General features: G+C 70.5%; 110 protein-coding genes, 4 tRNA genes and 2 pseudogenes (2 of these 116 only partly in view). 68 read left to right on the forward strand and 48 right to left on the reverse strand.

Annotation, left to right across the window (positions count from 1 at the left end; translation table 11 throughout):
* Window positions 1-158, reverse strand: partial view of a ribokinase gene (locus BCF44_RS12490; protein WP_116174417.1) — the beginning only. It extends 736 nt beyond the left edge of the window; 158 of the gene's 894 nt are visible here — the first part of the coding sequence; it begins with the start codon at window positions 156-158; its stop codon lies off the left edge, out of view.
* Window positions 159-225: 67 nt separating this feature from the next.
* On the opposite strand from BCF44_RS12490, the gene BCF44_RS12495 reads away from it, so the two are divergent.
* A complete protein-coding gene (locus tag BCF44_RS12495; RefSeq protein WP_116174418.1) occupies window positions 226-2028 on the forward strand; it encodes a DUF2339 domain-containing protein in 1803 nt (600 codons plus the stop codon).
* Window positions 2029-2195: 167 nt separating this feature from the next.
* Window positions 2196-3236, forward strand: coding sequence for an SMP-30/gluconolactonase/LRE family protein (locus tag BCF44_RS12500; RefSeq protein ID WP_116174419.1), 1041 nt, complete (start codon window positions 2196-2198; stop codon window positions 3234-3236).
* Between the two features lie 3 nt (window positions 3237-3239).
* Here BCF44_RS12500 and BCF44_RS12505 read toward each other — a convergent pair whose 3' ends face one another.
* Window positions 3240-3506, reverse strand: coding sequence for a glutaredoxin domain-containing protein (locus tag BCF44_RS12505; protein ID WP_281283104.1), 267 nt, complete (start codon window positions 3504-3506; stop codon window positions 3240-3242).
* 148 nt (window positions 3507-3654) lie between these two features.
* The gene (locus BCF44_RS12510; protein WP_116174421.1) at window positions 3655-5814 is read right to left on the reverse strand and encodes an MMPL family transporter; all 2160 of its coding nucleotides are present in this window, start codon (window positions 5812-5814) and stop codon (window positions 3655-3657) included.
* Between the two features lie 111 nt (window positions 5815-5925).
* Here BCF44_RS12510 and BCF44_RS12515 point away from each other — a divergent pair, with 111 nt between their 5' ends.
* The gene (locus tag BCF44_RS12515; protein ID WP_116174422.1) at window positions 5926-6681 is read left to right on the forward strand and encodes a TetR/AcrR family transcriptional regulator; all 756 of its coding nucleotides are present in this window, start codon (window positions 5926-5928) and stop codon (window positions 6679-6681) included.
* Between the two features lie 30 nt (window positions 6682-6711).
* Here BCF44_RS12515 and leuS read toward each other — a convergent pair whose 3' ends face one another.
* Window positions 6712-9516 (reverse strand): leucine--tRNA ligase, encoded by a 2805-nt coding sequence (leuS, locus tag BCF44_RS12520; RefSeq protein ID WP_116174423.1) that lies wholly within the window; start codon window positions 9514-9516, stop codon window positions 6712-6714.
* A 165-nt stretch (window positions 9517-9681) separates the two neighbouring features.
* Here leuS and BCF44_RS12525 point away from each other — a divergent pair, with 165 nt between their 5' ends.
* Window positions 9682-11022 carry an outer membrane protein assembly factor BamB family protein gene (locus BCF44_RS12525; protein ID WP_116174424.1) on the forward strand — a complete coding sequence of 447 codons (1341 nt, stop codon included), beginning with the start codon at window positions 9682-9684 and terminating at the stop codon, window positions 11020-11022.
* On the opposite strand, the gene BCF44_RS12530 is transcribed toward BCF44_RS12525, so the two are convergent.
* Window positions 11019-12179 carry an esterase-like activity of phytase family protein gene (locus BCF44_RS12530; RefSeq protein ID WP_116174886.1) on the reverse strand — a complete coding sequence of 387 codons (1161 nt, stop codon included), beginning with the start codon at window positions 12177-12179 and terminating at the stop codon, window positions 11019-11021. The two genes, BCF44_RS12525 and BCF44_RS12530, sit on opposite strands and share 4 nt — an antisense overlap.
* Window positions 12180-12245: 66 nt before the next feature.
* On the opposite strand from BCF44_RS12530, the gene BCF44_RS12535 reads away from it, so the two are divergent.
* Window positions 12246-12653 carry an SdpI family protein gene (locus tag BCF44_RS12535; RefSeq protein WP_246014985.1) on the forward strand — a complete coding sequence of 136 codons (408 nt, stop codon included), beginning with the start codon at window positions 12246-12248 and terminating at the stop codon, window positions 12651-12653.
* A 19-nt stretch (window positions 12654-12672) separates the two neighbouring features.
* On the opposite strand, the gene BCF44_RS12540 is transcribed toward BCF44_RS12535, so the two are convergent.
* Window positions 12673-13245 carry a YqgE/AlgH family protein gene (locus BCF44_RS12540; RefSeq protein WP_116174425.1) on the reverse strand — a complete coding sequence of 191 codons (573 nt, stop codon included), beginning with the start codon at window positions 13243-13245 and terminating at the stop codon, window positions 12673-12675.
* 72 nt (window positions 13246-13317) lie between these two features.
* Here BCF44_RS12540 and BCF44_RS12545 point away from each other — a divergent pair, with 72 nt between their 5' ends.
* Window positions 13318-14601 (forward strand): MFS transporter, encoded by a 1284-nt coding sequence (locus BCF44_RS12545; protein ID WP_342775592.1) that lies wholly within the window; start codon window positions 13318-13320, stop codon window positions 14599-14601.
* A gap of 16 nt (window positions 14602-14617) precedes the next feature.
* Here the strand turns inward: BCF44_RS12545 and BCF44_RS12550 are convergent, their stop codons facing one another.
* Complete coding sequence (locus BCF44_RS12550; RefSeq protein ID WP_246014986.1) at window positions 14618-16069, reverse strand: CCA tRNA nucleotidyltransferase; 1452 nt, start codon at window positions 16067-16069, stop codon at window positions 14618-14620.
* A gap of 91 nt (window positions 16070-16160) precedes the next feature.
* Here BCF44_RS12550 and BCF44_RS12555 point away from each other — a divergent pair, with 91 nt between their 5' ends.
* The 9 genes from BCF44_RS12555 to BCF44_RS12595 all read left to right on the forward strand — a co-directional run bounded on the left by BCF44_RS12555 (window position 16161) and on the right by BCF44_RS12595 (window position 26539).
* Window positions 16161-16691, forward strand: a complete 531-nt coding sequence (locus tag BCF44_RS12555; protein WP_116174426.1) for an NUDIX hydrolase — start codon at window positions 16161-16163, stop codon at window positions 16689-16691.
* Window positions 16688-18916: a DUF6049 family protein gene (locus BCF44_RS12560; protein ID WP_147328475.1), complete on the forward strand. Its 2229-nt coding sequence runs from the start codon at window positions 16688-16690 to the stop codon at window positions 18914-18916. The genes BCF44_RS12555 and BCF44_RS12560 overlap by 4 nt, the downstream gene beginning before the upstream one ends.
* On the forward strand, window positions 18913-20571 hold the full coding sequence (gene murJ, locus BCF44_RS12565) for a murein biosynthesis integral membrane protein MurJ (protein WP_246014987.1): 1659 nt from the start codon (window positions 18913-18915) through the stop codon (window positions 20569-20571). Before BCF44_RS12560 ends, murJ begins: the two co-directional genes overlap by 4 nt.
* A gap of 150 nt (window positions 20572-20721) precedes the next feature.
* The gene (locus BCF44_RS12570) at window positions 20722-22212 is read left to right on the forward strand and encodes a protein kinase family protein (RefSeq protein ID WP_246014988.1); all 1491 of its coding nucleotides are present in this window, start codon (window positions 20722-20724) and stop codon (window positions 22210-22212) included.
* A gap of 54 nt (window positions 22213-22266) precedes the next feature.
* Window positions 22267-22884, forward strand: coding sequence for an RNA polymerase sigma factor SigM (sigM, locus tag BCF44_RS12575; protein WP_116174428.1), 618 nt, complete (start codon window positions 22267-22269; stop codon window positions 22882-22884).
* On the forward strand, window positions 22881-23738 hold the full coding sequence (locus BCF44_RS12580) for a hypothetical protein (RefSeq protein ID WP_116174429.1): 858 nt from the start codon (window positions 22881-22883) through the stop codon (window positions 23736-23738). Before sigM ends, BCF44_RS12580 begins: the two co-directional genes overlap by 4 nt.
* A gap of 115 nt (window positions 23739-23853) precedes the next feature.
* Complete coding sequence (trxB, locus tag BCF44_RS12585; RefSeq protein ID WP_116174430.1) at window positions 23854-24831, forward strand: thioredoxin-disulfide reductase; 978 nt, start codon at window positions 23854-23856, stop codon at window positions 24829-24831.
* Window positions 24832-24862: 31 nt separating this feature from the next.
* Entirely contained in the window at window positions 24863-25189 is a 327-nt protein-coding gene (gene trxA, locus BCF44_RS12590) for a thioredoxin (RefSeq protein ID WP_116174431.1), read from the forward strand.
* 204 nt (window positions 25190-25393) lie between these two features.
* Window positions 25394-26539 (forward strand): N-acetylmuramoyl-L-alanine amidase, encoded by a 1146-nt coding sequence (locus tag BCF44_RS12595; RefSeq protein WP_116174432.1) that lies wholly within the window; start codon window positions 25394-25396, stop codon window positions 26537-26539.
* A 58-nt stretch (window positions 26540-26597) separates the two neighbouring features.
* Here the strand turns inward: BCF44_RS12595 and BCF44_RS12600 are convergent, their stop codons facing one another.
* Window positions 26598-27236: a GNAT family N-acetyltransferase gene (locus tag BCF44_RS12600; RefSeq protein ID WP_116174433.1), complete on the reverse strand. Its 639-nt coding sequence runs from the start codon at window positions 27234-27236 to the stop codon at window positions 26598-26600.
* 138 nt (window positions 27237-27374) lie between these two features.
* Between BCF44_RS12600 and BCF44_RS12605 the strand changes: the two genes are divergently transcribed.
* Window positions 27375-28712, forward strand: coding sequence for an aminotransferase-like domain-containing protein (locus BCF44_RS12605; protein WP_116174434.1), 1338 nt, complete (start codon window positions 27375-27377; stop codon window positions 28710-28712).
* A gap of 21 nt (window positions 28713-28733) precedes the next feature.
* On the forward strand, window positions 28734-29687 hold the full coding sequence (locus BCF44_RS12610; protein WP_116174435.1) for a D-alanine--D-alanine ligase family protein: 954 nt from the start codon (window positions 28734-28736) through the stop codon (window positions 29685-29687).
* Between the two features lie 646 nt (window positions 29688-30333).
* On the opposite strand, the gene BCF44_RS12615 is transcribed toward BCF44_RS12610, so the two are convergent.
* The 8 genes from BCF44_RS12615 to rpmH form a co-directional block, all read right to left on the reverse strand.
* Window positions 30334-31323 carry a ParB/RepB/Spo0J family partition protein gene (locus tag BCF44_RS12615; protein WP_116174436.1) on the reverse strand — a complete coding sequence of 330 codons (990 nt, stop codon included), beginning with the start codon at window positions 31321-31323 and terminating at the stop codon, window positions 30334-30336.
* Window positions 31320-32237, reverse strand: a complete 918-nt coding sequence (locus BCF44_RS12620; protein ID WP_116174437.1) for a ParA family protein — start codon at window positions 32235-32237, stop codon at window positions 31320-31322. Before BCF44_RS12620 ends, BCF44_RS12615 begins: the two co-directional genes overlap by 4 nt.
* Window positions 32238-32344: 107 nt before the next feature.
* Entirely contained in the window at window positions 32345-33007 is a 663-nt protein-coding gene (rsmG, locus tag BCF44_RS12625) for a 16S rRNA (guanine(527)-N(7))-methyltransferase RsmG (RefSeq protein ID WP_246015074.1), read from the reverse strand.
* A 193-nt stretch (window positions 33008-33200) separates the two neighbouring features.
* Window positions 33201-33737 carry a Jag family protein gene (locus BCF44_RS12630; RefSeq protein ID WP_116174439.1) on the reverse strand — a complete coding sequence of 179 codons (537 nt, stop codon included), beginning with the start codon at window positions 33735-33737 and terminating at the stop codon, window positions 33201-33203.
* Window positions 33738-33765: 28 nt separating this feature from the next.
* The gene (yidC, locus tag BCF44_RS12635; RefSeq protein ID WP_116174440.1) at window positions 33766-34857 is read right to left on the reverse strand and encodes a membrane protein insertase YidC; all 1092 of its coding nucleotides are present in this window, start codon (window positions 34855-34857) and stop codon (window positions 33766-33768) included.
* Window positions 34858-34861: 4 nt separating this feature from the next.
* Window positions 34862-35128 carry a membrane protein insertion efficiency factor YidD gene (gene yidD / locus BCF44_RS12640; protein ID WP_116174441.1) on the reverse strand — a complete coding sequence of 89 codons (267 nt, stop codon included), beginning with the start codon at window positions 35126-35128 and terminating at the stop codon, window positions 34862-34864.
* Window positions 35125-35511, reverse strand: a complete 387-nt coding sequence (rnpA, locus tag BCF44_RS12645) for a ribonuclease P protein component (protein ID WP_116174442.1) — start codon at window positions 35509-35511, stop codon at window positions 35125-35127. Before rnpA ends, yidD begins: the two co-directional genes overlap by 4 nt.
* 12 nt (window positions 35512-35523) lie before the next feature.
* Window positions 35524-35667: a 50S ribosomal protein L34 gene (gene rpmH, locus BCF44_RS12650; RefSeq protein WP_084579815.1), complete on the reverse strand. Its 144-nt coding sequence runs from the start codon at window positions 35665-35667 to the stop codon at window positions 35524-35526.
* Between the two features lie 570 nt (window positions 35668-36237).
* Between rpmH and dnaA the strand changes: the two genes are divergently transcribed.
* The 12 genes and pseudogenes from dnaA (at window position 36238) to BCF44_RS12705 (ending at window position 49994) form a co-directional block, all read left to right on the forward strand.
* Entirely contained in the window at window positions 36238-37791 is a 1554-nt protein-coding gene (gene dnaA / locus BCF44_RS12655) for a chromosomal replication initiator protein DnaA (RefSeq protein ID WP_116174443.1), read from the forward strand.
* 1110 nt (window positions 37792-38901) lie between these two features.
* Window positions 38902-40038 carry a DNA polymerase III subunit beta gene (gene dnaN / locus BCF44_RS12660; protein WP_116174444.1) on the forward strand — a complete coding sequence of 379 codons (1137 nt, stop codon included), beginning with the start codon at window positions 38902-38904 and terminating at the stop codon, window positions 40036-40038.
* A gap of 34 nt (window positions 40039-40072) precedes the next feature.
* Window positions 40073-40957: a phosphogluconate dehydrogenase (NAD(+)-dependent, decarboxylating) gene (gnd, locus tag BCF44_RS12665; RefSeq protein ID WP_116174445.1), complete on the forward strand. Its 885-nt coding sequence runs from the start codon at window positions 40073-40075 to the stop codon at window positions 40955-40957.
* Window positions 40957-42093: a DNA replication/repair protein RecF gene (gene recF / locus BCF44_RS12670; protein WP_116174446.1), complete on the forward strand. Its 1137-nt coding sequence runs from the start codon at window positions 40957-40959 to the stop codon at window positions 42091-42093. The genes gnd and recF overlap by 1 nt, the downstream gene beginning before the upstream one ends.
* A 202-nt stretch (window positions 42094-42295) precedes the next feature.
* Window positions 42296-42811, forward strand: a complete 516-nt coding sequence (locus BCF44_RS12675) for a DciA family protein (RefSeq protein ID WP_246014990.1) — start codon at window positions 42296-42298, stop codon at window positions 42809-42811.
* A 270-nt stretch (window positions 42812-43081) separates the two neighbouring features.
* Window positions 43082-45058 carry a DNA topoisomerase (ATP-hydrolyzing) subunit B gene (gene gyrB / locus BCF44_RS12680; protein WP_116174448.1) on the forward strand — a complete coding sequence of 659 codons (1977 nt, stop codon included), beginning with the start codon at window positions 43082-43084 and terminating at the stop codon, window positions 45056-45058.
* A gap of 49 nt (window positions 45059-45107) precedes the next feature.
* Window positions 45108-47621 carry a DNA gyrase subunit A gene (gene gyrA, locus BCF44_RS12685; RefSeq protein WP_116174449.1) on the forward strand — a complete coding sequence of 838 codons (2514 nt, stop codon included), beginning with the start codon at window positions 45108-45110 and terminating at the stop codon, window positions 47619-47621.
* A 353-nt stretch (window positions 47622-47974) separates the two neighbouring features.
* A pseudogene (locus tag BCF44_RS59135) lies at window positions 47975-48643 on the forward strand (DUF3566 domain-containing protein); the annotation flags it as partial.
* A 48-nt stretch (window positions 48644-48691) separates the two neighbouring features.
* Window positions 48692-48765, forward strand: a tRNA-Ile gene (locus tag BCF44_RS12695).
* Window positions 48766-49012: 247 nt separating this feature from the next.
* Window positions 49013-49129: pseudogene (locus tag BCF44_RS56585) on the forward strand (DLW-39 family protein); the annotation flags it as partial.
* Between the two features lie 46 nt (window positions 49130-49175).
* Window positions 49176-49248, forward strand: a tRNA-Ala gene (locus tag BCF44_RS12700).
* A 191-nt stretch (window positions 49249-49439) separates the two neighbouring features.
* The gene (locus tag BCF44_RS12705) at window positions 49440-49994 is read left to right on the forward strand and encodes a DUF2020 domain-containing protein (protein WP_116174893.1); all 555 of its coding nucleotides are present in this window, start codon (window positions 49440-49442) and stop codon (window positions 49992-49994) included.
* A gap of 43 nt (window positions 49995-50037) precedes the next feature.
* Here BCF44_RS12705 and BCF44_RS12710 read toward each other — a convergent pair whose 3' ends face one another.
* The 3 genes from BCF44_RS12710 to BCF44_RS12720 form a co-directional block, all read right to left on the reverse strand.
* On the reverse strand, window positions 50038-51657 hold the full coding sequence (locus BCF44_RS12710) for a solute symporter family protein (RefSeq protein WP_170217517.1): 1620 nt from the start codon (window positions 51655-51657) through the stop codon (window positions 50038-50040).
* A complete protein-coding gene (locus tag BCF44_RS12715) occupies window positions 51654-52001 on the reverse strand; it encodes a DUF485 domain-containing protein (protein ID WP_116174450.1) in 348 nt (115 codons plus the stop codon). The genes BCF44_RS12710 and BCF44_RS12715 overlap by 4 nt, the downstream gene beginning before the upstream one ends.
* Before the next feature lie 172 nt (window positions 52002-52173).
* Entirely contained in the window at window positions 52174-52695 is a 522-nt protein-coding gene (locus BCF44_RS12720; RefSeq protein WP_147328476.1) for an ATP-binding protein, read from the reverse strand.
* Window positions 52696-52786: 91 nt separating this feature from the next.
* Between BCF44_RS12720 and BCF44_RS12725 the strand changes: the two genes are divergently transcribed.
* Window positions 52787-53317, forward strand: a complete 531-nt coding sequence (locus tag BCF44_RS12725) for a peptidylprolyl isomerase (RefSeq protein WP_246014991.1) — start codon at window positions 52787-52789, stop codon at window positions 53315-53317.
* A 1-nt stretch (window position 53318) separates the two neighbouring features.
* Window positions 53319-54200: a rhomboid family intramembrane serine protease gene (locus BCF44_RS12730; protein WP_116174453.1), complete on the forward strand. Its 882-nt coding sequence runs from the start codon at window positions 53319-53321 to the stop codon at window positions 54198-54200.
* On the opposite strand, the gene BCF44_RS12735 is transcribed toward BCF44_RS12730, so the two are convergent.
* Together BCF44_RS12735 and crgA are read right to left on the reverse strand one after the other, a co-directional pair.
* Window positions 54177-54608 (reverse strand): PH domain-containing protein, encoded by a 432-nt coding sequence (locus tag BCF44_RS12735; RefSeq protein ID WP_147328477.1) that lies wholly within the window; start codon window positions 54606-54608, stop codon window positions 54177-54179. The genes BCF44_RS12730 and BCF44_RS12735 overlap by 24 nt on opposite strands.
* 177 nt (window positions 54609-54785) lie before the next feature.
* Window positions 54786-55052 (reverse strand): cell division protein CrgA, encoded by a 267-nt coding sequence (gene crgA, locus BCF44_RS12740; RefSeq protein ID WP_116174455.1) that lies wholly within the window; start codon window positions 55050-55052, stop codon window positions 54786-54788.
* 133 nt (window positions 55053-55185) lie between these two features.
* On the opposite strand from crgA, the gene BCF44_RS12745 reads away from it, so the two are divergent.
* From BCF44_RS12745 to BCF44_RS12750, 3 genes are read left to right on the forward strand one after another with little or no spacing between them, the layout of a single operon-like run.
* On the forward strand, window positions 55186-56226 hold the full coding sequence (locus BCF44_RS12745) for a class E sortase (RefSeq protein WP_246014992.1): 1041 nt from the start codon (window positions 55186-55188) through the stop codon (window positions 56224-56226).
* A gap of 1 nt (window position 56227) precedes the next feature.
* Window positions 56228-56383 (forward strand): hypothetical protein, encoded by a 156-nt coding sequence (locus tag BCF44_RS55435; protein WP_170217518.1) that lies wholly within the window; start codon window positions 56228-56230, stop codon window positions 56381-56383.
* Window positions 56384-56392: 9 nt separating this feature from the next.
* Entirely contained in the window at window positions 56393-57037 is a 645-nt protein-coding gene (locus BCF44_RS12750; RefSeq protein ID WP_116174456.1) for an aminodeoxychorismate/anthranilate synthase component II, read from the forward strand.
* Between the two features lie 56 nt (window positions 57038-57093).
* Here the strand turns inward: BCF44_RS12750 and pknB are convergent, their stop codons facing one another.
* From pknB to BCF44_RS12785, 7 genes are read right to left on the reverse strand one after another with little or no spacing between them, the layout of a single operon-like run.
* On the reverse strand, window positions 57094-59112 hold the full coding sequence (gene pknB / locus BCF44_RS12755; RefSeq protein WP_116174457.1) for a Stk1 family PASTA domain-containing Ser/Thr kinase: 2019 nt from the start codon (window positions 59110-59112) through the stop codon (window positions 57094-57096).
* Window positions 59113-59169: 57 nt separating this feature from the next.
* Window positions 59170-60405 carry a serine/threonine-protein kinase gene (locus BCF44_RS12760; RefSeq protein ID WP_116174458.1) on the reverse strand — a complete coding sequence of 412 codons (1236 nt, stop codon included), beginning with the start codon at window positions 60403-60405 and terminating at the stop codon, window positions 59170-59172.
* A gap of 1 nt (window position 60406) precedes the next feature.
* Window positions 60407-61897, reverse strand: coding sequence for a peptidoglycan D,D-transpeptidase FtsI family protein (locus BCF44_RS12765; RefSeq protein WP_116174459.1), 1491 nt, complete (start codon window positions 61895-61897; stop codon window positions 60407-60409).
* Window positions 61894-63345, reverse strand: a complete 1452-nt coding sequence (locus BCF44_RS12770) for an FtsW/RodA/SpoVE family cell cycle protein (protein WP_116174460.1) — start codon at window positions 63343-63345, stop codon at window positions 61894-61896. Before BCF44_RS12770 ends, BCF44_RS12765 begins: the two co-directional genes overlap by 4 nt.
* Complete coding sequence (locus BCF44_RS12775) at window positions 63345-64745, reverse strand: PP2C family protein-serine/threonine phosphatase (protein WP_116174461.1); 1401 nt, start codon at window positions 64743-64745, stop codon at window positions 63345-63347. The genes BCF44_RS12770 and BCF44_RS12775 overlap by 1 nt, the downstream gene beginning before the upstream one ends.
* Window positions 64742-65203, reverse strand: coding sequence for an FHA domain-containing protein FhaB/FipA (locus tag BCF44_RS12780; protein WP_116174462.1), 462 nt, complete (start codon window positions 65201-65203; stop codon window positions 64742-64744). Before BCF44_RS12780 ends, BCF44_RS12775 begins: the two co-directional genes overlap by 4 nt.
* Window positions 65204-65249: 46 nt before the next feature.
* Window positions 65250-66446 (reverse strand): FHA domain-containing protein, encoded by a 1197-nt coding sequence (locus tag BCF44_RS12785; RefSeq protein ID WP_116174463.1) that lies wholly within the window; start codon window positions 66444-66446, stop codon window positions 65250-65252.
* Window positions 66447-66561: 115 nt separating this feature from the next.
* On the opposite strand from BCF44_RS12785, the gene BCF44_RS12790 reads away from it, so the two are divergent.
* Window positions 66562-66644: transfer RNA gene (locus tag BCF44_RS12790), tRNA-Leu, on the forward strand.
* 633 nt (window positions 66645-67277) lie between these two features.
* Here BCF44_RS12790 and BCF44_RS12795 read toward each other — a convergent pair.
* Window positions 67278-68402: a hypothetical protein gene (locus BCF44_RS12795; protein ID WP_116174464.1), complete on the reverse strand. Its 1125-nt coding sequence runs from the start codon at window positions 68400-68402 to the stop codon at window positions 67278-67280.
* Window positions 68403-68990: 588 nt separating this feature from the next.
* On the opposite strand from BCF44_RS12795, the gene BCF44_RS12800 reads away from it, so the two are divergent.
* On the forward strand, window positions 68991-69611 hold the full coding sequence (locus tag BCF44_RS12800) for a hypothetical protein (RefSeq protein ID WP_116174465.1): 621 nt from the start codon (window positions 68991-68993) through the stop codon (window positions 69609-69611).
* 16 nt (window positions 69612-69627) lie between these two features.
* Window positions 69628-70290, forward strand: a complete 663-nt coding sequence (locus BCF44_RS12805; protein WP_116174896.1) for an SDR family oxidoreductase — start codon at window positions 69628-69630, stop codon at window positions 70288-70290.
* A gap of 245 nt (window positions 70291-70535) precedes the next feature.
* On the opposite strand, the gene BCF44_RS12810 is transcribed toward BCF44_RS12805, so the two are convergent.
* Window positions 70536-71879: a D-arabinono-1,4-lactone oxidase gene (locus tag BCF44_RS12810; RefSeq protein ID WP_116174466.1), complete on the reverse strand. Its 1344-nt coding sequence runs from the start codon at window positions 71877-71879 to the stop codon at window positions 70536-70538.
* 88 nt (window positions 71880-71967) lie between these two features.
* On the opposite strand from BCF44_RS12810, the gene BCF44_RS12815 reads away from it, so the two are divergent.
* Window positions 71968-73173, forward strand: coding sequence for an amino acid deaminase/aldolase (locus BCF44_RS12815; RefSeq protein ID WP_116174467.1), 1206 nt, complete (start codon window positions 71968-71970; stop codon window positions 73171-73173).
* A 1-nt stretch (window position 73174) separates the two neighbouring features.
* Here the strand turns inward: BCF44_RS12815 and BCF44_RS12820 are convergent, their stop codons facing one another.
* Complete coding sequence (locus tag BCF44_RS12820) at window positions 73175-73810, reverse strand: TetR/AcrR family transcriptional regulator (RefSeq protein WP_379796416.1); 636 nt, start codon at window positions 73808-73810, stop codon at window positions 73175-73177.
* Between the two features lie 141 nt (window positions 73811-73951).
* Between BCF44_RS12820 and BCF44_RS12825 the strand changes: the two genes are divergently transcribed.
* Together BCF44_RS12825 and BCF44_RS12830 are read left to right on the forward strand one after the other, a co-directional pair.
* Window positions 73952-75265: a GH1 family beta-glucosidase gene (locus tag BCF44_RS12825; protein ID WP_116174469.1), complete on the forward strand. Its 1314-nt coding sequence runs from the start codon at window positions 73952-73954 to the stop codon at window positions 75263-75265.
* The gene (locus tag BCF44_RS12830) at window positions 75265-76545 is read left to right on the forward strand and encodes an MFS transporter (RefSeq protein ID WP_116174470.1); all 1281 of its coding nucleotides are present in this window, start codon (window positions 75265-75267) and stop codon (window positions 76543-76545) included. Before BCF44_RS12825 ends, BCF44_RS12830 begins: the two co-directional genes overlap by 1 nt.
* Before the next feature lie 422 nt (window positions 76546-76967).
* Here BCF44_RS12830 and BCF44_RS12835 read toward each other — a convergent pair whose 3' ends face one another.
* Together BCF44_RS12835 and BCF44_RS12840 are read right to left on the reverse strand one after the other, a co-directional pair.
* Window positions 76968-77348 carry a hypothetical protein gene (locus BCF44_RS12835; protein WP_116174471.1) on the reverse strand — a complete coding sequence of 127 codons (381 nt, stop codon included), beginning with the start codon at window positions 77346-77348 and terminating at the stop codon, window positions 76968-76970.
* Between the two features lie 13 nt (window positions 77349-77361).
* Window positions 77362-77619 (reverse strand): hypothetical protein, encoded by a 258-nt coding sequence (locus tag BCF44_RS12840; protein ID WP_246014993.1) that lies wholly within the window; start codon window positions 77617-77619, stop codon window positions 77362-77364.
* Window positions 77620-77894: 275 nt separating this feature from the next.
* On the opposite strand from BCF44_RS12840, the gene BCF44_RS12845 reads away from it, so the two are divergent.
* From BCF44_RS12845 to BCF44_RS12855, 3 genes are read left to right on the forward strand one after another with little or no spacing between them, the layout of a single operon-like run.
* On the forward strand, window positions 77895-79211 hold the full coding sequence (locus BCF44_RS12845; RefSeq protein ID WP_116174898.1) for a helix-turn-helix transcriptional regulator: 1317 nt from the start codon (window positions 77895-77897) through the stop codon (window positions 79209-79211).
* 4 nt (window positions 79212-79215) lie between these two features.
* Complete coding sequence (locus tag BCF44_RS12850) at window positions 79216-80121, forward strand: phosphotransferase enzyme family protein (protein WP_246014994.1); 906 nt, start codon at window positions 79216-79218, stop codon at window positions 80119-80121.
* 20 nt (window positions 80122-80141) lie between these two features.
* Complete coding sequence (locus BCF44_RS12855; RefSeq protein ID WP_246014995.1) at window positions 80142-80516, forward strand: hypothetical protein; 375 nt, start codon at window positions 80142-80144, stop codon at window positions 80514-80516.
* Here the strand turns inward: BCF44_RS12855 and BCF44_RS12860 are convergent.
* Window positions 80500-81342 (reverse strand): macrolide 2'-phosphotransferase, encoded by an 843-nt coding sequence (locus tag BCF44_RS12860; protein WP_147328478.1) that lies wholly within the window; start codon window positions 81340-81342, stop codon window positions 80500-80502. The genes BCF44_RS12855 and BCF44_RS12860 overlap by 17 nt on opposite strands.
* 71 nt (window positions 81343-81413) lie before the next feature.
* On the opposite strand from BCF44_RS12860, the gene BCF44_RS12865 reads away from it, so the two are divergent.
* A complete protein-coding gene (locus BCF44_RS12865; RefSeq protein WP_211353010.1) occupies window positions 81414-82205 on the forward strand; it encodes an alpha/beta fold hydrolase in 792 nt (263 codons plus the stop codon).
* Window positions 82206-82268: 63 nt separating this feature from the next.
* The gene (locus BCF44_RS12870; protein WP_116174474.1) at window positions 82269-82601 is read left to right on the forward strand and encodes a tetratricopeptide repeat protein; all 333 of its coding nucleotides are present in this window, start codon (window positions 82269-82271) and stop codon (window positions 82599-82601) included.
* Here BCF44_RS12870 and BCF44_RS12875 read toward each other — a convergent pair.
* The 4 genes from BCF44_RS12875 to BCF44_RS12890 are packed head-to-tail and all read right to left on the reverse strand — an operon-like array spanning window position 82579 to window position 85503.
* Window positions 82579-83613, reverse strand: a complete 1035-nt coding sequence (locus tag BCF44_RS12875) for a copper resistance D family protein (protein WP_116174475.1) — start codon at window positions 83611-83613, stop codon at window positions 82579-82581. The genes BCF44_RS12870 and BCF44_RS12875 overlap by 23 nt on opposite strands.
* On the reverse strand, window positions 83610-84146 hold the full coding sequence (locus tag BCF44_RS12880; protein ID WP_116174476.1) for a copper resistance CopC family protein: 537 nt from the start codon (window positions 84144-84146) through the stop codon (window positions 83610-83612). Before BCF44_RS12880 ends, BCF44_RS12875 begins: the two co-directional genes overlap by 4 nt.
* A complete protein-coding gene (locus tag BCF44_RS12885; RefSeq protein ID WP_116174477.1) occupies window positions 84143-84934 on the reverse strand; it encodes a YcnI family copper-binding membrane protein in 792 nt (263 codons plus the stop codon). Before BCF44_RS12885 ends, BCF44_RS12880 begins: the two co-directional genes overlap by 4 nt.
* 47 nt (window positions 84935-84981) lie before the next feature.
* A complete protein-coding gene (locus BCF44_RS12890) occupies window positions 84982-85503 on the reverse strand; it encodes a hypothetical protein (protein WP_246014996.1) in 522 nt (173 codons plus the stop codon).
* A 77-nt stretch (window positions 85504-85580) separates the two neighbouring features.
* On the opposite strand from BCF44_RS12890, the gene BCF44_RS12895 reads away from it, so the two are divergent.
* The 4 genes from BCF44_RS12895 to BCF44_RS12910 are packed head-to-tail and all read left to right on the forward strand — an operon-like array spanning window position 85581 to window position 89043.
* Window positions 85581-86228: an ABC transporter permease gene (locus tag BCF44_RS12895; protein ID WP_116174478.1), complete on the forward strand. Its 648-nt coding sequence runs from the start codon at window positions 85581-85583 to the stop codon at window positions 86226-86228.
* The gene (locus BCF44_RS12900; RefSeq protein WP_246014997.1) at window positions 86221-87354 is read left to right on the forward strand and encodes an ABC transporter ATP-binding protein; all 1134 of its coding nucleotides are present in this window, start codon (window positions 86221-86223) and stop codon (window positions 87352-87354) included. Before BCF44_RS12895 ends, BCF44_RS12900 begins: the two co-directional genes overlap by 8 nt.
* Window positions 87347-88084 carry an ABC transporter permease gene (locus tag BCF44_RS12905; RefSeq protein ID WP_116174479.1) on the forward strand — a complete coding sequence of 246 codons (738 nt, stop codon included), beginning with the start codon at window positions 87347-87349 and terminating at the stop codon, window positions 88082-88084. The genes BCF44_RS12900 and BCF44_RS12905 overlap by 8 nt, the downstream gene beginning before the upstream one ends.
* Window positions 88081-89043 (forward strand): glycine betaine ABC transporter substrate-binding protein, encoded by a 963-nt coding sequence (locus BCF44_RS12910; protein ID WP_116174480.1) that lies wholly within the window; start codon window positions 88081-88083, stop codon window positions 89041-89043. The genes BCF44_RS12905 and BCF44_RS12910 overlap by 4 nt, the downstream gene beginning before the upstream one ends.
* On the opposite strand, the gene BCF44_RS12915 is transcribed toward BCF44_RS12910, so the two are convergent.
* Window positions 89030-89674, reverse strand: coding sequence for a TetR/AcrR family transcriptional regulator (locus tag BCF44_RS12915; protein WP_116174481.1), 645 nt, complete (start codon window positions 89672-89674; stop codon window positions 89030-89032). The genes BCF44_RS12910 and BCF44_RS12915 overlap by 14 nt on opposite strands.
* Window positions 89675-89792: 118 nt before the next feature.
* Between BCF44_RS12915 and BCF44_RS12920 the strand changes: the two genes are divergently transcribed.
* A complete protein-coding gene (locus BCF44_RS12920) occupies window positions 89793-90227 on the forward strand; it encodes a DUF6069 family protein (RefSeq protein WP_116174482.1) in 435 nt (144 codons plus the stop codon).
* Here BCF44_RS12920 and BCF44_RS12925 read toward each other — a convergent pair.
* Window positions 90224-90661: a DUF6474 family protein gene (locus BCF44_RS12925; protein WP_116174483.1), complete on the reverse strand. Its 438-nt coding sequence runs from the start codon at window positions 90659-90661 to the stop codon at window positions 90224-90226. The genes BCF44_RS12920 and BCF44_RS12925 overlap by 4 nt on opposite strands.
* Window positions 90662-90739: 78 nt before the next feature.
* Between BCF44_RS12925 and BCF44_RS12930 the strand changes: the two genes are divergently transcribed.
* Complete coding sequence (locus tag BCF44_RS12930; RefSeq protein WP_116174903.1) at window positions 90740-92377, forward strand: TM0106 family RecB-like putative nuclease; 1638 nt, start codon at window positions 90740-90742, stop codon at window positions 92375-92377.
* 4 nt (window positions 92378-92381) lie between these two features.
* On the opposite strand, the gene BCF44_RS12935 is transcribed toward BCF44_RS12930, so the two are convergent.
* Together BCF44_RS12935 and BCF44_RS12940 are read right to left on the reverse strand one after the other, a co-directional pair.
* Window positions 92382-93140 carry an SDR family NAD(P)-dependent oxidoreductase gene (locus BCF44_RS12935; RefSeq protein WP_116174484.1) on the reverse strand — a complete coding sequence of 253 codons (759 nt, stop codon included), beginning with the start codon at window positions 93138-93140 and terminating at the stop codon, window positions 92382-92384.
* A 228-nt stretch (window positions 93141-93368) separates the two neighbouring features.
* Window positions 93369-94331 (reverse strand): aldo/keto reductase, encoded by a 963-nt coding sequence (locus BCF44_RS12940; protein WP_116174485.1) that lies wholly within the window; start codon window positions 94329-94331, stop codon window positions 93369-93371.
* Between the two features lie 134 nt (window positions 94332-94465).
* On the opposite strand from BCF44_RS12940, the gene BCF44_RS12945 reads away from it, so the two are divergent.
* The 5 genes from BCF44_RS12945 to BCF44_RS12965 all read left to right on the forward strand — a co-directional run bounded on the left by BCF44_RS12945 (window position 94466) and on the right by BCF44_RS12965 (window position 101169).
* On the forward strand, window positions 94466-95779 hold the full coding sequence (locus BCF44_RS12945; protein WP_116174486.1) for a UDP-glucose dehydrogenase family protein: 1314 nt from the start codon (window positions 94466-94468) through the stop codon (window positions 95777-95779).
* A gap of 8 nt (window positions 95780-95787) precedes the next feature.
* A complete protein-coding gene (locus BCF44_RS12950; RefSeq protein ID WP_116174904.1) occupies window positions 95788-97584 on the forward strand; it encodes a gamma-glutamyltransferase family protein in 1797 nt (598 codons plus the stop codon).
* Between the two features lie 82 nt (window positions 97585-97666).
* Window positions 97667-98749 (forward strand): sensor histidine kinase, encoded by a 1083-nt coding sequence (locus tag BCF44_RS12955; protein WP_246014998.1) that lies wholly within the window; start codon window positions 97667-97669, stop codon window positions 98747-98749.
* On the forward strand, window positions 98746-99411 hold the full coding sequence (locus BCF44_RS12960; protein WP_116174487.1) for a response regulator: 666 nt from the start codon (window positions 98746-98748) through the stop codon (window positions 99409-99411). The genes BCF44_RS12955 and BCF44_RS12960 overlap by 4 nt, the downstream gene beginning before the upstream one ends.
* 63 nt (window positions 99412-99474) lie before the next feature.
* The gene (locus tag BCF44_RS12965; protein WP_116174488.1) at window positions 99475-101169 is read left to right on the forward strand and encodes a multicopper oxidase family protein; all 1695 of its coding nucleotides are present in this window, start codon (window positions 99475-99477) and stop codon (window positions 101167-101169) included.
* Here BCF44_RS12965 and trxA (BCF44_RS12970) read toward each other — a convergent pair.
* Complete coding sequence (gene trxA / locus BCF44_RS12970; protein ID WP_379796444.1) at window positions 101115-101471, reverse strand: thioredoxin; 357 nt, start codon at window positions 101469-101471, stop codon at window positions 101115-101117. The genes BCF44_RS12965 and trxA (BCF44_RS12970) overlap by 55 nt on opposite strands.
* Window positions 101426-101827, reverse strand: a complete 402-nt coding sequence (locus tag BCF44_RS12975) for a MerR family transcriptional regulator (protein ID WP_116174489.1) — start codon at window positions 101825-101827, stop codon at window positions 101426-101428. Before BCF44_RS12975 ends, trxA (BCF44_RS12970) begins: the two co-directional genes overlap by 46 nt.
* 58 nt (window positions 101828-101885) lie before the next feature.
* Between BCF44_RS12975 and BCF44_RS12980 the strand changes: the two genes are divergently transcribed.
* Window positions 101886-102617: a GNAT family N-acetyltransferase gene (locus BCF44_RS12980; protein ID WP_116174490.1), complete on the forward strand. Its 732-nt coding sequence runs from the start codon at window positions 101886-101888 to the stop codon at window positions 102615-102617.
* 548 nt (window positions 102618-103165) lie between these two features.
* On the opposite strand, the gene BCF44_RS12990 is transcribed toward BCF44_RS12980, so the two are convergent.
* Entirely contained in the window at window positions 103166-103543 is a 378-nt protein-coding gene (locus tag BCF44_RS12990) for a hypothetical protein (protein ID WP_116174492.1), read from the reverse strand.
* A 463-nt stretch (window positions 103544-104006) separates the two neighbouring features.
* Here BCF44_RS12990 and BCF44_RS12995 point away from each other — a divergent pair, with 463 nt between their 5' ends.
* The 6 genes from BCF44_RS12995 (at window position 104007) to BCF44_RS13020 (ending at window position 106954) form a co-directional block, all read left to right on the forward strand.
* Complete coding sequence (locus BCF44_RS12995; protein ID WP_116174493.1) at window positions 104007-104213, forward strand: hypothetical protein; 207 nt, start codon at window positions 104007-104009, stop codon at window positions 104211-104213.
* Window positions 104210-104593, forward strand: a complete 384-nt coding sequence (locus BCF44_RS13000) for a type II toxin-antitoxin system death-on-curing family toxin (protein WP_116174494.1) — start codon at window positions 104210-104212, stop codon at window positions 104591-104593. The genes BCF44_RS12995 and BCF44_RS13000 overlap by 4 nt, the downstream gene beginning before the upstream one ends.
* 119 nt (window positions 104594-104712) lie before the next feature.
* Window positions 104713-105345 carry a zinc ribbon domain-containing protein gene (locus tag BCF44_RS13005; RefSeq protein WP_116174495.1) on the forward strand — a complete coding sequence of 211 codons (633 nt, stop codon included), beginning with the start codon at window positions 104713-104715 and terminating at the stop codon, window positions 105343-105345.
* A gap of 52 nt (window positions 105346-105397) precedes the next feature.
* Window positions 105398-105685 (forward strand): YiaA/YiaB family inner membrane protein, encoded by a 288-nt coding sequence (locus BCF44_RS13010; RefSeq protein WP_116174496.1) that lies wholly within the window; start codon window positions 105398-105400, stop codon window positions 105683-105685.
* Window positions 105686-105700: 15 nt separating this feature from the next.
* Entirely contained in the window at window positions 105701-106069 is a 369-nt protein-coding gene (locus BCF44_RS13015; protein ID WP_116174497.1) for a hypothetical protein, read from the forward strand.
* A 15-nt stretch (window positions 106070-106084) separates the two neighbouring features.
* On the forward strand, window positions 106085-106954 hold the full coding sequence (locus BCF44_RS13020; protein WP_116174498.1) for an alpha/beta fold hydrolase: 870 nt from the start codon (window positions 106085-106087) through the stop codon (window positions 106952-106954).
* 31 nt (window positions 106955-106985) lie between these two features.
* On the opposite strand, the gene BCF44_RS13025 is transcribed toward BCF44_RS13020, so the two are convergent.
* Entirely contained in the window at window positions 106986-107351 is a 366-nt protein-coding gene (locus tag BCF44_RS13025) for an ATP-binding protein (RefSeq protein WP_211353011.1), read from the reverse strand.
* 170 nt (window positions 107352-107521) lie between these two features.
* Here BCF44_RS13025 and BCF44_RS13030 point away from each other — a divergent pair, with 170 nt between their 5' ends.
* Both BCF44_RS13030 and BCF44_RS13035 read left to right on the forward strand, forming a co-directional pair.
* Window positions 107522-109117 (forward strand): chitinase, encoded by a 1596-nt coding sequence (locus tag BCF44_RS13030; RefSeq protein ID WP_116174500.1) that lies wholly within the window; start codon window positions 107522-107524, stop codon window positions 109115-109117.
* Between the two features lie 67 nt (window positions 109118-109184).
* Window positions 109185-109499 carry a hypothetical protein gene (locus BCF44_RS13035; protein WP_116174501.1) on the forward strand — a complete coding sequence of 105 codons (315 nt, stop codon included), beginning with the start codon at window positions 109185-109187 and terminating at the stop codon, window positions 109497-109499.
* A 261-nt stretch (window positions 109500-109760) separates the two neighbouring features.
* Here the strand turns inward: BCF44_RS13035 and BCF44_RS13040 are convergent.
* Window positions 109761-109833, reverse strand: a tRNA-Gly gene (locus tag BCF44_RS13040).
* A gap of 49 nt (window positions 109834-109882) precedes the next feature.
* Complete coding sequence (locus BCF44_RS55440) at window positions 109883-110269, reverse strand: DUF7674 family protein (RefSeq protein WP_170217519.1); 387 nt, start codon at window positions 110267-110269, stop codon at window positions 109883-109885.
* A gap of 240 nt (window positions 110270-110509) precedes the next feature.
* On the opposite strand from BCF44_RS55440, the gene BCF44_RS13050 reads away from it, so the two are divergent.
* From BCF44_RS13050 to BCF44_RS13060, 3 genes are all read left to right on the forward strand, one after another.
* On the forward strand, window positions 110510-112000 hold the full coding sequence (locus BCF44_RS13050) for a sigma-70 family RNA polymerase sigma factor (protein WP_116174503.1): 1491 nt from the start codon (window positions 110510-110512) through the stop codon (window positions 111998-112000).
* Window positions 112001-112122: 122 nt separating this feature from the next.
* A complete protein-coding gene (locus BCF44_RS13055; protein WP_116174504.1) occupies window positions 112123-112560 on the forward strand; it encodes a DUF983 domain-containing protein in 438 nt (145 codons plus the stop codon).
* 3 nt (window positions 112561-112563) lie between these two features.
* Window positions 112564-113020, forward strand: the 5' portion of a protein-coding gene (locus BCF44_RS13060) for an Fpg/Nei family DNA glycosylase (RefSeq protein ID WP_116174505.1). It continues 407 nt past the right edge of the window; 457 of the gene's 864 nt are visible here — the first part of the coding sequence; the start codon lies at window positions 112564-112566; the stop codon falls past the right edge of the window.

Below are 113020 nucleotides of genomic sequence, written 5' to 3' on the forward strand. Positions count from 1 at the left end.
TCCTGCAACGCCGCCGCCACCGCCGCGTTCGCGCCCTTGCCGCCGGCGGCCAGCACCGTGTCCGATCCGAGCACCGTCTCGCCCGGGCCCGGGCGGCGTTCCACCTGCACCACGACGTCGGCGTTCGCCGATCCGATCACCACCACCTCAACGGTCACATCACAACCCTGCCACGTGAGTAGTGCTACGGATCCATTCGGCGGCGGCAGAACTCATCCTGACGGCATGACCACTTCGGAACCGCTGGCGCGACTGGCCGCCGAGCTGGACTTCATCGGGCGGCGGCTCCAGGTCGTCAGCCAGGAGTTGCAGCGCACGCAGGTCGTGGGCCCCGCGCCGTCGTTCGTGCAGACCTCGATGCCGATGCCGATGCCGGTCCCGGTCCAGCCGCCCGGCGCGCCCATGCCCGCACCCGTGCCCGGCCAGATGCCGCCGCCCAGGTACGTCCCGCCGCCTCCGCTGCCGGAACGCCTCGGCCGCGAGGGCGCCGGCAGCAAGGTCGTGGCCTGGGTCGGCGGTTCCGTCACGCTGCTCGGCATCGTGCTGCTGATGGTGCTGGCGGTGCAGCGCGGCTGGCTCGGACCGGAGCCGCGGGTGGTCGTCGGCGGTGGGCTGGGGCTCGCGCTGATCGCCGGCGGCCTGTGGGTGCACCGGAATCCCGCCGGCCGCAGCGGTGCGTACGCGCTGGCCGCGACCGGTATCGCGGTCCTCTACCTGGACATCGCCGCCGCGACCTCGCTGTACGGGCTGATGCCGCAGTGGGCCGGGCTGCTCGTGGCCCTGCTGGTCGCCGCCGGTGGACTGCTGCTGGCCGCGCGCTGGAACGCCCAGTTCATCGCCATCTGGGTGATCCTCGGCTGCGCGGTGTGCGATCCGGTGCTGACGCACGGGTTCACGGCGCTGCTGGTGGCATTCCTGGTGGTGTTGCAGATCGGCGCGATGCCGGCCCAGTTGCTGCGGAGCTGGCCGGCGCTGGCGCTGGTCGCCGGCATCCCGCCCGTGCTGGCCAGCCTGGTGACCACAGTGTTCAGCGCCGGGCCCGGCGACCGCATGCAGACCGCCGGCGTGGCGCTGGCGGCGACGGTGGTCGGCGTCGCCGTCGCCGTGGTGGCGACGCTGCGCGACCGCGAGAACGTCGCGATGCCGGCGATCCTGCTGGCCACCGCCCCGGTTGCCGCGCTCGTCGCCGGCGTCACGCTGACCAAGTCGGAGGCCACGTGGCTGGCGGTGATCGTCGCCGTGCTGATGCTCGCGGTGGCGGTCTGCGACCGCTGGCTGGGCACACCGATCACGGTCACGGCGGCGGTCCTTGGCTCGGTCGCCGTCGTGGACGCGACCGTGCACGCGCTGACCGGCCCCACCCAAGCCGTCACCCTTCTGGGTGAATCTTTGGTGCTGGTTCTGGCCGCCGATCTCGTCCGGCACCGGGCTGCGCTGCTCGCCGCGCTGCTGACCGGCGGATTCGGCCTGCTCTGGGGCCTGACGACAGTCACGCCGGCCATGCTGGTCGTCTACCGGCCCGAGCAGGAGCTGACCGTCAGCACCGCGCTGACGGCCCTGCTGGTGGCCGTCGTGGCGATCGCGATTCCGCTGGTCGGGTACCGGATGAAGGTCATCGGAGCGCCGATCCGCCAGGCCGCGCCGTGGATCGTCGCCGGCGTCGTGATGCTGTACGGCGCGGCCGGCGCGGTGCTGTCCACCGCCCTGCTGATCGAGCCCGACCGGACCGGATTCGTGTTCGGGCACGCCGTGATCACCGTGTCGTGGACCGTCGCCGCCATCGCGTTGCTACTGCTCGGCGTCCGCTCCGCGGCGCTGCGCGCGGTCGGATTGGTGCTGGTCGGGGCCGCTGTCGTGAAGCTCATCCTGTTCGACCTGGCGACCTTGGACGGGCTCGCCCGCGTGCTCGCCTTCTTGGCCGCAGGCCTGCTACTGCTGCTGGCGGGCACGCGGTACGCCCGTCTGGTCTCACGTGAAGGAGTCATAACGGATGAGTCGCGGGGCGTAACAAATCAGGTGCAGGACTGATACACACTGGTGTACCGGCTGTTTTGGCAGCCGGTTGGGTGCCCTGGCGCCGATCGCGTAGCCCCCCGAGCGATACGGCACCAGGGCACTTATGCGTTCTCGGCCGTGGGCAAACGTTCACCCGTCCCGGGTGCGCGAGTGGCCGGGACCATGGTCAAAATGCTCCCATGCGCCTTGTGACCACCACGCGCTGCCAGCGTCGGTTCGGCGCTCGGCGACTGCGAGCACTGGTGGCGGTCGGAATCGCGTGCGCGCTGCTGGCCGCCGGGCTGGAGGCCGAGCTACCGGTGGAGATCCAACCCGCGGTGAACGCCGCCGCGGTGCACGCGTTCGTCGCCGGGGACACCGGTGAGCTCCAGATCCTGGACATCGCCGCCGGCGATGTCACCGCCGTGGTGGACACCGGCGGCAAGGTCACCGGCCTCGCGGCGAGTCCCGACGGCCGCACCGTGTACGTGGTCAACGGCTGGACCGGCTCGGTAGCCGTCGTCGATGTGGCCCAGGCCAAGGTGGTCAAGCGGTTCCAGGTCAAAGCCGAGCTCGACTCGGCCGTGGTGCGGCCGGACGGCAAGCGCCTCTACGTCACCGGCACCGCGGGCGGGCAGGGCGTGGTGCTCGGCTTCGACACCGCCACCGACACGCTCGCCGCCGTGGTGCAGGTCGGCAGCGTCCCGACCGGCATCGCCGTCACGCCCGACGGCAATCACCTCTACGTGACGAACAACCAGAGCGCGACCGTCACCGTGATCGACCCGCGGATCGCGACCGTCACCCGCACCGTGCCCGTGGACCTGCTGCCTCAGTACGTCGCGATCAGCCCCGACGGCGCCACCACCTACGTCACGCACACCAGCCAACTGTCCAACACGGACGGTTCGGTCACCGTGCTGGACAACAAGACCGACAAGGTCGTCGCGCGCATCCCCGTCGGCGTCGGCGCGTGCGCGCTCGCCGTCACCGCCGACCGGCTGTACGTCGCCAACCTCCAGGACCGCACCGTGTCCGTTGTGGACACGGTGACCCGACGCCTGGTGCAGACGCTCGTGTTCCCCGTGTACGGCATCGCCGTCTCCAACCGGGACCACAGCGTCTACCTGGCCACCGGCCACACCACCGCCGTCGTCGACGGCGGCACCGGCCAGCTCACCTCGACGATCCGCATCACCGGCGAGAAGCAGCCGGCGACCGTCGTCGCGGTCACCGGCTGAGCCTCACTGCTGAGGGAGGAGCTCCGGCGCCTCGGCCTGCACGGCCGCCAGCACCTGCTGGATCGAGGGGTTGACCATCCAGGTGCTGCCCACGTTGACCGTCGGCACCGTCTCGTTGCCGTTGGCCGCCGCCCGCACCGCCGCCGCCGCGTCCGGGTCCTGCCAGATGTCCAGCTCGCGGTAGGGCAGGCCGCTGCGCTTGAGGTTGGACCGCAGCATGTCGCAGAAGGGGCAGCCCGGCCGCACGTGTACAAGCACTTCAGTGGTCACTCGATGGCCAACCTCTCGCCCGGAACCGATATTCCATCCCCCACCCATCCCTGGGGGGCGTCCCTCGCTCAGCGTACCGAGCCGAGGGCCGCTCCCGGGGCGGCGAAGATCCACATGTGGACAACTCCGGCCCTGTGGACAACCGCGGTCAGTGCACGAGCTCCGGCTCCCGCACAACCGCCACGTCGTCGTCCGGCTCGTCCGACTCCTGGATGCCGACCCGCTCCTGGAGCCGGCGCAGCGGACCGGGGGCCCACCACGCGGCGTTGCCGAGCAGCCGCAGCACGGCCGGCACCAGCAGCAGCCGCACCACCGTCGCGTCCAGCACCAGCGCGACGATCATGCCGACGCCGATGAACCGCATGATCACGATGCTGGACAGGCCGAAAGCGCCGGTGACGACGATCAGCAGCAGGGCGGCGGCGCTGATCATCCGACCCGTGCGGACCAGGCCGGTGCGCACGGCCTCGGGCGTGGACATGCCCTTGTTCCGGGCCTCGACCATCCGCGACAGCAGGAACGTCTCGTAGTCGGTGGACAGGCCGAACACGAGCGCACCGATCAGCACCATCACGCCGACCTGCATCGGCTGCGGCGTCACGTCGAGCACCCCGGCGCCGTGCCCCTCCTGGAACACGAACGTCAGCACGCCGAAGGTCGCCGACAGGCTCAGGGCGCTCATCAGCACGGCCTTGATCGGCAGCAGCACGGAGCCGAACGCCAGGAACATCAACAGCAGCGTCGCGCCGACGAGGATGGCGACCATCCACGGCAGCCGGTCGAAGATCGACTGGGTGCTGTCGGCCAGCTTGGCCGTGAAGCCGCCGACCAGCACCTCGGTGCCTGCCGGGTGGGGCAGCGCCCGCAAATCCTTGACGGCATCCTTGGCCTGGTCGCCGAGCGGGTCACCGGGCAGGTTGCCGGTGAACACGTACACGTCGCCCTTGGCGCCGACCGGGTGCACGTCACTGGCGACCTTGCCGGCGTCCTGGACGAACTTCGCCATGTCGGCCTGGCCCAGCGTCTTGCCCCGCAGCACGATCGAGGCGACGTCGTTGCCGGTGGACGGGAACGCCTTGGTGATGGACTCGATGGCCTGACGCCCGGGGTCGCTGGGCGGCAGCTGCTTCTCGTCGGCGGCGCCGAACTTCACGTTCAGGAACGGCGCGCCGAGCACCAGCAGCACGGCGACGATCGGCACCACGAACAGCGCCGGCCGCTTCATCACGGTGCCGGCCACGCGGTTGAGCCAGCGCGGCTCCGGGTTGGCGGCCTTGCCCCGCCGCCACGGCACCGACAGCTTGTCGATACGGGGACCGAGCACGCTCAGCATCGCCGGCAGCAGCGTCAGCGACACGATGGCGGCGATGGCCACCGCGGACATGCCGCCGTAGGCGACGGCCTTGAGGAAGTCGAGCGGGAACACCATCAGCCCGGCCAGGGCGATCACCAGCAGCGTCGCGGAGAAGGCGACGGTCCGTCCGGCGGTGGCGACGGTGCGGCGCACGGCCTCGGCGGTGTCGCGACCGGCGGCGAGTTCCTCACGGAACCGCCCGACGGTGAACAGGCCGTAGTCGATGGCCAAGCCCAGCCCCAGCAGCGACGCCACGTTCACCGCGAAGGTGTTCACGTCCAGGCCGAGGGAGATCAACCGCAGCACGCCCAGCGCGCCGAGGATGGACAGGCCGCCGACGAGCACCGGCATCAGCGCCGCGACGACGCTGCCGAAGATCACCACCAGCAGCACGAGCACCACCGGCAGCGAGACGAACTCGGCGAACTCCACGTCGGTCATGGACTTGTCGGTGATCGTCTTCTGGAGCGGCGCCTGGCCGCCGATCTGGGTCTGCACGCCGTCGACCGCGAGCTTGTCGGCGATCGCCGCGTACTGCGCGCTCTGCTTGCTCTGGTCGGCGGAGGCAAGGGTGATGGTGGCCAGACCGTGCGTCCTGCTCGCGTCGGCGAGCTGCGGCACGTGGGTGTTCCAGTACGAGACGACCTTGCTCACGTCGTCCTTGGGCAGCGCCGCCAGCTTGTCGTTGATCTTGCGGGCCAGTGCCGGGTCGTCGACGGTGGTTCCGGCCGGCGCGGTGTACAGCACGACGACGTCGCCGCCCTGCTTGCCGATGGAGTCCTCGATCACCTTGTCGACCTGCGCGGCCTGGCTGCCGGGATCGTCGTAGCCGCCCTGGGTGAGGCTGCCGGTCACCCCCGCACCCCAGGCGCCGCCGATCACCGTCAGCAACAGCACGCCGATGATCACGATCCAGCGGCGTCGGTACGCCAGCGTTCCCCAGGAAGCGAACATCCACCCCTCCGTCGTTGTACCGTTCCCCTAGGACAGCCACCTGTAAACACTGTTAACTCGGTCCGACGGTACGGGATGGTTAACGGCGTTTACAACACGATGGGGTGAACTATGACGGAGACCACGCGACGTGATCGGCCCCGCGCCGACACCGAGCGGGAAATCCGCCAGCAGGCGCGCAGGCTACTGGTGGAGCAGGGCCGCGAGGCCGTCACGCTGCGCGCGATCGCCCGTGAGCTGGGCATCACCGCGCCCGCGCTGTACCGGTACTACGACTCGCGCGAGGACCTGCTGCGGCGCGTGATCGACGACATCTGCGTCGACCTGGGCGCGGAGCTGACCGCCGACATCGGCCAGATCGACGAGCACGACGCGGTCGGCGGCGTGCTGGCCGTCTGCCGCGGTTTCCGCCGCTGGGCGCTGGCCCACCCGCAGGAATTCACCCTCGTCTTCGCCTCGCCCGACGACTCCGCGCACTGCGTGGTCGACGACTCGACGGGCAAGATGCTGCGGCCGGCCAAGGACCAGTTCGGCCGGATCTTCCTGAACATGGCCGGCAAGCTGCTGGCCGCCCACGAGCTGCTGCTGCCCGACGAGGAGCACGTGCCCGAGGAGCTGCGCGGCGACCTCATCGCCTTCCGCGGCACCCTGCTGGCGCAGATCAAGCAGGAGGGCATCGAGCTGCCCGAGCAGGCGCTCAACCTGTCCGTGGTCTACCTGATGCTCCAGTTCTGGGTCCGCCTGTACGGCCAGGTGGCCCTGGAGGTGTTCGGGCGGTTCCCGTTCGCGGTGACCAACCCGGAGCCGCTGTTCGAATCCATGCTCACCCAGCTGCTGGACGACATCGGCCTGGCCGACGCGGCCTGAGGGGTCCCGCGAGCGGGACCCCTCAGGGACTCACGCGACGATGTTGACCAGCCGGCCCGGCACCACGATGACCTTGCGCGGCTCCTTGCCGCCCAGCAGCTCGGCCACCTTCGCGTCGGCCAGCGCGACCGCCTTGACCTGCTCCTGGTCGGCGTCGGCGGCCACGGTGATCCGCGCCTTCACCTTGCCGTTGACCTGGATCGGGTACTCGACCGTGTCGTCGACCAGGTAGCGCTCGTCGGCCACCGGGAACGGCCCGTGCGCCAGCGAGGTGTCGTGGCCCAGCCGCTGCCACAGCTCCTCGGCGATGTGCGGGCACAGCGGCGCCAGCATCAGCACCAGCGGCTCGGCGACCGACCGCGGCGTGACGCCGGCCTTGGTCAGGAAGTTGTTCAGCTCGATCAGCTTCGCGCCGGCGGTGTTGTAGCGCATCTCCGCGTAGTCCTCGCGGACGCCGGCGATCGCCTTGTGCAGCGCGCGCAGCGTCGCCTCGTCCGGCTCCGCCTCGCTGACCCGCAGCTGCCCGGTCTCCTCGTCGACCATGTTGCGCCACAGCCGTTGCAGGAAGCGCTGCGCGCCGACGACGTCCTTGGTCGCCCACGGCCGGGAGACCTCCAGCGGCCCCATGGACATCTCGTACAGCCGGAAGGTGTCGGCCCCGTAGTTGTCGCACATCTCGTCGGGGGTGACGACGTTCTTCAGGCTCTTGCCCATCTTGCCGTACTCGCGGTTGACCTCCTGGTCCTGCCAGAAGTACTTGCCGTCCCGCTCGACGACCTCGTCGGCCGGCACGTACACGCCGCGCGCGTCGGTGTAGGCGTAGGCCTGGATGTAGCCCTGGTTGAACAGCCGGCGGTACGGCTCGTCCGAGCTGACCTCGCCCAGGTCGAACAGCACCTTCTGCCAGAACCGGGAGTACAGCAGGTGCAGCACGGCGTGCTCGACGCCGCCGATGTACAGGTCCACGCCGCCCGGGTCGGCGGAGCCGTGGATCTCCGGGCGCGGGCCCAACCAGTACTTCTCGTTGACCGCGTCGACGAACCGGTCGGTGTTCTCCGGGTCCACGTAGCGCAGCTGGTACCAGCAGGAGCCGGCCCAGTTGGGCATGGTGTTGGCGTCGCGCCGGTACATCTTCGGCCCGTCGCCCAGGTCCAGCTCCACGTTCAGCCACTCGGTGGCGCGGGACAGCGGCGGCGACGGCTCGGTGTTCGGGTCGTTCGGGTCGAAGGTCCGCGGCGAGTAGTCGTCCACCTCGGGCAGCTCGACCGGCAGCTGGTCGACGGGGATGTCGTGGGCGACGCCGTGCTCGTCGTAGACGATCGGGAACGGCTCGCCCCAGTAGCGCTGCCGGGAGAACAGCCAGTCGCGCAGCTTGTACTGCACGGTGCCCTCGCCGGCGCCGCGCTCGGCCAGCCACTCGGTGATCGCCTTCTTGGCCTGCACGACGTCCATGCCGTCCAGGAAGCCCGAGTTGATGGCGGGGCCCTCGCCGGTGAAGGCCTTGCCGTCGAAGCCTTCCGTGGGCTGCACGGTGCGGATGATCGGCAGCCCGAACACCTCGGCGAAGTCCCAGTCGCGGGTGTCCTGACCGGGCACCGCCATGATCGCGCCGGTGCCGTAGCCCATCAGCACGTAGTCGGCGACGAACACCGGGATGCTCGCGCCGTTGACCGGGTTGACCGCGTACGAGCCGGTGAACACACCGGTCTTGTCCTTGTTCTCCTGACGGTCCAGTTCGGACTTGCGGGAGGCCGCCAGCCGGTACGCCGCAACGGCTTCCGCCGGGGTGGCCGCGCCACCGGTCCACCGGTCGTCCACATCGGACGGCCAGGCGTCGGCGGTCAGCGAGTCCACCAGCGGGTGCTCCGGGGCTACTACCAGGTAGGTCGCGCCGAACAGGGTGTCGGGCCGGGTGGTGAAGACCTCGATGCTGTGCTCGCCGGACGCGAAGCGGACCCGGGCGCCGTGCGAGCGCCCGATCCAGTTGCGCTGCATCGACTTGATCTTCTCGGGCCAGTCCAGCCGGTCCAGGTCGTCGACCAGGCGGTCGGAGTAGGCGGTGATGCGCATCATCCACTGGCGCAGGTTGCGCCGGAACACCGGGAAGTTGCCGCGCTCGCTGCGGCCGTCCGCGGTGACCTCCTCGTTGGACAGCACGGTGCCCAGGCCCGGGCACCAGTTCACCGGCGCCTCGGACAGGTAGGCCAGCCGCCGTGAGTCGATCTTCGCGCGGCGCTCGTCGTCGGACAGCGTCGCCCAGGACGGGTCCTTGGCGTACTCGGCCTCCAGCTCGGCGATCGGCCGCGCCCGCCCGGCCGACTCGTCGTACCAGGAGTTGTAGATGCGCAGGAAGATCCACTGCGTCCACCGGTAGTAGCCCGGGTCGATGGTGGAGATCCGGCGGCGCTCGTCGTGGCCCAGCCCCACCCGGCGGATCTGCCGCAGGTAGGTGGCGATGTTGTCCTCGGTGGTCTTGCGCGGGTGCTGCCCGGTCTGCACGGCGTACTGCTCGGCCGGCAGGCCGAACGCGTCGAAGCCCATGGTGTGCAGCACGTTCCGGCCGTTCATCCGGTGGAACCGGGCGAACACGTCGGTGCCGATGAAGCCCAGGGGGTGGCCGACGTGCAGGCCCGCGCCCGACGGGTACGGGAACATGTCCTGCACGAACATCTTGTCGGCGGGCAGCGGCGCGTCGCTGCTCAGCGCGCCGACCGGGTTCGGCGCGTGGAAGGTGCCGTGCTCCTCCCAGTGCTGCTGCCAGCGGCGCTCGAACTCGCCGGCCAGTTCGGCGGTGTAACGGTGGGCCGGCGCCGCCTCAGCGGTCTGCTCGGTCATCGAAGTCCCTCTCGTCGTACCTGCCCCTGACAACACAAAACCCCCCAGCCCGGATGGGCATGGAGGGCTGCCGCGTCGACCACTTCGTCAGGAGGTCAACGCGGCTAAATAAGGAGCAGGCGGACCGTGCTCATGGGCCGAAGTTTAGCGCACACTCTGTAGGTCATGCGCTGGGTTTGGATCTGCCTGGTTCTGTCGCTGGCCGCCTGCACCGCGACGCCCCCGCCCCCTCCGGCGCCGAGTACCACCACGACCACCGTCCTGCCCGCCATCGCGGCCGGCGACTGGCCCACGTACCACTTCGACAACCAGCGCACCGGCTGGAAGGACGATCTGCACATGGTGGGCACGCTCGCGCTCGCCTGGCACGCCAATCTGGACGGTCCCGTGTACGGCCAGCCGCTGGTCGTCGGCACGCACGTGCTGGCCGCGACCGAGAACGACACGGTCTACGCGCTGGATCCGGCGACCGGCCAGGTGCAGTGGCACACCCACCTGGGCACGCCGATGCCGAAGCAGGGCCTGCCGTGCGGGGACATCGATCCGCTGGGCATCACCGGCACCATGGCGTACGACCGGCTCACCGGCCGGCTGTTCGCGGTGGCGGAGACCGCGGGCGGCAGCCACACCCTGGTCGGCCTGGACGTCGACACCGGCACGGTCGAGGTGCAGGCGATCGCCGACCCGCCCAAGGGAGACACGGTCGCCTACGAGCAGAGCGCCGCCCTTGCGGTGAACGATGGCCGGGTCTTCATCGCCTACGGCGGCCTGACCGGCGCCTGCGGCAACTACGTCGGCACGGTGCTGTCGGTCCGCACCGATGGCACCGACGCGCACAGCTATCTGGTGCCGACCAGGGGCAAGGCGGGCTTCTCCGGTCCCGCCGGCGGCATCGTCGACAACTCGCGGCTGCTGTTCGCCGCCGGCGCCGGCGCGTCGACCGGCGGCCAGTACGACGACAGCGACTCGGTGCTGGCGCTGACCACCGACACGTTGAACCGTACCGACATCTTCACCCCGCCGACCTGGGACGACGACAATGCGCACGCGGTGGATCTCGGCGCGACGAGTCCGGTCCTGATGGGCACGCACGTGATCGTCACGGGCAAGCGCGGTGTCACGTACGTGCTAGAACAGGCCGATCTCTCGCATGTGGTCTCGCAGGTGCCGACCTGTCCATCGCAGGGCGCGCCGGTGGTGGCCGCCAACACGCTGGTCCTCCCGTGCCAGACCGGCCCCAAGGCGTTCAGCTACGCCAACAACGGGACGTTGACGCCGCTCTGGACCTCGCCGGTCGCGGCGGCCGGCTCGCCCGCGGCCGGTGGTGCGGCGTTCTGGGTGATCGACCCGGCCAGTGGCGTGCTGTACGCGCTGGATCCGGCGACCGGCGCGGTGCGGAGCCAGCTGTCGATCGGCCCCACACCGCGCTACGCCTCGCCGACGCTGTCCGTCGACCACGCCTACGTGGGAACGATGGACGGCGTCGTTGCGGTGGCCGGCGCCTAGCGCACGGCCAGCGCGATCACCTGGGTGACCTGGGCGGCGCTGAAGTTGTTGTCGCTGACCAGCAGCAGGGTCCGCTCGCCGTCGGGCAGCGTCAGCCCCCAAGTGATGCCCTCGATGTTGTCCACCTTGGGCAGGCCGAGCGTGTCCAGGTCGACCAGCAGCTTCTTGCTCACCGGCTTGATCTTCTTGCCGGCGATGGAGGCGACGTCCTTGATGTTGGTCGCGCCCTTGGTGTCGATCTCGTACACGCGGACCTTGTTGCCGACGCCGGTGACGAACGCCCGCTCCACCATCAGGTAGCGGGTGGGGTCGAAGGGGTCGTAGGCGACCATGCTCGACACACCGTTGGTGTCGTTGGCGTTCGGCGACGCCGCGAACAACGGGTCGATCGGGTACGCGTACTGCGCCAGCACCGGGCCGAACCGGCTCTGCACGGTGATCCGGGTCAGCGCGCCGGCGGTCGCCGTCGGGTTGGGGCCGTCCTGGAGCAGCGGGTCCTCCAGCTCGCTGACCAGCAGCGTGCCGGCGGCGGCGTAGGTGATGCCCTCCAGCGTCTGGTTCTGCCGCGGGCCGACGTTGTCGGTGGTCATCCGCTCGTTCGCGGGCAGCGGGTACTGGCCGACGTAGCTGCCGTCCGGCCGGACCTGCCGGATCGACGGGTCGAGCAGGGCGGTGGGGGGCGTCAGGATCCGCTCGCCCTCCTGGCTCCAGGTGATGTTCCCGGTCCACGGGTCGACCCGCAGCTCCTCCGGGTCGACGGTGCCGTCCCGGTCGCAGACCTCGCGCGAGGCGGCGCACGGCGTGGCGGTCCACTCCTTGATCGGCGGATACGTCTTGCCGTCCGGCCGCAGGAACGGGTGGGTGCCGGTGAAGTCCACTGAGTGGATGCCGGCGGCGTCCACATCGATCTTGGCGGTGTAGAACCGGGCCGGGTTGATCGCCGACCGGTCGTCGCTGATCAGCACGTACTGGCCGGTCCGGGGATCACGGTCGATGGACGACAGGCCCCCCACGGTCGTTCCCTGAAATGCGAGATTGAGCGGCACGATCTGCTCGCCGAGCAGGCGGACCCGGGACGGACTCGCGGCGGCGACGCCCGCGGTGAGGCCGACGGCCAGCAGGGCGGTGGTGGCGATGGTCAGGGTGCGTCCGAACATGGCGTGCAGCACATACGACCGGGGTGAAGTCCTGGTGGACACGGGATAACGCCTACCCTCCACGGTGTGAACCTCGCAGTCACGACGGTATCGGTGGTTGTCCTGCTCGTCGGCATGTCCTTCGGCGTGATCGGCGGGCTCGGCCTGCGCGGCACGCTGCGCCGCAACCGGTTCTTCGGGGTGCGCACCGAGGCCGCCATGCGCAGCGACGAGGCGTTCACCCTGGCCAACCGGGTGGCCGGCCTGCCGACCCTGGTCGCCGGCCTGGCCGGCGTGATCGGCGCGGCGACCTCGCTGGCGCTGCGCGACGCGATCCTGCCGCTGGGCGTGGGCGTGGTCGGCATGCTGGCGATCGTGCTGGCCGGCGCGGCGACCGGGAACAAGGCCGCCGAGGCCCTGCCGGAACCGGAGCCGACGCTACCGGCCGGGTGCGCCGGGTGCGCCTGTGGCGGGTGCAGCCTGGTGAAGCGCTGAGCCAACACTGCCCAACCGGTCAGTTCCGCAGCACGTCGCCCGGGTGACTGGCCTGCAACGCCAGCGGCATGCCCTGCCTGCGCAGCACCCGCCCCCACAGGTCGATGCCCGGCGGCGTCAGCACGTCGCCGGGCAGCCCGGCCACCACGTACCAGTCGCCGCGCTCGATCTCGCCGCCGAGCTGGTTGACGTCCCAGCCGGCGTAGCCGGCGAACACCCGTAAACCGCGCACCTTCGGCACCAGCGCCTCCGGGTCGGAGTCCAGGTCCACCATCGCCACCGGGCCGCGCACCGCGATCACCCCGTCGGTGCTGCCGACGTCCTCGCCGGTGTTCAGCGCGGCCAGGCACAGCGCCGTCTTCTGGTCCACGGGGCCGCCCACGAACACCGCCTGCGGCCGGCTGACGTAAGGGCCCCAGGCCGGCAGCACGTCGTGCACCGCGACCTCACTCGGCCGATTGAGCACCACGCCGAGCGTGCCCTCGCCCCGGTGGTCGATCACGTAGACCACGGTGCGGCGGAAGTTCGAGTCGAGCAGCTTCGGCGAGGCCACCAGCAGCGAACCGGGCTCGACTTCTCGGTCGGGGCGCACGCGTTGATGATCCCACTAAGCGAGACCCCGATATCGGCGACCGCGCCGATGCCGGCAACGTAGTCTGCTGCCGTGGTCGCAGACGGACACGCCGTGCGCAGGATGCTGGGTGATCCGGGGTTCCGGCGGCTGCTGTTCTGCCGGCTCGCCTCGCAATGGGCCGACGGCCTGTTCCAGGCCGGTCTGGCCGGCGCCGTGCTGTTCAACCCCGAACGACAGGCCGATCCGCTGGCCATCGCCGGCGGCTTCGCGGTGATCCTCATCCCGTATTCGGTGGTCGGCCCGTTCGCGGGCGCGCTGCTGGACCGCTGGGACCGCCGGCGGCTGCTGATCGTCGCCAACTTCGTGCGGGTGCTGCTGGTGCTGGTGGCCGCGGCGGCGGACGGCTTCGGGCTGAGCAACGGTCCGCTCTACGCCGCCGCGCTGTTGGTGATGGGCGCGAGCCGGTTCACCGGCGCGGGCCTGTCGGCGGCGCTGCCACACGTCGTGGAGCAGCGCGACCTGGTCACCGGCAACTCGCTGGTGGCGACCCTGTCCTCGGTCGCGACGGCGATCGGCGGCGCGACCGCGTTCGGGCTGCGCAACATCCTCGGCGCCGGCAACGTGGGCTCGGCCCAGGTGACGGCGGTGGCGATCGTCGGCGCGCTGGTGTCGGCGATGTTCGCGGCGCAGTTCGCGCCCGCCGCGCTGGGCCCGGACGAGGTCGACGAGCCGAGCCAGGCCTTCACGGCGGTGGCCAAGGGCATGGTCGACGGCGGCCGCGCGGCGCTGCGGGTGCCGAGCGTGGCCGCCGGTTTCATCGCGCTGACCGCGCACCGCATCGTCTACGGCGCCTCGCTGCTGGTGATCGTGCTGCTGATGAAGTACACGCTGCACAGCCACGGCATGCTGCGTGCCGGCGTGGGCGGCCTGAGCGAGGTTGTCGCGGCCGGCGCGGCCGGCCTCGTCCTCGCCGGCGTCTTCACCCCGGAGCTGGTCCGCCGCTTCGGCCGGCCGCTGGTGGTGGTCATCAGCCTGCTCGCGGCATGCGTCGGCCTGGTCGCCTTCGGACTGCCGACGACGGTGCCGACGCTGCTCGCCGCGGCGTTCGTCGTTACGTTCTGCGGACAGACCGTGAAGCTGAACGTGGACGCGGCCATCCAGCGCGACGTGGCCGACCAGTCCCGGGGGCGGGTGTTCGCTGTCTCCGACACCGTCTTCAACGCGGCGATGGTGATCGGCGTCGCGGTGGTGGCCCTCATCGTGCCGATGGACGGCCGGTCCCCGGGCGTGGTGATCGGCACCGCCGCGGTCTACCTTGTCGGCCTCGCCAGCTACCTGCTCGTGCTGCGGGCGCACCCCAACAGCCCGCGCTGACGTTTCACATGAAACATCAGTCGGGGACCTGCACGCCCTGCTCACGGGCCCAGGCGAACAGTTCGGCCACCGCCTCGTCGTGCTCCAGCGGCCCGCGGTCCAGCCGCAGGTCCTTGAGGAAGGTCCAGGCCTTGCCGACGATCGGCCCCGGCGGCACGTTCAGCAGCCGCATGATCTCGTTGCCGTCCAGGTCCGGCCGCACCCGGGCCAGGTCCTCCTCGGCGGCCAGCCGCGCGATCCGCTCCTCGAGCTCGTCGTAGCTGCGCTGGAGGTTCTGCGCCTTGCGCTTGTTCCGGGTCGTGCAGTCGGCCCGCACCAGCTTGTGCAGGCGGCTGAGCAGGGGACCGGCGTCGGTGACGTAGCGGCGCACCGCGGAGTCGGTCCACTCGCCCTTGCCGTAGCCGTGGAACCGCAGGTGCAGGAACACCAGCTGGGCCACGTCGTTGGTGATCTCCTTGCTGTACTTCAGCTCGCGCAACCGCTTGCGGACCATCTTCGCGCCGACCACCTCGTGGTGGTGGAAGCTGACGCCGCCGCCCTCCTCGAACCGCCGGGTCGGCGGCTTGCCGATGTCGTGCAGCAGCGCGGCGAGCCGCAGGATCAGGTCCGGACCGTCCTCCTCCTGGGCGATCGCCTGGTCGAGCACCACCAGCGAGTGCTGGTAGACGTCCTTGTGCTGGTGGTGCTCGTCGATCTCCAGCCGCATCGCCGGCAGCTCCGGCAGCACGTGCGCGGCCAGCCCGGTCTCCACCAGCAGCTCGATGCCGCGCTTGGGGTACGCGCCGCAGAGCAGCTTGGACACCTCGGTCTGCACCCGCTCCGCGGTGATCCGGGTGATCTCGTCGGCCATCGACGTCATCGCCTCGACCACGCGGGGCGCCGGCGTGAAACCGAGCTGGCTCACGAAGCGGGCCGCCCGCAGCATGCGCAGCGGGTCGTCGGCGAAGGACTCCTGCGGGGTCGCCGGCGTGTCGAGCACCTTCGCCGCCAGCGCCTCGAGGCCGCCGTACGGGTCGACGAAGCGCCGCTCGCTGATCTCCACCGCCATCGCGTTCACGGTGAAGTCGCGGCGCAGCAGGTCCGCCTCGATCGAGTCGCCGAAGGTCACCTCGGGGTTGCGGCTGACCCGGTCGTAGCTGTCCGCCCGGAACGTGGTGATCTCGAGCTGGTGGCCCTGCTTGGCCAGGCCGACCGTGCCGTAGGTGATGCCCGTCTCCCACACCGCGTCGGCCCAGGGCCGGACCAGCGCCAGCACCTGCTGCGGCCGGGCGTCGGTGGTGAAGTCCAGGTCGCCAGCCAGCCGGCCCAGCATCGCGTCCCGGACGGGTCCCCCGACCAGGTACAGCTGATGGCCGGCGGCGGCGAAGCGGGCGGCGAGCTCCTCGGCTACCGGGGCGACACGCAGGAGTTCCACCACGGCATTCTCACGCACGGAGTCGGACAGGACGGGGGATTTCGAACCGGGCACGGCAAGGCAGCGTATCGGTAGCGGGCCCGGTGTCGGAGCGCGATCGCCCTGCAACGGCCAGCACACGCGGCTCACCACTACCATCGCGTGCATGTCCCCGTCGACCGGTCGTTCCGGCGGAACCAAGCCGGGGCGCCGCAACCGGCGCCGGGGTCGGCGGCTGCGGACCGTCGACGAGACCTCGGCCGGCGGGCTGGTGCTGGACGAGACACACGGCCACGCTGCGATCATTGGCCGGCTCGACCGGCGCGGCCGGCTGCTGTGGTCGCTGCCGAAGGGACACATCGAGGCCGGGGAGACCTCCGAGCAGACCGCCATCCGGGAGGTCAGCGAGGAGACCGGCATCGACAGCAAGGTGCTGCGGACGCTCGGCACGATCGACTACTGGTTCGTGGCCGAGGACCGGCGGGTGCACAAGACGGTCCACCACTTCCTGCTCGAAGCGGTGGGCGGAGAACTCTCAGACGAGGACGTGGAGGTCACCGAGGTGGCATGGGTGCCGCTGGGCGAGCTGGACGATCTGCTTGCCTACGCCGACGAGCGCCGCCTGGTGCGGTTGGCGCTCGACCTGCTCTCCGACGGGTCGGCCGCCAGCGGGCGTTCCGGGACGGGGTCGGCGTGAGCGAGCTTGCGAGCTCACCATGGAGCACGGGCAAAAAGCTGCTGGCCGTCGTGGCGGCGGCGGGCGTCGCCGCGCTGACCGTCACCCCGTCGAGCGCCACCGCACAGGAGTCCGACCAGCAGAACCGCATCAAGATCAGCATCACCCAGGTCACACCGGAGCCGGTCACCTCGACCCAGCCGGACACCGTCCAGGTCACCGGCACGCTGGCCAACGTCGGCGACCGGCGGGTGTCCAACGCCCAGATCCGCCTGGAGCGCGGCGACCGGCTGGACGAGAACGGCCTGCGCACTGCGCTGTCCAAGCCGCAGACCGGCGTGAAGTTCAGCGAGTTCCAGCCGGCCGCGCCCTCGCTGGCCCCCGGCCAGCAGGTGAACTTCACCATCGCCGTCACGCTGCACGCGGTCAGCAACAACAGCCTCGAGGTCGACCAGCCCGGCGTGTACCCGCTGATGGTCAACGTCAACGGCGTGCCCGACTTCGGCGGCACGGCCAAGATCGGCGAGGCCACCACCCTGCTGCCCGTGCTGTCGGTGCCCGGCGGCGGCGAGCAGCAGAAGCCACAGACGCCGGCCAAGACCACCGTGCTGTGGCCGCTGGCCGACCGACCGCACCTGGTCACCGCCGACACCGCCGGCAACGCCGTGCTCGCCGACGACGACCTGGCCGATTCGCTGGCCCCCACCGGTCGGCTGACCAACCTGCTCGCCGCGTACGAGCAGGCCCCGCCCGGGCTGACCCAGGCGATCTGCCTGGCCATCGACCCCGACCTGGTCGCCACCCTCCAGTCGATGTCCGCCGGCTACCGCGTGCAGACCCCGGCCGGCCTGGTGGCCGGCAAGGGGCAGTCCTACGCGCACGCGTGGCTGGACCGGCTCAAGGGGGACGTGCCCGGCCGCTGCGTGTTCGCGCTGCCCGGCGCCGACGCTGACCTGAACGCGCTGGCCCGCGCCGGCGCCACCTCGCTCGTGCAGTACGCACTGGTCAACAACGAGCTGAAGACCGCGCTCGGCGTCGCCCCGTTGAGCGGCATGACCTGGCCGATCGACGGTCAGCTGGACCCGAAGACGCTGGCCGCGTTCACCGACAACTCGAAGAAGACTCTGGACACCAGCCTGTTGTCCGGGGCCAAGGTGAGCAGCGTGCTGCTGTCGGCCGCCACCGTGCCCGGCACCGACCCGGTGCAGCTCGGCGACAAGGGCCCGCGCGTGATCCGGGTCGACGACCTGGTCACGTCCGCGCTGGCCGCCGGCCCGACGGCCGCCCTGAGCGCGCTCCAGCTGCACGCCGGCTCGTCGCTGCCGATCGTGATCGCCCCGCCGCACGTGTGGACGGCCTCGCCGGCGGACGCCGCAACCCTGCTCAACGGCGTCCAGACGCTCGCCGACCAGCTGTACCTCGCGCCGACCGCGCTGGCCGCGCTGGCGTCCGGCCCCACGCCGACCTCGAAGGTCGCCCCCGGCTACGGCGAACAGGCCACCGAGCTGTCGCCGACCGCCGCGGGCAACGTCGCCCAGGCCAACACGCACGCCTGGGACCTGTACAACTCGATGGACCAGGAGCCGGCCTCCACGGTCACCCCCGACCAGGTGATGGCTCCCACCTTCGACGCGCTGCTGCGCGCCGGCTCCGGCGCCTGGCGCGGCAACGACGCCGCCGCGGCCCTGGCGCTGGCTGCGCCGGACGCGATGCTCCGCGACCTCCAGAGCCAGGTCGGCATCATGGAGCCGAAGAGCCCGATCACGCTGGCGTCCCAGGACAGCCCGCTGCTCGTGACCGTCTACAACCGCCTGCAGGTGCGGGTGAAGGTCGGCGTGAAGCTCCAGCCGCTGAACGGCATCACCGCCGCGCCGTCGTACCAGTGGATCCCCGCCGGCCTGCCCCGCGACCTCCAGATCAACGCCAACGTGGCGCGCAGCGGCCGCTTCACCGTGGTGGTGTCGCTGGCCACCACCTCCGGCGCCACGGAGCTGGGCAGTCCGGCCCGGATCGACCTGACCTCCACCGCGTTCGGCACGGTCAACCTGATCATCACCGGGCTGGCCGCGTTCGTGCTGTTCGCGCTGTCCGGGCGGCGGATCTACCGCCGGATCGCCGCCGCCCGCAAGCGGCGCACCGAGCCGCCGGCCGAGACCGACGCCGAGGTCACCGAGCCGATGCACACGCCGGTCCCGGAGAAGCTGACCGCCGGCGTGCCCGGCGACGAGAGGTCGAACGACAGGTGAGCGAGCCGGCGACGATCATCATCAGAGCCGCTGACCTGCAGGGCGAAGAAAGTCCATCGCTGGCCAAGGCGAGCGGCTCGATGGCCATCGCCACGCTGATCAGCCGGGTGACCGGCTTCGGCTGGCGGCTGGCGCTGACCGTGCTACTGGGCATCACCGCGACCCAGGACGCCTACAACGCGGCCAACAACTTCCCGAACATGATCTACGAGCTGTTCGTCGGCAACGTGCTGACCAGCGTGATGATCCCGGTGCTGATCAAGGCCCGGCACGACGACGAGGACAGGGGCGTCGCCTACACCCAGCGCCTGGTCACCATGGGCACCGTCATGCTGCTCGCGGTCACCGTGCTCGCGGTGGCCTGCGCGCCGCTGCTGACCAGCGTGTTCGTCGACAGCTCGACCGGCCAGTCCCGGCCCGAGGTGGTCACCGCCTTCGGCTACCTGGTGCTGCCGGAGATCCTGTTCTACGGAATCAGCGCCCTGTTCAGCGCCATCCTCAACGCGCAGAACATCTTCAAGGCGCCGGCCTGGGCGCCGGTGGCCAACAACGTGATCATGTTCGGCACGCTGGCGGCGTACGTGATCGTGCCCGGCGACCGGGACCTGAACCCGTTCCACTTCACCGACGCCAAGTTCCTGGTGCTGGGCATCGGCAGCACGCTGGGCGTGGCCGCGCAGGCTGTGGTGCTGGTGCCGGCGCTGCTGCGCAGCGGCTTCAAGCTGCGCTGGCGGTGGGGCTGGGACAAGCGGATCGGCCAGTTCGGCGGCCTGATGGGGTGGGCCTTCGGCTACGTTCTGGTCAGCCAGGTGACGGTGTGGGCGACCACCCGCGTGGCCACCGGCGCGGCCGGCGGCGGCCTGTCGATCTACCTCCAGTCCTGGAACCTGCTCCAGGTGCCCTACGGCGTGCTGGGGGTGTCGCTGCTCACCGCGATCATGCCGAAGATGAGCCAGGCGGCCGCCGAGGGCGACGTGCCCGGCGTGCTGGACTACCTGTCCCAAGGCAGCCGGCTGACCGCCGTGATGCTGGTGCCGATCAGCGCCCTGATGACGGTCCTCGGCCCGGCCATGGGCGTCGCGCTGTTCTCGCTCAAGTCCTCGGAGGCCGCGGGCGCGTTCGAGCTGGGCTTAGGCGTGACGGCGTCGGCCTTCCTGCTGCTGCCCTACGCCGTCACGCTGTTGCAGCTGAGGGTGTTCTACGCGTTCAACGACTCGCGCACGCCGACCGTGCTGCGCCTGTTCATGGTGATCTTCCAGGTCCCGCTGACCTTCGCCTGCCCGCTGGTGCTGCCCGCGCAGGACGTGGTCTACGGCATCGCCTGCGTGAACGGCCTCACCTACGCGGTGGGCATGCTGATGGGGGAGATCTGGCTGCGCCGCCGGTTCGGCAAGCTCGGCAGCCGCCGCGTGGTGCGGACCTACGTCAAGACCGGCGTCAGCTCCGTGTGGGGCGCGGCCGCCGCGCTGGCCGTGGTCCTGCTGGTTACCCACTACATTCCCGGGGGTATCCACCGGGCGGGCGGAGCCTGGGTGACCCTGCTCGGTGGCGGCCTGCTCGGCCTGGCCTGCGCGTTCGGCATGATGACGTTGCTCAGAGTGCACGAGCTCCAGCCGGCGCTGAGCCGAATCACCCGATTCGTGCGGCGGACCTGAGGGTTCACCCACAGCCCGACCGACCTGTTTCACGTACCCTCGACCCCGAGCGGGACGGGAGAGCACGCGGTGAGCACCTGGCCGACCGAGATGGCCCCGCCCGGCAGAGGCACTGCCGGGCCGCCCAGCCCTGCCCTCCAACCGGGGGGCATGGTCGGCGACGGACGGTACCGGCTGCTCAGCTACTCCGGCACCGACGGGCGCTGCAACGCCCAGATGTGGCGGGCCCGCGACGGTCAGCTCGGCCGCGACGTGGCCCTGACGGTGTTGCTCGGTAACCAGGGTGACGCGCACGCGGCCGCAAGGGTTCGACGCACGCTGGAACGCGCCATGCACGGCGCCAGCTACGCGCACCCCGGCGTGTCCCGCATCCTCGACGTGCTCAGCCCCGGCAACGGCATCGCGCCGCGGGAGCACGTCCTCGGCATCGTCGTCGCCGAGTGGACCAACGGCACCGACCTGATCGACCTGATCGCCGACGGCCCGCTGCCGGCCGCCACCGCGTCCCGCCTCCTGGAGCCGCTGGCCGCCGCCGTCGAGGGCGCGCACCACGCCGGCCTGGTGCTGGGCACCGAGCACCCCCAGCGCATCCGTGTGACGCCCGAGGGGCAGCTGCGGCTGGCCTTCCCGGGCCCGCGCGCGGAGGCCTCCTCCCGTGACGACGTCAAGGGGCTCGGCGCGATCCTGTACCTGCTGCTGACCGGCCGCTGGGCGCTGCCCGGCGGGCCGCAGGGGCTGCCGGTCGCGCCGATCGGCCCCAACGGCAGCGTGGTCGCCCCCCGCAGCCTGCACCCGATGGTCCCGCACGCGCTGTCCGCGGTGGCCGTGCGCAGCCTGGAGGACACCAGCGTCGGCGGCATCCGCACCGGCGCCGCGATCCTCCAGGTGCTCGACGAGATCGCCGAGGCGGAGGCCGAGACCGGGCTGATCCCGGTGGTCACCGAGCAGGAGCCCGAGGACAACGTCGTCTGGACGACGCAGCGCCCGGTCAAGGACAAGACCCGCACCCGCAAGCTGGCCATCGGCGTCACCGCGCTGGCCGTGGCCACGCTGTTGGTGCTGGGCTGGATCGCCATGCAGGTGGTCGGCTTCTTCAACGAGAACAACACCAAGGGCGACAGCGGCCCGCCGCTGGTGATCAGCCAGGTGGTGCCGACCACCGAGACCAAGCAGTCCATCAACAACGCGCCGACGCCGACGACCGGACCGGTCGCGCCGGCCAGCATCAGCGTGTTCAACGTGGCCAGCGACCCGGACAGCCCCAACAAGGGCGGGCTGGCCATCGACGGCGACCCGAACACCTCGTGGCGGACCGACAAGTACCTGTCCAACTTCCCGGCGCTCAAGCCCGGCATCGGCCTGATGGCGACCTTCGCCCAGCCGGTGAAGCTGGCCCAGGTCGTGATCACCTCGCCGAGCGCCGGCACCAAGGTGGAGATCCGCACCGCCGCCAGCGACCAGCCGCAGCTCCAGCAGACGCTGGTCGTCGGCAGCGCCACGCTGGCCGCCGGCGACACCACCATCCCGGTCAAGATGACCGCGCCGGGCCAGCGCATCGTGGTGTGGATCACCAGCATGAGCCCCAGCGGCAAGCTGTGGGCGTCGCAGATCGCCGAGATCAAGTTCATCGGCGGTCGTTGATCACCCGATCGGCCGCGTCAAGAGGCCCGGAAGCAGTACCGATATCCTCAGCGGGTGACCGCAGCCGCCAGCTCGGACGCCGACCTGATAGCGGCTCATGCCGCCGGCGATCCGCACGCGTTCGGGGAGCTGGTCAGGCGACATCGGGACCGGATGTGGGCGGTGGCCGTTCGCACCCTTCGCGATCCCGACGAGGCGGCTGACGCGCTCCAAGAGGCCTTCATCTCCGCGTTCCGGGCGGCCGGCTCGTTCCGGGCCGAATCGCAGGTGACCACCTGGCTGCACCGCATCGTGGTGAACGCCTGCCTGGACCGGATCCGGCGACGTCAGGCCCGGCCGACCGTGCCGCTGCCGGAGGCCGGCGGGCAGGAGCCGTCCGTGCCCCGCGACGCCGTGGCCGAGCTCCAGACCCGGATGGTCGTCCAGGACGCGCTGCACGAGCTGCCCGCCGAGCAGCGCGTGCCGATCGTGCTGGTCGACGTCGAGGGATACTCGGTGGCGGAGACCGCCAAGATGCTGGGCATCGCCGAGGGCACCGTGAAGAGCCGCTGCGCCCGCGGTCGTACGAAGCTGGCGAAACTTCTCGGGCACCTGCGGAACCCAAGTGCAGATGCGAACGTCCCAGGTAGTGCACCGGGTTCGCATCCGCAACGCCTCAGGGAGGGCCGATGAACGGGGATTCGCCCCACGGCGGGCAGCCGTGGTCCGTTGACCTGCTCGCCGACCTGCACGCGGACGGCGGCGACCGGACCGCCCTGGACGCCGACGCGCACGCGGTGCTGTCCGCCCTCGACACGACGCAGGCGGAGCTCGCCGCCCTGCCGCCGATGCGGATGCCCGACGACGTTGCGGCTCGTATCGACGCCGCCCTGGCAGTGGAGGCTGCCGCTCGCGCCGGTGCCGTGTCGCCGGTGACTCCGTTCCAGGCCGCCGCAGCCCCTGTGCCGCCGCAGGCCACCGGCGCAGCCGCCATGCCGTCCGCACCGGTGCCGTTGCGGCCCGCCGCCGCGCCCCCGGCCTATGCCCAGCACCCTGCGCCGGTCGTCGACCTCGCCGAGGCCCGTCGCCGTCGCAACCGCCGGCTCGGCATCGCCGGCGGCCTGATCACGGCCGCTGCCGCCGTCGCCGGCGTGGTGTTCGTGGTGCTGCCCGGCAACAACACCGCCGGCATCCCGCAGGCGGTCCCGCTGCCGACCACCTCGTCCAGCGTCCAGACCGACCCGCAGAACAACGGCCCGCTGACGCTGCGCGACGGCGACCTGCCGGCGGCCGGCATCAAGGCGGTCGGGTTCCACGACTACGGCCCGTTCGCCGACGCCGGCAAGCTCGACGCCTGCCTGACCGCCAACGGCCAGCCCGCCGGCACGAAGCCGATCTTCGGCCGGCCGGCCACCCTCGAGGGGCGGCCCGTCGAGATGTTCCTGCTGTCCACCGGCAAGCCCGTGCGCTACCAGCTGCTGGTCGTCGGCGCCGAGTGCGCCGCCGGGAATCCGGCCACCGTCGCCAACAGCACCATCGGTCACTGATCGACAGCGGTGACGGCCGGCCCGGTGCCGGCCGTCACTCTCCGGTGCGGAATGCCGGACACCTACCATCGCGTTCAACGGTACGTCTGGCGAACGCGATACGGAGGTCGTGTCAGTGGCGGCGGAATCAGAAGTCCGGAACCTGATCATCGTCGGGTCCGGCCCCGCGGGCTACACCGCGGCGGTGTACGCGGCCAGGGCGCAGTTGCAGCCGCTGGTGTTCGAGGGAACCCAGTTCGGCGGCGCCCTGATGACCACCACCGAGGTGGAGAACTACCCCGGGTTCCGCGACGGCATCATGGGCCCCGAGCTGATGGAGCAGATGCGGGCGCAGGCCGAGCGGTTCGGCGCCGAGCTGCGCACCGAGGACGTGGAGCAGGTCGAGCTGACCGGCGACATCAAGTACGTCACCGCGAACGGCGTCCGCCACGCCGCCCGCGCGGTGATCCTCGCGATGGGCGCGGCGGCCCGCTACCTCGACGTGCCGGGCGAGCAGAAGCTGCTGGGCCGCGGCGTGTCGGCCTGTGCGACCTGTGACGGCTTCTTCTTCCGCGACCAGGACATCGCGGTGGTCGGCGGCGGCGACTCGGCGATGGAGGAGGCCACCTTCCTCACCCGCTTCGCCCGCAGCGTCACGATCATCCACCGGCGCGAGGAGTTCCGTGCCTCCCGGATCATGCTGGAGCGGGCCCGGGCCAACGACAAGATCAAGTGGCTGCTGAACGCCGAGGTCGTCGAGGTGCTCGGCGACACCACGGTGGCCGGCGCCAAGATCCGCGACACGCGCACCGGCGAGGAGTCGGAGCTGGCGGTCACCGGCCTGTTCATGGCCATCGGCCACGACCCGCGCAGCGCGCTGGTCGCCGACCAGGTCGACCTGGACGAGGACGGCTACGTGCGGGTGCTCGCGCCGTCCACCTACACCAAGCTCGACGGCGTGTTCGCGGCCGGCGACCTGGTGGACCACACCTATCGGCAGGCGATCACCGCGGCCGGCTCCGGTTGCGCCGCGGCCATCGACGCTGAACGCTGGCTGGCCGACCGGGCCGCCGACGACGCCGAACCCGAGGCGACCGCCGTCCCCGTCAACTGAGCTTCGTCCCTTCACCCACGTAGGAGAGAACATGGCCGGCAACACCGTGACCGTCACGGACAAGTCCTTCGACCAGGACGTCCTCAAGAGCGAGAAGCCCGTGCTGGTGGACTTCTGGGCGACCTGGTGCGGTCCGTGCAAGATGGTCGCGCCGGTGCTGGAGGAGATCGCCGCCGAGCACGCGGACAAGCTGACCATTGCCAAGCTGGACATCGACGCCAACCCGGCGATCGCCCGGGAGTACCAGATCATGTCGGTGCCGACCATGATCCTCTTCCAGAACGGCCTGCCGGCCAAGCAGATCGTCGGCGCCAAGCCGAAGGCCGCGATGCTCAAGGAGCTTTCCGCGGTGTTGTGACACGCCGCGAGGCAACCCGTTCGAGTGACCCGTGCGTCTTACCCTTCGACGCACGGGTCGCTGCGCTTCTGGGCCGTTCGGACCAGCTCCGTAGTGGGCCGAACGCTCTGCGTAGCCCTGTTCTGAGCATTGTCACGGGCAGGGCACAATAGGGCGTCACACACCGCGCCGGAGGTATCCGGCGCCCTAGACGAGCGAGGGTGTATGCAGGTTCTCCGTCGCGGTGACGTCGGTCCGGCAGTTGCCGAGATCAGGTCGACTCTCATCGCGCTGGGGCTGCTGTCGGCGACCGCACGGGATGGCGAGGTCGTCTTCGACGCCGAGGTGGAGCACGCGGTGCGTGCCTTCCAGCAGCAGCGAGGCCTGATCACCGACGGCCTGGTCGGCCCGGCCACCTACGCAGCCCTGCGTGCCGCCACGTACCAGCTCGGCGACCGCCCGCTGACGTACCTGGTCTCGCACCCGCTGACGGGCGACGACGTGGCCACCCTCCAGGAGCGGCTGCTGGAGCTGGGCTTCGACGCGGGCCGCCACACCGGCGTGTTCGACCAGCAGACCGAGCTGGCGCTGCGCAGCTTCCAGCGGGAGTACGGCCTGACCGTCGACGGCATCTGCGGCGCGGAGACGGTCCGCGCGCTGCGCCAGCTGACGCCGAAGGTCCGCGGCGGCCGGCCGGTGCTGCTCCGCGAGCAGGAGCAGGTCCGCCAGGCCGGTCCGCGGCTGCGCGGCAAGCGCATCGTGATCGACCCGGGCCACGGCGGCCGGGACCGCGGCGTGGTCGTCGGCACGCACAGCGAGGCCGACGTGGTCTGGGACCTGGCCCGCCGGCTGGAGGGCCGCATGCAGGCCACCGGCATGGAGGCGCTGCTGTCCCGCGGCCCCGACCAGTGCCCGCCGGAGCGGGAGCGGGCCCGGTTCGCCAACGAGGCGGGCGCGGACCTGATCCTGTCGCTGCACGTCGACGCGAACGCGTCGCCGCAGGCCAGCGGCGTGGCGACGTTCCACTACGGCACCGGCAACGGCACCACCACCTCGACGGTGGGCGAGACGCTGGCCGGCTTCATCCAGCGCGAGCTGGTGGCCCGCACCGGACTGCCGGACTGCCGCACGCACGGCCGCACCTGGGACATCCTGGTCGGCACCCGCTGCCCGGCGGTGCGGATCGAGGTCGGCTACCTGACCAACGCCGCGGACCGGGGCAAGCTGGCCGATCCGACGTTCCGGGACACCGTGGCCGAGGGCATCCTGGTCGCGGTGAAGCGGCTCTACCTGCTGGGTGAGAACGACCAGCCGACCGGCACCTTCACGTTCGCCGACCTGATCCGGCACGAGCTGGCCAAGGCCGAGTAGGCGAGAGATCGACAAATCGCCCCTGCCCAGTGCTTCCCCTGCTGGTCAGGGGCGTTTTTCACGCCGGGCGCAGGCTGGGTTCGGCGCTGCCGACGCCGGTGATGGTGACGGTGCCGAGCAGCCGCTCCAGCGCCGCCTCGACGTCTTCCTTCCACGACAGGGCGGTGCGCAGCTCCAGGCGCAGCCGGGGCCAGCGCGGGTGCGGACGGACCGTCTTGAAGCCGACGGAGAGCAGGAAGTTCGCCGGGATCACGCAGCTGGACTCGTCGTCGATGGACGCGTCGCTGAACGCCTCGATCGCCTTCACGCCGCGGCGGGTGAGGTCCTTGGCCACCGCCTGTACCAGCACCCGGCCCAGGCCGCCCCGTTCGAACTCGGGCAGCACCCGCAGCGCGGTCAGCAGCACGGCGTCGGCCGACACCGGGGCGGTGGGGAAGGCAACGGCACGGGGCACGGCGCTCGGCGGCGCGTACAGCGCGTAGCCGGCGGGCACGTTGTCCACGTAGATGATGCGACCGCAGGAGCCCCACTCCAGCAGCACGCTGGAGACCCAGGCCTCCTTCTCGAAGTCGGTCTGCCCGTACTCCTCGGCCTGCTCCTTCAGGTGCGGAGCCAGCTCCCAGAACACGCACTTACGGCACCGCTTAGGGAGGTGCTCCAGGTTGTCCAGAGTGACGCCCACAACGCGCCGCGACACCCGACCTCCCACGCGCAGACCTGAACCCCGCGTGACCCCACGGGAACGCGAACCAGCATAGGCCGGTGTGACGAGCGCCGGAAGGACTCAGCCCCGATCGGGACGCCCGTTACACTCGTCTGATCTACCACGCCTCACATGTTGAGGGAGGCAGGCGTGAGCGACACCGGATCTCAGCCGGCGCACCAGGCCGGACGTAGCCTCGACCCGCACCTCGGCCGCTACGCGGCGCGGACGGCGGGCATGACGGCATCTGAGATCCGAGCGCTCTTCGCGGTGGCGAGCCGCCCCGAGGTTGTCTCCCTGGCCGGCGGCATGCCCTATCTTTCCGCACTTCCGCTGGACTCGCTCGCCGCCGACGTCGGCCAGCTGGTGGCGACCGAGGGCCTGACCGCGCTCCAGTACGGCTCCGCGCAGGGCACCGTCGAGCTGCGCGAGCAGATCTGCGAGGTGATGGCCCTGGAGGGGATCACCGCGCACCCCGACGACGTGGTGGTCACCGTCGGCTCCCAGATGGGGCTGGACATGGTCACCCGGGTGTTCTGCGACCCGGGTGACGTCGTGTTGGCCGAGGCCCCGTCCTACGTGGGCGCGCTGGGCACCTTCTCCGCCTACCAGGCGCAGGTGGTGCACGTCGAGATGGACGACGCCGGACTGGTGCCCGAGGCGCTGCGCCAGGCCCTGGCCGCGGTGCGCGCCCAGGGCCGCCGGGTGAAGTTCCTCTACACCATCCCCAACTTCCAGAACCCGGCCGGCGTGACGCTGTCGGTGCAGCGCCGCTCGGAGATCCTGGAGATCTGCGCCCAGCACGACGTGCTGGTGGTCGAGGACAACCCGTACGGGCTGCTCGGCTTCGACGGCCAGACCTACCCGGCGCTGCGGTCGGTGGAGCCGACCAACGTTGTGTACCTCGGGTCGTTCTCCAAGACCTTCGCCCCCGGCCTGCGGGTCGGCTGGGTGCTGGCGCCGCATGCGGTGCGGGAGAAGCTGGTGCTGGCCGCCGAGTCGGCGACGCTCTGCCCGCCGGCGTTCACCCAGGCCGTGGTGAGCCGCTACCTGTCGCAGCACGACTGGAAGGGCCAGATCAAGACCTACCGGGAGGCGTACCGGGAGCGCCGGGACGCCACGCTGGCCGCGATGGAGCAGCAGCTGCCCGCCGGCTGCACATGGACCAAGCCCCAGGGCGGCTTCTACGTGTGGTTGACGGTGCCGGAGGGTCTGGACACCAAGGCGATGCTGCCGCGGGCCGTCACGCAGCGCGTGGCCTACGTGCCGGGCACCGCGTTCTACGCGGACAGCTTCGGCAGCCGCCAGATGCGCCTGTCGTACTGCTACCCGACGCCGGAGCGGATCCGGGAGGGCGTGCGCCGGCTGGCCGCCGTGCTGGAGGGCGAGCTGGAGCTGCTGCACACCTTCGGCACGGTGTCGCACCGCCGGCTGTCCGGCGCGCAGACGCCGACTCCGGACACCGCCTGACCGTCATCTACGGTGACTGCCATGTCGGATCGCTGGGTCGCCGTGCTGTCGGGTGGGTTGTCGCACGAGCGGGACGTGTCGCTGCGCTCGGGTCGCCGGTTGTCGGCCGCGCTGCGGTCGGTGGGGTTGACCGTGGAGGAGTGGGACGCCGACGCCGGCCTGCTGGAGCGGCTGCGCACCAACAAGCCGGACGCGGTGGTCGTCGCGCTGCACGGCGGTGAGGGCGAGAACGGCTCCATCCAGTCGATCCTGGAGATGTTCGGCGTGCCCTACGTCGGCACCGACTCGCGGTCGTGCCGGCGGTCCTGGGACAAGCCGACCGCCAAGGCCGAGCTGGCCCGTGTCGGGCTGACCACGCCGGACTGGGTCGTGCTTCCCCACAGCACGTTCCGGGAGCTGGGCGCGCAGGCCGTGCTCGACGCGCTGGTGGACCGGATAGGGCTGCCGCTGATCCTCAAGCCCGACCAGGGCGGTTCCGCGCTGGGCACTCAGGTGGTCCGGGACGCCGCCGAGCTGCCGGCCGCGATGGTCGGCTGCCTGGCGTACGGCGACACCGTGCTGGCCGAGCAGTTCGTCGACGGCGTCGAGGTGGCCGTCGGCGTGCTGGAGGGTCCGGCCGGGCCGGAGGCACTGCCGGCGGTGGAGATCAGCCCGACCACCGGCACGTACGACTACACCGCCCGATACACCGCCGGCCTCACGGAGTTCCACACGCCCGCTCGGCTCGCGCCGGCGGTGGCCGTCGAGGTCGGCGAGCTGGCCGTCGCCGCGCACCGGCTCCTCGGGCTGCGGGACGTCTCGCGCACCACCGCGATCGTCGCCCCGGACGGCACGGTCAACTTCCTTCAGGTGAACGTGTCGCCCGGGCTGACCGAGACCTCGCTGCTGCCCATGGCCATCGAGGCTGCCGGCCGCTCGCTCGGCGACACCTTCGCGACCCTGATCGAGCGAGCCGTCGCCCGAGGCGCTCGCTGAGCAACCGGAGCCCGCCGGCGCGACCCACTCCCGGTCCGCCGGCCCGGCCCTCCCGGAACGCTCTTCGCCACCGGCGCGACTCTCCTGGTTCCTGCCGGCTCGCCCCGCTCGACCTTCATCGCCGCCGGCACGCGAGTCACATTCGATCCGCCAGCCCGGCCCTCCCGGAACGCTCTTCGCCACCGGCGCGACTCTCCTGGTTCCTGCCGGCTCGCCCCGCTCGACCTTCATCGCCACCGGCACGCGAGTCACATTCGATCCGCCAGCCCGGCCCTCCCGGAACGCTCTTCGCCACCGGCGCGACTCTCCTGGTTCCTGCCGGCTCGCCCCACTCGACCTTCATCGCCACCGGCACGCGAGTCACATTCGATCCGCCGGCTTGCCCCCGGTCGGAATCCCCTTCGTCACCGGCGCGACTCACCGTCGTTGCCGCCCGCCCGGCTCGAATCCTTGTCGTCGCCGGGCGCGGCTCTTCTTCATCCCCCACCGGCGCGTCCCGCTCGAAGTCCTCTCCGCCGACGGCGCGACTCACGCTTCGTTCCGCTGGCTCGCCCGGATCAGACCCCTTCGTCACCGGCGCGACTCATCCTCGTTCCCGCCGGCGTGTCCGCCCCGAAAAACCGCTTCGTCACCGTGACGTAAGTGGTCAAGGTGACTGGATGTCGTCGATCCGTGTCCGATTTGCCGCATCCGGCGCGATGAGGCCGACGATGCGTTCGAGGTCGTCGACCGACCCGAACTCGACCACGATCCGGCCCTTGCGACGTCCCAGCTCGACCTTGACCCGGGTGTCGAACGAGTCCGACAGCTTGTCGGCGAGGTCCTGGAGACCGGGGGCGTGGATCGGCTTGCGGGGAGCGGGCTTCGGCTTGGCCGGCGCCTCGCTCTTCGCCAGCGTCACCGCTTCCTCGGTGGCCCGCACCGACAGCCCCTCGGCGACGATCTTCGCCGCCAGATCCTCCTGCGAGCCGGAGTCCTCCAGGCCGAGCAGCGCCCTGGCGTGGCCCGCCGACAGCACGCCGGCGGCGACGCGGCGCTGCACCGGCAGCGGCAGCTTCAGCAGCCGGATGGTGTTGGTGATGACCGGCCGGCTGCGGCCGATGCGGCTGGCCAGTTCCTCGTGCGTCACCTCGAACTCGTCCAGCAGCTGCTGATAGGCCGCCGCCTCTTCGAGCGGGTTCAGCTGCGCCCGGTGGATGTTCTCCAGCAACGCGTCGCGGAGCATCGCGTCGTCGGCGGTCTGCCGCACGATCGCCGGGATCGCGTCGAGGCCGGCACGCTGCGAGGCGCGCCAGCGGCGCTCGCCCATCACCAGCTCGTACGAGCCGCGGCCCAACTCGCGGACCACGATCGGCTGCATCAGCCCGAACTCGCGGATGGAGTGCTCCAGCTCGGCGAGCGCCTCCTCGTCGAAGACCTGCCGAGGCTGCTTCGGGTTCGGCTTGATCTCGGTGATCGGCACCTCGCGGTAGACCGCGCCGGCCACCGTGTTGCCGCCGACGACGGCCGGGGGAGCGCTGTCCGGGATGGTGCCGATCGTGACACCGCCGCCGTTGGTCTCGCCCGGAGGCGGCCCCTGGGGGATCAGCGCCGCGAGGCCGCGGCCCAGACCACCCTTGCGTTCCGGCGGTGTCATGCGTTCTCCATCTCGGTGCCGCGGTCGGCGATCTCACGGGCGGCGTCCAGGTAGCTCATCGCGCCCCGGGAGCCCGGGTCGTAGGCGAGCACCGTCTGGCCGTAGCCAGGCGCCTCGGAGACCTTCACACTGCGTGGGATGACCGTCTGGAGGCAGGTGTCGCCGAAGTGCCCACGCACCTCGCTGGTCACCTGGTCGGCCAGCTTGGTGCGGCCGTCGTACATGGTGAGCAGGATGGTGGAGACGTCCAGCGCCGGGTTCAGGTGCGCCTTCACGAGGTCGATGTTGCGCAGTAGCTGGCCGAGCCCCTCGAGCGCGTAGTACTCGCACTGGATCGGGATCAGCACCTCCTTGGCCGCGACGAGCGCGTTGACCGTCAGCAGGCCGAGGGACGGCGGGCAGTCGATGAAGACGTAGTCGATGCCGAGCTCGTCGAGCGCCTCGCTGGACAGCGCCTCCTTGAGCCGCGACTCGCGGGCGACCATGGACACGAGCTCGATCTCCGCGCCGGCGAGGTCGATGGTGGCCGGCACGCAGTAGAGATTCTCGGACTGCTCGCTGACCGCCGCCGCGTCGGCGATGGAGATCTCGCCGATCAGCACCTCGTAGACCGACGGCGTGCCGGACCGGTGCTCGATGGCGAGCGCGGTGCTGGCGTTGCCCTGCGGGTCTAGGTCGATCACGAGCGTCTTCAGACCGTGCAGGGCGAGGGCGGCGGCAAGGTTGACCGTGCTGGTCGTCTTGCCGACGCCACCCTTCTGGTTGGCCACCGTCAGGATGCGGCGGTGGGCCGGGCGGGGGAGCTTCAACGAATCCGGGTGCAGCACCTTGGCGGCGCGCTGAGCCTCGGCTTCGATCGGAGTCCAGGTGGCGCCTTCGCCGGCCATGACCGACTCGCTCATTGCTGGATTCATCGGGCGTAGTACCTCTCCGGCTCCGACGGGCCCGTCGTGTGCCTCTGCGAGTCTCGCTGTTTCACGTGGAACATGCGGCGCTCCGATCTGGGGATCCGAGTACACGCTCACCCATCCTTCCGTCTCCGACGCCCGCCGTCACGACGCCCCACCTGTTCATCCCGCCCGATCACCACGACGGTCGTCGGCACCTCCAGCACGTCGGCGCCACACGTGGCCAACCGCTGCCGGCCGCCACCCGCCTTCGCCACCGCTGCCGCATCGCGATCCAGTTCCTCGGCCGCGCTGGCCCCCTTGAGCGCCAGCAGCTCGCCACCGGGCCGGAGGAGCGGCAGGCACCACTTGGCCAGTCGCTCCAGGGGAGCCACCGCCCGGGCGGTGACCACGTCGCTGCCACCGAGCCGGCGACGCACCTCGGGTTCCTCGGCCCGGCCCCGCATCACCTCGACGTCGAGACCGAGCGTGTCCACGACCTCCTGAAGCCAGGCGATGCGACGCGCCATCGGCTCTAGCAGAGTCAGCCGGATGTCCGGCCGCGTGATCGCCAACGGGATGCCAGGAAGTCCCGCCCCCGAGCCTACGTCCACCACCCGGCAGTTCTGCGGAACCAACTCGGCGAGTACGGCCGAGTTGAACAGATGGCGGTCCCAGAGCCGGTCCACCTCGCGCGGTCCGATCAGACCGCGCTCCACTCCATGATCGGCCAGAAGCGCGGCGAACTTGATTGCCCCCGACGACCCGCCGCCGAACACCCGCTCCACGACGTCCATCGGCGGCTGCGACGCCTCGCTCATACGCTCCCAATCCGTCCGCACGTTTCACGTGAAACCATGTCGGACCCATCTTCCCTGACGACCCCGTTTCACGTGAAACACGGCGGCCAACGGACGCCACGCGTCGCCGTGCGGCACAAAAAGCGCGGCCCGTTTCACGTGAAACGGGCCGCGCGTCGATCCTGCCGAGTTACTGCTCCTTGAAGACCACCACGCGACGCTGAGGCTCCTCGCCCTCGCTCTCGCTGTAGGTGCCCTTCACGGCGGCAACCGCGTCGTGCACCACCTTGCGCTCGAACGGGGTCATCGGCTGGAGCCGCACCTTCTCTCCGGTGGACAGCACCTTCTCGGCCGCCGACTTGCCGAGCTCACGGAGCTCGGTCCGGCGACCCTCCCGCCACTGAGCGATGTCCAGCATCAGCCGGCTCCGCACGCCGGTCTCCTGCTGGACCGCGAGCCGGGTCAGCTCCTGAAGCGCCTCCAGCACGGTGCCGCGCTGGCCGACGAGCTTCTCCAACTCCTCGCCGCCGTCGATGCTCACGATCGCGCGGCCGGCCTCGACATCCAGGTCGATGTCGCCGTCGTAGTCGAGGACGTCCAGCAACTGCTCCAGGTAGTCACCGGCGATGTCGCCCTCCTGGACGAGCAGATCCTCGGTGCTGGCCGACGACCGCTCCTCGGTCGTCTCCTCCTGGTCGGCATCGGCCGCCTGCACCGTCTCCGACACGTTCTCTCCTCTCCAGAAAAGCTCGGCCTCAGCGACGCTTCCGGCTCTGCTTCTTACGGGCTCGGTCCGGGGCCAGACCGGGGATCTTGGTCGACTCACCGCTGCCGTTGACGGCGCCGCCGGCCGGCGCGCTCGCCCCGTTGCTGCTGGAGTCGCTCTGCTCGGGCGCCTTGTCGGCCACCGTGTCCAAGGGGTCGGTCGCCGGGACGGCGTCCTGCGGCTTGGCCGGGCGGCGCACCTGCTGCATCGGCTTCTGTCCGGGCTTCGGGGCGAGGTTGTTGCGCTGCTCGACCTTCTTCTGCTTCGCCTCCGCCTCTTCCCGGTCGATGCGGTGGTAGACGAGGTACTGCTGCCCGAGCGTCCACGCGTTGTTGCTCAGCCAGTAGAACAGCAGACCGATCTGAAGGAAGGCGCCGAACGCCAGCACACCGAGCGGGAACAAGTACAGGGTCAGCTTGTTCATGATCGCGGTCTGCGGGTTCGCGGTCACCGCGGCGGTCTGCCGGGCCACGTTGTGCCGGGCGGTCAGGTGGGTCGCGATGCTGGCGACGATCATCAGCGGGATCGAGACCAGGATGACGTCCAGCCGGTCCACGTGCGGCACGAAGGTGCCGAGGTCGGTGTCCGCGATGTACGAGGACAGCGGCGCGCCGAACAGTCGGGCCTGAAGGAACGACTTCACGTCGTCGGGCGGCAGCCAGTAGTTGGCGATCTTGATGTTCTGGTCGTAGGACAGACCCGGCCGGTTGAACGACCGCAGCACGTGGTTCAGGCCGATGAAGACGGGCGCCTGCAGCAGCACCGGCAGACAGCCGGCCAGCGGGTTAACGCCGTGCTCGGACTGGAGCTTCTGCATCTCCGCCGCGAGCTTCTGCTTGTCGTTGGCGTACTTCTTCTGCAGCTTCTTGATCTCGGGCTGGAACTCGGCCATCTTGCGCATCGACTTGACCTGCGCGACGAACGGCTTGAAGAGGATCACGCGCAGGGTGAACACGAGGAACACCACCGAGAGCGCCCAGCTGGCCGCGCCGCCGAAGGACCCGTCGCCGAGAATGAAGCCGAAGACCTTGTGCCACACCCACAAGATCCCCGACACGGGGTAATAGATGAAGTTGAGCACTGAGCTACTCCTCGGCAGCGGTGTTGGAACTGGCTCCGGTCCGCGGCTGCCGTGGCGGCACCGGGTCCAAGCCTCCAGGATGCCAGGGCCCGCAGCGCAGCAGCCGACGCACGGTCAGCCAGCTGCCACGCACCGCGCCATGGACGGTCAGCGCCTCCACCGCGTAAGCACTACAGCTCGGGTAGAAGCGACAGCTCGGGGGGAACAGCGGGGAGATCCACCGCTGATACACCCGGATCGGGGCCACCAGCACCTTCGCCGCGACGGTCACGAGGCACCTCCCGTCAGGCCGAGGCGGCGCAGCGCGGCGTCCAGGTCACGGCCGAGCTCGGCACTGGTCGCGGTGGCGGCGGGCGCCAGCGCCCGCACCACCATCGCCGTACCGGCCGGCAGCTGCCCGAGTCGCTCCGCCATCTGGTGACGCAACCGCCGGCTGACCCGGTGGCGCACCACCGAGTTGCCGACGGCCTTGCTCACGACGAAGCCCACCCTGGTCCGAGCGGGCTCGGTCCGGGTGGGCGACGTCGGTGCTGAGATGTCCGCCGAGCTCGTCAGGGCATGCATGACGAGCCGGGGTCTGCCGGCTCGGCGACCCCGACGGACGACCAGGCCGAAGTCCTGGCCACTGGTCAGCCGGGCGGCCGCGGGGAGCACGGCGCGTCAGGGTCAGGCCGAGAGGCGGGCGCGGCCCTTGCCCCGGCGGGCAGCCAGGATCGCGCGACCCGCGCGGGTACGCATCCGCAGCCGGAACCCGTGGGTCTTGGCGCGACGACGGTTGTTGGGCTGGAAGGTGCGCTTACCCTTGCTCACTTCTGGGTCTCCCGGTGCTCACTGCAAGCAGGTCTGGTGGTGTCCCCTGCCGCGACTCGCGCGGTCGCCGCAGTGCAACGGCCTGTCCGGACGAGAGTCGTGGGCGCCGGATCACGTTCCGACACTCAGTGGCACGGGCGCGCGAAGACGCCCGCTACCAGCGGGAGACCTTTCGAGGGTACGCAGCCGAGCGCCGGTTCTCAAATCGGCCCCTCCACCACCCCATCAGGCGACAGACGGGTCACGGTGGGGGAGTGACCGGCAGGTTCGTCTTGTGGCGGCTGCCACGCCTTGTTAGCGTGCTCCTCCGCGGTTTTGACTCGGGACCAGCCCGAGGCTCCCGACACGTGGCGCCGAGCCGTCCGCACGGAACCCGGACCCCGTCGCTGGCCAGACCCAGTGCGAGGCGCCGAAGTGTCCCGGCGTACCTTCGTGCACAGTTGTGGACAACCTGTGGACTACACGGTCCCGACGTCCACGACACCACCGGACGTGACGATCTGGGGCTGCTGCGCATTCGCCGGCCGACCCCGGCGTGAGCGGATCAGGCGAGGGGAGGGGAGCAGGGACGTGTCCGACGACCAGACCAACCTCGGTCAGGTGTGGGACCAGGTCGTCCAGGAACTGCTCGCCGCGGGGGCCCTGTCCTCCCTACAGCGCGCCTGGATGCGGGTGACTCGGCCGATCGGGCTGCTGGACGGCACGGTCCTGCTCGGCGCGCCGAGCGACTTCGCCAAGGAAGCCATCGAGCGGGCGCTGCGCGATCCGATCACCGCCGCGCTGTCCCGGCGACTGGGCCGCCCGGTGTCACTGGCCGTCAAGGTCGACACCGTGGTGCCACGCACCGCCACCCCCGGCCCGCCGCCGCCCCCCGCCCCGCAGCCGATGCCGCTCCTCACCAACCCCACGCCGCGCCCGCCGGCCGTCGCGCCCGCGGAGCAGACCGCGCCGATGGCGGCGATCACCGTGTCCGAGGACGGCGAATCCGAGGACGAGGTGGACGAGGAGCGCGAGGCGCTGGCCACCGTGCACGAGATCTGGCCGACGTTCAGCGGGCCGCCGGCCGCGCAGCCGAGCCAGACCAACTCGCAGACCCGGCTCAACGAGAAGTACACGTTCGACACGTTCGTCATCGGCGCGTCCAACCGGTTCGCCCACGCCGCCGCGGTGGCGGTGGCCGAGGCGCCGGCCCGCGCGTACAACCCGCTGTTCATCTGGGGCGAGTCCGGCCTGGGCAAGACCCACCTGCTGCACGCCGTCGGGCACTACGCCCAGCGGCTGTTCCCGGGGATGCGGGTGCGCTACGTGTCCACCGAGGAGTTCACCAACGACTTCATCAACTCCCTGCGGGACGACCGCAAGATCGCCTTCCAGCGCCGCTACCGGGACATCGACGTGCTGCTCGTCGACGACATCCAGTTCCTGGAGGGCAAGGAAGGCACGCAGGAGGAGTTCTTCCACACCTTCAACACGCTGCACAACTCGAACAAGCAGATCGTGGTGTCCTCCGACCGGCCGCCGAAACGGCTGGAGACCCTGGAGGACCGCCTGCGCACCCGGTTCGAGTGGGGCCTGATCACCGACATCCAGCCGCCCGAGCTGGAGACCCGGATCGCCATCCTGCGCAAGAAGGCCGCGCAGGACCGGCTGGCCGCGCCGGCAGAGGTGCTGGAGTTCATCGCCGCCCGGATCGAGCGCAACATCCGGGAGCTGGAGGGCGCGCTGATCCGGGTGACCGCGTTCGCGTCGCTGAACCGGCAGCCGGTGGACGTGCAGCTGGCCGAGATCGTGCTGCGGGACCTGATCCCGGACTCGCACGCCCCCGAGATCACCGCACCGACCATCATGGCCGTGACCGCCGAGTTCTTCGGCGTGACGATCGACGACCTGTGCGGGCCGGGCAAGACCAAGGCGCTGGCCCAGGCCCGGCAGATCTCCATGTACCTGTGCCGCGAGCTGACCGACCTGTCGCTGCCCAAGATCGGGCAGACCTTCGGCGGCCGCGACCACACCACGGTCATGCACGCGGACAAGAAGATCCGCAAGGAGATGGCCGAGCGCCGGCGCATCTACGACCAGGTGCAGGAGCTGACCTCCCGCATCAAGCAGCGCGCCCGCGCCTGACCCCGTTTCGCCCCTGAGCGGCCCCCGACTTTCGGCGGGCCGCTCGCGGCTGTCCGGCCCTTGGCCCGCGACGCCGACTCCTTTCTCACCGACCACCCCGGTCCGCCGCCGAGCACGGTGAGAAACCAGCCGGCCGACGGCCGATCGGCGACGCATCTTTCTCACCGCGCCCTCGACAGCGTCACCCGACCCGGTGAGAAACCCCTTGCTTCGGTCGGCCCCTCCGCGCGCCGCCCCGCCCATCGACGGGCCGACCGGCACCTTTCTCAGGGAACGCGACCGGCGCCTTTCTGCTCGGCGCCGCGCCCCGGTCTGCCGCCTCGACCAGAAAAGTGCGCGCCGATCGGCGGCCCGTGGGTCCGGGCGAACTTTCTGAGAACCGTCCCGGCCCCGCCACCCGTCCCGTCAGAAAGGTCGGTGGCCGCGCCCCGGGGTCCCCACCCTCGCCTCGCGCCGGCCGGAGCTTTCTGGCCGACCGCCGGATCGGCCCGCCGGCCCCCTCAGAAAGGCGCCGCGACCTGCGTGCGGCATCGTGATCTTGGCGACGACGCGACCCGTCGCCGGCCGTCGACCCCGCCGTCCGCAACCCCCGGTCGATGAACTTTTCTGGCGGGCCGGGGTGCCCGATCAGCCCCGGCTCCCAGAAAAGTTGTCCACAGTCACCCACATCGGGGAGACCTGGGCCACTTTCACCCTGTGCAACACCTGGGGACGGACCAGCCCACATCTGGGGATGGATGTGTGGACAACTTCGCCGATCTGTGGACCGTTCGGAGCAGCCGGGAAGTTGTCCACGGGGTCCCCGAGTTGTCCACCGGTCACCCGGGGTACTTGCCCACACCCCCGGCCATCACCTGAACAGCGCAAACCCCGGTTGTCCACACAATCCACACCCCTTACTGCTGTTACTGGATATCTCTTCGAAGAGATGAAAAGAAGAAAAACAGGGGGTGGCCGAAGTTGGGGACAGCGCCGGTTCGCGACGGGAAGCCCCGACATGACGAAGCGGCCCCGCACGCTCTACCGTTGGGCTCCCCTAGGACCCGGTCGTGTGCCGAGCCCGGACGACACGGGGACGACCACGGTCGTGCCGAAGGAAAGGACGCCCTCATGAAGATCCGCGTCGAGCGCGACGGTCTAGCCGACGCCGTGGCCTGGGTCGCACGAAGCCTGCCGTCCAGGCCGCCGGTCCCGGTCCTCGGCGGTGTCCTACTGGACGCCGGCTCGGACGAGGGTGACACCGGCGACGCGTTGACGGTGTCGGGCTTCGACTACGAGGTCTCGGCGCAGGTCGGCGTCCCGGCCACGATCGCGGCCGGCGGCAAGACCCTGGTCTCCGGCCGACTGCTCGCCGACATCACCAAGGCGCTGCCCAACCACCCGGTGGAGATCGCCGTCGACGGCGCCCGCGTCTCGATCACGTGTGGCAGCGCCAAGTTCAGCCTGCCGACCATGCCGGTCGAGGACTACCCGGCGCTGCCGGCGATGCCGCAGCGGGCGGGCGCGCTGGCCGGCGAGGTGTTCGCCGAGGCGGTCGGCCAGGTCGCGGTCGCCGCCGGCAAGGACGACACGCTGCCGATGCTCACCGGTGTCCGGGTCGAGTTCAACGGCGGCAAGCTGACCCTGGTCGCCACCGACCGGTTCCGGCTGGCGATGCGCGAGTTCGACTGGGAGCCGGCCGACGAGGTCGACACCGCGGTCCTGGTGCCGGCCCGCAACCTGGCCGACGCGGCCAAGACGCTGGGCGGCGCCGGCTCGACGGTCGAGCTCTCGCTGGCCTCCGGCGACGGCCTGCTCGGCCTGTCGGGCACCGGGCGGCGAACCACCAGTCGACTTCTGGATGCCGAATTCCCGAAGTACCGGCAACTTCTGCCCGCTGAGCACAACGCGGCTGCGATCATCGACGTGTCCTCGCTCCAGGACGCGATCAAGCGAGTCTCGCTGGTGGCCGAGCGCGGCACCCAGGTCCGGCTGGAGTTCAGCGACGGCGGCCTGCGGCTGTCCGCGGGCGGCGACGACGAGGGCAGCGCCGAGGAGGAGCTGCCGGTCGAGTTCACCGGCGAGCCCGTGACGATCGCGTTCAACCCGGGCTATCTGCTCGACGGCCTGGCGGCTGTGCGCACGGATCGTGCCCACTTGTCGTTCACCACACCGAGCCGGCCCGCGTTGATCAAGCCGGTGGGCGAGGATGGAGGCGTGGTGGAGGGCTACCTCTACCTGCTGATGCCGGTGCGCCTGCCCGGCTGACCCAGCTCGCTGCCTGTAACAGGAGAGGACCGCGATCGTGCAGCTCGGACTCATCGGCCTGGGCAAGATGGGCTTCAACATGCGGGAGCGGTTGCGCAAGGCCGGCCACGAGGTGGTGGGCTACGACCGCAACCCGGACGTCACCGACGTCGCCAGCCTGGCCGACCTGGTCGGCGCGCTGGAGGCGCCGCGGACAGTGTGGATCATGGTGCCGTCCGGCGACCCGACCCGGCAGACGGTGCAGCAGCTCGGCGAGCTGCTGTCCGAGGGCGACCTCGTGATCGACGGCGGCAACTCGCGGTTCACCGACGACTCGGCCAACGCCGCGCACCTGGACACCAAGGGCATCGGCTATCTCGACTGCGGCGTGTCCGGCGGCGTCTGGGGTCTGGACGTCGGCTACGGCCTGATGGTCGGCGGCGACAAGAAGCACGTCGAGCACGCAATGCCGATCTTCGACGCGCTCCGCCCGGAGGGCCCGCGCGAGGAGGGCTTCGCGCACGCCGGCCCGGTCGGCGCCGGCCACTTCTCGAAGATGGTGCACAACGGCATCGAGTACGGCCTGATGCAGGCCTACGCCGAGGGCTTCGAGCTGCTGGAGGCGTCCGAGCTGGTGACGGACGTGCCGGCGACGATCAAGGCCTGGCAGCGCGGCACCGTGGTCCGGTCGTGGCTGCTCGACCTGCTGGTCCGCGCCCTGGACTCCGACCCCGAGCTGGACGACCTGCGCGGCTACGTGGAGGACTCCGGTGAGGGCCGGTGGACCGTCGAGGAGGCGATCAACCACTCGGTGCCGGCGCCGGTGATCTCCGCCGCGCTGTTCGCCCGGTTCGCCTCCCGCCAGGACGACTCGCCGGCGATGCGGGCCGTCGCGGCGCTGCGCAACCAGTTCGGCGGCCACGCGGTTCAGAAAGCCTGATGTACGTCAGACATCTCCAGGTCGTCGACTTCCGCTCCTGGGCGCACGCCGATCTGGCGTTCGATCCGGGCGTGAGCGTGTTCGTCGGCTCCAACGGCCAGGGCAAGACCAACCTGGTCGAGGCGGTCGGGTACGTGGCCACCCTCGGTTCGCACCGAGTGGCCACGGACGCGCCGCTGGTCCGCACCGGCAGCCCGCGGGCGGTGATCCGCACGGCGGTGGTCAACGCCGGCCGCGAGCTGCTGGTCGAGCTGGAGATCACGCCGGGCAAGGCGAACCGGGCGCGGATCAACCGCGGCCCGGTGCCTCGCCCGCGTGAGGTGCTGGGCATCCTGCGCACCGTGTTGTTCGCGCCGGAGGACCTGGCGCTGGTGCGCGGTGATCCCGGCGAGCGTCGCAAGTTCATGGACGACCTCCTGGTCCTGCGGGCGCCGCGGTACGCCGGCATTCGCTCCGACTACGAACGTGTGCTCAAGCAGCGCAGCGCCCTGCTGAAGTCGGCGGGCGCCGCGCGCCGCGCCGGCGGGCGTGGCGACCTGAGCACGTTGGAGGTGTGGGACGGCCACTTGGCCAAGCAGGGTGCGTTGCTGCTCGCCGGCCGCCTCGACCTGATCGACGACATGGCTCCGCTGGTCGCGGCCGCGTATGCCGGGGTCGCCCCGGAGTCGCGGCCGGTCTCGATCCGGTACCGGTCGACGCTCGGCGACGCGCTGCCGCGGCGGGAGCGGGCCGACATCGACGAGTTGGAGGCGGCGCTGCTCGCCGAGATCGCCCGGGTCCGGTCGCAGGAGGTGGAGCGCGGCGTCTCGCTGGTCGGGCCGCACCGGGACGAGCTGGAGCTGACGCTCGGCGACAACCCGGCCAAGGGTTACGCGAGTCACGGAGAGTCATGGTCCTTCGCGCTGGCGTTGCGGCTGGGCGCGTACGAGCTCTTGCGTGAGGATGGGGCCGAACCGGTCCTGGTGCTCGACGACGTGTTCGCCGAGCTGGACCGCAGGCGCCGGCAGCAGCTGGCCAAGGTGGCGGCGAACGCGGAGCAGGTGCTGATCACCGCGGCGGTCGCCGAGGACGTGCCGGAGGAGTTGGCCGGCGCACGATACGAGGTCCGCGACGGCGAGGTGAACCGTGTCCGATGAGCCCGCGGGCAATCCGCCACTAGGGGTACGCATCTCCGGCCCAACTTCCCCCACATCTGGGGATAAACCTGTGGATGGTGTGGATAACTCGGTCACTCCGGGGCGTCGACCCACCGCGAAACCGTCCGATAATGCGGCGAACGGGGCAAATCGGACGGGATCTACCCCCAAGCCGTCACCTGAAGGTGGACAACCCGAACGGGTGGTCGACCGGCTGCCGGAGGGACTGAAGGGATCGGATCTGGCCCGCGCGGCCCTCGCCGCCGCCCGCGAGGCGTCCAAGGCGCGCAAGCCGTCGAAGCGCGGCACGCCCGCGGTCAACCGCGGCCGGCGGCGGCGCTGGTCGGGTTCCGGCGCGGACGACCGTGACCCGCAGCCGCTCGGCCGGCTGGTGTCCCGGATGGCCAAGGACAGGGGCTGGGACGAGCAGCTCTCCGGCGGTCAGGTGTTCGCGAAGTGGCCACATCTGGTCGGGGCCGAGGTGGCCCAGCACGCGAAACCGGTGACGCTGCGTGAGGGCGAACTGGTGGTGCAGGCCGAGTCGACGGCGTGGGCGACCCAGCTCCGGCTGCTCCAGCGCCAACTGCTCCAGCAGATCGCCAAGGGCGTCGGCCCGAACGTGGTCAAGCGGCTCAAGGTGCAGGGCCCGTCGGCCCCCAACTGGCGATTCGGGCCGCTACATGCCCCAGGTCGCGGGCCACGTGACACCTACGGCTGACACACCATGTTTCACATGAAACACGGCAGCGGGGAAATCACGGCTCACGGAGACGAACGTAGCCGGACCGAGTGACATCCCCAGCCCGGCGGACCCTAGCCCGTTCACTTCCGGGCTTCTGTGACGTTCTCAGCCGGGTCCTTGCCGCGATTTGGGCGGGGTCGCCCGGTATACTTTCGGGAGGATGTGAGCACGGCAGCGCTGGACGGTCGTCCGCGCAGGCTCGCACACCAGTCCTGCGTGGCGTCCCAGAGGGAGACAGCAAAACTCGTGGCTGCCAACACCAACGCTGAGTACAGCGCCAAGTCCATCACCGTGCTCGAGGGCCTCGAGGCGGTGCGCAAGCGGCCGGGCATGTACATCGGCTCCACCGGCGAGCGCGGTCTGCACCACCTCATCTGGGAGGTGGTGGACAACGCCGTCGACGAGGCCATGGCCGGCTTCGCCACCAGGGTCGTGCTCGTGCTGCGGGCCGACGGCGGCATCGAGTGCATCGACGACGGCCGCGGCATTCCCATCGACGAGCACCCGGTGGAGAAGCGGCCGGCCGTCGAGGTCGTGCTCACCACGCTGCACGCCGGCGGCAAGTTCGACAGCGACTCCTACGCGGTCTCCGGCGGTCTGCACGGCGTCGGCGTGTCCGTGGTCAACGCGCTGTCGACCCGGCTCGACGTGGAGATCAAGAAGGACGGCTTCGTCTGGACCCAGAGCTACGCGAACTCGGCGCCGACCGGCCCGCTCGTCAAGGGCGAGCCGACCAGCGAGACCGGCACCGTCATCACGTACTGGGCCGACCCGGAGATCTTCGAGACCACCGAGTACAACCTGGAGACGGTGGCCCGGCGGCTCCAGGAGATGGCGTTCCTGAACAAGGGGCTGACCATCGTGCTGCGCGACGAGCGGGTGAGCGAGGAGGAGGCCGAGGCGGACGCCGACGGCCAGGTCGCCCGGGTCAAGGAGCAGACCTTCCACTACCCCGGCGGGCTCGAGGACTTCGTCCGGCACATCAACCGGTCCCGCGAGGCGCTGCACGAGAAGGTCATCGCGTTCGACGCCAAGGGCGACGACCTCGAGGTCGAGATCGCCATGCAGTGGAACACGGGCTACTCGGAGTCGGTGTACACCTTCGCCAACACGATCAACACCCACGAGGGCGGCACCCACGAGGAGGGCTTCCGCGCCGCGCTCACCCGGGTGGTGAACGAGTACGCCAAGGACAAGAAGCTGGTCAAGGAGAAGGACGGCAACCTCTCCGGCGAGGACATCCGCGAGGGCCTGGCCGCCATCGTCTCGGTCAAGCTCAAGGAGCCCCAGTTCGAGGGCCAGACCAAGACCAAGCTGGGCAACACCTCGGCCAAGTCCTTCGTGCAGAAGGCGTGCAACGAGTGGATCGCCGACTGGTTCGACCGGCACCCGGCCGAGGCCAAGATCATCATCAACAAGGCGGTGTCCTCGGCGCAGGCCCGGCTGGCCGCCCGCAAGGCCCGCGAGCTGGTCCGCCGCAAGGGCGCGCTGGACATCGGCGGCCTGCCCGGCAAGCTCAAGGACTGCCGCTCGACCGACCCGGAAGAGTGCGAGATCTACATCGTGGAGGGCGACTCCGCGGGCGGCTCGGCCAAGGAGGGCCGGGACTCCATGTACCAGGCGATCCTGCCGATCCGGGGCAAGATCATCAACGTGGAGAAGGCGCGCATCGACCGCGTGCTGAAGAACACCGAGGTGCAGAGCATGATCACTGCCTTCGGCACCGGCATCCACGACGACTTCGACCTGGCCAAGCTCAAGTACCACAAGATCGTGCTGATGGCCGACGCCGACGTGGACGGCCAGCACATCCGGACCCTGCTGCTGACGCTGCTGTTCCGGTTCATGCGGCCGCTGATCGAGCACGGGCACGTCTACCTGGCCCAGCCGCCGCTGTACAAGATCAAGTGGCAGCGCGGCGTCGAGCCGGAGTACGCCTACTCCGACCGCGAGCGGGACGGCCTGCTCGAGACCGGCCTGGCCGCCGGCAAGAAGATCGGCAAGGACGACAGCATCCAGCGCTACAAGGGCCTCGGCGAGATGAACGCCCAGGAGCTGTGGGAGACCACCATGGACCCGGCCAACCGGGTGCTGCTCCAGGTCACCATGGACGACGCGGCCACCGCCGACGAGCTGTTCAGCGTGCTGATGGGCGAGGACGTCGAGGCGCGGCGGTCCTTCATCACCCGCAACGCCAAGGACGTCAAGTTCCTCGACGTGTGACGTCCCGGCCCCACCGCCTCCTCGCCTTGTGTGAAAGGAACACCCAGCCGTGACCGAAACCTTGCCGCCCGACAACCACGGGCGGACCGAGCCGGTCGACATCCAGCAGGAGATGCAGAACTCCTACATCGCGTACGCGATGAGCGTGATCGTCGGTCGCGCGCTGCCCAACGTGTACGACGGCCTCAAGCCGGTGCACGTGCGGGTGCTGTACTCGATGTACGACTCCGGCTTCCGGCCGGACCGCGGCTACAACAAGTGCGCCCGCGTGGTCGGCGACGTGATGGGCAACTACCACCCGCACGGCGACTCGTCGATCTACGACGCGCTGGTGCGGCTGGCCCAGCCGTGGGCGATGCGCTACCCGCTGGTCGACGGCCAGGGCAACTTCGGCTCGTCCGGCAACGACCCGGCCGCCGCCATGCGGTACACCGAGTGCCGGCTCACCCCGTTGGCCATGCACATGTTGCAGGACATCGAGGAAGAGACCGTCGACTTCCGGGACAACTACGACGGCCGCATCCAGGAGCCGATCGTCCTGCCGTCCCGGGTGCCCAACCTGCTGATCAACGGCAGCGCCGGCATCGCCGTCGGCATGGCCACCAACATCCCGCCGCACAACCTGCGCGAGGTGGCGGACGCGGTGGTGTGGGCGCTGGAGAACCCGGAGACGCCGGACGAGGAGACGCTGGAAGCGGTGATGGCCCGGATCAAGGGCCCCGACTTCCCGACCCACGGCCTGATCCTGGGCACCCGCGGCATCGAGGACGCCTACCGCACCGGCCGCGGCTCGGTGCGCATGCGCGCCGTCGTCGAGGTGGAGGAGGACAGCAAGGGCCGGGTCATCCTGGTCGCCACCGAGCTGCCCTTCCAGGTCAACCCGGACAACCTGGTGGAGAACATCGCCACCCTGGTCCGCGACGGCAAGCTCACCGGCATCGCCAACATCGCCGACGAGTCCAACAGCCGGACCGGCATGCGCATCGTGGTCACGCTCAAGCGGGACGCGGTGGCCAAGGTGGTGCTGAACAACCTCTACAAGCACACCCAGCTCCAGCACACGTTCGGCGTGAACATGGTGTCCCTGGTCGACGGCGTGCCGCGCACGCTGCGCCTGGACCAGATGATCCGCCTCTACGTGAAGCACCAGGTCGAGGTCATCGTCCGGCGCACCCGGTTCCGGCTGCGCAAGGCCGAGGAGCGGGCCCACATCCTGCGCGGCCTGGTCAAGGCGCTGGACCAGCTGGACGCGGTGATCGCGTTGATCCGCCGGTCGCCCACCGTCGAGGACGCCCGGGTCGGCCTGATCGAGCTGCTCACCGTCGACGAGATCCAGGCCAACGCCATCCTCGAGATGCAGCTGCGCCGGCTCGCCGCCCTGGAGCGGCAGAAGATCGTCGACCAGTTGGCCGAGATCGAGATCGAGATCGCCGACCTCCAGGACATCCTGGCCAAGCCGGAGCGGCAGCGGGCCATCGTCCGCGACGAGCTGATGGAGATCGTCGGCAAGTACGGCGACGACCGGCGCACCCGGATCCTGCCGTTCGACGGCGAGGTCTCCATGGAGGACCTCATCGCCGTCGAGGACGTGGTCGTCACGATCACTCGAACGGGTTACGCGAAGCGGACGAAGACCGACCTGTACCGCTCGCAGAAGCGCGGCGGCAAGGGCGTCCAGGGGGCGGCGCTCAAGCAGGACGACATCATCGCCCACTTCTTCGTGTGCTCCACCCACGACTGGATCCTGTTCTTCACCAACATGGGCCGGGTCTACCGGGCCAAGGCGTACGAGCTGCCCGAGGCCAACCGGAACGCGCGCGGCCAGCACGTGGCCAACCTGCTCGCGTTCCAGCCGGGCGAGGAGATCGCTCAGGTCATCGAGATCCCCAACTACGAGGTCGCGCCCTACCTGGTGCTGGCCACCAAGACCGGCCTGGTCAAGAAGTCGCGGCTGGCCGACTTCGACTCCAACCGGTCCGGCGGCCTGATCGGCATCAACCTCAAGGAGGACGACGAGCTGGTCGGTGCCGTGCTCTGCTCGGCCGATGACGACCTGCTGCTGGTCTCCGCCGACGGGCAGTCCATCCGGTTCCACGCCACCGACGAGACGCTGCGACCGATGGGCCGGGCCACCTCCGGCGTGCTGGGCATGCGCTTCAACAGCGGCGACGAGCTGTTGTCGATGGGCGTCGTGCAGCCCGACAAGTTCGTGCTTGTCGCGACCGACGGTGGGTACGCCAAGAGGACGCCGATCGACGACTACCCGATCCAGGGTCGCGGCGGCAAGGGCGTGCTGACCATTCAGTACGACCGCAAGCGTGGGAGGCTGGTCGGGGCGCTGATCGTGGACGAGGGCGACGAGTTGTACGCCATCACCTCATCTGGTGGAGTGATCCGCACCAGCGTCGAACAGGTGCGCAGGGCCGGCCGGCAGACGAAGGGGGTGCGGCTGATGAACCTCGACGAGGGCGGCACCCTGATGGGTGTGGCACGCAACGCCGACGAGCCCACGGACGTCTCCGGAGAGGACGACCAGACCTCCGCGCCGGACGTGGCCGAGTAGGCACGGCAGGCAACTCCCAACGACAAGCTGACTGAGGACCGCTCGTGACAACTCCGGAGAACCCGGAAAAGCCGGACGCCAAGACCGAGTCGGACGGCGAGGTCGAGAAGAAGTCGGTGGCGACCGAGGAGGCTCCCGCCAAGCCGGAGCAGCCCGAGCCGGCCGCGCCGAAGCCGGCGGCCGCCGAACCGGCGACCAACGGCGCGGTCAGTCACGAGCAGGAGACGACGAAGTTCAAGAAGGAGGAGGCCGCCGCGCCCGCCGCGGCGGCTCCCTCTGCACCGGCGACTCCGGCTGCGGCCAGCACGCCGGCGGCATCGCCCGTTGCTTCGCCGACCGTTCCGGCGGCACCGGTCACTCCGGCACCCGTCGCTCCGACGGAGCCGGCGGCCTCGTCGGCGCCGCCGCCGTGGCAGCGGGTCACCGCCGACACCGCGGCGGCCGCGGCGGCGACCACCATCTCGTCCACGGCGTACGACAACGAGCCGGTCGACACCAGCTCGCAGGCCACCACCAACTTCCGCCCGGTCGGCCCGCCCCAGTCGGCGTCCCCGCTCGACTCGCCGACCGTGTCCACCCGGACGTCGGTCAACCTCGGCGGACCCACCACCCCGCCCCGGGGCACCGCCGCGCCCACCGCGCTGCGCCGCCCCGGCCGTGGGCCCAGGCGGGCCAGCCTCCAGATCAAGCGCGTCGACCCGTGGTCGGTGCTCAAGCTGGCGCTGGTGCTCGGCTTCGCCATGTTCCTGGTCTGGATGGTCGCCGTCGGCGTGCTGTACAGCGTGCTCGGTGGCATGAACGTGTGGACCAAGCTCAACGGCACCTACAACGACCTCGTGCAGGGCGGTGACAACAGCGGCGGCGACCTCATCAGCGCCGGCCGCGTGTTCGGCATCGCCGCCGTCGTCGGCCTGGTGAACGTGATCCTGTTCACTGCCATGGCCACCGTCAGCGCGTTCATCTACAACGTGTCCGCTGACCTGGCCGGAGGCGTCGAGGTCACCCTCTCCGAGCGGGAGTGACCCGGTTTGGATCAGGGGAGAGGAGTGCGGTAATCTTCTCCCCCGTAAGGGCCCATAGCTCAGGCGGTTAGAGCGCTTCGCTGATAACGAAGAGGTCGGAGGTTCAAGTCCTCCTGGGCCCACGCAACCGATTGGGTGACGTGTGCCTGGAAGCTTCGCTTCCAGGCCTTTATCGTTTGCGGAGATTGTGGGGCTCTCGCCCCACACCCCGAGCAAGGGGGCTCCGCCCCCTTGACCCCCGATCCGTGGTACCGGTGGCGGGTGGTTTGGGGGTGGTCCGTGGGCGGTGGCCTGGTCGGGGCGGACGTGTATGTTGGGTGCTACCTGTTCTTTCCCAAGGGGTGGCAAGCGCCAAGGAGGCGACCAGACGTGAAGAAGCTCATCGCGCTCGTGGCTGTGGCTGGAGTCGTGCTGTTCTTCGTGAGGAAGCAGCGGTCGGCGAAGGCTGAGGCCGACCTGTGGCGCGAGGCTACGGCGCCGACCGACTGAGGTCGGGCGAACACCGGGGCACGGCCCGTAGCCGGGTCCCATCGGGGACATAGCTCAATTGGCAGAGCACCGCCTTTGCAAGGCGGGGGTTAGGGGTTCGATTCCCCTTGTCTCCACTCGCGAGTGGGCGAGGTGTGCGTAGCGGCTGCGCCGCTCTCGCCGCCTCGCTCGTCGTATTTGCGGGGCTCTCGCCCCACACCCCAAGGCAGGAGGGGCTTCGCCCCCTGCACCCCCTTCGGGCTCGCTTCGCGTCGCCCTTGACCCCGATCTCCGTTGCCGGTGGGGCATGGTCGAGACTCTGGTGGCTATGAGGAACGCCGTGTTGTTCGCCGGAGTCCTGGTCGCCGCCGCAGCCGTGTCGGGGTGCTCGTCGCCGCAGGCTGCGCCTGTCACTTCGACAACGCCGGCGCCGACTTCGAGTAGCACTGCTGCGCCTACTACGACCAGTGCTGTTGCGCCGGCGGATCCGGTGGCGGCGGCTACGGGGCAGTGTCCGTATCTGTCGTCCGACTTTGTGGCGGATGCCAACGGGGAGAAGGTCACGAAGGTGATGATCTCCGCGGACCAGCCGCATCCGGCGTGCTTCTTCTACAGCTTCGGCAATGACAAGCAGTTGACGGTGCAGGTGTACGTGGGGTCGGCGGGGGCGGCTACGGCGTTGGTGAACAAGGCCGCGCCGATCGAGACGTCGGACAAGGCGGATCTGCCGGGCGGGTGGAGTGGGGGGTCGGAGGCCACGGCTACGGGGGCGGTGTTCGCGGTGTCCAAGGGTGGGTCTGCGGTGGTGGCGGTGACCGATCAGAAGCAGACGATCAAGGCCAAGCAGGTGGTGAAGCAGGCGATCGCCGCCCTCGGGTTGTGAGGGGCGGCGATCGCCTGGGTTCTTCGTCCTCTTGTCGGTTCTGTTAGTGCTGGACTGCCTTTTCGGCGTGGGCGCCGGTGAGGGCGCGGACTTCCATCTCGGCGAACTTGGACTCGTCGGCGCGGTCCTTGCCGAGGACGGTGCCGAGGTAGCCGAGCAGGAAGGACAGGGGGATCGACACCAGGCCGGGGTTGCTGAGCGGGAACCAGTCGAAGTGGGCGGTGGGGAAGATCGAGGTCTTCGCGCCCGAGACGACCGGCGAGAAGATGATCAGCCCGATGGTGATCACCAGGCCGCCGTACATGCTCCAGAGGGCGCCGGTGGTGGTGAAGCGCTTCCAGAACAGCGAGTACAGGATCGTCGGCAGGTTGGCGGCGGCCGCGATGGCGAACGCGAGGGCCACCAGGAAGGCGACGTTCTGACCGTTGGTGAGGATGCCGCCGACGATCGCCAGCAGGCCGATGACAACCGCGGCCCAGCGGGCGACCTTGACCTCGGACTTGGCGCTCTCCCGATCACCCTTCTTGATCACGTTGACGTAGATGTCGTGGGCGAACGAGGCCGACGCGGTGATGGTCAGGCCGGCGACCACCGCCAGGATGGTGGCGAAGGCGACGGCGGCGATGAGGCCGAGCAGGATCGGGCCGCCCAGCGCCTGGGCCAGCAGCGGGGCGGCGGAGTTGACCTTGCCGGGGGCGGCGTTGATCTTCTCCGGGCCGACCAGCGCACCGGCGCCGTAGCCGAGCACCAGCGTGAACAGGTAGAACACGCCGATCAGCACGATCGCCCACACCACCGAGCGCCGCGCCTCCTTGGCCGACGGCACGGTGTAGAACCGCATCAGCACGTGCGGCAGGCCGGCAGTGCCCAGCACCAGGGCGATGCCCAGGGACAGGAAGTCCAGCCGCGAGGTGCCGGTGGCGCCGTACTGCTTGCCCGGGCCGAGCAGCGCCTCTCCGGTCTTGCCGCCGTGGTCGACGGCGTCGCCGAGCAGTGACGACAGGTTGAAGCCGTAGCGTCCGAGCACCCAGACCGTCATCACGAACGCACCGGCGATCAGCAGCACGGCCTTGATGATCTGCACCCAGGTGGTGCCGCGCATGCCGCCGACCAGCACATAGATGATCATGACGACGCCGACCACGGAGACCACCAGCGCCTGGCCGGCCGTGCTGGTCACGCCCAGCAGCAGCGCCACCAGGCCGCCGGCGCCGTTCATCTGCGCCAGCAGGTAGAAGAACGACACGGCCAGCGTCGAGATGGCAGCCGCGGTGCGTACCGGGCCCTGCTTCATCCGGAAGCTGAGCACGTCGGCCATGGTGAACCGGCCGGTGTTGCGCAGCAGCTCGGCGACCAGCAGCAGCGCCACCAGCCAGGCCACCAGGAAGCCGATCGAGTACAGGAAGCCGTCGTAGCCGTAGATGGCGATCGCGCCGGCGATGCCCAGGAACGAGGCGGCCGACAGGTAGTCGCCGGACAGCGCGATGCCGTTCTGCGGGCCGGTGAACGCGCGGCCGGCCGCGTAGAAGTCGGTGGTGGTCTTCGTGCTCCGGCTGGCCCGGAACACGATCACGAGGGTGATCACCACGAAGACGGCGAAGATGGAGATGTTGAGCGCCGAGTTGCTGCCCTCGACGCCGGCCGCGACCACGGAGTTCCTCACTGGTCGTCCCCCTCGATCTCGTGCCGGATCTTGTCGGCGGCCGGGTCCACGACCCGGTTGGCGAACCGGACGTAGAGGCCGGTGATCACGAAGGTGGAGACGAACTGGAGCAGGCCGAACACCAGGCCGACGGTGATGTTGCCGAACAGCTTTGTCGACATGAAGCCATGGGCGTAGTCGGCGAGCAGGACGTACAGCAGATACCAGGCCAGGAACAGCCCGGCCATCGGGAACACGAAGCCGCGCAGGCGGCGTCGCAGCTCGGCGAAGTCAGGACTGGCCTGGACCTCGCTCCAGTCGGTCGTCGCCGGCGTCGCGGCGGCGGGGTCTTCGGTGGTGCCCACGGCAACCTCCCGGACGGGGCATAGTTACCCGCCGTAACCTAGGAGATGCAGGTCACATCGGCAGCACTCAATCGGGCATATGCGACCAGCGGGACCGGGGCGCCGCAGGAACGGTGTCGTTTTCGCGACGAACGGCGCCCCGCCCAGCTCAGCGGGCGGAGCGCCGCCCGGCTCACTTGTCCGCGGTGTTCGACGCCTGGGTCCGGGGCGCCTCCCGTCCATTTCGGGACGGCTCGGGCACCGGGACCGCGCCCGGCGCGTCGTCCTGCACGTCCTCCAGCCGCACCTCACGCGGCCGCCGCGAGAGCATCACGGCGACGCCCGCCGCGCCGGCCACCAGCACCGCGAGCAGCCACGGCCATCGCCTGCGCCGCTTCGGCCGCGGATCGATGGTGTCGGCCAGGTCCTCGGCGACCCTGCGCGCCTGCTTGCGGATCTGGTTCGCGTTGCGGGCGGCCTCCGCCCGCGCCTTGCCGGTGCTGCGTTTGAAGTCCTTGCGGGCCTGCTTGGCCATCCGCCGGGCGGCCTTGCGGGTCGGCTTGAACTCCTCCGCCGCGAAATCCACCAGTTCGTGTGTCCGTTCGATGCCGGCCTGGCCCGCGCGAGCGGCCCGCCGGCGGGCGGCGCGGACCGCCTTGCCGACCGCCTCGCCCGCCTTCGCGCCGGCCTCGGCCATGGTCTCGACCTCGTCCATCAGCTGCTCCAAGCCTGTCGATCGGTACCGATCTGACCGATCCAGTCTGCCCCTACCGCCGGGATCCCGCCGTGGATGGCACGATGGCGTCGTGGCTGACAACGACATCGTCGGGGCGACCCTGCACACCACGCAGGGCGACATCCGCCTCTACCTCTTCCCCAACCACGCCCCGAAGACGGTCCGCAACTTCGTCGGGCTGGCCGAGGGCACCAAGGACTACTCCACCCAGAACGCGCGCGGCGAGAAGACGGGCCCGTTCTACGACGGCTCCGTGTTCCACCGGGTGATCGCCGGCTTCATGCTCCAGGGCGGCGACCCGACCGGCACCGGCCGCGGCGGCCCCGGCTACCAGTTCGAGGACGAGTTCCACTCGGAGCTGGTGTTCAACAAGCCGTACCTGCTGGCCATGGCCAACGCCGGGCCCGGCACCAACGGCTCGCAGTTCTTCATCACGGTGGGCCCGACCCCGCACCTCAACCGCCGGCACACCATCTTCGGCGAGGTGCGCGACGAGGAGTCCCGCAAGGTGGTCGACGCGATCGCCAACACGGCCACCGACCGCAGCGACCGGCCGCTGACCGACGTCGCCATCGAGAAGATCACGATCGACCGCGGCTGACATGACCGCGCCGTACGGGCAGCCGACCGACGCGCTGCCCGCCTGCTATCGGCACCCCGGCCGGCACACCGGACTGCGCTGCACCCGGTGTGACCGGCCGACCTGCCCGGAGTGCCTGCGCGACGCCGCGGTAGGGCAGCAGTGCGTGGAGTGCGTCAACGAGGGGCGGCGGGCGACCCGCCAGCCCGTCACGTGGGCCGGCGCCCGGGTGGCCAACCGGCAGCCCGTGCTGGTCTACCTGCTGATCGCCGTCAACGTGGTGATCTACGCGATCACCGCGGTGGAGGCCGGCAGCTTCGCCGGCAACACGAACTCGCCGCTGTTCTACGACTGGGTGATGTGGCCGCAGCAGGCCGCGACGCAGGGCGAGTGGTGGCGGGTCCTCACGTCCGGGTTCCTGCACATCGGCTTCATCCACCTCGCGGTCAACATGTTCTCGCTGTGGATGATCGGCCGGGACCTGGAGCGGGTGCTCGGCCGGATCCGGTTCGCCGCGGTGTACTTCCTGTCGCTGATCGGCGGCTCGATCGGCGTGATGCTGTTCGCCGCCCCGAACAGCGGCGCGGCCGGCGCCTCCACCGCCCTCTACGGCCTGCTCGGCTGCTACCTGGTGGCCGTCGTGCGGCTGAAGATGAACCCGCGCCCGATCCTGATCACGCTGGCGATCAACGTCTTCCTGACGTTCTCGCTCGGCCTGTCCATCCAGGGGCACTTCGGTGGCCTGGTGGTGGGCGCGATCGCGATGGCCGCGATCGTGTACGCGCCGCAGGCCAACCGGGCGCGCTGGCAGGGCATCGCGCTGTCGGCGCTGTTCGTGGTGCTGGTGCTGATCTACGCGACCAGGGCGGCGCAGCTGGCGTCAGCCCTGGGGCCAGGGTCGTAGCGCCTGGAGCTGCTCGACGACGTCCGCCGGGTCCTCACCGAGGTCCAGCTTGCCGAACACGATCAGGCCGTCGTCGTGCAGCACCGTCAGCTCCACGGTCGAGGTGACGCGGCCCAGCCGCCGGTTGTGGGCCAGCCGGATCCGCACCTCCGGCCAGGTCCAGGACCGGCTGGAGAACAGGCCGCGCACCGTCACGCCCTCGGCGTCGGCGCGCAGCCGCGGCCGGGCCAGCGTGCCGAACAGCGAGATCGCCGCCAGCATCAGCGCCGCGATGGCCAGCAGCACCCGCCCGCCGGGGTCGGAGTTGACCACCACGAACAGCGCCGCGATCGCGGTGAGCACCCAGCCGATGCCGACCAGCGGCGCCTGCGGGGCCCAGCGGTGCTCCGTGGTCGTGGGCTCGGTCATGTGCACGCTCCGGCGCTTGTGCTTTATTGCGCAAAGTTGTCCACAGGAGTTGTCCCCAGTGGGGATGACTTACACGCATGTCGTTCGATGACCGTGCGGTGAACTGGCTGAACGGCCGGGGAACAGACAACGACCCGGACGTGGCACGCCCGGGTCGTCGTCACGCTGAGTGAGCCGTCAGCGCCACTTCATCGTCATCAGCAGGCCGATGATCATCAGTGCGAAGCCGATCAGGAAGTTCCACGCGCCCAGTGACTCCATCACCGGGATCCCGTTCGGGACCAGGTAATAGGCCACCAACCAGGCCAGACCCAGCAGCATCATGCCGAGCATGATCGTCACGTACACCGGGTGGGACGGGCCGACCGCCTTCACCTTGACCGGCGTGCGCCGATCCGTCGGCGGCGTGTAGACGGTCTTCTTGCGGACCTTCGACTTGGGCATCTTTCCTCGCCTGACCTCGCGCGCTGAGGCATCGGTGGCTGCGCGGGGCAACCACTGCCAGGGGTAACACGTTAACGTAAACGAGGATGCCAGCGAACCACTAGTTGAGGTCAGGGGCACAGGAGGCGTTCACGTGAGCTACGACCCGCCGCCGGCAGCGGGACGGCCCCCCGGCTGGCGGCCTCGGCCTGCCCCCGAACAGCCCACCGCCTTCATCCCGAAGATCGATGTGCTGGCCCAGGGCCGGCCGGGCACGAAGTTCGGCCGTCGACCGGAGGACGACGACACCGGCCGGATCGACGACTTCGCCACCGACAACTTCGGGGCCGAGGACTTCGAGGAGCCGGCCGACGACGCCCCGCCGCCCAAGGACACCGCGCGCCGGGTCGTGCGCACCTTCGGCGAGCTGTTCATCACCGCCGGCCTGGTGATCCTGCTGTTCGTGGTCTACGAGGTGTATTGGACCGACCTCATCTCCGCCGGCAAGCAGAACCAGGCCACGTCCTCGCTGAACGACAAGTGGAAGGACCAGGACACGGTCGGGACCGGGCCGCAGCGCGGCACCCACTACGACCTGACCGAGGGCCAGGGCTTCGCCAAGATCTACGTGCCGGCGCTCGGCGCCGACTACCACTTCACGATCGTCGAAGGCACCACCGACGCCGACCTGGACATCGGCCCCGGCCACTACATCGGCAGCGCGCTGCCCGGCCAGCCCGGCGACTTCGCCGTCGCCGGCCACCGGGTCGGCAAGGGCGCGCCGTTCAACGACCTGGACCTGGTCAGCTCCTGCGACGCGATCGTGGTGGAGACCTCGACCGACTGGTTCGTCTACCGGATGCTGCCCACCAGCGGTGAGGTCGCCGGCTGGGCCGCCGGCAAGGGCGCCCAGCCCCAGTGCAAGGGCGTCGCGCCGCTCGGCGGCCCGTACGCCGGGCTGGTCGGGCAGGAGACCGTGCTGCCGTCCGAGGGCGACGTCATCGCCCCCGTGCCGCACAAGGCCAACCTCCAGCTGCCCGCCGGCCAGCAGGTCGCGCTGATGACGCTGACCACCTGCACGCCGAAGTTCTCCGCCTCCCACCGGCTGATCCTGCACGCCGTGCTCACCAACCAGTACGCCAAGGATCCGAAGAACCCGGACAAGGCGCCGCCGGAGCTGAAGGAGACCGACTGACGTGTACGCCTGGATCTGGCGGCACCTCCCCGGCCCCACGGCGGCCAAGGTGGTCGAGGCGCTGGTGCTCGTCCTCGGTGTGGTCGCGCTGCTGATGCTCGTGGTGTTCCCGTGGGTTGAGCCGTTGCTGCCCTTCAACCAGGTGACGACGGGGTAGGTTCCTTCCATGCGCGTCCTGGTCGTCGACAACTACGACAGCTTCGTCTACAACCTCGTGCAGTACCTGGCCCAGCTCGGGGCCGAGTGCGTGGTGCGCCGCAACGACGTCGTGCAGCTGTCCGACGTCGACGCCGCGGACGGGGTGCTCATCAGCCCCGGCCCCAGCACACCCGAGCGGGCCGGCGCCAGCATGGATGTCATCCGCTACTGCGCCGACAAGCGCGTGCCGGTGCTCGGCGTCTGCCTCGGCCACCAGGCCATCGGCGTCGTCTTCGGCGGCACCGTCGACCGCGCCCCCGAACTGCTGCACGGCAAGACCAGCCTCGTCGAACACTCCGGCGCCGGCGTGCTGGCCGGTGTGCCGTCGCCGTTCGTCGCCACCCGGTACCACTCGCTGACCGTGCTGCCGGAGACCGTGCCGGCCGAGCTGGAGGTCACCGGGCGGACCGAGACCGGCATCGTGATGGCCATGCGGCACCGCGAGCTGCCCATCGACGGCGTGCAGTTCCACCCCGAGTCGGTGCTGACCGACGGCGGCCACCGGATGCTGGCCAACTGGATGACCGCCGCCGGCTTCCCGGTCGCCCCGGAGCGCGTCGACGAGCTCGAGGCCGGCATGCGCCGCCTGGCCGCGGCGGCCGCGGCCGTCTGACTCCGGACAGACGAAAGGGCCCGGCACCTCGCAGGTGCCGGGCCCTTTCGCTTGGCTCAGTTGTGTGGCGTCGTCGTTGTCGGTCCACCGCTGCCCGGGAACTGGAACACCTGGATCTGGATCGTCTGGTTGATGCCGACGGTCTGGTTGGCATCGGGGTTGGACGACTCGATGGTGTTCACCTTCTGGTTGTCCAGCGTCGTGTCCGTCGTCTGGCTGAACTGGCCCTTCCAGCCGAGCTGCTGGAGCTTGCTCTGCGCGGCGGAGACGGTCAGGCCGACGAGATCGGGCATCGTGATCTGGTCGCCCAGCGACACGGTCAGCGTGATGGTGCTGTTCGGCGCGGCCTTGCCGCCGCCCTGCGGGCTCTGGCTGAGCACCTGGTTCTTCGGCTTGGTGCTGGACTGGGTCTGCTGCACGACCTTGAAGCCGAGACCCTCGAGATTGCTCTTGGCGGCGGAGTAGTCCTGGCCGGTCTCGTCCGGCACGTCCACCTGGTCCGGCGCCTTGCCGATGCTCAGCGTGATGGACTGCCCCTGGGTGACCTGCGAGCCGACCGGCGGATTGGTCGAGCTGACCTTGCCGATCAGCTTCGGGTCGGTCACCGTCTCCGGGGTCGTGGTCGGCGAGACGATCAGCTTCAGCTTCTCCAGCGCCGCGGTGGCGTCCGCCTGACTCTGCCCGCTCACGTCCGGCAGCGAGAACGCGTCCGGCGCCTTGCCGACGGTCAGGTTGATCGCGGTCGACTTGTCGACGTTGTTGGCCGAGGCCGGGTCCTGCTTGATGACGTTGCCGATCTGGTCCTTCGTGCACGGCTGTGGGGAGCCGTCCGGGGTCGGCGCGCAGGCGACGTAGTTGACCGGGGCGTTGTTGTAGCCGGCCGCCTTGAGCGTCTCCTGCGCCTTGGCCTGCGTCATGTTGACGACATTGGGCAGGTTGCCGGAGTTGCTGGCGCCGGCGCCATTGCCACCGAGGAACATGGTGGTCAGCCAGGCGGCCAGCGCCAGCACGGCGATGCAGACGAGCACCACGCCGGCGATGGTCAGGGCGCGCTTGCGGCGGGCCTTGCGCTCGGCCTCCTCGTCGGCCTCGTAGTCGTACGCGTCGTACTCGGGCTCCTCGGCGGCGGGCGCGGGGCGGTGCCGGCCGGTGACGACCTGGGTGCGGGCGCCGGCGCCGTTGCCCATGAACGCGGTCCGCTCCTCGGCGGACATCACGGCAGGCGCGGACGGCCGCTGACCGGACAGCACGCGCACCAGGTCGGCCCGCATCTCGGCGGCCGACTGGTAGCGGTTGGCCGGGCCCTTGGCCATGGCCTTGAGCACGATGGAGTCCAGCGCCGGCGTGACCTGCGGGTTCACCGAGGACGGGGCCGGCGGCTCCTCCCGCACGTGCTGGTAGGCGACGGCGACCGGGGAGTCGCCGGTGAACGGCGGCTGGCCGGTCATCAGCTCGAACAGCACGCAGCCGGCGGCGTAGACGTCGGACCGGGCGTCCACCGCCTCACCCCGCGCCTGCTCCGGCGACAGGTACTGCGCGGTGCCGATGACGGCGGCGGTCTGCGTGACGGCGGCCTGGCCGTCGTGGATGGCGCGGGCGATGCCGAAGTCCATCACCTTGACCGCGCCGGTCTTGGTGATCATGACGTTGGCCGGCTTCACGTCCCGGTGGATGATGCCGTGCCGGTGACTGAAGTCCAGCGCCGCGCAGACGTCGGCCATGACCTCCATGGCCCGCTTGCCCGACAGCGGCCCCTGGGTCTTGATGATGTCCCGCAGCGTCCGCCCGTCCACGTACTCCATGACGATGTAGGGCAGCGGGCCGTACTCGGTCTTGGTCTCGCCGGTGTCGTAGACGGCGACGATCGCGGGGTGGTTCAGCGCGGCGGCGTTCTGCGCCTCGCGGCGGAAGCGCTCCTGGAACTGCGGGTCCCGGGCGAGGTCGGCGCGCAGCACCTTGACGGCGACGTCCCGGCCGAGACGGACGTCGCGGCCTTTGTGGACCTCCGACATCCCACCGTAGCCGAGGGTCTCGCCCAGTTCGTAACGGTTGGAGAGCAGTCGCGGAGTGCTCATCGGTGCGTCGTCTCGTTCCTCGTCAACAGTGGTCCCATCATGCTCCTGCCACCCGCCTCAGCCACCTGGACCCCGCCACGCGCACGGGACCGCCCCCACACATCGGTCCTGCGCCGGGCGATCGCCGGTCAGTTTGGCCGTCGTCGGCCTGCCGGTGCCCTCGGTCCCCGACCCCGAGCGCTGCCATTCGCGAATCCCCCAGACCGCGAGCAGACCCACCAGAATCACCACCAACAACGCCAGCAGGACCCACAGTCCCGTCCGGTTCGGCCGAGGTTGAGGCGGCGGTCCCAGGAGGAAGGTACCGGTGCCGGACCCCATCGGAGCACCCGTTGGGGGCACCTGCGGCGGAACCACCGGAATGGCCCCCGGCGGATAGGTCGGCGGCCCGGCCTGCGGAAGGCGCTGCTGCTGCATCGGGATGGCCATCGCCAACCCGGACGGCGCCGGCAGCGGCAGCCCGGCCCGGACCGCGCCGACCGCGGCCGCGAACTCGCCGCCGCTGCGGTAACGCTGCCGCGGGTCCTTCACCAGCGTCGCCTCGATCAGCGCCCGGACCCCGGGTGGCACGTCCGGCGGCAGCGGCGGCGGCAGCTCCCGGATGTGCATCATCGCGACCGTGACCGCGTTCTCGGACAGGAACGGCCGCCGCCCGGCCAGGCATTCGTACCCCACCACGGCCAGCGAGTAGACGTCGCTGGCCGGCTCGGCCTCCTGGCCCACGGCCTGCTCCGGCGCGATGTAGTGCGCCGTGCCCATCACCATGCCCGACCTTGTCACGGGCGCCGCGTCGGCGGCCTTCGCGATGCCGAAGTCGGTCAGCTTCACCTTGCCGTTGGGCGTGACCAAAATGTTGCCGGGCTTCACGTCTCGGTGCACGTAGCCGCGCTCGTGCGCAGCCTGGAGCGCGGCCCCGCACTGCTGGAGCATGTCCAGCGTGTGGTCGGCGGTCAGCCGGCCCTGGCCGGCCAGGATCGCCGCCAGCGGGTCGCCGTTCACCAGCTCCATCACCAGGTAGGCGGTGTCCTCCGGGCCGTCCGGCTCGGACGCCGTCTCGCCGTAGTCGTGCACCGCGGCGATGCCCGGGTGGTTGAGGGAGGCGGTGGTCCGGGCCTCGGTCCGGAACCGGTGCAGGAACTCGGGGTCCCCGGACAGCTCGGGCTTGAGCACCTTCACCGCGACGGCCCGGTCCAGGCGGGAGTCGGTCGCCTCCCACACCTCGCCCATGCCGCCGACCGCGATCCGGCGCGACAACCGGTAGCGGTCGGCGAGCAGCTGCCCGGTGGTCAGCATCTCAGCCTCCCCCGGCCAGATACGCGTTGATGGTGGCGCGGCCGACGCCCGCGGCCACGGAGCTGCCGGTCGCGGCCAGGCCGCGGTCGCCGCCGTTCTCCACTACAACGCACACCGCGATCTGTGGGTTGTCCGCCGGCGCGAACGCCACGTACCAGGCGTGCGGCGGGGTGTTCTTCGGGTCGGTGCCGTGCTCGGCGGTGCCGGTCTTGGACGCGATGCTGATGTTGGCCTGCTTGCCCGTGCCGCCGGTGTGCTGCTCGGACAGCTTCATCATCGCCTTGATCTGGTCCGCCACGTCCTTGCTGATCGCGGGGCCGCCCGGGGCCTCCTGCGGCGAGAACGTGGAGATCGGCGACATGTCCGGGGCCAGGATGTTCTTCACCAGCTGCGGCTGCATGCGCACGCCGCCGTTGGCGATGGTCGCCGCCACCATGGCGTCCTGGAGCGGGGTCAGCTTCACGTCGCGCTGGCCGATGCCGCTCTGGAAGAGCGCCGCGTCGTCCGGGATGGACCCGACGGTCGACGGCGCCACCGACAGCGGCACCGTCAGATCGGTCTGGCCGATGCCGAACTTGGACGCCTGCGCGATCAGGTTGTCCTTGCCGACCTTGCCGGCCAGCGTGGAGAACGCGGTGTTGCAGGAGTACTCGATCGCGATCGTCACCGACACCTGGCCGTTCGTGCTCTCCGGGCAGGTCTCGTTGGCGAAGTTGGACAACGTGGTGGTGGTGCCCGGCAGCGTGATCGTCGGATCGGCCGGCAGGTTCTTGGTGTTCGCGTCGTCCACGCCGTCGGACAGCGCGGCGGAGGCCACCACCAGCTTGAACGTGGAGCCCGGCGGCAACGTCTCCTGCGTCGCGCGGTTGAGCGCCGGCTTGTTCGGGTCGTCGTCCAGCTTGGTGATGGTGTCGCGCTGGGTGCCGTTGTCGTGCGAGGCCAGCGGGTTCGGGTCGAACGACGGAGTGCTCACCATCGCCAGGATCTCGCCGGTCGACGGCTTGATCGCGACCACCGCACCGCTGAAGTTCTTCGCCGTCATGCCGGCGTAGGCCGCGTCCTGGGCCTTGGGGTCGACGGTCAGCTGCACGTTGCCGCCGCGCGGGTCCCGGCCCGTGATCAGGTCGGACAGCCGGCGCACGAACAGCTTCGACGACGAGCCGTTGAGCACGTCGTCCTCGGCCCGCTCGATGCCGGTCGCGCCGAAGATCGACGAGTAGTAGCCGGTGACCGGGGCGTACTCCGGGCCGTTCTTGTAGACCCGCTGGTAGTGCTGGGCGTCCTTGGTCTCCACCGAGTTGGCCAGGATGGTGCCGGTGGCGCTGACGATCTGGCCGCGCTGCCGGCCGTACTCCTCCATCACGCTGCGGCGGTTGCTCGGGTTGTTGGCGTACGTGTCGGCGTTGATCACCTGCACGTAGGTGAGATTGGCCAGCAGGAGCAGGACCATCACCATCATGGTGAGGCCGACCCGGCGAAGTGGCTTGTTCACGTCGGTCGCTCCACGAGGACGGTGCTTGCCTCGGCGATCGGCGCCTGTGGCTTGGGACGGCTGGCCTGCGGGCGGCGCGCGGCGTCGGAGATCCGCAGCAGCAGCGCCACCATGATGTAGCTGGCCAGCAGGGACGAGCCGCCGGCGGACAGGAACGGGGCGGTCAGACCCGTCTGCGGGATGAGCTTGCTGATGCCGCCGATGACCACGAAGATCTGCCACATCAGCAGGAAGGACAGGCCGCCGGCGAGCAGCTTGCCGAAGGTGTCGCGCACCGCCAGGCCGCTGCGCAGGCCGCGCATCGCCAGCAGCATGTACACCATGATCATGGCGGCCAGGCCGATGAAGCCCAGCTCCTCGCCGAACGCGGCCACGATGAAGTCGCTGTTGATCACCGGTACCAGCTCCGGATGGCCGCCGCCCAGCCCGGCGCCGGCGATGCCGCCGCTGCCCAGGCTGAACAGGGACTGCACCATCTGGTAGCCGTCACCCTGGGCGTCGGCGAAGGGATCGACCCAGTTCGCCACCCGGGTCTGCACGTGCGTGAACAACCGGTCGGCCACGGTGGCGCCGCCCATGAACAGCACGATGCCGATCCACACCCAGGAGGACCGCTCGGTGGCCAGGTAGAGCATGGCCAGCACGGTGCCGAAGAACATCAGCGACGCGCCGAGCTCCTTCTCGATCATCAGGACGAGGATCGCGACCGCCCACGCGATCAGCAGCGGGCCCATGTCCCGCGGCCGGGGCAGTTCGAGGCCGACGAACTTGCGGCCGGCGATGGTGAACAGGTCCCGCTTGGACACCAGGAAGGCGGCCACGAACAGGATGATCAGCACCTTGGCGAACTCGCCGGGCTGGATCGAGACCGGGCCGATGATGATCCACAGCTTCGCGCCGGCCACGCAGGAGATGCTGCACGGCAGCACGCCCGGCAGCACCAGCAGCACCAGGCCGGCCAGGCCGAAGGTGTAGCCGTAGCGGGACAGCGTTCGGTGGTCCTTGATCAGCCACAGCACCGCGATCATCGCCAGCAGCGACAGGCCGGTCCAGATCAGCTGCTTCGGGGCTGCGTTGGAGTAGCCGTTCCCGCCCGAGAAGGCGATCTCGGCCAGCGGTGGGTCCAGCCGGTACAGCATCGCGATGCTCAGGCCGTTGAGCATCGCGGCGCACGGCAGGATCAGCGGATCCGCGTACGGCGCGAACTTGCGCACCGCCAGGTGTGCCACCCCGAACAGCACCGCGTAGCCGGCGATGTAGAGCAGGATCTCCGGCTTGATGCTCTGCGACTGGTTCTCCGAGATCAGCACGAAGGCGAGCACGACCAGTCCGAGCACGAAACCGAGCAGCGTGAGCTCGGTGCCGCGGCGGGTCGGTGTGGCGGGGGTCGACCCCGGCGCAGTCATGTGCGTCGTCGCCGAACCCAGCACACCGGGCGGCAGGGCCATCAGCCCTCCCTACAGTTCTTGCCCGGCTGCTGCGGTGCGCTGGTCAGCGTGGGCGTGGAGCTGGTCGAACTGGCGGCGCCGTTCGGCGCGCCGGTGGTGGTGGCGCCCGCCGCCGTGGTCGTCGTCGTGGTGGTGGTCGTGGTCCCCGTGGTCGTGCACAGCGGCAGCAGCGAGCCCAGCCACAGCCGGTGCACCGCCTCGCGCGCGCCGTCCACACCCGCGTTCTCCGGGATCACGCCCTGGCGCACGGCCTCACGCGCCGACTCCTGGAGCTGGTCCAGGGTCAGCGGCTGGCAGTTCGCCTGCGTCGGGATCAGGCACGAGCTCTCGGCCACCCGGTGCAGCGGGATGCCCAGCACCGGGCCGCCGCGCACGCCCTCGAAGATCGCGACATGGTTGTCCTCGGTGGCGCCCACGTAGTACTGGCCGAGCACCCACCACACGGTGCCGCCAGCGCCCAGCCCCAGCACGATCAGGACCGCCACGATCCAGACGAGTAACCGGACCCTCTTGCGATTCCTCGCCTTGGGGTCCGGTGTCGGTGCTACCTGCGCCATCGCTTGTGGCGGCGGCGTCCGCGGTGCGGTTATCGCGCCGGCGCGGGACGCCGGCGAGTCCGGTGGCGGCTGGTCCTGGCTGCCGTCCCCGGCGGCGCCGCCGACGATCGCCACGTCGTCGCCGTAGTCCACGTCCACCACGTCGGCGATGATCACCGTCACGTTGTCCGGGCCGCCGGCCTTGAGCGCCAGCTCGATCATCCGGTCCGCGCAGGCCTGCGGGTCCGGGATCAGGATCGCCTCGGCCAGCGTCTCGTGGCTGACGTACGAGCACAGCCCGTCCGAGCACAGCAGGTACCGATCGCCGGCGCGGGCCTCGCGGACCGCCAGGCTCGGCTCCACCTCGTGGCCGGTCAACGCGCGCAGCAGCAGCGACCGCTGCGGGTGCACGTTGGCCTCCTCCTCGGTGATCCGGCCCTCGTCGATCAGCGACTGGACGAACGTGTCGTCGTGCGTGATCTGGGTGAACTGGCCGCCGCGCAGCAGATAGGCGCGGGAGTCGCCGACGTGCACGAGACCGAGCCGGTTGCCGGAGAACAGCACCGCGGTCAGCGTGGTGCCCATCCCGTCGAGGTCCGGATCGTGCGACACCAGCTCGGCGATGGCGCCGTTGCCGTCCAGCACCGCGCCGCGGAGCTGGTCGAGCAGGTCGTCGCCGGGCTCGTCGTCGTCGAGCGGGGCCAGGGCGGCGACAACCACCTTGCTGGCCACCTCACCGGCGGCGTGGCCGCCCATGCCGTCGGCGAGGGCGAGCAGGCGGGGGCCCGCGTAGACGGAGTCCTGGTTGTTGGCACGAACCAGGCCCCGGTCACTGCGGGCCGCATAGCGGAGGACGAGGGTCATGTGCGCAGCTCGATCACTGTCTTGCCGATGCGTATCGGGGCACCGAGCGGGACCCGCAGCGGTGCCGTCACCTTCGCCCGGTCTAGGTATGTTCCGTTCGTGGAGCCGAGATCCTCCACGTACCAGTCGCTGCCACGCAGCGACAGCCTCGCGTGTCTGGTCGAGGCGAAGTCGTCATCGAGCACGAGCGTGGAGTCGTCGGCGCGACCGATCAGGATCGGTCTGCCGTCGAGCGAGATGCGGGTGCCCGTGAGCGCACCGTGGGTGACCACAAGCTGCTTGGCCGTCTTCCCCTTGGCCAGTTGCTTGCCACCCTTGCGGAACCCTCCGGGCACCGCGACTCTCAGCCCCGACGCGGCGTAGATGTCGGATCGGACCACGCGCAGCGCGGCCAGCACGAACAACCAGAGCAGGGCGAGAAACCCTGCTCTGGTCAGCTGCAACACCAGCTCTGGCACCTGTAGTGACCGCTCCCTGCCTGCCTCGTACCCGCCCGCGACCGCCTCAGCCCTGCGTGCGGAACACGAGTGACGAGTGGCCGACCCGGACGACGTCGCCGTCCGCGAGCTGCCAGGTCTGCACCGGGGTGCCGTTCACCGTGCTGCCGTTCGTGGAGCCGAGGTCCGCGAGCATCGCACTCTGACCATCCCAGGTGATCTCCAGGTGCCTCCTGGAGACCCCCGTGTCGGGCAGACGGAAGTCCGCGTCCTGGCCACGGCCGACCACGTTGCCGCCCTGCTTCAGGTTGTACGTGCGGTTGGAACCGTCGTCCAGCTGCAGGATCGCGGTGATCTGGCGCGGGCCCGGCGGCGGGCCGGGAGGCGCCCCGTACGGGTCCTGCTGGCCGTAGCCGCCCTGCTGCCCGTACTGGTCGTAGCCGCCCTGCTGCTGACCGTAGCCGCCCTGCTGGCCGTACTGGTCGTAGCCGCCGCCCTGCTGACCGTAACCACCCTGCTGCGGGTAGCCCTGGTCATAGCCGCCGCCACCGCCCTGCTGCGGGTAGCCCTGCTCGTAACCACCGCCACCCTGCGGCGGGTAGCCGCCGCCCTGCTGGGGGTAGCCCTGCTCGTAACCACCGCCACCCTGCTGCGGGTAGCCGTGCTGGTCGTAACCGCCACCCTGCTGCTGGCCGTACTGGTCGTACCCGCCCTGCTGCTGTTGCTGCTGCTGCGGGTAGCCGCCCTGCTGCGGGTAGCCCTGGTCATAGCCGTAACCCTGCTGACCCTGGTGCTGACCGTAGGGGTCCTGCGGGGGGTACTGGCCTGGTGGCTGGCTCATGGATCGGTCTCCTGCGGTGCGAGGTGGTGCTGGCCGTCGTACGTCAGGGTCGACGGACGAGTTGGTTCGGAACTGTCCCGTGTGCAGCGCGTCGGAGCGCTCCAGGGAGACTACGACGTCACCATAGGTATCCCATCCGTGCTCTGCGAGGTGCTCCCGGACGCAGTCCTCGAGCAGCTCCGTTATGCGCTGTTCGTCCTGCCCCGCACCCGCCAAACGGTCGTGGTCGGCTGCGCCGAGCAGCACCCGATAGCTGTTGGGCGCCAGCAACCTGTCCCCGGCGAGCTCCTTGACGTTCAGCTCGGCCTCGCGTTGCAGCGCCTGCGCCACCTCCTGCGGCACGACGCTACCGCCGAACACGCGTGCGAAGGCGTTGCCCACAGCGCCCTCAAGGCGGCGCTCGAAGCGCTGCACGCGTCCCACGGCTGTTCCTCTCGCTACGGACTTCCTGACTCGATCGTATCCGGGCCCGCGAGTGGCGACACGGCCCAATTAGGAGACCGCCCCACAGCCGTGCTAGGGTTCCTCTCGTCGCTCCGGGCGAGTGGCGGAATGGCAGACGCGCACGGTTCAGGTCCGTGTGTCCGAAAGGACGTGGGGGTTCAACTCCCCCCTCGCCCACTCAAGAGTGAGAGAGCCCCGTTCGCGGAATGCGCGAACGGGGCTCTTTCGTTTTTCACACTGGGGCTCTCGCCCCAGACCCCAAGCAAGGAGGGGCTTCGCCCCCCTTGACCCCCCCAAGTGTGGTTGGGGATGGGTTGGGTTCGGGTGGGGTGGTTTTGTGGGGCCGGCTTGGGGTGGGGTGTGATTTGTGCAACCCCGGGGTGCGGTGGTCATTGGGTGGCTTCCCTGGACGTAGGAGTCGGCGCCTGAGTCGGTTTGTCGGGGTGTGTTTCGTCGTCAGGTGATCCGCAGAGGTTCGGGGGCGCCGCGAGCCGGCTGTGCCGGTCGCGTGTGAGGTGCTGTGCGGGCCGGGGGCCGGGGTGCTCGTCTGCGGGCTTCGGGGGGAGTCGATCGGCGTGCGAGGCGGTGGCGGGGGCTCGGCTGGGTTTTTGTCCGGGAGCGATGGCGATGGTCGGGTGTTTTTGTCGCTCGGCGGATGCTTTGGGGGCTGGGTGTTTGGTGGACTTTTGTGCGGCGGTGCTTCGTTGGGCCATTTGTTTGTGGCGGGTGTGGGTGGGCCCCGTTTCGCGGGGAGCGAAACGGGGGTGGGGGTGCAAGGGGGGCGAAAATCGTCTGACTGGGTGACGTCGGTCACTGAGGGAGGGGCGACGGGGGCTGGGTCGACTGCCGGGGGAAGGTCGGATTGGCGGCGGAGAGAACTCGATGCCAGGCCGCCCACGGGGCGGTGTGGGAGCGCCAGCCGGGGCTGGCCAATTCCAGCGGACCGTCCGGGAACGGCGCGGGGCGCACGACCAGGACGGGCGGACCCGACGCGGGGTGCATGGGGCAGCGCGGAGCGTGCGGATCGGTGACGGTCAGGCCGGCCTCGTCGAAGTAGCGGACGTGATGGCCGTCGCCGGGCAGGCCGAACAGCGGATGCATGAGCAGTCGCGTCACCCGTCCGAGTGACGGTTGCGGAACCCAGTCGACCTTCGTGGTCTCGCAGCCCTGTGACCACACGACGAACCACAGGGCGTCGCCGAAGATGCGGGCCCGCCGCAGCAGCGCGCTGTTCAGGCCGGCGGGGCCCGGCGCGCGGTGCCGGACGTCGAGCGCCGACCGTTCGGCGTCGATGAGCGGTGCGGGGTCGTTGCCCAGCCAGCGCAGTTCGCCCATGTCGACGAGCGACTCGGCGAACGCCAGCGCCGCCGTCCACTGGCGGTAGGACACATTGGACAGGTGCACGGTCGCCGAGACGTCGTCGACCAGGAAGAGCTCGACGTGCCGGCGGTGCAGGCGGGCGCGCAGGCCCGGCATGCCGACCAACCCCTCCGGCGTCACCCGGGGCATCAGCTCGGCCAGGATCGGGCCGAGCGCGGTCGACTCCAGGTGCAGCACCATCTCGTGGGCGTGCGGGCGGACCATCCGGAACACCCGGGCCGGCCGCAGCAGATCGGCCGGCATGCGCAGGTGCAGGTGGTTCACCGCGAGACCGGCGGCGGTCAGGATGCCCGACTCCAACTCCCGCTGGCCCTCGGTCGGGGCGTCGGCCAGCATCGCCCGGCGCACGTGGACCGGCAGCGGGGTCAGCTCGTCGTCGCCGAACAGCCGGCCCACGTTGTCGGTGTCCAGCACCTCGTGCAGCAGTTGCCGGTCCTCGGGGCCCAACTGCTGCAGGCCCGCCGTGATCGCGGGCAGCAGCGTCGAATCGGTCTCGCCGGTGTACATGCGGCGCAGCATCGCCAGGCGCCGGACCAGGGAAAGTCTGTGTGGCATGGGTCCTCGCTCCTCGCCGCCCGGCTCGGCGAAGGGCAAGAAGGCAGCCGTCGTCGAGTCACAAGAAAACGGTGGTGCGCGGAGACAACCGTCGGCGGTCTGTTCCACCCGTCGGCCGGGATCAGAAGGTGGACCTGCCAGGCATCCGTGAATGCCGGTGACGGACTGTACCGGTTTTGTCACCTCGATTGTGCGGGACCACGCCGACCGTTCGTCGCGTGGTGGTCCCGTCACCGTGCGACGAACGGTCGGCGTTCACCCGTTCAGCGGCCTGCGCGGCTGGTCAGCGGCGTCGATACCACCACTCGCGTGAACGCTACCGGGGCCCGTTCCTGCGCAGATGCACGTGCATCGTGCTGCGCGTGACCGCTGGCCGACCGTCGACCGTCCGACGGAGCCGTTCACACGAACGGCAGCACCGCCGGACCGAAGTCCGATTCGGGGCTGGCGACCGGTCATCGACCGCTTGTTGCCGCCAACCGCACACCGCGACGGAGCGCGGGATCACCGCCGGTCAGACCTGGTACTCCAGTAACCGGAAGAAATCGCGACGGCGCAGTCGTCGAGGCTGATGAGGAGGCGAAGTTCGTGAGCCGCTCCGCTGGCAACACGGCAGCAGTCCACAAGAACGCCAAGACCCTGCCGTCCCGCGCGGTCCCCGCGGTCGAACTTCCGGCGCCGTCCGAGGAACTCGCCGTCAAGGCGGTCGAGCGGTTGGGCTGGAAGGGCGTGCTGCTGCCGCAGCTGACCCTGCTCGGCCGCAAGGTCTTCGTGGTCGCCGAGCTGCTGCCCGACGCGCACGCCGAGCGCCTGTGCTTCGGCGTCGGCCCGGTCGTCGACCGCACCACGGTCGCCACCTGGGTGTGGCCGGAGCTGGCGGGCAAGGTGCCGCCGGCCGCCGTGCGCATCGTCGGTGTGCTGGCCGTCGCCAAGCACTGGCGCACCGGTCTCGCCTCCGCCGTGCCGTTCGCGCTGCACGGTGACGCCGCCGTCGTGCTGCCGTCGTCCGTCGCGCTGACCGACGACTACCTGAGCAACTGCCTGCCGCGCGCCCGCCGCTACGGCCTGTCCATCGTCACCGCCGACCCGGACGGCACCGTCTCCATGGACCTCGCCGGCACGCCCGAGCACATCAGCCTCGAGCAGACCGCCGTCACCCGTTGGGTCAACGAGGTCGTCTACGAGCAGGTGCTGGCCACCGCCAGCTGAACTAGTGTCGGACCACATGCGCGTAGTGATCGCCGGCGGACACGGCCAGATCGCCCTCGTACTGGAGCGACTGCTCTCCGGTCGGGGCGACAACCCGGTCGGGTTGGTGCGAAACCCCGCCCACGCCGACGATCTGGCCGTCGCCGGAGCCGAAGCGGTGGTGTGCGACCTCGAGTCCGCCACCGCCGACGAGCTCGCCGGCCACCTCAAGGACGCCGACGCCGTGGTGTTCGCCGCGGGCGCCGGTCCGAACAGCGGGACCGATCGCAAGGACACCGTCGACCGGGCGGCCGCCGTGCTGCTGGCCGAGGCCGCGGTGCTCGCCGGGATCCGTCGCTACCTGTTGGTGAGCTCGATGGGCGTCGGCCGACCGCTCGCCGCCGGCTCCGACGAGTCGTGGACCGCGTACATCGCGGCCAAGACCGCCGCGGAGGACGCGGTGCGCGGGTACGACTTCGACTGGACGGTGCTGCGTCCCGGTGCACTCACCAACGACGCGCCCACCGGTCGGATCCGGTTGGAGACTCCCGGCACCACGCGGGGCACCGTCACTCGGGCGGATGTCGCCGCGGTGTTGGTCGCGCTGCTCGACGCGCCGGCGACCGCCGGGCTGACCCTGGAGTTGATCGCCGGCGAGGACGACATCCCGGCCGCCGTCGCCGCCGTGAGCCGCCCATGACCCAGCGGCGATGATCACCGCCACCCACCCGCCACGCGTGCTCCTCCGTACTACCGGCATCCCCCACCCGATCCCGGGGGGCGACCCCGCTGCCAGCCTATCGGGGGTGGGGTGGAGTTGATCTTTGACGGAAGGCGCCTGTGGATAACTCGGGTGCCTGTGGACAAGCGTTTGCGTATCGGTTGACCTGCGGTGTTGGGGCGCAGTGAGGGTTTTACTGCGCGGGTTGCCCCCATGACCGAATGTCACGGGGCGCCCAGCACCGTGTCCAGGTAGGCGTTGCGGAACACGCCGGTCGGGTCGACCTTGGCCCGCACCGCGCGGAACTCCTCGAACTTGGGATACCGCTCGGCCAGCACGGCGGCGTCGAGGGTGTGCATCTTGCCCCAGTGCGGGCGTCCGCCGACCGCGCCGGCGATCTTCTCGAAGGTGTCGAAGTACTCCCGGTACGGCATGCCGACGTACTGGTGGATGGCGATGTACGCGCTGTCCCGGCCGAAAGCGGTCGACAGCGGGATGTCGTCGGCGGCCGCGACCCGCACCTCGACGGGCACGATCACCGGATGCCGGAGCCGGGGGATGGCCGACCGGAACTCGCGGAGCACGCCGTGCAGTGATTCACGTGGAACCGCGTACTCGGTCTCGACGAACCGCACCCGCCGCGGCGTGGTGAACACCCGGAACGACTGGTCGCTGTACGAGCGCTCGGACCACAGCGAGGCGCACACGCGGTTCAGGGTCGGCACGACGGACGGCACGGCGCGGCCCAGCTTGCACACCAGGCTGAAGGCGCCGTTCTCCATCACCTCGTACTCGTAGAACTGGCGTGCCTTCGACAGCGGCTGGGCCGCGGCCTCTGCGGGCAGCCGAACGTTGTGCTTGACCTGCACCCGGTCGCTGTGCGGGAACCAGTGGAACTCGACGTGGTCCTCGGACGCCGTCATGTCGTCGAACTTGTCCAGGATCCCGTCCAGTGGCTGCGGGAACTCCCGGGCGCGCAGCACGAAGGCGGGCACGCACTGCAACGTCACGGTGCTGATCACGCCAAGGGCGCCGAGGCCGACCCGGGCGGCGCTGAACAGGTCCGGTCGCTCGTCGGGGGAACAGGTGACCACCGTGCCGTCGGCGAGCACCAGCTCCAGGGCCCTGACCTGCGTGGACAGGCCGCCGAGGCGGGCGCCGGTGCCGTGCGTGCCGGTGGAGATGGCGCCGGAAATGGTCTGGGCATCGATGTCGCCGAGGTTGGCCATGGCCAGGCCGAGGCGGTGCAGCTCGACGTTCAACCGGTGCAGCGGCGTGCCGGATCGCACCGTGACCAGGCCCTTCTCCAGGTCGGCGCGCACGACGCCGGACCACTCGCCCAGGTCGATGGCCACGCCGTCGGTGGCGGCGATGCTGGTGAACGAGTGTCCACTGCCCCGCGGCCGCACGGTGAAGCCGTCCTTGGCCGCGACGGTCACCGCCTCGGCGATCTCGCTCACGTCACGCGGGCGAGCCACGTGCACCGGCTGTGACCGCGCCGTACCCGCCCAGTTCCGCCACGGCGCCGGGCGTGCCGTATCGCTGCCCAACCGGAGACGTCCGACCATCGCTGTCCTCCGTGACCCTGTGATGCGCTGCACACAAGCTAGGTGAAAAGTATTCACATTTCAATGCGTCTCGACGTACCGTGCAACTGTGTCACCGCAGCAGCAGCGCGTCCGGTTCGACTCCGCGACCGAGGGCTTCGATCCGCCGTTCGCCCTGGTCGACCTCGACGCCTTCGACCACAACGCCACCGAGCTGGTGCGCAGGGCCGGCGGCACGCCGATCCGCGTCGCCAGCAAGTCCGTGCGCGTCCGCGCCCTGCTCGATCGGGTGCTGGCGATGCCGGGCTACGCCGGCCTGATGACCTATTCGCTGGCCGAGGCGATGTGGTTGTTCGCCGAGGGAACCAGCGACGACCTGCTGGTCGGCTACCCGACGACGGACCGCGCGACGCTCCAGAAGCTCGCCGTGGACGAGGCCGCGCGCAGCGCGATCACGGTCATGGTCGACTCGGTCGAGCACCTCGACCTCATCGACGACGCGCTCGGCCCGGGCCACCCGGAGATCCGGGTCTGCATCGAGCTCGACGCCTCCTGGCGGCCGCTCAACGGCTCGCGGCGGCTGCACGTCGGACCACTGCGCTCGCCGGTGCACACCGCGGCCCAGGCCACCGAGCTGACCAAACGAATCGTCGATCGGCCGGGCTTCAAGGCGGTCGGGATCATGGCCTACGAGGGGCAGATCGCCGGCATCGGCGACGCGCCCCCCGGCAACCCCCTGCGCGGCGCCGCGGTGCGCTGGATGCAGGCGAAATCGGCCGCCGAGCTGGCGGAACGGCGGGCGGCGGTGGTCGCAGCGGTGCGGGCGCTGGCCCCGCTGGAGTTCGTCAACGGCGGCGGCACCGGCAGCCTCGAGGGCACGTCCAGCGAACAGGCCGTCACCGAGGTCGCGGCCGGCTCCGGCCTGCTCGGGCCGACGCTGTTCGACGGCTACCGGTCTTTCCAGCCGCGGCCGGCCGCCCTGTTCGCGCTGCCGGTCGTCCGCCGCCCCGGCCCGAACGTGGCGACGCTGTTCACCGGCGGCTACCCGGCGTCCGGGCCGATCGGCGAGGACCGGCTGCCCTCGCCCTACCTGCCGGCCGGGCTGAAGCTGACCAAGCTGGAGGCGGCCGGCGAGGTGCAGACGCCCGTCACCGGCAAGGCCGCCGACCGGCTGCGGATCGGCGACCGGGTCTGGATGCGGCACGCCAAGGCCGGCGAGCTGGCCGAGCGGTTCCGGGAGTTCCACCTGGTCCGGGGCTATCAGGTCGAGCGCACGGCCCCCACCTACCGGGGCGAGGGCCAGGCGTTCGGGTGACCTACTCGGGGTCGCCGAGCCGGGTCGACAGATAGCCCTTGATCAGGGCCTTCGCCTCGTCGACCACCACCTGGTCGCCGCGGTCGTTGCGGCGGAAGGCGAACTTCAGCACGCCGTCCGCCGCCTCGATGGCGATCGCGACCGGCAGTTGTAGTTCCTCCATCGAGCGGCCGAACCGCTCGGAGATCAGCGCGGCCAGCCCCTCGGCGATCACCGCGTTGTTGTCCTTGCCCTCGTCCAGCAGCCGGGTGTCCACCACGTCGCCGAAGTGCAGCCGGCTGAACGCGGGCACCGTCCGGTGCATCTCCACGTACACGTCGAACATCGAGTCGACGGCGTCCCACCAGTGCTCCAGCTCGGCGGAGTCGAAGCGCTGGACCACGTTGGCCATGAAGCGCTCCAGGTTGCGCAGGGTCAGCGCCTGCACGACCGCGCGCTTGTCCGGGAAGAACTGGTAGAGCGACCCGACCGCGACACCCGCCCGCTCGGCGATCAGTGTGGTCGTCACGCCGTCGTAGCCCAGTTCCTCGATCAGCGAGGCACAGGCCTCGAGCATTCGCTCCACCCGCTGGGCGCTGCGCTGCTGGACGGGCTTGCGACGCAGCGGACCCACGTCGGTGCTCAGGTCGGCGGACACTCGGACTCCTTGGCTGGCGGCTGTGGCAGGCATTCTCGCCCTTGACGGGTGCCGGGCACTTCCCTGTGACCCCGCACACGCCTACTATCCGAACAAATTTCACGTCTACTCGGCAGTAGTGCAAGTCCAAGAGGTGGTGCCATGAGCGAGCCCGTCCTCCCGTCCTTCCCCGGCGACTTCCTGTGGGGCGTCTCCACCTCGGCATATCAGGTGGAGGGTGCCGTCTCTGAGGGTGGCAGGGGCAGGTCGGTCTGGGACACGTTCTGCGAGACACCCGATCGGGTGTTCTCCGGGCAGAGCGGGGCGATCGCGTGCGATCACTACCACCGCTACCCGGAGGACATCGGCCTCATGCGCGACCTCGGCGTCGGCGCGTACCGATTCTCGATCGCCTGGCCCAGAGTGCAACCCGAGGGCACCGGCGCGGCCAACCCCGAGGGCCTGGCCTTCTACGACCGGCTGGTGGATGCGCTGTGCGAGGCCGGCATCACGCCGGTCGCCACCGTCTACCACTGGGACACCCCGCAGCTGATCGAGGACGCCGGCGGCTGGCTCAGCCGCGACACCGCCAAGCACTTCGCCGAGTACGCGTCGATCGTCGGCGCCAAGCTCGCCGACCGGGTGCCGATGTGGATCCCGATCAACGAGCCGATGGTCACCACCGTCTACGGCTACGGCATCGGCCAGTACGCCCCCGGCCAGTTCCTGCTGATGGACGCCATTCCGACCGCGCACCACCAGAACCTCGCGCACGGCCTGGCCGTGCAGGCGCTGCGGGCGGCCGGCGCCAAGCAGATCGGCACCGCCAACAACCACGGCCCGGTCTGGGCGGCCACCGACACGCCCGGCGACCGGGAGGCCGCCGGCCGGGCCAGCGACCTGATCAACTGGCTGTTCGCCGACCCGGTGCTCGGCGCCGGCTACCCCGAGTCCATGCACCAGCATCTGCCGGCCGGCTTCGCCGACGACCTGCCGGCGATCAGCGCCCCGATCGACTTCTACGGCGTCAACTACTACGAGCCGACCCAGGTCTCCGCCCCGTCCGAGGGCAACCCCTTGCCGTTCGACCTGGGCGAGGTCGAGGGTTACCCGATGACGACCAACGGGTCGCCGGTGGTGCCGGACGGCCTGCGCCAGTTCCTGATCGAGCTGCGCGAGCGGCACGGCGACCGGCTGCCGCCGGTGCAGATCACCGAGAACGGATGCAGCTTCGACGGCGTCGACGACCGGGCCCGCATCGACTTCCTCGCCGAGCACCTGCGGTCGCTTCGGCTGGCCATGCACGAGGGCGTCGACGTGCGCGGCTACTTCGTGTGGTCGCTGCTGGACAACTTCGAGTGGTCCAAGGGCTACCAGCCGCGGTTCGGGCTGGTCGACGTGGACTACGAGACCCAGCGACGTACCCCCAAGGCGTCCTTCACCTGGTACCGCGAACTGATCAGAGGTGACCACTGATGGCGCAGGCCGCTGAGCTCGACGGGGCCGGACCGTTCGACGACGAACCGAGCGCGCTCACCGAACCCGTGATCAAAGTCCGCGGTGGCTGGACCACGCTGCTGTTCCTGGCCAACCTCGGCCTGTGGCTGGCGATCTACGCGCCGATCCAGGTGCTGCTGCCGGAGCAGGCCCAGTTGCTGGCCGGGACCGACAAGGAGACGGTGTTCAGCCTCGTCACCGGCGTCGGCGCGCTGGTCGCGCTGATCGCCAACCCGGTGATCGGCGCGCTGTCCGACCGCACCTGCTCCCGCTGGGGCCGGCGGCACCCGTGGACGCTGGCCGGCTCGGTGCTCGGTGCCGTCGGCCTGGTCGTGCTGGCGGTCGCGCCGAACGTCGTGATCATGGTGATCGGCTGGTCGCTGGTGCAGGCCGGGCTGAACGGCATGCTGGCCAGCCTCACCTCGGCGCTGCCGGACCGGGTGCCCGTCGAGCAGCGGGCCGAGGTCGGCGGCTTCATCGGCATCAGTCAGATGCTCGGCACGGTCGCCGGCGCCGCCCTGGTGTCGGTGGTGATCACCAGTTTGGCCGGCGGCTACGCGGCGTGCGCGGTGCTGGTGGTGCTCGGCGCGTTGGCCTTCGTCCGGTTCACGCCGGATGCGGTGCTGCCCCGCCGGTTCCGGCCGGACGGCGGTCTGCGGCAGATGATCGGCGCGCTGTGGATCTCCCCGGCCAAGCACCCCGACTTCGGGTGGGGCTGGGGCACCCACTTCATGGTCAACCTCGGCAATGCCCTGGGCACGCTGTACCTGCTGTACTTCCTCGCCGACGCCGTGCACTACCAGGGCGACCCGGTCGACGGGCTGCTCATCCTGATGGTGCTCTACGGCATCGCGCTGACGATCGGCGCGCTCGTCGCCGGCCGGATGTCCGACCACTCCGGCAAGCGCAAGCCGTACGTGGTGGCCTCGTCGGTTGTGATGGCCGCCGCCGCGGTCATCCTGGCGATCTGGCCGACCTGGGTGGCGTCGCTGATCGCCGCCCCGCTGCTCGGCGTCGGCTTCGGCGTCTACTGGGCCGTCGCGCTGGCCGTGCTCACCCAGGTGCTGCCGGCCGCCTCCAACCGGGCCAAGGACGTCGGCGTCATCAACATCGCGAACGCGTTGCCGCAGGTCATTGCCCCGGTGGTGGCCGGCCTGGCGCTCCAGGCGGCCGGCGGCTACGCGGCGCTCTTCGTCCTCTCCGCCATCGCCACCATCGCCGGCGGCGTCATGGTCACCAGGATCAAGTCGGTCGCCTGAATACCGCCGGCAACCCCGCGAGACCCCGCCCCTGCTTCGCCCGGTTGCTGGGTTTTCGAGCTCCGCCACTCGACGCGCCCCACCACCGAGCCGACGCGGGCCTCGAAAACCCGGCAAGGGCGAGGCAGGGGCTCAAAGGGGGGCGGAGCCGCGCCGCCGAAGGCGGCGCAGAAAACACAGACCGGCTGGGGTGCCTGTCCGGGGAAAACAGGCACCCCAGCCGGGGTTGGTGGCCGCGGACCGTCACCGGTTCGGGGTTGGCGTGAGGTCGCCACTCAGCGCCGGCCCGCGGAAATCTGTGGAGTTATTTGGCCAGCGACCCGGTACGTCGCGGTCGGGGGTTCGGACGTCCCCGGGTCGCCGGCCGGTGGCGGAGGATCAGCGTTCCCGGGTCGGGGTGTCCGGGACGCCGACGCCGCCAGCTAGTGGGCCACCGCAACGGTGCGGTGACGGGATCCCCGCTGCGCCGCGCTGTTCTGCACGGGCGCGGGCTGCGCGGAGCTGAGCATGTGTCGGGCGGGTCGCGGCGCGAGTCCGCCGGCGACCAGGTGTTCGTAGGCGGCACGCCACACGGAGCACGGCGACTTCTGCTGCCGCCAGCGGGTGGAGCACTCCGGGCAGTTGCCCTTCTCGTCGGGTTCGTGCGCGGCCAGCAGGGCTCGCCAGCCGTCGGTCAGTCGGGGCAGTTCGGAACGGGCGACGGAGAGCAGGGACGGCGCGTCCGCGCGGTTGGCCAGCTCGGACAGCATGTCCAAGCGTTCCCACACGGCGTTGCGGAGCACCTGGCCGAGTATCTCGTCCACCTGAACGTCACCGTCACCTTTCCGCCTGGTCGGCGGCCTCGCGCAACACCGTCCGCAGCTGGCCGAGTTGGCCGGCGGACAGCACCGCGGTCTCCCCAGGAGGGCCCATCAGGACCACCCTGCCCTTGTCCACCACCACGGTGAGGCTCCGTTCCCGGTTGACCACATCGCGGCAGTGGATCTGCCATGCGCGCCGCCCGTCGGGGGAGCCGGTGGCCTGTTCCGCGACTCCGCCGGGGGTGTTCCCCTGGACTCGTCCGATCAGTTCCACTTGCTGTGTCCCTCCGTGTGCAGCCGCTTACGGAAAACTAGATTGCGACGACATCAAACGTTGTGGGGCGTCACAGCGCTGATCGGTGGGAGTTGCACGATGAACGGTCGGACGGGTTCGGTGCGACCGATCAGCCTCGCCGATCAGCACTTCTCGACCGGGCAGAGCTGCCCTTACTCTTCGGATGACGCCCAACGGACCGTGAGGGGGCGCAATTGAACACCATCGGTTCCCAGAGCTCGCCCGTTACGCCGGACAACTGGGAGCGCCAGGAGATGCGCGACGCGCTGGCCGCCAGGGACATCAGTTCGGTGTACCGGCAGCTGCGCCGCGTCGGCGTGTCCCAGCGGCAGATCGCGGCCCTGACCGGCCAGTCGCAGTCGGAGGTCTCGGAGATCCTCAAGGGTCGCCAGGTGATGGCCTACGACGTGCTGGCCCGCATCGCCGACGGTCTCGGGGTGCCTCGCGGCTACATGGGCCTGGCCTACGACGAGACGACGGCGCTCAAGGTCGCCGGCTCCGTCGACGAGGCCGAGCAGCGGGAGGACGAGGAGGTCAAGCGCCGCCGCTTCCTCCAGCACGCCGCCTCCGTGACGATGGGCGCCCAGGTGCTGGGCCCGGACAGCGGCGCGTGGGTGCCGACCGCGGCCCAGACGCCGACCCCGAACCGGATCGGCACCACCGACGTGCGGCAGATCGAGGCCGCGACCAGGGCGTTGCGCTCGCTGGACTACCAGTACGGCGGCGGTTTCTGCCGGGACGCGGTGGTCGCGCAGCTGTCCTGGACCCGGCAGCTGCTCGAGGTGGAGGCGGCCGAGCCGGTCAAGCACCGCCTGTTCAAGGCGGTCGCCGACATGCACAGTCTGGCCGGCTGGACCTCGTTCGACACCGGCCTGCTGGACTCGGCCCGCACGCACTTCGCCAAGGCGCTGGAGCTGGCCAAGATGGGCGGCGACAACGGCCTGGTGGCGAACATCCTGTACCGGATGGGCCGCGTCTACCTGCACAACGACGCCGCCGGCGAGGCCCTGAAGATGTTCCAGCTGGGCCAGATCGCCGCCCAGGAGTCGGGCTCCGCGCTCACGGTGGCCGTGCTCTGCGCCAACGAGGCGTGGGCCTACGGCATGCTGGACCGGCCCGACCAGGTGCAGCGCATGATCAGCCGCACCCGTGACGAGTTCGAGCGGGCGCAGAGCGAGGAAGCCCCGAGCTGGGTCAAGTTCTTCGACGTCAACGACCTGCACGGGATGATCGGCAGCGCGCTGTCGGCGCTGAGCAAGTTCGAGGACAACCGCGTCAAGTACGCGCCGCTCGCGGTGAACGAACTGATCAAGTGCACCGAGGGCTACGAGAGCAACATGCAACGCACCCACGTCTTCGGGCTCTCCATGTTGGCGGAGAACCATATGCGGGTCGGCGACGTAGACCAGGGTGTGAAGATCGGCAACCATGCCATGAGGCTGGGCGAGTCGATCAAGTCCAAGCGGATCTCGGACCGGCTGATGCCGCTCCAGCTGGAGGCCGCTCGGCGCAAGAACAACTCGGCGGCGCTCGACCTCGCCGAGCGGATCAAGGTGTATCGGACGGTATGACCAAGTGACTGCTTCGTTGTCGGACGGACGCTCCACCAGGGATCGGCTACGCGCCGTCCTCGGTCAGGCGTGCGCGGAGGTCGGACTGGACGCGACCGGTGCGGAACTGGTCCGGTTCGTGAACAACGCCGTCTTCCGGCTCGCCCGGCACCCGGTCGTGGTGCGGATCGCGACGACCCCGGCGCTGCGGCACCGGGCCGACACCGTGGTGAACGCCGCCCAGCTGCTCGCCGACTACGGCGTGCCGGCGGTCGAACTGATGCCCGACGTCGACCAGCCGCTGCACATCGGCGACCACTTGGCGACGTTCTGGCAGGAGGTCCCCGACACCGGCGACGAGCCGACCGCCGTCGAGCTGGCCGACCTGCTGCGGCAGATGCACGAGATCCCGGTCGAGGACGCCAGCCTGCCGGAGTGGAACCCGATCGACGACCTGCGCCGCCGCATCCGCGACGCCGCCGAGTGGGACCTCGACGACGTGGAGTTCCTGCTCCGCCGCTGCGACGACCTGGAGGCCCGGCTGGCCGAGGTCCGCTACGAGCTGCCGCGGGGCGTGGTGCACGGCGACGCGCACCTGGGCAACCTGATCACCACGCCGGGCGGCACGGTGCTGTGCGACTTCGACACCACCTGCGTCGGCCCGCGCGAGTGGGACCTGGTGCCGATCGCCGTCGGCCAGCTGCGGTTCCACCACACCGTGAACAAGCACCGGATCCTCGCCGACGCCTACGGCTTCGACGTCACCCAGTGGGACGGCTTCCCGGTGCTGCGCGAGGTGCGTGAGCTCAAGCTCACAGCGGCGGTGCTGCCGGTCGCCCGCAGCAACCCGAACATCCGCTCCGAGCTGCGCCGGCGACTGCGCTCGGTTCGTGTCGGCGACACCTTCACCAGGTGGGTCCCTTACCGGTAGCGTCACGTCCCGGTAACGCGGTGCCGGACCGAACCGACGTCACAGGCATCGTGTCCCTGACGCTGGCGAGGTGGGCGGCAACGGTGAAGGGCCTGGCTGGAACGCGGATGTTCGCGTGGACGGGGTGGCGCACCCGGCGCGCCCTGCGCACGGCGCAGCTGCTCGACGAGGTCGTCGACAGCCAGTTGCCGCTGCTCACAGCGCTGCCCGAGGCCCGTCGACGTCGATCCGCGGACTACCTGGCCGAGCTCGTGATGCTGTCCCAGGCCTACCGCCACTACGCCGCCGGTTGGATCGACCGCCGTGAGCTCGACCGACGCGGCCACGGTGTGCTCGACCGGCTGAGCGAACTGCGCACCCAGCCCTCGGCCGCGCGGGTCATCGACCGCGACTGAGCTCCTCCCGGGCCTCCGCCACCAGGTCGTCCCGACCCGTGGCCAGCCCGAACGTGCCGCCGATCACCGGCCCGAACGACGCGCGCAGCGCGATGTGCTCCCGCATCCCCGGCCAGACGTGCCCGCCGTGCCGCTCGTAGTCCGCGAGCAGGCGGTCGAACGCCGCCGGCGTCAGGTAGTGGTACGGGTCGATGAAGTCCAGCGCCGGATCGCTGATCGTCGCGTCCGCCCAGTCGATCATCCCGACCAGCCGGCCGCCCTCCACCAGCAGGTGCTGCGGGTGCAGGTCGCCACGGGCCAGCACCATGTCCTGCGGCCAGCGGTCGGTCGCCGCCAGCCAGTCCTGCCAGCGGCGCACCTTCTCGTCCGGGATGTCGAATTCCCGGATCGCCGTCTCCAACCGGCCGATCAGCCATTTCCGCTGGTCGTCGGGGTCGAGGACGGGGATCCCCAGCGCCTCGATCGGCTCGGTCGGCAGCGCGTGCAGGACGGCCACGCTGCGGCCGAGCCGGTCGTCGGCAGGCAGCCATGTCCCGCCGGCGGGCATGCCGGGCAGGCGCGGGTAGGCGATCAGCGTGTCGGTGTGGATCCGCCAGTCCGGCACCGCGATCGGCAGGTGCGGGCGGACGTGGTCGAGCAGCGCACCCTCCGCCTTGAGGTACTCGCCGGGCCGGCGGGGCGCCCGCAGGATCCACGGGGTGCCGTCCGCCGCGGTCGCGTGCAGGACGAGGAAGTCCCAGCCCGACTCGTCGACCTCGTGCCGATTCCCCAGTTCGAGGCCGTTTTCGTAGGCCTCAAGGAGCATCGACTCGGCCGACGGTGACATGACGTCCACGCTAACGGGGTCTGGCAATCCTGTTACCGCTAGGTATTCTTACCGTCAGTAGGTTTGGGGAGGTGGCCGTTGTGAGCCTGGCTTACGACCGCGTCGGATCCGGCGCTCCGCTCGTCCTGCTGCACGGCGTCACGCACCGCCGGCAGGCCTGGGCGCCGCTGGTCGATCTGCTCGCTCCGCACCGGGAGCTGATCCTGGTCGACCTGCCGGGGCACGGCGAGTCCGGTCCGCTGGACCACGACGGCCGCACCGCGCTCACGCAGACCTTGGACGAGCTGATCAAGCTGTTCGACCGGCTCGGCGTGCCGCGCCCGCATGTCGCCGGCAACTCGCTCGGCGGCCGGCTCGCGCTCGAGCTCGCAGCGTTGAACGCCGTCCGCTCGGTGACGGCGCTGTCGCCGGCCGGCTTCTGGCGCGCCAACTGGGACTTCGCCTACACGCGGGCCGTGTTCGGCACGATGCGCGGCATCGGCCGCGCGCTCGAACCGGCCGTGCCGAGGCTCGTGCACCACACCGCCGGGCGGGGCCTGATGTACGCGGCCGTCGTCGCCAGGCCCAGCCGGCTCGACCCGTCCCAGGCGCTCGGCGACTTCGAGGCGTTCAAGATCGCCTGGCCGTCGTACAAGCTCATCGTGCGGGAGGGGACGGTCTTCACCGAGCGTATCCCCGACGACATCCCGATCACCGTCGCGTGGGGCAGCAAGGACGCGATGTTGCCGCCCTACCAGGCAAAACGGGCCAAGCGGGCGCTGCCCAACGCCCGGCACCTGTCGCTGCCCGGCTGCGGTCACGTGCCCATGACCGACGATCCCGAGCAGGTCGCGGCCGTGCTGCTGGAGGGAAGCGCGGCCTGAAGTCCCGGTTTTCCGGGTTGCCGCGCGGCCGCCGCGATCTACCATCCGACGCGGGAGGATGGCATGGGCGCGGACACGGTCGTGGAGTTGGAGCGGGCGGTCGAGAAGAGCCGGGCGCAAGCGGGCGAGGATCCGTCACGCCTGGCGGAGCTGGCCGCCGCGTTGACCGCGCTCGGCATCGCATACAACGCCGGCGCGCGGTACCCGGACGCTGTGGCGTTGACCGAGGAAGCCGTCGACACGTGGCGGCTCGTCGTCGGCGAGAACGGCGGCCATCGGTCGGAGCTGGCCGACGCGCTGGCGACTCTCGGCAGCTACTACCGGGTGATCGGCCTGGACGAGGAAGCCGACGAGGCGGCGGAGGAAGCCCGGGTCACACGACTGGGGCGCGGGTGAGGACCACCGCGAGGCCGTAGGCGAGGCCCATCACCGCGATCTCGAACGTGAACCAGCCGACCAGCGCGGGCATCCGCTGGTGCTGCACGACGAGTGGCATCAACCGGAACCGGATGTTCGCGCCGAGCAGGCCGAGGGCGGCGAAGCAGAGGATCTTGCCGATGACGATCCAGCCGTAGTGGGTGACGAAAAGGCCGGTCCAGACGCTGACGCCCGGCGTCTCGGCCAGCGTGATGACGGCGTTGACCAGGCCGGTGACGCCGACCGCGATCAGGCAGATGGTGGCCAGTCGGGAGAACTTCGGCAGCGCCCGTGCCAGCAGCGAACGGTTGGCCAGCACGAGCACGCCGACCGCGAGGAGGCCGCCGGTCCAGCCGGCGGCCCCCATCACGTGCAGCTCCATCGACACCATGGTCAGCCCGTGCCCGCCCCAGGCCAGCCCGAAGTTCGAGGCGTGGCCGGTGACGGGGATCGGCAGCAGGCCGAACACCGACAGCACGATCCGCAGCTCGGCCGGCACCTTCTCGCCGTGCCGCAGCGCCAGCACGGCGAAGCCCAGGTACACCAGCGCGATCACGGCGCTGATCACCAGGGCCTGGCCGGCGCCGATCGACGAGATGTACTCGACGATCGTGCCGACCGTGGGGAACTCGCCGGGCCGCAGGTCGGCGGCGGCGAACACCAGCGACAGCAGCGCGGTGACCGCCCACGCGGCGGAGCTGATCACCGCCGCCCGGCGCGCGGTGTCCAACACCGGTTCGGTCTGCTTGGGACGGTCGAAGCCGAGCAGCATCGGCAGCAGGCTCAGCCCGACCGTCACCAGCGACGAAACGTCCAGCAGCACACGGACGACCGGCAGCCCGAACCGGACCAGCACGCCCGGCTCGGTGACGCCCGGCACCGGGACGTCGCCGGTCAGCGACGTCCCGATGAGCGCGCCGGCCAGCGCCGCCAGCGTGAGGCCGACGACCAGCCCGAGATTGGGCCGCGTGATGGTCCGGGGAGTGGTCACTTCGAGCTGTCCTCCGGGACGCGGCCCATGCGCAGTGCCACGAACACGCCGAGGCCCAGCAGCACCACACCGCCGACGATCCACGGCCACACCGGAATCCCGCCGGAGTCGTTGGAGGACGGCTGCGAGGTGGAGGCCGCGGTCGGCGTCGCCGGCGTGCCGGTGCCGGCCGTGGTCAGCGTGAACTTCACCGTGTTGGCCACCGGATGCCCGTCCGCGGACAGGATTCGGTAGCCGATCGTGTACTGCCCGGCCGGGCCGAGCGGTCGCACCGGTGCGCTGATCACGTTGCTGTCCACCTTGGCCGCACCCGCGTCCCAGCGGGTGTTGTTCGGCCCGGTCACCGTGATCACGTCGAAGTCGCCCTGCTGGATCGGCAGGTCGAAGGTCAGCGTCACGGTGGACGGGCCGACCGCCAGCTGCGCGCCGTCCTTGGGGTCGCTGCCGACCAGGACGTTGTGCGCGAACGCGGGCCCGGCCAGGCCGATCATGCCGCCCGCCGCCAGCAGCAGGCACGCCAGCAGCCGCTTCACTCCGACTTGCCCCCGTCCTCGGGAGCCGGCGTGCTCTCACCGCTCAAAGCCGTCGCCGGGCGGCGGCTGCGCAGGATCGCCCCCGCTCCGAAGCCGACGCCGATGGCCCCCACCAGCAGGCCGGCGCCGCCCAGCCAGCGGGCCGTGTTGTCGGACAGGGCCGTGGTGCTGGAGGCGGTGTTGGTCACGTCGCCGGTCGCGCCCATGGACGACATGTCCATCACGCCGGGATCGTTGGCCTTGGTCTGGAGCTTGATCGACGGCGCCGGGTGCTCTGGCTCCTTCTGACCGGCTGCGGCCGGCTGGTCGGTCCAGTTCACCGTCTTGCCGCTGTCGTAGGTCTGCACGGCCGGGAACAGCAGCAGGTCGGTGTCGTCGGGCATCGGGCCGGCCGACACGTCGAACTCCTGGAACTCGCCCGGGTTGATCCGGGTGCCGGGGTCGGCGGTCCAAGTGATCGTCTTGACCGCGTTCTTGACGTCGGAGTTGTTCTCCTTGACCGCGTTGGCCAGCGGCTCGATGTCGACGACGGCCTTCCAGCCGGGCACCGGCTTCACCGAGGCGCCCGGGATCGGGTAGGAGTCCTGGAAGGTCACCTGGACCTTCACCGTGCCGGCGCTCGGGTCCTCGTTGGGCACCCGGAAGGTGATCTTCGCGTAGCTGCCCTGCACGGCGGTGGTGACGTTGGCGGTGACGTGGGCGGACGCGCCGGGGGCGCTGACCAGCGCGACCACGCCGGCGGCGGCGATCACGCCGCCGACGCGCAGCGCGAAGCGGGTTGCGGACATGCCTGGGTTCTCTCCTGAATAGGGCAAATCGTTGGGGTGTAAGGGATTCAGGAGAGGACGGGTGGTCCGCGGCGGCCGTGGGCGCGGCGCAGCAGCACGTCGAGGACGTGGCCGGTGGGCAGCGCGAACACGGGCGCGGTGACAACGCGGTCGGGATGCGGGAAGGACGGCACGACCGGCAGCAGCCGGCGGACCGCTCCCGCCACCGCGACGATCGCGGCGTCGGCCTTGGCCAGCAGCACCGCGGTCAGCACGAGGGCGACCAGGTGTGCGGAGGTCATCAGGCCCGAGCCGAAGAGCGATTCGCCGTGCATGACGGACAGCAGCACGTGCTGGGCGATCTCGGTGGCGCCGAGGGCGCCGACCATCGTCCAACTGCTGCGCCAGCGGTTCGCGAGCGCGGTGCCGGCCAGCGCGATGAGCAGGCTCAACGGCAGCACGGGCAGCGTTTCGGGCCAGCCGCCGCCGGCCACGCCGTGCGCGGTCACCGCCAGGGTGGTGGAACTGACGGCCAGCATGGCGCCGCGCAGAATGCGCACGGGGCCGGTGAGTTGCTGCCGTCTGGACACGTCCGTGAGCGTAAGGGCTCCTCCTCACCGTTCCGAATGGTGGTTTGCCACTACTCCATTTGGGTACCCGTCGTGCCATGCCTCTGTGGACGTACGTGACCGCACGCTGGCAGGCCCTGTTGATGGACTCCTACCTCCACGCCAGCGCCGTGGTTCAGGCCACAGTGCTGGCGGCCCTGATCGGCGTCGGGCTGGGCGTGGCCGTCTACCGGAGCCCGCTCGGCTCCGCGGTGGCGACCGCGCTGACCAGCGCGATCTTGACGATTCCGTCGTTCGCGCTGCTCGGGCTGCTGATTCCGGTGCTGGGGCTGGGCGTGCCGCCGACGATGGTCGCGCTGGTGCTGTACGCGCTGTTGCCGATCGTGCGCAACACCGTCGTCGGGCTGAACGGCGTGGACAGATCGGTGGTGGACGCGGCCCGCGGCATCGGCATGAGCCGGCTGCGCGTGCTGACCGGCGTCGAGCTGCGGCTGGCGTGGCCGGCGATCCTGGCCGGCATGCGGGTGAGCACCCAGCTGCTGATGGGCATCGCCGCCATCGCCGCGTACGTGAAGGGCCCGGGGCTGGGAAACCTGATCTTCAGCGGGTTGTCCCGGGTGGGCAGCGTCAACGCCGTCGAGCTGGCGCTGGTCGGCACCGTCGGCGTGATCGTGATCGCACTGCTGCTGGACGGCGCGTACGTGCTCGTCGGCCGGCTCACCACTTCGAGGGGCATCCGTGACTGACCAGGCCGTCGACATCCAGCTCGAGAACGTGACCAAGCGGTACTCGAACACGAAGCAGCCGGCCGTGCGGGACTTCAGCATGGACATCCGGGCCGGCGAGATCGTGGTGTTCGTCGGGCCCTCGGGCTGCGGCAAGACCACCACCATGAAGATGATCAACCGGCTGATCGAGCCGTCGTCGGGCACGATCACCATCGGCGGCCAGGACGCGCTCTCGCTCGACCCGGACGAGCTGCGCCGCCGCATCGGCTACGCGATCCAGCAGGCGGGCCTGTTCCCGCACCTGACCGTCGGCCAGAACATCGGCATGGTGCCGGGCCTGCTCGGCTGGCCGAAGCCGCGCATCCACGCCCGCGTGGAGGAGATGCTCGACCTGGTCGGGATGGATCCGGCGGAGTTCCGCGACCGGTTCCCACGCCAGCTCTCCGGCGGCCAGCAGCAGCGGGTCGGCGTCGCGCGGGCGCTCGCGGCGGACCCGCCGGTGCTGCTGATGGACGAGCCGTTCGGCGCGGTCGACCCGATCACCCGCGGCAATCTCCAGGACGAGCTGCTGTCGCTGCAATCGGAGCTGCACAAGACGATCGTGTTCGTCACCCACGACTTCGACGAGGCCGTGAAGCTCGGCGACCGGATCGCGGTGCTCGGGCCGCAGTCGAGCATCCTCCAGTTCGACACGCCGGAGGCGATCCTCGCCGCGCCGGCCGACGACACGGTGGCGGGCTTCGTCGGCGCCGGGGCGTCGCTCAAGCAGCTGACGCTGCTGCGGGTCCGGGACATCGAGCTGGACGAGGCCGAGACGGCGACCATCGACGAGCAGCCCTCGGTCGTGCGGGACCGGCTCGTGGCCAGGAACCGGAAGTACGCGCTGGTGCTGGACAGCCGACGCCGGCCGAAGCGCTGGGTGCACCTGCGCGACCTCAACGACGGGCCGCTGGACACGGTCGGCCGGCCGGTGAACGACCTGGTGACCAAGCAGTCGACGGTGCAGGACGCGCTGGAGGCGATCCTCACCGAGGGCGGCTCGGTGCCGGTGGTCGGCACGCGCGGCGAGTACGTCGGCGCGGTCGGCATCGACACCGTCATGGACACCGTCCGCAAGCTGCGCGAGGAGCACGAGAATGGCTGACCGCGCCGATCGGATCCGGCTGTTCGCGCAGCCGGTCGTGGTGCTCGCGGTGGTCGCCGGCGTGCTGGTGTGGGCGACCACCCGGCAGCTGGACGACATCGAGCAACGCAACATCAACTTCCCGACGCTGCTGGAGCTGACCTGGCAGCACCTGTTGTTGGCGATCGCCGTCACGGCGGTGGTGGTGCTGGTCGGCGTGCCGCTCGGCATCGTGCTGACGAGGCGCTGGGCCCGGTTCGCGGCGCCGGTCGTGCTGACGTTGGCCAACATCGGCCAGGCCGCGCCGGCGATCGGCGTGCTGGTGCTGTTCTTCCTGGTCACGGCCAGCACCGGGTTCTGGGTCGCGGCGCTGCCGATCGCGCTGTACTCGCTGCTTCCGGTGTTGCGCAACACGATCGTCGGCATCCGGCAGGTCGATCCGACGCTGTGCGAGGCCGGCCGCGGCATCGGCATGTCGGCGTCGGCCGTGCTGCGGCGGATCGAGCTACCGCTGGCGGTGCCGCTGATCCTCGCCGGCCTGCGGACCTCGCTGGTGCTGGCCGTGGGCACGGCGACGCTGGCGTTCTTCGTCGCCGGCGGCGGGCTGGGCGTGCTGATCGACACCGGCGACAAGCTGGCCCGCTACTCGGTGCTGGTGGTCGGCGCGGTGCTGGCGATGGCGTTGGCGCTGCTCGTGGACTGGCTCGGCGGGCTGGCGGAGGAGTTTCTCGGACCGAAGGGGCTGCGATGAGGAAGCTGGTGGCGCTGGCCCTGGTCGGGACGCTGCTCACGGGATGCGGGCTCAGCGCGGGCTCGACGGTGCCGGTCGCGGTCGGGCCGGGCTCGATCAAACCGGTGCTCTCGGGCGTGCGACTGGCCGTGGGATCCAAGGACTTCACCGAGAACATCGTGCTGGGCTACATCGCCGAGCTGGCCCTGTCGGCGGCCGGCGCGCAGGTCAGCGACCTGACCAACATCCAGGGTTCGAACTCGTCCCGCAACGCGCTGCTGGCCGGGCAGGTCGATCTGACCTGGGAGTACACCGGCACGGCGTGGATCAGCTACCTCGGGCACAGCGACGTGATCGTGGATCCGGTGCAGCAGTTCGACAAGGTGCGCGACGCCGACAAGGCCAACGGTGTCAGCTGGATCGCGATGTCCCCGGTCAACGACAAGTACGCCATCGCGGCGAACGCCGAGGTGGCCAAGAAGTTCACTGTGCACACGCTGTCGCAGCTGGCCAAGGTCGACCCGGCCGACGTGACCTTCTGTCTGGAGACCGAGTTCGCCAGCCGCAACGACGGCTTCCCCGGCATGGTCAAGAAGTACGGCATCCCCTCACAGAACGTGAAGATCCTCGGCACCGGCGCGGTTTACCAGGCGACCAAGGACGCCAAGGCCTGCAATTGGGGCGAGGTCTTCACCACCGACGCCCGCATCCTGTCGCTGAACCTCCAGGTCCTGGACGACGACCAGCACTTCTTCCCGCAGTACAACGCGGCGCTGACGGTGCGGTCGAGCGTGCTGGCGGCGCACCCTCAGATCGAGCAGGTGCTGGAGCCGGTGTCGGCGAAGCTGGACAACCAGACCATGCAGCAGCTCAACGCCCAGGTGGACGTGCAGGGCAAGGACCCGGCCGACGTCGCCCGGGACTGGTTGGTCAAGGAGGGCTTCGTGACCAGCAGGGACATGCCGCCTAGCGGCGCTTAGCGCTCAGCACCTGTTCGATCTGTTCCGGCGTGGGCGTCGCGCCCGGCAGCGGTTCCCGCGGCTGGGCGTGCGCCCGGTAGCCGTCCAGCACGAGGGCGAGCGCCCGCCGCCACAGGTCGGGGTCGATGTGCCGGGCGTGCTCCATCACCGCGCTGACCATCTCCTGGATCAGCGGGAAGTCCTCCACGCCCACGTCGGGGCGCAGCTGGCCGGAGGCGTGCGCGCGTTCGACGAGCTGCCGCACGGCCGGCCCGATTCGCCGGCCGGCGCGCTGCGCCAGCTCGGTGACCCGGCCGTCGCCGACCATCAGGTCCTTCAGGCCCTTGTCGCTGGCCTGGAGCTCCAGGTTGCCGGCGACGAAGGCGCACAGCGCCTGCCACGGGTCGTCGATCTCCATCGCCTGGTCGACCAGCGCGACGATCCGGTCCACCCGCTCGTCGAACAGCTCGTCGATCAGCTCCTGGCGGTCCGGGAAGCGCCGGTAGACGGTGCCCACGCCGACCTCTGCGGCGCGGGCGATGTCGTTGTGGCTGATGTCCAGCCCGACCTTCGCGACCAGCGCGTTCGCGGCCGCGAGGATGCGCCGGCGGTTGCGCTCGGCGTCCCGGCGCAGCGGTTTCGAGCCGTCCATGGGCCCATCCTAGCTGTCAAATGGATAAGGGTTGTCCATGTGGATAGCTCTTATCCGTTTTCACTGCTACGGTCGGCGGGGAAACGGAGCGAACCTATCCACTTCTAGGGAGACGGTCATGAGCACCCACGCCCACCCGCACACCGACACCTCGACCCTGCGCGTGGCGATCGGCGTCCTCGCCGCGGCGGTCGTCTCGATCGCCGTGAACACCGGCATCGCCCTCGGCACGATCGCGCTCGACCCGAGCGGCACCCGTATGGGCCTCGACCTGGTCGCCTACGCGCCGCTGACGATCATCGGCGTGCTCGCCGGCACCGTCGGCTGGGCGGTCATCCGCCGCTACGCGGCCCACGCACGGGCGACGCTGCGCGTGGTCGTGCCACTGGTGGTCGTGCTGAGCTTCATCCCCGACCTCGGGCTGTTGATCTCCGGCACCGCCGACGGTGTCAACGTCGCCGGGCTGCTGGTCATGCACGTCGTCGTCGCCACCGTCACGGTCGCGACGGCGAGCCGCGTGCTGCCGCTGGTCGGCTACCGCCGGACCGTCTAGTTCACGCCCAGGCGGCGCAGCAGGTCCTCTTCGAGCCGGTCCAGCTCCTGGCTGACGGCCTTGTGCGCCGCCTTGCGACGAGCGCTGGGCATCCGCTCCGCGGCCCGCACGGCGGCGGCCAGCTGGGTGAGCCGAACCTCGCTCGTCTCGGCGAAGACGGCGTCGGAGGCGCGCAGGTCGGCGGCCGCCTTCGCGGCGCCGGCGATGCGGGCGTGCAGCGCGCCGCCGCGGCCGGAGTAGGTGGCGAGCTCGGAGACCTCGATGCCGAGCCGCCGGGCCCGCATCTTGTCCACGGCGTCACGGGCCGCCGCGGCGGCCTTCAGCGCGTACGGAGCGACAACGGGCACCACCGCCGGGCCGACGACCTTGGCCAGGCCGATCAGGTTCTTGGCGCGAGCGGGTGTGAGCCGGGGCTTCGACCGGTTGCGGGCCACGGCTCGACTCTAGTCCGCCCGGTGGAGATCCACCGGGCGTCGACACGGACCTCGGCGGGCGGAACTAGGCTGATCGTCGTGACGTCTTCGGTGCAGCTCGACGCCGGTGTGGTGACCCGCTGCCGGCGGCGCGTGCACCTGGAGAACGACCCGACCATGGTGGACGCCCCCAAGGCCCCGCCGGACCCCACCGGCGAGCAGCGCCGCGCCGACGCGATGGCGCACCGCCGGGCGGTGGCCGACCGGATGGCGAAGATGGCTGGCTCGGCCTGGACCGAGATCCCGCTGGACGCCAAGCCTGCCGACCGGGAGCGGGCGACGGTGGCGGCGTTGTCCGCAGGCGCGCCGTTCGTCTGGGCCCCGCAGCTGCCCAGGGATCCCGCCGGCGGCCGTCGCGGCGGCATCGACCTGCTGGTCCGCGTGAGCACGGGATACGTCCCGGTGCTGGTGGTCCGGCACAAGGTCACCGACCCGGGCAGCGGGGCCCGCACCTCGCCGCTGAGCGAGCCGACGCCGATCGGCATCCGCTCCGACCCGCTGCGCAAGGTCCGCCCGCAGCCCCGTGACCAGCTCCGACTCGCCCACGCGCAGCGCATGCTCCAGGCCGGCGGCTTCGCCGCCAGCGGTCGTTCGTACGGCGGCGTGGTGGGCATGGACGCCGACGTCGTCCTCTGGCACGACCTGGACGCGCCGACCTGGCCGGGCGCGCGCACCGCCCTCTCCGAGTACGACATGCGCTTCGCCGACCGGCTGGCCGTGGCGAACGCCGCGAGCACCGGGGCGGAACCGCTGGCCCGGCCGTCCCGGATCGTGGAGTGCCGCAGCTGCCCCTGGTGGCCGATCTGCGAGACGGCGCTGACCGAGTCCCGCGACGTGAGCCTGGTGGTGCGCGGCGAGGATGCCTTCGCGCTGCGCAAACTGGGCGTCTCCACCGTCGACGAGCTGGCCGCGATGGATCCGGCGACGAAACTGGCCACGCCGCTGGTCGGCATGCCGCTGTCGGACGCCGTGGTGCTGGCCCGGGCGTGGCTGCGGGACCTGGCGGTCGTCCGCCGGGTGCGCAACGTGCGGGTGCCCCGCGCGGACATCGAGGTCGACATCGACATGGAGAGCTTCGGCGACGCCGGGGCGTACATGTGGGGCTGCCTGCTGACCGGCAAGGACATCGGCGAGCCGCAGGGCTACCGGCCGTTCGTGTCGTGGGAGCCGCTGCCGGACGACGACGAGGCGCGGTCCTTCGGCGAGTTCTGGACGTGGCTGATGCGCATTCGGGACCGGGCGCTCGCGCACAACCTGACGTTCCGCGCCTACTGCTACAACGAGCTGGCGGAGAACCGCTGGCTGCTGTCGTCGGCGGAGCGCTTCGCCGGCAAGCCCGGCGTGCCGACCGTCGCCCAGGTGAACGCCTTCATTCGCGATCCGGCCTGGGTGGACGTGTTCGGCGTGGTCCGCGACCAGTTCCTGTGCGCCCACGGCAAGGGCCTGAAGATCATCGCCCCGGTCGCCGGCTTCCACTGGCGCGACCCGGAGGCCGGCGGCGAGAACTCGATGCGCTGGTACCGGGACGCCGTCGGCATGGACGGGGCGCCGGCCGAGGTGTCCCAGCGGCAGCGGCTGCTGGAGTACAACGAGGACGACGTCCGCGCCACGCTGGCGCTGCGGGAGTGGATGAGCTCGCCGGCGATGGACGAGCTGCCCTTCGCCGGCGACCTCTGAGCCCCTAGCGCGGGGCCATGCGCAGCGAGCCGTCCATGCGGATGACCTCGCCGTTCAGGTAGTCGTGCTCGACGATGGCGACCGCGAGCTGCGCGTACTCGTCGGGACGGCCGAGGCGCTTGGGGAACGGCACGCCGGAGGCCAGGCCGGCGCGGAACTCCTCGGAGACGCCGGCCAGCATCGGGGTGTCGATGATGCCGGGGGCGATGGTCATCACCCGGATGCCGGAGGAGGCCAGCTCGCGGGCGGCCGGCAGGGTCAAGCCGACGACGCCGCCCTTGGACGAGGAGTAGGCGGCCTGCCCGATCTGGCCGTCGAATGCGGCCACCGAGGCGGTGTTGATCACGACGCCGCGCTGCCCGTCGTCCAGCGCGGGGGTCTTGGCGATGGCGTCGGCAGCCAGCCGCAGCACGTTGAAGGTGCCGATCAGGTTGACTTCGATGACCTTCCGGTACGTGTCGAGGTCGTGCGGGCCGTTCTTGCCGACGATCCGGCCGGCGGTGCCCACCCCCGCGCAGTTCACGGTGATGCGCAGCGGCGCGCCGGCGGCGACCACGGTGTCCACCGCGGTCTGCACCTGCTCGGCGCTGGTGACGTCCGCCTCGACGTAGGTCACGCCGTCGACGGCCTCGGCGTTGGCGACCGCCTTGGGCAGGTCGAGGGCGAACACCTTGGCGCCACGGGCGGCCAGCGCCCGCGCCGTCGCCCCGCCCAGCCCCGAAGCCCCACCGGTCACGATCGCCGCGTTGTCAGAGATCTGCATTCGGCGAGGCTAACCTGCTGTATCGATCAGACGTCGTGTCGGTCGGAGCGGTCCTGCAACAGGTGCAGCATCGCCAGCAGCGGCAGCGCCACCACCAGCGCGCCGCCCACGAACAGGCCCGCGATCTGAAGAAGTTCCATGTCAACAAGGGTGCGCGCGCCGAGCTTGATCCCGCGTCCGCCGCTGGTGCCGTTCCGGCCTACAACCGGGGGATGACGGACATCACACTCAGCGACGACCCGGCGGACATATTTCGTCTAGGAGCTCCAGGTCGGTGGGGGTGAGCGCGAACTCGCCGGCGCGGGCGTTGGCGCGCACCTGCTCGGGGCTGGTCGCGCCGCAGATCACGGACGCCACCGTGGACTGCGCGGCCAGCCAGCCGATCGCCAGCCGCACCATCGGCACGTCCCGCTCGTCGGCGAAGGCCCGCAGCTTCTCGATGCGATCCCACGGCGCCTCCGACAGCAGCCGCTCGCGGCCGGACAGCCGGCTGCCGATCGGCGCCTCGCCGTCCTGCCGGTACTTGCCGGTGAGGAGCCCGTTAGCGAGCGGGAAGTACGGCAGCATGCCCAGCCCGAACCGCTCGCACGCCGGCAGCACCTCGCGCTCCACCTCCCGCTCCAGCAGCGAGTAGTGGTTCTGCGCGGACACCGGCGCGGCCACGTGCTCGTACATCGCGGTCCACGCGGCGTCGGCGATCTGCCAGCCGGCGAGGTTGCAGTGACCGACGTAGCGGATCTTGCCCTCGTGCACGAGGTCGTCCAGCACGGACAGCGTCTCCGCCAGCGGAGTGCGCGGGTCCGGGCGATGCAGCTGGTAGAGGTCGATCCAGTCGGTGTTCAGGCGCCGCAGCGACGACTCCACCGCCCGCCGCACGTATCGCCGCGAGCCACGGGCGCCGAAGTCGGGACCGTTGACGCCCTGCATGTCCACGCCGAACTTGGTCGCGATCACGGCGTGCTCGCGACGGCCGGATAGCGCTTGCCCGAGCAGCTCCTCGCTGCGGCCGCGCGGCGCGCCGTACACGTCGGCCACGTCGAAGAACGAGATCCCGTTGTCCAGCGCGGCTTCCACCACCGACCGCGCGCCGGCCAGCGTCTCGGTGGCCGTGCCCGGTCTGCCCAAGTTGTTGCACCCGAGGCCCACCACGCTCACGACCAGACCGGAATCACCAAGGCGACGTTGCTCCACGGGCGGTCACCCTAACCCGCAGGTAGCGCTACCGGGTGTTCACCACCTGTACGGCCTAAGCCAGCGGGCATGTCAACTCCGCCTGCGACCGTCGCTGAGGGGAAGCTCCTGCGACCAGGTCGGGGTGGTGCGAGGTGTTCGCTCGTCGAATCGCGGTGATCGGGACCGGGTACGTGGGTCTGACCACGGGGGCCTGTCTGGCCTCGCTCGGACACCACGTGGTGTGCGCGGACGTGGACGTGGCGAAGGTGGAGCGGCTGCGGGCCGGCAAGGTGACGATCCTCGAACCGGGGCTGGCCGAGCTGGTCGCCGAGGGGCAGGCCGGCGGCCGGCTGGAGTTCGTGGTGGGCGCGGCGGCCGCGGTCGGCGACGCCGAGGTGGTGTTCCTGTGCGTGCCGACGCCGATGGGGCAGGGCGGCGCGGCCGACCTCGCCGCGGTCGAGTCGGTGATCTCCGAGGTCCGGACCATCCTGCCGGTGGGCAGCATCGTGGTGAACAAGTCGACGGTGCCGGTCGGCACCGCGGCCCGGGTCTCCAACCTGCTCAAGCGCAAGGACGTGCCGGTGGTGTCCAACCCGGAGTTCCTGCGCGAGGGCACGGCGGTGCACGACTTCCTCAACCCGGACCGGATCGTCGTCGGCTGCGACATCCAGGACGCCGCCGAGCGGGTCGCGGCGCTGTACTCCCGGCTGGGCGCGCCGACCGTGCTCACCGACGCGGCCAGCGCCGAGATGGTCAAGTACGCGGCCAACTGCTTCCTGGCGATGAAGCTCTCCTACGTCAACGCGATCGCCGAGCTGTGCGAGCGGCTGGGCGCGGACGTCGCGGACGTCACCGAGGGCATGGGCTACGACCGCCGCATCGGGCAGTCCTTCCTCCAGCCCGGCCCCGGCTGGGGCGGCTCCTGCCTGCCCAAGGACACCCAGGCGCTGCTCCAGGTCGCCGCGGCCGTCGGCTACGACTTCTCCCTGCTCCAGGCCACCATCGACACCAACACCCACCAGCGGCAGCTGATCGTCGCCAAGATCCGCGAGGCGGCCGGCGGGCGGCTGCGGGGCCGCCGGATCGGCCTGCTGGGCCTGGCCTTCAAGGCGGGCACCAACGACCTGCGCGACTCGCCGGCGCTGGCCGTCGCCGCGCTGCTGCGGGCCGAGGGGGCCGAGCTCACCGGCTACGACCCGGGCATCGACCAGCACGTCGACGGCGTGCGGGTGGTCTCCGACCCGTACGAGGCGGCCAAGGACGCCGACACCGTCGTCGTCCTCACCGAGTGGCCGGAGTTCCGGGGTCTGGACTGGACCCGCGTCGGCGAGCTGGCCGCCGGGTCGGTGGTCGTCGACACCCGCAACCACCTGGACCCGGACGCCCTGCGCCGCAGCGGCCTGACCTGGTGGGGCGTCGGCCGCGGGCACCTGGACCTGGGACAGGACCTCGCCGCCGTGATCTGATGGGGGTCATGTTCACCACTCGCCCGGAGCTCGCCGGCACCGTCGGCATGGTCGCGTCCACCCACTGGCTCGCCTCCGCCGCCGGCATGGCGGTGCTGGAGTCCGGCGGCAACGCGTTCGACGCCGCTGCGGCGGCCGGGTTCGTGTTGCAGGTGGTGGAGCCGCACCTGGTCGGACCGGGCGGCGAGGTGCCGGCGATCTTCGTGACGGCCGAGGACCCGACGCCGCGGGTGCTGTGCTCGCAGGGCGTGGCGCCGGCGGGGGCGACCATCGAGCACTACCGGGGCCTCGGCCTGGACCTGGTGCCGGGCAGCGGCCTGCTGGCCGCAGTCGTGCCGGGCGCCTGGGACGGCTGGCTGACGCTGCTGCGCGATCACGGCACGAAGTCGCTGCGCGAGGTGCTGGACTACGCGATCGGCTACGCCCGCAACGGTTTCCCGCTGGTGGAGCGGATTCCCGCCACGATCGGCGGCGTCCAGGAGCTGTTCGCCGAGCACTGGCCGACCTCCGCCGAGCTGTGGCTGCCCGACGGCAAGGTGCCCGTCGCCGGCACGCTCTTCCGCAATCCGGTACTCGCCGGCACCTGGGAGCGGCTGCTGAGCGAGGCGGAAGCCGCCGGCGGCGGCCGGGAAGCGCAGATCGAGGCGGCGCGGAAGGCCTGGTACCAGGGCTTTGTCGCCGAGGAGATCGAGGCCTTCAGCCGGAAGCCGCACCGGGACAGTTCGGGGCGCGACCACGCCGGCGTGCTGACCGCGCAGGACCTGGCCACCTGGTCGGCGACCTACGAGGACCCGGTGACCGTGCAGGTCGGGGACTGGACGCTGGCCAAGTGCGGGCCGTGGAGCCAGGGGCCGGCGCTGGCGCAGCAGGTGCTGATGCTGCACGAGCTGCGGGACCGGTTGAAGTACGTGGACGGCGTGCCGACAGCGGAGACCGTGCACCTGGCCATCGAGGCGGCGAAGCTCGCCTTCGCCGACCGTGAGGCCTGGTACGGCGACAGCGCCGACGTGCCCATCGACGACCTGCTCTCTGCCGAGTACACCGCCTCCCGAGTGGCTTTGATCGGCGAAAGCGCTTCCCTGGAGCTGCGGCCGGGCTCACCGGGCGGCCGCGAGCCGCGCCTGCCGGAGTTCATCGCCGCCGGGCGGGGCATCGGCGGCGACGACTCGCCCATGAACGCGGCGGTCGGCGAGCCGACGGTCACCCGGGAGGGCGAAACACGCGGCGACACCGTGCACATCGACGTGGCGGACCGCTGGGGCAACGTCATCTCCGCGACGCCGTCCGGCGGCTGGCTCCAGTCGTCGCCGACGATCCCGTCGCTGGGCTTCGCGCTCGGCAGCCGGGCCCAGATGTTCTGGCTGGAGGAGGGACTGCCGGCGTCGCTGGCACCAGGCCGTCGGCCGCGGACCACGCTGAGCCCGTCGCTGGCCCTGCGCGCCGGGGCGCCGCTGGCCTTCGGCACGCCCGGCGGCGACCAGCAGGACCAGTGGCAGCTGTGCTTCTGGCTGGCGCACACCGTCGGCGGCCTCGACCTCCAGGCCGCGATCGACGCGCCGATGTGGCACTCCGGCGCCTTCCCGCTGTCGTTCTATCCGCGCAGCTGGCAGCCCGGCGAGCTGGTCGCGGAGTCGCGGCTCGGCGCCGCCGCCCTCGACGAGCTGCGGGCCCGTGGCCACCAGGTGGTCGACGCCGGCCCGTGGGCGCTCGGGCGGCTGTCCGCGGTGTCCCGCGACCCGGCGACCGGGCTGCTCCGGGCCGGCGCCAACGCCCGTGGCATGCAGGGATACGCCGTCGGCCGGTGAACAACGTTCCACGTGGAACGTAGTACGCATTGCCGCTCGGTGACGTACGCGGGACGGCCCCCGATGTCGTAGCGTCGGCTCCGTGCCCCACAGCCGCGCCAGGAAGGTCGCGCTGCTTCCCATTCCGCTCGCGGTCGGCTGCCTGCTGATCGCGCTGTTCACCGCGCACTGGCACAACCAGGTCCCGCACTACAGCGTCCTCGGCGTGGTGTGGATGCTGTCCCCCGCGATGCCGCTGTTCTGGCGCAACCGCTGGCCGTACGCGGTGTTCGCGCTGTCGGCGGCGCTGGCCTTCACCTACCTCTACACCGACAACCCGGGCGCGCCGACGCCACTGTTCCCGGCGCTGGCGCTGTACACGCTGGCCAAGCGCGAGGGGCCGATCCGGTCCAGCATCGCCGGGTTGGTGCTGGTCAGTGGCTTCGCGGTGGCGCAGTTCTACACCGGCGGCGATCCCACCGACGTGCGGTACATCGCCTTCGTGCCGCTGGCGATCTCCATCGGCACCGCGGCCCGCAACATCCGGGCCAGCCGACGTTCGCAGCACGAGTACTTCGAGGAGCGCGCCCGCCGGATCGCCGAGGAGGAAAGGCTGCGCATCGCCCGCGAGGTGCACGACGTCGTCGCGCACAGCCTGGCCATGATCAACGTGCAGGCCGGGGTGGGGGCGCACGTCGCCGACCGGCGACCCGAGGAGGCTAGGCAGGCGCTGTTGGCGATCAAGGAGGCGTCCCGGGCGGCGCTCGTCGACCTGCGCGCCACGCTCGGCGTGCTGCGCTCCGGCGAGGACCGGGCACCCGCCCCGAGCCTGGCCCGGATCGAGGAACTGCTCGGCTCCGCTCGAGGGGCGGGCCTGTCCGTCGAGGTCAGCGGCGATCCCGGCGAGCTGCCGGCGCCGGTCGACTCGACGGCGTACCGGATCGTGCAGGAGGCGCTGACCAACACCGTGCGGCACGCGGTGGAGGCGCGAAACGTGAGCGTGCGGTTCGACCGTGACGGTGACAGCCTGACGGTCGAGGTGCAGGACGACGGCCGGCCCGTGCAGGTCGAGCCGGGCAACGGGGTTCGCGGCATGCGGGAACGGGCGCTGGCGCTCGGCGGCACGCTGCTGGCGCGGTCCCGGGACGAAGGGGGATTCGTGGTGCGGGCGGAGTTGCCGCTATGACGGTTCGCGTGGTGCTGGCCGACGACCAGGCGCTGGTCCGAGCCGGTTTTCGGCTGCTGCTGGAGACCGAGGTCGGCTTCGAGGTGTGCGGCGAGGCGGCCGACGGCGCGCAGGCGGTGGCGCTGGCGCGCGAGCACCGGCCGGACGTGGTCGTGATGGACATCCGGATGCCGGGCGTGGACGGGCTCGTCGCGACCAGGCAGATCACCGCCGATCCTCGGCTTTCCGGAGTGAAGGTGTTGGTGCTGACCACTTTCGACGTCGACGAGTACGTGTTCGAGGCGCTGCGTTCCGGGGCTTCGGGGTTCCTGTTGAAGGACACCGAGCCGGTGGATCTGCTGCACGCGATCCGGGTCGTCGCCGCCGGCGAGGCGCTGCTCGCGCCGACCGTGACGCGGCGGCTCATCGCCGAGTTCGCCGCCCGGCCCGAGCACCGGCGGCCGGACCCGTCGGCGCTGCGCGAGCTGACCGACCGCGAGCGCGAGGTGTTGGCGCTGGTCGCGGGCGGTCTGTCGAACGAGGAGATCGCCGAGCACCTGGTGATCAGCCCGGCGACCTCGCGCACGCACGTCAGTCGGATCATGACCAAGCTCGGCGCGCGGGACCGGGCGCAACTCGTGGTGCTGGCGTACGAGTCGAAGCTGGTGACACCGCGCGAGTAGTACGTGCCGATGTCGCCTGTCGCCCGACGACGCCCCGGCCTTCCGTGGTGAGCATTGTGCGTCGTGTACGTGATCGCACTCATCGCAGAGTTCCTGACATCGCTGCTGCTCATCGTCGCGCTGGCCATACGCCGCTGGCGCAAGTGGACCGTCGGCACACTGGTCGTGCTGAAGGCCGCGGTGGCGGTCCTGATGCTGGCGTACGGCTTCGAGTTTGCGGTGAAGCCGTTGCGGGACTTGGCCTTGCTGGCCGTGGCTCTCGCCTTCCCGCAGCGGCGCAAGCTGCTGATCGTCGCCGCCGGGGCCGCCTTCGCGCTGGATCTCGTTCTGCCGCAATCCGTTCCACAGTGGACCGTGCTCGGATTGTTCGCGGTGGCGGGAGGTCTGGTCTCGTTGCCGATCCGGCGCTGGATCGCGCCGGTGGCGTTCGTGGCGCTGGCGGCTCTCGGCGTGGGAATCTGGATTCCCGCCTCCGCCGCGCCGACCACGATGAACATGGGCATGCCCGCGATGCCCGGCATGGCCATGCGCAGCGTGACTCAGCTGACCGGGCTGCCGACCACCGGCCCGGTCAAGAAGGTCACCATCACCGCGCGGCAGAACGGCGACCGGTATTCCTTCGACCCCGACGTGATCCGGCTCCAGCAGGGTGACGTGCTCGATGCCACGCTGGTCAACAAGACGCCGAACACGCCCGTGACCATCCACTGGCACGGCCTGGACGTGCCCAACGCCGACGACGGCGTCGCGGGTATCACGCAGGACGCTGTCGAACCCGGTGGCACTTTCGAGTACAAGTTCCAGGTCGATCAGGTTGGCACGTATTGGTTCCACTCGCACGAGGACACCAAGGACGAGGTCACGCGCGGCCTGTTCGGGCTGATCGTCGTGCGGCCCCGGACAGGGCCGGTTGCGGACGTGGACCAGGCGCTCATGATCCACACCTGGGGCGGCGGGCTTTCCTTCGGCGACAACGCCGGCGTGCAGGTGAAGCAGGTCGAGCCGGGGTCCTCGGTGCGGGTGCGGGTCGTGAACACCGACTCCGACCTGGAGTCCGTGCAGGTCACGGGCTCGCCGTGGAAACTGGCGGCCGTCGACGGCAACGACCTGCACGACCCCGGGGTGCTCACCGATCAGACGGTCCCGATCGGTGGCGGCGGCCGCGCCGACATCCAGCTCACCATGCCGGACCATCCCGTCCGGGTGTCGCTGGCCGGCGAGCCCTCGCCGGCGTACGTGCTAAGCCCGGACGGGAAGTCCACCGTGGACGCGGGCGCGCCGGGGCCGGAGGTGGACCTCATGCACTACGGCGCGCCCGCGCTGGTTTCCCTTGGCACGAAATACGACCGCGACTACACCGTCGACCTGGACCAGGGCATCGGGGCCACCGGGTTCAAGTGGACGATGAACGGCGGCGTGTTCCCCGACGCCCCGATGCTCATGGTCAGCGAGGGCGACACCGTGCGGTTGACGTGGCGCAACCTCAGCCTCGGCGAGCACCCGATGCACCTGCACGGACACGAGGTCCTGGTGCTGTCCCGCGACGGCGTCGCGTCAGCGGGCAGCCCGGTGTGGATGGACACCGTCTCCGTGCGGCCGGGCGAGACCGTGACGGTCGCGTTCAAGGCGGACAACCCGGGGATCTGGATGGATCACTGCCACAACCTCGGGCACGCCAAGATCGGCATGGTCATGCACCTGGCCTACACCGACGTGACGACGCCGTTCTCGGTCGGCGAGGGCAACAACCCGGAGTGAAACAGCTCCCGCTCCAGGGCCGCTTTGGGCTTCGCGCCGACGATGGTCGCGGTGGCGACACCGTTCTGGAACAGCAACATCGTCGGCGCGGCCATCACCTGGTAGTCGCGGGCCGTGACCTGGTTGGCGTCCAGGTCCATCTTCACGATGGTCAGCTCCGGGTGCTCGTCGGCGATCCGCTCCAGCACCGGGCCGACCATCCGGCACGGGCCGCACCAGGTCGCCCAGAACTCCACCAGCACCGGCTTGTCGCTGGTCAGCACCCGGTCCCGGAAGTCCGCGTCCGTGACTTCTTGCAGCACGATTCCTCCCCTGTGTTTCGGTCGACCGCGGCGGCCACCTGCGCCCGCACCGCCTGCAGTCGTTCGATGCAGTCGTCCAGCTCGGCGAGCTTGCGCCGGTACACCGCCACAGACGCCGGGCAGACGTCGCCGGTCGGATTGCCCGCGCGCAGGCACTCCACGAACGGCCGCGTGTCCTCCAGCGCGAAGCCGATCGCCAGCAGCGAGCGGATCTCGTTCACCGCGCGCAGGTCGTCCTCGTCGTAGTCGCGGTAGCCGTTGGCCGTGCGGCGGGCCGGCAGCAGGCCCTGCTCCTCGTAGTAGCGGAGCGAGCGGGTCGTGGTGCCGGCCCGGTCCGCAAGCTCGCCGATGCGCATGTAAGCGACGGTAAACCTTGACGCCGATGTGAAGGCCAGGGTCCATACTCCGGAACTGATGGAAACCGAGATCGCCGCGTACATGCGCGCCAACCGCCGCAACCGGGTCCGGGTCGGGCCGTTCACCATCGGCTTCTCCTCCCACACGAACAGCCCGTTCGCCAACTACGCCGTGCCCGACGACGATGCGCGGCCGACGGCCGCCAACGTCACCGAGCTGATTGCCGCGTTCGAGGACCGTGACCTCAAGCCCCGGCTGGAATACCTGCCCGCGGTCAGCCCCCTTGTGCAGCCGGCGTTGGAGGAGGCCGGTTTCGTCGAGGAGGGTCTGCTGCCGCTGATGACCCTTACGGCGCTGGTGGAACCACCTGCGGTCGACGGGCTTGAGCTAGTGGCCGCCGACACCGACGACAGGCTGTTGGCCATGGCCACCGCCATGAATCTCGCCTACGGCGAGCCGCCGCCAACGCCCGAGGACGTCGCCAGCCACGCCGGCTCCCGCGACCGCGGTGGCTTCGCGCTGCTGGCCCAGTCAGTCTCGGGCGAGCCGGTCGGGGGCGGGCTCGTCACCGTGCCCATCGACGGTGTGGCCGAGCTCGCCGGCATCGGCGTCGTCCCCTCGTGGCGGCGTCGCGGTGTCGCCGCCGCCATCACCGCCCACCTCGTCCGAGCCGCCCACGGGCTCGGGGTTCGGGTCCCGTTCCTGATGGCCGCCGACGACGGCGCCGCCGGCGTCTACACGCGGGTCGGCTTTCAGCTCAGCGGGCGGGTTCTGCACATCTCCCGTTGACTCCGTGTCCAGGCCCAGGTCCTCGCGCATGGCCCGGCGCATGATCTTGTACTCGCGCTGGGCCTCGCGCCAGGTCTGCCGCTCCACCTCGCCGTGCCGGCCCGCCAGCAGCGTCGTCGCCAGCGACGACCTGCGCACCAGCGATTCCCGCAGCATGGCCCTGATCCGCTCCGGCGCGTGCACGTTCACCGCCCCCAGCGCGTTCCTCGCCTGCGCAGTCACCTTCCGCAGGTCGGCCGCCGTCGTCTCGTCGAGCTCCCGGCCCTCACGCAGCACGCGGCGGGCGTCGTACAGCACCCAGTCGAACGACTCGATCGCGCCGATCACCTCGGCGTACGCCTTGGCCCGGCCCTCGTAGCTGCGGTTGTCACGGTCCTTGGCCCGCTCCCGGTTCCAGCGCAGCTCCTCGCGCTCGGTCTCGCGCCGCCACCGCCGGTCCTCGCGCCAGCCGGCGATCACCTGTGCGCCCAGCACGCCGGCCAGGCCCAGCAACGCCACCGCCACCGGCACCCACAGCGGAACCTGCTCCATGGCGGGAGAACCTAGCGTCAGGCGATGCCTTCGCGGGGCGTCCAGATGCGAAAGGGGTTGAGCGGGGCGGGCACCAGCTCGGGCTCGGCGGACGAGCCGGCCAGCGTCGGCGCGGTCGGAGCGCCCGGTGGCGGCAGCTCCAGCAGCCGGTCGATGGCCTCCGCGAGGCTGCCCTCGAAGAGCCACACCGCCTTGCCCGCCTGCGACGAGTCGTGCGCCGCCGGCATGCGGCCGGCCTTGGCATCGTGCTCGGAGCGGAACAGGATGGTGTCGACGAAGCCGCGCAGCTGCCGGTATCCCATGATCCGGTCCAGCCGGCCGTCCTCGTCCGGGATGTTCATGAACTGGAAGCCGCGGTCACGCAACTCGGCGAGCTTGCCCAGGACGCCGTCCATGTCGGATCACCGATCGGAGGGGTTGGAGGGTCGGTCGTAGGTCGCGACCACGACTCTCACCAACAGCACAAGGCCGACCGCTATCAACGCCGCCACCTGCAACGCCACCGCTGCCTCCAAGGTGTCCCGCCCCCACCTTCGCCGGCCCCTTGGCACCGGCGAACCTTCGACATCAAGGTGACAGGGATTCACCCGTTTGGGGAATACAGCCCTAGTTAACAGATTCACAGTTAAATACTGTGCGTAGCACGCGCCGACCGTCTTGAACCCTTCCTGTCACGCTGGGCAGCTGAACCCATTCTGAAGTGATCGGGATCACATTTCTGTCGGAAAAGATGTGACGATCTATGCCGTGGCCACCGGGTGCCATCTGCACGGGAACCGTCACGTGCGGCCGGTCACCCCACCGGCGGAGGCCGGAAAACCGGTCCGGCCGACGGTGGACCTTGACTAGGGTCGCCCGATGACCAGGCTGACCGTCGACCTGCCCGACGACCTCGATGTCGAACTGCGCGTGGCGGCCGAAGCGGCCGGCGTGACGGAGGCGGAGTTCGCCGCGACGGCCGTCGCGGCGGCGCTGGACGAGCGGCGGCACGCCGAGGTGATGGCGATCGCGAGCCGCGTGCTGGCCACGGACGCGGTGATCGTGCACCGGCTGGGGACGGCATGACCAGGTGCCTGACGACCGCGGACCTGCTGGCGATCGCGCACGCCACCATGGGTGGCGAGGCGTTGATCCGCGACGAGGGACTGGTCGACTCGGCGGCGTCCCGGCCGCGGACGACCATGTTCGGCGAGGAGGCGTACCCGGACCTCCACCTGAAGGCTGCCGCGCTGATGCACTCGGTGCTGCGCAATCACCCGCTCATCGACGGCAACAAGCGGCTGGCCTGGGTCGCGGCACGAGTGTTCCTCGCGTTGAACGGGTTCGATTTCCGGCCGGACGACGACCTCGCCACCGAATTCGTCCTCGCGGCGGCTGCCGGCGAATCGGACGATCTGGATACGGTTGCCGCGACGTTGCGGGAATGGTCGCGGGACGTGGCGTGACGAGTGGATCACCCGGTGCACCAAGGGGCAGCGACCCTTGCCCCGAATGCGGGGGTCCTTGCCCGAAACGGCAGGGGCCAAACGGGTCTGTCGCCGGTTAGGGTCCGTGCGTGCCTGGAATGGTCCCGTTCACCAACAACTTCCACGATCTCTCGAATGCCGAGGGATACCAGTTCGAGTTCTACTGTGAACGCTGCGGCAACGGCTACCGGTCGGCGTTCCACCGGGACAAGGTGGAAATGGGCCGCGGCCTGCTGCGCTCGGTCGGCTCGCTGTTCGGCGGCGTGGTCGAGGAGGTCAGCCGGTCCGCGGAGCAGTGGCGCTACGACCGGGCGACCAACTCGCCGGCCAAGGACCGGGCGCTGACGGCGGCGGTCGGCGAGATCAGCCCGAGCTTCCAGCAGTGCCGCGGCTGCGGCGACTGGATGTGCAAGTCGCTGTGCTGGAACGACGAGGTCGGCCAGTGCCTGCGCTGCTCGCCGATCGTCGCCGAGGAGGTGGCCCGCGCCCAGTCGGCCGCCCAGCGCGACCAGATCTGGCAGAAGGCGCGCGAGCAGAACTGGACCCAGGACGTCGACGTCGCCACCCGCGCCAAGCTCAACTGCCCGAGCTGCGGCGTGAAGGTGGACGGCGGCAAGTTCTGCTCGGCCTGCGGCGCCTCGCTGGCCACGCCGGTGACCTGCGGCGGCTGCGGCTCCACGGCGAACAAGATCGGCGCGATGTTCTGCTCGGACTGCGGCGGCAAGCTCTGATTGAGTAGCTGTACTCAAGACGTCGAAGGGTCCCGGCCGGGACCCTTCGATCATGACCTCTCCCACCCCGTCCCAGGGACCGACCCCCGCCTTCTTCGCCCAGGCCGCGATCTCCTTCGGCGTCGCGCTGCTGGCGGTGGGCATCGGCGTGGTGCTGTTGCCCGTCGACCCCTGGATCCGCGCCTTCCTCGGCGTCGGCATGCTCTACACGGTCACGTCCGCGTTCACGCTGGCCAAGGTGGTGCGCGACCGGCAGGAGGACACGTCGCTCGCGAGCCGCGTGGACCGGGCCCGAGTCGACAAGTTGATCGCCGAGCACGATCCGTTCCGGGTCGACTGATGGCAGACTGGTCTGGTGCCCCTGTCGTCCGAGGTCAGGCAGCTGTGCAAGGCGTTGCTGCCGCCGGGTGAGCAGATCGAGTACGTGTTCCCGGCGCTGTCCGTCGGGCAGCCCGGGATGATCAGCCTGCTCGTTGTCGTCGGCACGTCGGGGATCACCCTGCTGGCCTGCAAGTTCTTCCAGCGGCACGTGCCCGAGTCGGTGTGGGCGACCTTCCCGCGGTCGGTCCGGCTGTCGCCGGAGTGGACGTCGGCGGGCCGGATCATCGAGCTCGGCACGATGCGGCTGGAGATCGACGAGGAATACGTGCCGGTGGCGCGGGCCGCCGACGCGGAGCACGCCGATTCGGACTGGCTGCCGCCGGACCCGCTGCCGGATCTGTGAAGGGACAACACGCCGATGCCGCAATTGACCGCGAACGGGATCTCGCTGGAGTACGACACCTTCGGCGACCCGGGCCGGCCCGCCCTGCTGCTCGTGATGGGCCTGGGCGCGCAGATGACGCTCTGGGACGAGGAGTTCTGCCAGCTGTTGGCGGACAAGGGATTCCACGTTATCCGGTTCGACAACCGGGACATCGGCTTGTCTCAGGCGCTCGACGACCTGCCGGTGGACGCGCCGGCCGTGCTGGCCGGCGACGGCTCCTCCGCGCCGTACAAGCTGTCGGACATGGCCGCCGACGCCGCGGCGCTGCTCACCGAGCTGGGTATCGACCGCGCGCACGTGGTCGGCGCGTCGATGGGCGGCATGATCGTCCAGGAGCTGCTGATCCGGCACGCCGACCGGCTGCTGTCGGCCTGCTCGATCATGTCCACGACTGGCGACCCCGCGGTCGGCCACTCCACGCCGGAGGCGATGGCCGCGCTCCAGGCGCCGGCGCCGCAGACCGCCGAGGAGGCGGGCGAGGCCTCGGTCAAGGCCGCCAAGGCGATCGGCTCGCCCGGCTTCCCGCTGGACGAGGACAAGGCCCGGGCCCGGGGCATCGCCGCGTTCGAGCGGTCCCGCCGGCCGATGGGCTTCCTCCGCCAGTTCGCGGCGATCATCGCCTCCGGCGACCGCACCGAGGGACTGCGCACGGTGAAGGTGCCGACGCTGGTCATCCACGGCGAGGGCGACCCGCTGCTGAACGTCTCCGGCGGCAAGGCGACCGCCGCGGCCATTCCGGACTCGCGGCTGCTGATCATCCCCGGCATGGGCCACGACCTGCCGCCGGGCGCCTGGCCGGAGATCGTCGACGCCATCGCCGACAACGCCGCCCGCGCGGTCTGACCGGTTCGACGGGAGATGGCCGCTGACCCCGTCAGCGGCCATCCGACATGCGTACCCGCACCACCGTGCCGTCCGGTGAGGACTGCACCTCCATCACGTCGCACAGCTGGTTGACCAGCCACAGCCCGCGCCCGCCGGGCTGATCGGCCGGCGGCCGGCGCCGTCCCGCCAGCGGGTCGGTGATCCAGCCGCGGTCGCTGACCTCGCACACCAGCGCCGTGCCCTCCCGCCACATCCGGCATCTGCCGCGCCCGCCGCCGTGCCGGACGCTGTTGGTGGCGAGCTCGTGCACCGCCAGCACCAGGTCCTCGGTCCGGGTGCGGGCCAGCCCGCAGGCCAGCGCCCGGGCGGTGACCAGGGCCCTGAGCCCGGCCAGGCCGTCCGGCCCGAAATCCACCTCGTCGCGCCCGGCCGTGTCGATGGCGGCAACACCTCCCGCGTGCGTGCCTGGAGGGAGTGCCCAGGGCCGTCTCGTCCCATGCCACCGGTTTTGGTCTAGACCTTGACACGGAAAATGTGGTCTAGTCCACTTTCGGGCACCGCGGATCGCACCCTGTGGAGGCACGCATGACCCGCAGATCCCTGCTTCACGTGTTAGCCGGTCTCACCGCGACGGCCCTGGTCACGCTGGCGATCGTGGCCCAGCCGGCGACCGGCGCGACGGCCAACCTGGTGGCCAATCCCGGCTTCGAGTCGGGCCTGTCGAACTGGACGTGCTCCGCGGCGGCCGCCGTCGGATCGCCGACGCACTCCGGCACGGGCGCCGCCGCCGGCACGCCGGCCGGCCAGAACTTCGCCCAGTGCAGCCAGCAGATCAGCGTGCAGCCGAACTCGCAGTACTCGCTGTCGGCCTGGGTTCAGGGCAGCTACGTCTACCTCGGCGCCACCGGCACCGGCACGACCGATCCGCAGACCTGGACCTCCAGCTCCGCCTGGCAGCAGCTGACCACGTCGTTCACCACCGGCGCGGCCACCACCAGCGTCACGATCTACGTGCATGGCTGGTACGGGCAGCCGACCTACTACCTGGACGACGTCTCGCTGACCGGCCCCGCCGGCAACCAGCCACCGCCCACCACGACCACAACAACGACGACAACCACCACCACGACGACCACGACCACCGGTCCGACCAGCCCGCCCGGCACCGGGCTTCCCACCCACGCCCTGGTCGGCTACCTGCACGCCAGTTTCGCCAATGGCTCCGGCTACGAGCCCATCGCCAGCGTGCCGGCCACGTGGAGCGTGATCGACCTGGCCTTCGCCGACTCGCAGGGCAACGGCAACATCGTCTTCAACCGTTGCTCGGCCAGCGAGTGCGCCGGCGTGGAGAGCGACGCCGACTTCCTGGCCGGTATCAAGGCCCAGCAGGCCAAGGGCAAGAAGGTGCTGATCTCCATCGGCGGCGCCAACGGCGAGGTGCAGCTGACCTCGGCCGGCGCGGCCACCAACTTCGTCAACTCGGTCAGCGCGATCATCGACAAGTGGGGCCTGGACGGCGTCGACATCGACTTCGAGAACCAGTCGCTGTCGCTCCAGGCCGGCGACTCCGACTTCCGGAGCCCGACCACCCCGGTGATCGTCAACCTGATCTCGGCCCTCAAGCAGCTCAAGACCCGCTATGGCAGCAAGTTCGTGCTGACCATGGCCCCCGAGACGTTCTTCGTGCAGCTGGGCTACCAGTTCTACGGCCCCGGCCCGAACAACGCCCAGGACCCGCGCGCCGGCGCCTTCCTGCCGGTGATCTACGCCCTGCGCGACTCGCTGAGCCTGCTCACCGTCCAGGACTACAACTCGGGGCCGATCATGGGCCTGGACAACCAGTACCACCAGATGGGCGGCGCGGACTTCCACATCGCCATGACCGACATGCTGCTCACCGGCTTCCCGGTGGCCGGCAACACGTCACGGATGTTCCCGGCGCTGAGCCCCGGCCAGGTCGCCATCGGCGTGCCGGCCAACCAGAACGCCGGCAACGGCTGGATCCCCACCGGCACCCTCGACCAGGCCCTGGACTGCCTGACCAAGAACACCAGCTGCGGGGGTTATGCCGTGCACGGCAAGCATCCCGACCTTCGCGGCCTGATGACCTGGTCCATCAACTGGGATAAGTTCAACAACTGGGAGTTCGCCAACAACTTCAGCTCGTACTTCGGCGGCTGAGCCCACCCTCCTGTGGTGGGGTTCGACGCCGGCTCCACCACAGGAGGCCGTCATCAGCAAGGGTGAGTTGCTCGCGGAGGGCTGGATCCTGGCCCAGAACGCGAAGGCGTTCGTCGAGGTCGCCAGCACGTTCGCCGGTCAGCAACTCGAGGACGGCGACTGGCGCAATGTCGACCTCGGCCTGATGACCAGCGACTCCACCGCCCAGGACGGCTGGTACGAGTTCCCCCTCGAGGGCGACTCCGACGTCACCCTCGCCTTCGCCACCAGCCCCGGCACCGAGGTCCTCTCCGTCCGAGTCTGGGGCAACGGCTTCAGCGACCTGGCCATCCGTTTCGAAACCGCCTTCATGATCTTCGGCATCTACCGAATCGAAGTCTGAAGAGGACAGGGAAGGCCGGGGACACCGAGGGGCTGGCGGGAAATAGGGGAAGGGAAGGAAACCGGGCCCTACAGGCTCGGCGGCCAGGTGGGAGAAGGTGCCCAAAGGGACTTGAACACCATGCTCGACCCGGCAGATGACCGACAGGCAGCCGAACCCACCGGTGGTCCAGTGCGTGGGGGGGCTCGGGGGGCTCGGCCCCCAAAATAAACGGCGAGGGACGCGGTTCGCGCTTTCCGCGAACACACGTCCCCCATCCCGAGCGGACGACGAGACTCGAACTCGCGACCCTCACCTTGGCAAGGTGATGCGCTACCAACTGCGCTACGTCCGCATGGTGTTGCTGTTGTGGGCACAGCATATCCCATGCCGGGGAGGGCTTTTCAAGCGGGGTGGTCGGCCACCCCGAGCAGCCGGTCGACCTCGGCTAACTTGTCGGCGGGCAGGCGCCATTCCCACAGGGGGCGGACCTGGGACATGACCTCGGCGGGCAGTCGGGCGGCGACCTGGTGGCGGAGGTCCCAGTCGTCGAAGACGTGCTCGTAGAAGCTGACGACGGCGGCGTTGGACAGGAACCGGCCGGGTTGTTCGAAGCACCAGCGGGCGAAGCCGTAGGACCGGTCGAGCAGCTCGACGTCGCCGGTGCGGTGCGCCTCGAGGGCGAGCTGCAGCACCTCGAACAGGAACACATGGCAGGACCAGGAGTCGCGGTCGAGGAAGGGACGCAGTTCGGGGAACTGCGCCGAAGCTTCTCCACGCCACTCCACCACGGCTGAAGGTTACTGGAGCGCGAGCCGTCGGTGGACGGGACCGTGACCAGCTGACGCCGAGCCGTGACCGGGCCGACACCAGGCGTTATTACGGCTGGCTGAGGCCAATCGGCGGTATCAGCGGTGGTGAGCGACCTTGTAAGAACGACTCAGGTTGTCCTGATCCTGTTACGTTTGGTTACACCTGTTCGTGGGATTATCGTCACCCACTCGGTGGCGTCGGCTGGGGAGGGGGCGGGGATGGCAGAGTTCAGCCGCCCGGCGTCGGCGGGAGCCGACGATGACCAAGCCCTGCTCGACAGACTCCGCGCGGGCGACGACAGCGCCTTCGGCCAGCTGTTCTCCCGGCACGCCGACGCGGTCCGCCGGTTCGCGATGCAGCAGGTGCGGGACGCCGCGGAGGCCGACGACCTGACCGCGGAGGCGTTCTTCCGGGTGTTGCAGGCGGTGCGCCGCGGCAACGGCCCCACCGACCACGTGCGGACGTACCTGCTGACGGTGGCGCGCCGGGTGTCGTGGGAGTGGAGCGCCCGTCGGCGCGACGTGCCAGTGGAGGACGAGGAGCTGGACCGCCGGGTCGAGCCGTACACGGACAACTCGTCCCGGCTGGCCGAGAGCACGCTGATCAGCCAGGCCTTCAGCAGCCTGCCGGAGCGCTGGCGGACGGTGCTGTGGCAGGTCGAGGTGGAGGGTGAGCGGCCGGCCGTGGTCGCCCCGCACTTCGGGCTGAGCGCCAACGCCACCGCCGCGCTGGCCCGCCGGGCGCGCGACGGCCTGCGCGCGGCCTACCTCCAGGCCCATCTGACCCAGGACTTCGGCGCGACGGCCTGCCAGTCGGTGCGGGACAAGCTCGGCGGCTACACCGCCGGCACCGTGAAGGGCCTCGAGGGCCGCCGGATCAAGGCCCACCTGCGCGGCTGCGTCCAGTGCAAGACGCTCCAGGGCGAGCTGCGGGAGGTCTGCTCGGCGCTGCGGGCCCACGCCGGCGCGCTGGTGCCGCTGGTCAGCCTCGGCGCGACCGCCGCGCTCGCTGCTCACAGCGGATTCGGCGCGACCGCCGCCGTCAGCAAGGGGGCGCTGCTGGCGACCCGGGTGAAGCTCGCGCTGACGGCCAGCTCGGTCGCCGCGGTCGGCGTGTTCGGCATCGCCATCGGGCCGCTCCTGTCGCACTCCTCGGAGGCGATGCCCGACCACAGCGACCACCAGGTCGTCGCCACCTACTGCGCGACGCCGTCGACCCAGCCGTCCAAGGGCGGCACGCCCGCGCCGGGTACGCCCACCTCGGCCACGCAGGTGCCGACGAACACGTTCACGAGCGCCCGCGCCGCCTCGGGTCAGTTCCAGGCGGCCGAGGGCGCGAAGACGGCGTTCTTCCCGCAGCACTCCGGCGGCCCGAACGGCGGGCAGCAGCAGACGGACGCCGCCACCCCGCCGGCGGACGGCACGCAGTCCGACGTCACCACGACGCCGGACACGACGACCCCCACCGGGCGGACCCTTCAGGACCCGACCAACGGCACGAAGCCGACCGACACGATGGACGTGATCAGCGGCAGCTCGACGCCGACGACCACCACCCCGGTGCCGAAGAAGACGGTGCAGACCATCACGCCGACGCCGAGCGACCCGACGACGGCCGCGACCACGACCACCACCACGCCGCCGACCACCAAGTCCGGCACGCCGGACAAGGACACGACCAGCGCCACCGCCCCGCGAAAACCCCAGTGAGCGGACCAGACGTCGTAGCGTCACAATTGTCGGGTGCAAAGGTTCACCCGCCGGGTCCAGCCCACTAGCGATACCGTGAACACACGCTCCGGTGACCGGTTCGCGATCGCGAGGAGGCGGGGATGACGCGGTTGGTACGGGGTGCCGACGGCCGGATGTGGACCGTTCGCGGTCGCATGTCCTGGGCCAACATGGACGGCGCCGACGACTTCGAGCACGACGTGGCCGGCGGCCACGGCCCGGGCATCGGCATGATCAGCATCCTGGTCATCCTGACCATCGTGCTGCTGGTCTGGCGGCCGGCCGGCGTGGTCGTCCCGGGCTGGCTGATCCTCGCGTTGGTGCTGCTGTTCCTGTTCTTCCCGGCCCGCTGGGCGCTGCGCCGGCCGTGGACGATCGTCGCCGAGACCCCCGGCGACCTGGACGAACACCCGCCGGAGCGCTGGGTCGGCACCGTGCGCGGCGTGTTCAACGTGCGGCAGGAGACCAGCAAGGTCGCGCGTAACATCGAGGTGTACTCCCTGCCCAACGTGGACGGGCCGCTGCAACCGGTGGACTAGCCCTTGCCTGAACTGCCCGAGGTCGAAGCGCTCGCGCACCACCTGCGCGAGTTCGCTGTCGGCCGCACGGTGGCGCGGGTGGACGTGGCGTCGCTGTCGGTGCTCAAGACGGCCAGCCCGCCGTGGACCGACCTGCACGGTCGGGAGGTCACCGGCGCCGGCCGCCACGGCAAGCACCTGGACCTGGACTGCGACGGGCTGCACCTGATCGTGCACCTGGCCCGTGCCGGCTGGCTGCGCTGGGCCAACACGCTGTCGGCCGCCCCGCCCAAGCCCGGCAAGGGGCCGCTGGCGCTGCGCGTGCACCTCGGGCCGCCGGGGCAGGGGCCGGGCTTCGACCTGACCGAGGCCGGCACCAAGAAGGGCCTGGCGGTGTGGATCGTCAAGGACCCGGCGGAGGTGCCGAGCATCGCCCGGCTCGGCCCGGACGCCCTGTCGCTGGACCGGGACGCGCTGGCCG

Source organism: Kutzneria buriramensis, assembly GCF_003387475.1.
Classification (GTDB): domain Bacteria; phylum Actinomycetota; class Actinomycetes; order Mycobacteriales; family Pseudonocardiaceae; genus Kutzneria; species Kutzneria buriramensis.

Coding starts and splice junctions, on each gene's coding strand:
- BCF44_RS12495 (WP_116174418.1), top strand. CDS start 226: ATGACCACTTCGGAACCGCTGGCGCGACTGGCCGCCGAGCTGGACTTC.
- BCF44_RS12500 (WP_116174419.1), top strand. CDS start 2,196: ATGCGCCTTGTGACCACCACGCGCTGCCAGCGTCGGTTCGGCGCTCGG.
- BCF44_RS12510 (WP_116174421.1), bottom strand. CDS start 5,814: ATGTTCGCTTCCTGGGGAACGCTGGCGTACCGACGCCGCTGGATCGTG.
- BCF44_RS12515 (WP_116174422.1), top strand. CDS start 5,926: ATGACGGAGACCACGCGACGTGATCGGCCCCGCGCCGACACCGAGCGG.
- leuS (WP_116174423.1), bottom strand. CDS start 9,516: ATGACCGAGCAGACCGCTGAGGCGGCGCCGGCCCACCGTTACACCGCC.
- BCF44_RS12525 (WP_116174424.1), top strand. CDS start 9,682: ATGCGCTGGGTTTGGATCTGCCTGGTTCTGTCGCTGGCCGCCTGCACC.
- BCF44_RS12530 (WP_116174886.1), bottom strand. CDS start 12,179: ATGTTCGGACGCACCCTGACCATCGCCACCACCGCCCTGCTGGCCGTC.
- BCF44_RS12555 (WP_116174426.1), top strand. CDS start 16,161: ATGTCCCCGTCGACCGGTCGTTCCGGCGGAACCAAGCCGGGGCGCCGC.
- BCF44_RS12570 (WP_246014988.1), top strand. CDS start 20,722: ATGGTCGGCGACGGACGGTACCGGCTGCTCAGCTACTCCGGCACCGAC.
- BCF44_RS12580 (WP_116174429.1), top strand. CDS start 22,881: ATGAACGGGGATTCGCCCCACGGCGGGCAGCCGTGGTCCGTTGACCTG.
- trxA (WP_116174431.1), top strand. CDS start 24,863: ATGGCCGGCAACACCGTGACCGTCACGGACAAGTCCTTCGACCAGGAC.
- BCF44_RS12595 (WP_116174432.1), top strand. CDS start 25,394: ATGCAGGTTCTCCGTCGCGGTGACGTCGGTCCGGCAGTTGCCGAGATC.
- BCF44_RS12605 (WP_116174434.1), top strand. CDS start 27,375: ATGTTGAGGGAGGCAGGCGTGAGCGACACCGGATCTCAGCCGGCGCAC.
- BCF44_RS12610 (WP_116174435.1), top strand. CDS start 28,734: ATGTCGGATCGCTGGGTCGCCGTGCTGTCGGGTGGGTTGTCGCACGAG.
- BCF44_RS12615 (WP_116174436.1), bottom strand. CDS start 31,323: ATGACACCGCCGGAACGCAAGGGTGGTCTGGGCCGCGGCCTCGCGGCG.
- BCF44_RS12620 (WP_116174437.1), bottom strand. CDS start 32,237: ATGAATCCAGCAATGAGCGAGTCGGTCATGGCCGGCGAAGGCGCCACC.
- rsmG (WP_246015074.1), bottom strand. CDS start 33,007: ATGGACGTCGTGGAGCGGGTGTTCGGCGGCGGGTCGTCGGGGGCAATC.
- dnaN (WP_116174444.1), top strand. CDS start 38,902: ATGAAGATCCGCGTCGAGCGCGACGGTCTAGCCGACGCCGTGGCCTGG.
- recF (WP_116174446.1), top strand. CDS start 40,957: ATGTACGTCAGACATCTCCAGGTCGTCGACTTCCGCTCCTGGGCGCAC.
- BCF44_RS12705 (WP_116174893.1), top strand. CDS start 49,440: ATGAGGAACGCCGTGTTGTTCGCCGGAGTCCTGGTCGCCGCCGCAGCC.
- BCF44_RS12720 (WP_147328476.1), bottom strand. CDS start 52,695: ATGGACGAGGTCGAGACCATGGCCGAGGCCGGCGCGAAGGCGGGCGAG.
- BCF44_RS12730 (WP_116174453.1), top strand. CDS start 53,319: ATGACCGCGCCGTACGGGCAGCCGACCGACGCGCTGCCCGCCTGCTAT.
- BCF44_RS12735 (WP_147328477.1), bottom strand. CDS start 54,608: ATGACCGAGCCCACGACCACGGAGCACCGCTGGGCCCCGCAGGCGCCG.
- crgA (WP_116174455.1), bottom strand. CDS start 55,052: ATGCCCAAGTCGAAGGTCCGCAAGAAGACCGTCTACACGCCGCCGACG.
- BCF44_RS12750 (WP_116174456.1), top strand. CDS start 56,393: ATGCGCGTCCTGGTCGTCGACAACTACGACAGCTTCGTCTACAACCTC.
- pknB (WP_116174457.1), bottom strand. CDS start 59,112: ATGAGCACTCCGCGACTGCTCTCCAACCGTTACGAACTGGGCGAGACC.
- BCF44_RS12760 (WP_116174458.1), bottom strand. CDS start 60,405: ATGCTGACCACCGGGCAGCTGCTCGCCGACCGCTACCGGTTGTCGCGC.
- BCF44_RS12770 (WP_116174460.1), bottom strand. CDS start 63,345: ATGGCCCTGCCGCCCGGTGTGCTGGGTTCGGCGACGACGCACATGACT.
- BCF44_RS12775 (WP_116174461.1), bottom strand. CDS start 64,745: ATGACCCTCGTCCTCCGCTATGCGGCCCGCAGTGACCGGGGCCTGGTT.
- BCF44_RS12795 (WP_116174464.1), bottom strand. CDS start 68,402: ATGCCACACAGACTTTCCCTGGTCCGGCGCCTGGCGATGCTGCGCCGC.
- BCF44_RS12805 (WP_116174896.1), top strand. CDS start 69,628: ATGCGCGTAGTGATCGCCGGCGGACACGGCCAGATCGCCCTCGTACTG.
- BCF44_RS12810 (WP_116174466.1), bottom strand. CDS start 71,879: ATGGTCGGACGTCTCCGGTTGGGCAGCGATACGGCACGCCCGGCGCCG.
- BCF44_RS12825 (WP_116174469.1), top strand. CDS start 73,952: ATGAGCGAGCCCGTCCTCCCGTCCTTCCCCGGCGACTTCCTGTGGGGC.
- BCF44_RS12830 (WP_116174470.1), top strand. CDS start 75,265: ATGGCGCAGGCCGCTGAGCTCGACGGGGCCGGACCGTTCGACGACGAA.
- BCF44_RS12845 (WP_116174898.1), top strand. CDS start 77,895: ATGCGCGACGCGCTGGCCGCCAGGGACATCAGTTCGGTGTACCGGCAG.
- BCF44_RS12860 (WP_147328478.1), bottom strand. CDS start 81,342: ATGTCACCGTCGGCCGAGTCGATGCTCCTTGAGGCCTACGAAAACGGC.
- BCF44_RS12870 (WP_116174474.1), top strand. CDS start 82,269: ATGGGCGCGGACACGGTCGTGGAGTTGGAGCGGGCGGTCGAGAAGAGC.
- BCF44_RS12885 (WP_116174477.1), bottom strand. CDS start 84,934: ATGTCCGCAACCCGCTTCGCGCTGCGCGTCGGCGGCGTGATCGCCGCC.
- BCF44_RS12895 (WP_116174478.1), top strand. CDS start 85,581: ATGCCTCTGTGGACGTACGTGACCGCACGCTGGCAGGCCCTGTTGATG.
- BCF44_RS12905 (WP_116174479.1), top strand. CDS start 87,347: ATGGCTGACCGCGCCGATCGGATCCGGCTGTTCGCGCAGCCGGTCGTG.
- BCF44_RS12910 (WP_116174480.1), top strand. CDS start 88,081: ATGAGGAAGCTGGTGGCGCTGGCCCTGGTCGGGACGCTGCTCACGGGA.
- BCF44_RS12915 (WP_116174481.1), bottom strand. CDS start 89,674: ATGGACGGCTCGAAACCGCTGCGCCGGGACGCCGAGCGCAACCGCCGG.
- BCF44_RS12920 (WP_116174482.1), top strand. CDS start 89,793: ATGAGCACCCACGCCCACCCGCACACCGACACCTCGACCCTGCGCGTG.
- BCF44_RS12935 (WP_116174484.1), bottom strand. CDS start 93,140: ATGCAGATCTCTGACAACGCGGCGATCGTGACCGGTGGGGCTTCGGGG.
- BCF44_RS12950 (WP_116174904.1), top strand. CDS start 95,788: ATGTTCACCACTCGCCCGGAGCTCGCCGGCACCGTCGGCATGGTCGCG.
- BCF44_RS12960 (WP_116174487.1), top strand. CDS start 98,746: ATGACGGTTCGCGTGGTGCTGGCCGACGACCAGGCGCTGGTCCGAGCC.
- BCF44_RS12975 (WP_116174489.1), bottom strand. CDS start 101,827: ATGCGCATCGGCGAGCTTGCGGACCGGGCCGGCACCACGACCCGCTCG.
- BCF44_RS12980 (WP_116174490.1), top strand. CDS start 101,886: ATGGAAACCGAGATCGCCGCGTACATGCGCGCCAACCGCCGCAACCGG.
- BCF44_RS12990 (WP_116174492.1), bottom strand. CDS start 103,543: ATGGACGGCGTCCTGGGCAAGCTCGCCGAGTTGCGTGACCGCGGCTTC.
- BCF44_RS12995 (WP_116174493.1), top strand. CDS start 104,007: ATGACCAGGCTGACCGTCGACCTGCCCGACGACCTCGATGTCGAACTG.
- BCF44_RS13000 (WP_116174494.1), top strand. CDS start 104,210: ATGACCAGGTGCCTGACGACCGCGGACCTGCTGGCGATCGCGCACGCC.
- BCF44_RS13005 (WP_116174495.1), top strand. CDS start 104,713: ATGGTCCCGTTCACCAACAACTTCCACGATCTCTCGAATGCCGAGGGA.
- BCF44_RS13010 (WP_116174496.1), top strand. CDS start 105,398: ATGACCTCTCCCACCCCGTCCCAGGGACCGACCCCCGCCTTCTTCGCC.
- BCF44_RS13020 (WP_116174498.1), top strand. CDS start 106,085: ATGCCGCAATTGACCGCGAACGGGATCTCGCTGGAGTACGACACCTTC.
- BCF44_RS13030 (WP_116174500.1), top strand. CDS start 107,522: ATGACCCGCAGATCCCTGCTTCACGTGTTAGCCGGTCTCACCGCGACG.
- BCF44_RS13050 (WP_116174503.1), top strand. CDS start 110,510: ATGGCAGAGTTCAGCCGCCCGGCGTCGGCGGGAGCCGACGATGACCAA.
- BCF44_RS13055 (WP_116174504.1), top strand. CDS start 112,123: ATGACGCGGTTGGTACGGGGTGCCGACGGCCGGATGTGGACCGTTCGC.